The sequence below is a fragment of the Marinoscillum luteum genome (genome assembly GCF_044005705.1).
GTDB classification, from domain to species: domain Bacteria; phylum Bacteroidota; class Bacteroidia; order Cytophagales; family Cyclobacteriaceae; genus Marinoscillum; species Marinoscillum luteum.
Window position 1 is genome coordinate 456543 of the sequence record NZ_JBIPKE010000017.1, and the last position, 110660, is coordinate 567202.

At 47.0% G+C, this 110660-nt stretch carries 95 protein-coding genes and 1 tRNA gene (1 of these 96 only partly in view); 47 read left to right on the forward strand and 49 right to left on the reverse strand.

Features of this window, described 5'->3' with window-relative positions; all coding sequences use genetic code 11:
• Positions 1-42: the final stretch of a glycoside hydrolase family 130 protein gene (locus ACHKAR_RS13235; protein ID WP_395417747.1), read on the forward strand. Its footprint begins 1065 nt before the window's first position; the window shows 42 of its 1107 coding nt (coding positions 1066-1107); the start codon falls outside the window, past its left edge; its stop codon occupies positions 40-42.
• A 5-nt stretch (positions 43-47) separates the two neighbouring features.
• The gene (locus ACHKAR_RS13240; RefSeq protein ID WP_395417748.1) at positions 48-464 is read left to right on the forward strand and encodes an ACT domain-containing protein; all 417 of its coding nucleotides are present in this window, start codon (positions 48-50) and stop codon (positions 462-464) included.
• On the opposite strand, the gene ACHKAR_RS13245 is transcribed toward ACHKAR_RS13240, so the two are convergent.
• Positions 421-1296 carry a substrate-binding domain-containing protein gene (locus ACHKAR_RS13245; protein ID WP_395417749.1) on the reverse strand — a complete coding sequence of 292 codons (876 nt, stop codon included), beginning with the start codon at positions 1294-1296 and terminating at the stop codon, positions 421-423. The genes ACHKAR_RS13240 and ACHKAR_RS13245 overlap by 44 nt on opposite strands.
• A 98-nt stretch (positions 1297-1394) precedes the next feature.
• Positions 1395-2105, reverse strand: coding sequence for a sulfotransferase-like domain-containing protein (locus ACHKAR_RS13250; RefSeq protein WP_395417750.1), 711 nt, complete (start codon positions 2103-2105; stop codon positions 1395-1397).
• 61 nt (positions 2106-2166) lie between these two features.
• Here ACHKAR_RS13250 and ACHKAR_RS13255 point away from each other — a divergent pair, with 61 nt between their 5' ends.
• The gene (locus ACHKAR_RS13255; protein WP_395417751.1) at positions 2167-2991 is read left to right on the forward strand and encodes an alpha/beta fold hydrolase; all 825 of its coding nucleotides are present in this window, start codon (positions 2167-2169) and stop codon (positions 2989-2991) included.
• A gap of 2 nt (positions 2992-2993) precedes the next feature.
• Here the strand turns inward: ACHKAR_RS13255 and ACHKAR_RS13260 are convergent, their stop codons facing one another.
• The 7 genes from ACHKAR_RS13260 to ACHKAR_RS13290 all read right to left on the reverse strand — a co-directional run bounded on the left by ACHKAR_RS13260 (position 2994) and on the right by ACHKAR_RS13290 (position 11366).
• Positions 2994-4325, reverse strand: a complete 1332-nt coding sequence (locus ACHKAR_RS13260; RefSeq protein ID WP_395417752.1) for a toxin-antitoxin system YwqK family antitoxin — start codon at positions 4323-4325, stop codon at positions 2994-2996.
• Between the two features lies 1 nt (position 4326).
• Positions 4327-4914 carry a hypothetical protein gene (locus tag ACHKAR_RS13265; RefSeq protein ID WP_159584830.1) on the reverse strand — a complete coding sequence of 196 codons (588 nt, stop codon included), beginning with the start codon at positions 4912-4914 and terminating at the stop codon, positions 4327-4329.
• A complete protein-coding gene (locus ACHKAR_RS13270; protein ID WP_395417753.1) occupies positions 4914-5921 on the reverse strand; it encodes a 3-oxoacyl-ACP synthase III family protein in 1008 nt (335 codons plus the stop codon). Before ACHKAR_RS13270 ends, ACHKAR_RS13265 begins: the two co-directional genes overlap by 1 nt.
• Before the next feature lie 107 nt (positions 5922-6028).
• Positions 6029-7552 (reverse strand): hypothetical protein, encoded by a 1524-nt coding sequence (locus tag ACHKAR_RS13275; protein WP_395417754.1) that lies wholly within the window; start codon positions 7550-7552, stop codon positions 6029-6031.
• A gap of 81 nt (positions 7553-7633) precedes the next feature.
• A complete protein-coding gene (locus ACHKAR_RS13280; protein ID WP_395417755.1) occupies positions 7634-9616 on the reverse strand; it encodes an OmpA family protein in 1983 nt (660 codons plus the stop codon).
• A gap of 62 nt (positions 9617-9678) precedes the next feature.
• Entirely contained in the window at positions 9679-10407 is a 729-nt protein-coding gene (locus ACHKAR_RS13285; RefSeq protein ID WP_395417756.1) for an SOS response-associated peptidase, read from the reverse strand.
• Between the two features lie 2 nt (positions 10408-10409).
• On the reverse strand, positions 10410-11366 hold the full coding sequence (locus ACHKAR_RS13290; RefSeq protein WP_395417757.1) for a YheT family hydrolase: 957 nt from the start codon (positions 11364-11366) through the stop codon (positions 10410-10412).
• Between the two features lie 137 nt (positions 11367-11503).
• Here ACHKAR_RS13290 and ACHKAR_RS13295 point away from each other — a divergent pair, with 137 nt between their 5' ends.
• Together ACHKAR_RS13295 and hslV are read left to right on the forward strand one after the other, a co-directional pair.
• Positions 11504-13141, forward strand: coding sequence for a pyruvate dehydrogenase complex dihydrolipoamide acetyltransferase (locus ACHKAR_RS13295; protein ID WP_395417758.1), 1638 nt, complete (start codon positions 11504-11506; stop codon positions 13139-13141).
• 78 nt (positions 13142-13219) lie between these two features.
• Positions 13220-13765: an ATP-dependent protease subunit HslV gene (gene hslV, locus ACHKAR_RS13300; protein ID WP_159584823.1), complete on the forward strand. Its 546-nt coding sequence runs from the start codon at positions 13220-13222 to the stop codon at positions 13763-13765.
• A gap of 174 nt (positions 13766-13939) precedes the next feature.
• Here the strand turns inward: hslV and ACHKAR_RS13305 are convergent, their stop codons facing one another.
• Both ACHKAR_RS13305 and ACHKAR_RS13310 read right to left on the reverse strand, forming a co-directional pair.
• Positions 13940-14239 (reverse strand): nucleotidyltransferase domain-containing protein, encoded by a 300-nt coding sequence (locus ACHKAR_RS13305; RefSeq protein WP_395417759.1) that lies wholly within the window; start codon positions 14237-14239, stop codon positions 13940-13942.
• Positions 14240-14322: 83 nt separating this feature from the next.
• Positions 14323-14913 carry a LemA family protein gene (locus ACHKAR_RS13310; protein WP_395417760.1) on the reverse strand — a complete coding sequence of 197 codons (591 nt, stop codon included), beginning with the start codon at positions 14911-14913 and terminating at the stop codon, positions 14323-14325.
• Between the two features lie 65 nt (positions 14914-14978).
• On the opposite strand from ACHKAR_RS13310, the gene ACHKAR_RS13315 reads away from it, so the two are divergent.
• The 6 genes from ACHKAR_RS13315 (at position 14979) to ACHKAR_RS13340 (ending at position 19117) form a co-directional block, all read left to right on the forward strand.
• Positions 14979-15857, forward strand: coding sequence for a TPM domain-containing protein (locus ACHKAR_RS13315; RefSeq protein WP_395417761.1), 879 nt, complete (start codon positions 14979-14981; stop codon positions 15855-15857).
• A 15-nt stretch (positions 15858-15872) separates the two neighbouring features.
• Positions 15873-16526, forward strand: coding sequence for a TPM domain-containing protein (locus ACHKAR_RS13320; RefSeq protein WP_395417762.1), 654 nt, complete (start codon positions 15873-15875; stop codon positions 16524-16526).
• A gap of 313 nt (positions 16527-16839) precedes the next feature.
• The gene (locus ACHKAR_RS13325) at positions 16840-17061 is read left to right on the forward strand and encodes a DUF433 domain-containing protein (RefSeq protein WP_159584819.1); all 222 of its coding nucleotides are present in this window, start codon (positions 16840-16842) and stop codon (positions 17059-17061) included.
• Positions 17058-17399: a DUF5615 family PIN-like protein gene (locus ACHKAR_RS13330; protein ID WP_395417763.1), complete on the forward strand. Its 342-nt coding sequence runs from the start codon at positions 17058-17060 to the stop codon at positions 17397-17399. Before ACHKAR_RS13325 ends, ACHKAR_RS13330 begins: the two co-directional genes overlap by 4 nt.
• A gap of 653 nt (positions 17400-18052) precedes the next feature.
• On the forward strand, positions 18053-18688 hold the full coding sequence (locus ACHKAR_RS13335) for an AbiU2 domain-containing protein (protein WP_395417764.1): 636 nt from the start codon (positions 18053-18055) through the stop codon (positions 18686-18688).
• 3 nt (positions 18689-18691) lie between these two features.
• Complete coding sequence (locus tag ACHKAR_RS13340) at positions 18692-19117, forward strand: hypothetical protein (RefSeq protein WP_395417766.1); 426 nt, start codon at positions 18692-18694, stop codon at positions 19115-19117.
• 106 nt (positions 19118-19223) lie between these two features.
• On the opposite strand, the gene ACHKAR_RS13345 is transcribed toward ACHKAR_RS13340, so the two are convergent.
• On the reverse strand, positions 19224-21593 hold the full coding sequence (locus ACHKAR_RS13345) for an endonuclease (RefSeq protein ID WP_395417768.1): 2370 nt from the start codon (positions 21591-21593) through the stop codon (positions 19224-19226).
• Between the two features lie 264 nt (positions 21594-21857).
• On the opposite strand from ACHKAR_RS13345, the gene ACHKAR_RS13350 reads away from it, so the two are divergent.
• Positions 21858-23345 (forward strand): hypothetical protein, encoded by a 1488-nt coding sequence (locus ACHKAR_RS13350; protein WP_395417770.1) that lies wholly within the window; start codon positions 21858-21860, stop codon positions 23343-23345.
• Positions 23346-23349: 4 nt separating this feature from the next.
• On the opposite strand, the gene ACHKAR_RS13355 is transcribed toward ACHKAR_RS13350, so the two are convergent.
• The 3 genes from ACHKAR_RS13355 to ACHKAR_RS13365 form a co-directional block, all read right to left on the reverse strand.
• The gene (locus ACHKAR_RS13355) at positions 23350-24405 is read right to left on the reverse strand and encodes an NAD(P)H-dependent glycerol-3-phosphate dehydrogenase (RefSeq protein ID WP_159584811.1); all 1056 of its coding nucleotides are present in this window, start codon (positions 24403-24405) and stop codon (positions 23350-23352) included.
• A complete protein-coding gene (locus ACHKAR_RS13360; protein ID WP_159584810.1) occupies positions 24383-26059 on the reverse strand; it encodes a 1-acyl-sn-glycerol-3-phosphate acyltransferase in 1677 nt (558 codons plus the stop codon). The genes ACHKAR_RS13355 and ACHKAR_RS13360 overlap by 23 nt, the downstream gene beginning before the upstream one ends.
• 68 nt (positions 26060-26127) lie before the next feature.
• Complete coding sequence (locus tag ACHKAR_RS13365; RefSeq protein ID WP_395417772.1) at positions 26128-27033, reverse strand: PhzF family phenazine biosynthesis protein; 906 nt, start codon at positions 27031-27033, stop codon at positions 26128-26130.
• Between the two features lie 124 nt (positions 27034-27157).
• Here ACHKAR_RS13365 and ACHKAR_RS13370 point away from each other — a divergent pair, with 124 nt between their 5' ends.
• The 3 genes from ACHKAR_RS13370 (at position 27158) to ACHKAR_RS13380 (ending at position 29287) form a co-directional block, all read left to right on the forward strand.
• Positions 27158-28132: a polyprenyl synthetase family protein gene (locus ACHKAR_RS13370; protein ID WP_159584808.1), complete on the forward strand. Its 975-nt coding sequence runs from the start codon at positions 27158-27160 to the stop codon at positions 28130-28132.
• Positions 28133-28340: 208 nt separating this feature from the next.
• Positions 28341-28769, forward strand: a complete 429-nt coding sequence (locus tag ACHKAR_RS13375) for an FKBP-type peptidyl-prolyl cis-trans isomerase (RefSeq protein ID WP_395417775.1) — start codon at positions 28341-28343, stop codon at positions 28767-28769.
• Between the two features lie 107 nt (positions 28770-28876).
• Positions 28877-29287 carry a hypothetical protein gene (locus tag ACHKAR_RS13380; protein ID WP_395417777.1) on the forward strand — a complete coding sequence of 137 codons (411 nt, stop codon included), beginning with the start codon at positions 28877-28879 and terminating at the stop codon, positions 29285-29287.
• A 21-nt stretch (positions 29288-29308) separates the two neighbouring features.
• On the opposite strand, the gene ACHKAR_RS13385 is transcribed toward ACHKAR_RS13380, so the two are convergent.
• The 5 genes from ACHKAR_RS13385 to ACHKAR_RS13405 form a co-directional block, all read right to left on the reverse strand.
• The gene (locus tag ACHKAR_RS13385) at positions 29309-30280 is read right to left on the reverse strand and encodes a GlxA family transcriptional regulator (protein WP_395417778.1); all 972 of its coding nucleotides are present in this window, start codon (positions 30278-30280) and stop codon (positions 29309-29311) included.
• Positions 30277-31608, reverse strand: a complete 1332-nt coding sequence (locus ACHKAR_RS13390; RefSeq protein WP_395417779.1) for a DJ-1/PfpI family protein — start codon at positions 31606-31608, stop codon at positions 30277-30279. The genes ACHKAR_RS13385 and ACHKAR_RS13390 overlap by 4 nt, the downstream gene beginning before the upstream one ends.
• A gap of 115 nt (positions 31609-31723) precedes the next feature.
• Positions 31724-32944: a hypothetical protein gene (locus ACHKAR_RS13395; RefSeq protein ID WP_395417780.1), complete on the reverse strand. Its 1221-nt coding sequence runs from the start codon at positions 32942-32944 to the stop codon at positions 31724-31726.
• A complete protein-coding gene (locus ACHKAR_RS13400; protein ID WP_395417781.1) occupies positions 32941-33375 on the reverse strand; it encodes a Rieske (2Fe-2S) protein in 435 nt (144 codons plus the stop codon). The genes ACHKAR_RS13395 and ACHKAR_RS13400 overlap by 4 nt, the downstream gene beginning before the upstream one ends.
• Positions 33376-33377: 2 nt before the next feature.
• A complete protein-coding gene (locus tag ACHKAR_RS13405; RefSeq protein WP_395417783.1) occupies positions 33378-34568 on the reverse strand; it encodes a di-heme oxidoredictase family protein in 1191 nt (396 codons plus the stop codon).
• 202 nt (positions 34569-34770) lie between these two features.
• On the opposite strand from ACHKAR_RS13405, the gene dinB reads away from it, so the two are divergent.
• From dinB to ACHKAR_RS13420, 3 genes are all read left to right on the forward strand, one after another.
• Positions 34771-35979 carry a DNA polymerase IV gene (gene dinB / locus ACHKAR_RS13410; protein ID WP_395417785.1) on the forward strand — a complete coding sequence of 403 codons (1209 nt, stop codon included), beginning with the start codon at positions 34771-34773 and terminating at the stop codon, positions 35977-35979.
• Between the two features lie 66 nt (positions 35980-36045).
• A complete protein-coding gene (locus tag ACHKAR_RS13415; protein ID WP_395417786.1) occupies positions 36046-36669 on the forward strand; it encodes a Uma2 family endonuclease in 624 nt (207 codons plus the stop codon).
• A gap of 50 nt (positions 36670-36719) precedes the next feature.
• Positions 36720-39653, forward strand: coding sequence for a DNA polymerase III subunit alpha (locus ACHKAR_RS13420; protein WP_395417788.1), 2934 nt, complete (start codon positions 36720-36722; stop codon positions 39651-39653).
• A 4-nt stretch (positions 39654-39657) separates the two neighbouring features.
• On the opposite strand, the gene ACHKAR_RS13425 is transcribed toward ACHKAR_RS13420, so the two are convergent.
• The 3 genes from ACHKAR_RS13425 to ACHKAR_RS13435 form a co-directional block, all read right to left on the reverse strand.
• Positions 39658-40080 (reverse strand): PIN domain-containing protein, encoded by a 423-nt coding sequence (locus tag ACHKAR_RS13425; RefSeq protein ID WP_159584796.1) that lies wholly within the window; start codon positions 40078-40080, stop codon positions 39658-39660.
• On the reverse strand, positions 40070-40288 hold the full coding sequence (locus ACHKAR_RS13430) for a DUF6364 family protein (protein WP_159584795.1): 219 nt from the start codon (positions 40286-40288) through the stop codon (positions 40070-40072). The genes ACHKAR_RS13425 and ACHKAR_RS13430 overlap by 11 nt, the downstream gene beginning before the upstream one ends.
• A gap of 154 nt (positions 40289-40442) precedes the next feature.
• Entirely contained in the window at positions 40443-42269 is a 1827-nt protein-coding gene (locus ACHKAR_RS13435) for a DUF885 domain-containing protein (RefSeq protein ID WP_395417789.1), read from the reverse strand.
• A 162-nt stretch (positions 42270-42431) separates the two neighbouring features.
• Here ACHKAR_RS13435 and ACHKAR_RS13440 point away from each other — a divergent pair, with 162 nt between their 5' ends.
• Positions 42432-42812, forward strand: a complete 381-nt coding sequence (locus tag ACHKAR_RS13440) for a BlaI/MecI/CopY family transcriptional regulator (protein ID WP_395417790.1) — start codon at positions 42432-42434, stop codon at positions 42810-42812.
• Entirely contained in the window at positions 42805-44472 is a 1668-nt protein-coding gene (locus tag ACHKAR_RS13445) for a peptidoglycan DD-metalloendopeptidase family protein (protein WP_395417791.1), read from the forward strand. Before ACHKAR_RS13440 ends, ACHKAR_RS13445 begins: the two co-directional genes overlap by 8 nt.
• A gap of 38 nt (positions 44473-44510) precedes the next feature.
• On the opposite strand, the gene ACHKAR_RS13450 is transcribed toward ACHKAR_RS13445, so the two are convergent.
• From ACHKAR_RS13450 to gndA, 10 genes are all read right to left on the reverse strand, one after another.
• On the reverse strand, positions 44511-46193 hold the full coding sequence (locus tag ACHKAR_RS13450) for an ATP-binding protein (RefSeq protein ID WP_395417861.1): 1683 nt from the start codon (positions 46191-46193) through the stop codon (positions 44511-44513).
• 172 nt (positions 46194-46365) lie between these two features.
• Complete coding sequence (locus ACHKAR_RS13455) at positions 46366-48399, reverse strand: copper-translocating P-type ATPase (RefSeq protein WP_395417793.1); 2034 nt, start codon at positions 48397-48399, stop codon at positions 46366-46368.
• 22 nt (positions 48400-48421) lie between these two features.
• Entirely contained in the window at positions 48422-48904 is a 483-nt protein-coding gene (locus tag ACHKAR_RS13460; protein WP_395417794.1) for a DUF3347 domain-containing protein, read from the reverse strand.
• 50 nt (positions 48905-48954) lie between these two features.
• Entirely contained in the window at positions 48955-50709 is a 1755-nt protein-coding gene (locus tag ACHKAR_RS13465) for an efflux RND transporter periplasmic adaptor subunit (protein WP_395417796.1), read from the reverse strand.
• Between the two features lie 12 nt (positions 50710-50721).
• Positions 50722-51954 carry a TolC family protein gene (locus tag ACHKAR_RS13470; RefSeq protein ID WP_395417797.1) on the reverse strand — a complete coding sequence of 411 codons (1233 nt, stop codon included), beginning with the start codon at positions 51952-51954 and terminating at the stop codon, positions 50722-50724.
• Positions 51955-52081: 127 nt separating this feature from the next.
• Positions 52082-55960 carry an efflux RND transporter permease subunit gene (locus ACHKAR_RS13475; RefSeq protein ID WP_395417799.1) on the reverse strand — a complete coding sequence of 1293 codons (3879 nt, stop codon included), beginning with the start codon at positions 55958-55960 and terminating at the stop codon, positions 52082-52084.
• 113 nt (positions 55961-56073) lie between these two features.
• Positions 56074-56484 (reverse strand): HYC_CC_PP family protein, encoded by a 411-nt coding sequence (locus tag ACHKAR_RS13480; RefSeq protein WP_395417800.1) that lies wholly within the window; start codon positions 56482-56484, stop codon positions 56074-56076.
• A 169-nt stretch (positions 56485-56653) separates the two neighbouring features.
• Positions 56654-62890 (reverse strand): T9SS type A sorting domain-containing protein, encoded by a 6237-nt coding sequence (locus ACHKAR_RS13485; RefSeq protein WP_395417801.1) that lies wholly within the window; start codon positions 62888-62890, stop codon positions 56654-56656.
• Between the two features lie 323 nt (positions 62891-63213).
• Entirely contained in the window at positions 63214-63447 is a 234-nt protein-coding gene (locus ACHKAR_RS13490; protein ID WP_395417802.1) for a hypothetical protein, read from the reverse strand.
• 136 nt (positions 63448-63583) lie between these two features.
• Complete coding sequence (gndA, locus tag ACHKAR_RS13495) at positions 63584-64978, reverse strand: NADP-dependent phosphogluconate dehydrogenase (RefSeq protein WP_395417803.1); 1395 nt, start codon at positions 64976-64978, stop codon at positions 63584-63586.
• Between the two features lie 230 nt (positions 64979-65208).
• Between gndA and zwf the strand changes: the two genes are divergently transcribed.
• From zwf to ACHKAR_RS13525, 6 genes are all read left to right on the forward strand, one after another.
• The gene (zwf, locus tag ACHKAR_RS13500) at positions 65209-66726 is read left to right on the forward strand and encodes a glucose-6-phosphate dehydrogenase (protein ID WP_159584784.1); all 1518 of its coding nucleotides are present in this window, start codon (positions 65209-65211) and stop codon (positions 66724-66726) included.
• A complete protein-coding gene (gene pgl, locus ACHKAR_RS13505) occupies positions 66723-67439 on the forward strand; it encodes a 6-phosphogluconolactonase (protein ID WP_395417806.1) in 717 nt (238 codons plus the stop codon). The genes zwf and pgl overlap by 4 nt, the downstream gene beginning before the upstream one ends.
• A 77-nt stretch (positions 67440-67516) precedes the next feature.
• Entirely contained in the window at positions 67517-69280 is a 1764-nt protein-coding gene (locus ACHKAR_RS13510) for a hydroxysqualene dehydroxylase (RefSeq protein ID WP_395417808.1), read from the forward strand.
• Between the two features lie 3 nt (positions 69281-69283).
• Positions 69284-70489, forward strand: coding sequence for a sensor histidine kinase (locus ACHKAR_RS13515; RefSeq protein WP_395417810.1), 1206 nt, complete (start codon positions 69284-69286; stop codon positions 70487-70489).
• Between the two features lie 113 nt (positions 70490-70602).
• Positions 70603-71211: an intradiol ring-cleavage dioxygenase gene (locus ACHKAR_RS13520; protein WP_395417812.1), complete on the forward strand. Its 609-nt coding sequence runs from the start codon at positions 70603-70605 to the stop codon at positions 71209-71211.
• Between the two features lie 83 nt (positions 71212-71294).
• Positions 71295-71606 carry a rhodanese-like domain-containing protein gene (locus ACHKAR_RS13525; RefSeq protein ID WP_159584780.1) on the forward strand — a complete coding sequence of 104 codons (312 nt, stop codon included), beginning with the start codon at positions 71295-71297 and terminating at the stop codon, positions 71604-71606.
• On the opposite strand, the gene ACHKAR_RS13530 is transcribed toward ACHKAR_RS13525, so the two are convergent.
• Positions 71603-72262 carry an NAD-dependent epimerase/dehydratase family protein gene (locus tag ACHKAR_RS13530; RefSeq protein ID WP_395417814.1) on the reverse strand — a complete coding sequence of 220 codons (660 nt, stop codon included), beginning with the start codon at positions 72260-72262 and terminating at the stop codon, positions 71603-71605. The genes ACHKAR_RS13525 and ACHKAR_RS13530 overlap by 4 nt on opposite strands.
• A gap of 115 nt (positions 72263-72377) precedes the next feature.
• Between ACHKAR_RS13530 and ACHKAR_RS13535 the strand changes: the two genes are divergently transcribed.
• The 6 genes from ACHKAR_RS13535 (at position 72378) to ACHKAR_RS13560 (ending at position 78766) form a co-directional block, all read left to right on the forward strand.
• A complete protein-coding gene (locus tag ACHKAR_RS13535) occupies positions 72378-72599 on the forward strand; it encodes a hypothetical protein (RefSeq protein WP_395417816.1) in 222 nt (73 codons plus the stop codon).
• Between the two features lie 194 nt (positions 72600-72793).
• On the forward strand, positions 72794-74788 hold the full coding sequence (locus tag ACHKAR_RS13540; protein WP_395417817.1) for an OmpA family protein: 1995 nt from the start codon (positions 72794-72796) through the stop codon (positions 74786-74788).
• Positions 74789-75001: 213 nt separating this feature from the next.
• Positions 75002-76399 (forward strand): serine hydrolase, encoded by a 1398-nt coding sequence (locus tag ACHKAR_RS13545; protein WP_395417818.1) that lies wholly within the window; start codon positions 75002-75004, stop codon positions 76397-76399.
• Positions 76400-76536: 137 nt separating this feature from the next.
• On the forward strand, positions 76537-76947 hold the full coding sequence (locus tag ACHKAR_RS13550) for a hypothetical protein (protein ID WP_395417820.1): 411 nt from the start codon (positions 76537-76539) through the stop codon (positions 76945-76947).
• 20 nt (positions 76948-76967) lie between these two features.
• Positions 76968-78008: a sensor histidine kinase gene (locus ACHKAR_RS13555; protein ID WP_395417822.1), complete on the forward strand. Its 1041-nt coding sequence runs from the start codon at positions 76968-76970 to the stop codon at positions 78006-78008.
• A complete protein-coding gene (locus ACHKAR_RS13560) occupies positions 78005-78766 on the forward strand; it encodes a LytR/AlgR family response regulator transcription factor (RefSeq protein WP_395417823.1) in 762 nt (253 codons plus the stop codon). Before ACHKAR_RS13555 ends, ACHKAR_RS13560 begins: the two co-directional genes overlap by 4 nt.
• Before the next feature lies 1 nt (position 78767).
• On the opposite strand, the gene ACHKAR_RS13565 is transcribed toward ACHKAR_RS13560, so the two are convergent.
• Positions 78768-79109: an HIRAN domain-containing protein gene (locus ACHKAR_RS13565; RefSeq protein ID WP_395417824.1), complete on the reverse strand. Its 342-nt coding sequence runs from the start codon at positions 79107-79109 to the stop codon at positions 78768-78770.
• A gap of 130 nt (positions 79110-79239) precedes the next feature.
• Between ACHKAR_RS13565 and ACHKAR_RS13570 the strand changes: the two genes are divergently transcribed.
• Positions 79240-79312 (forward strand) — tRNA-Gly (locus tag ACHKAR_RS13570).
• Between the two features lie 10 nt (positions 79313-79322).
• Here ACHKAR_RS13570 and ACHKAR_RS13575 read toward each other — a convergent pair.
• The 5 genes from ACHKAR_RS13575 to ACHKAR_RS13595 form a co-directional block, all read right to left on the reverse strand.
• A complete protein-coding gene (locus ACHKAR_RS13575; protein WP_395417826.1) occupies positions 79323-79805 on the reverse strand; it encodes a hypothetical protein in 483 nt (160 codons plus the stop codon).
• Positions 79806-79927: 122 nt separating this feature from the next.
• The gene (locus tag ACHKAR_RS13580) at positions 79928-80683 is read right to left on the reverse strand and encodes a hypothetical protein (protein ID WP_395417828.1); all 756 of its coding nucleotides are present in this window, start codon (positions 80681-80683) and stop codon (positions 79928-79930) included.
• A 1-nt stretch (position 80684) separates the two neighbouring features.
• Positions 80685-81377, reverse strand: a complete 693-nt coding sequence (locus ACHKAR_RS13585) for a L,D-transpeptidase (RefSeq protein WP_395417830.1) — start codon at positions 81375-81377, stop codon at positions 80685-80687.
• Positions 81374-82486: a L,D-transpeptidase family protein gene (locus tag ACHKAR_RS13590; protein ID WP_395417831.1), complete on the reverse strand. Its 1113-nt coding sequence runs from the start codon at positions 82484-82486 to the stop codon at positions 81374-81376. Before ACHKAR_RS13590 ends, ACHKAR_RS13585 begins: the two co-directional genes overlap by 4 nt.
• 70 nt (positions 82487-82556) lie before the next feature.
• Positions 82557-83174, reverse strand: coding sequence for a hypothetical protein (locus ACHKAR_RS13595; RefSeq protein WP_395417832.1), 618 nt, complete (start codon positions 83172-83174; stop codon positions 82557-82559).
• A 121-nt stretch (positions 83175-83295) separates the two neighbouring features.
• Between ACHKAR_RS13595 and ACHKAR_RS13600 the strand changes: the two genes are divergently transcribed.
• The 4 genes from ACHKAR_RS13600 (at position 83296) to ACHKAR_RS13615 (ending at position 88956) form a co-directional block, all read left to right on the forward strand.
• Entirely contained in the window at positions 83296-83865 is a 570-nt protein-coding gene (locus ACHKAR_RS13600; protein ID WP_159584766.1) for an RNA polymerase sigma factor, read from the forward strand.
• Positions 83866-83925: 60 nt separating this feature from the next.
• Positions 83926-84312, forward strand: a complete 387-nt coding sequence (locus tag ACHKAR_RS13605; RefSeq protein ID WP_395417833.1) for a hypothetical protein — start codon at positions 83926-83928, stop codon at positions 84310-84312.
• A 478-nt stretch (positions 84313-84790) separates the two neighbouring features.
• Positions 84791-87694, forward strand: coding sequence for a PEP/pyruvate-binding domain-containing protein (locus ACHKAR_RS13610; RefSeq protein WP_395417835.1), 2904 nt, complete (start codon positions 84791-84793; stop codon positions 87692-87694).
• Positions 87691-88956, forward strand: a complete 1266-nt coding sequence (locus ACHKAR_RS13615) for a serine hydrolase (RefSeq protein ID WP_159584763.1) — start codon at positions 87691-87693, stop codon at positions 88954-88956. The genes ACHKAR_RS13610 and ACHKAR_RS13615 overlap by 4 nt, the downstream gene beginning before the upstream one ends.
• 6 nt (positions 88957-88962) lie before the next feature.
• On the opposite strand, the gene ACHKAR_RS13620 is transcribed toward ACHKAR_RS13615, so the two are convergent.
• The 4 genes from ACHKAR_RS13620 to ACHKAR_RS13635 form a co-directional block, all read right to left on the reverse strand.
• Positions 88963-91782: an Npt1/Npt2 family nucleotide transporter gene (locus tag ACHKAR_RS13620; protein ID WP_159584762.1), complete on the reverse strand. Its 2820-nt coding sequence runs from the start codon at positions 91780-91782 to the stop codon at positions 88963-88965.
• A 3-nt stretch (positions 91783-91785) separates the two neighbouring features.
• Positions 91786-92793, reverse strand: coding sequence for a serine hydrolase (locus ACHKAR_RS13625; RefSeq protein ID WP_221413409.1), 1008 nt, complete (start codon positions 92791-92793; stop codon positions 91786-91788).
• Between the two features lie 403 nt (positions 92794-93196).
• Complete coding sequence (locus ACHKAR_RS13630; protein WP_395417837.1) at positions 93197-93955, reverse strand: LytR/AlgR family response regulator transcription factor; 759 nt, start codon at positions 93953-93955, stop codon at positions 93197-93199.
• Positions 93952-94998 (reverse strand): sensor histidine kinase, encoded by a 1047-nt coding sequence (locus ACHKAR_RS13635; protein ID WP_159584760.1) that lies wholly within the window; start codon positions 94996-94998, stop codon positions 93952-93954. Before ACHKAR_RS13635 ends, ACHKAR_RS13630 begins: the two co-directional genes overlap by 4 nt.
• 259 nt (positions 94999-95257) lie before the next feature.
• Here ACHKAR_RS13635 and ACHKAR_RS13640 point away from each other — a divergent pair, with 259 nt between their 5' ends.
• A complete protein-coding gene (locus ACHKAR_RS13640; RefSeq protein ID WP_395417839.1) occupies positions 95258-97687 on the forward strand; it encodes a TonB-dependent receptor in 2430 nt (809 codons plus the stop codon).
• Between the two features lie 122 nt (positions 97688-97809).
• Here ACHKAR_RS13640 and ACHKAR_RS13645 read toward each other — a convergent pair whose 3' ends face one another.
• Positions 97810-98529 carry a hypothetical protein gene (locus tag ACHKAR_RS13645; protein WP_395417840.1) on the reverse strand — a complete coding sequence of 240 codons (720 nt, stop codon included), beginning with the start codon at positions 98527-98529 and terminating at the stop codon, positions 97810-97812.
• A 555-nt stretch (positions 98530-99084) separates the two neighbouring features.
• Here ACHKAR_RS13645 and ACHKAR_RS13650 point away from each other — a divergent pair.
• From ACHKAR_RS13650 to ACHKAR_RS13675, 6 genes are all read left to right on the forward strand, one after another.
• Positions 99085-100143: a hypothetical protein gene (locus ACHKAR_RS13650; RefSeq protein WP_395417841.1), complete on the forward strand. Its 1059-nt coding sequence runs from the start codon at positions 99085-99087 to the stop codon at positions 100141-100143.
• Between the two features lie 2 nt (positions 100144-100145).
• Positions 100146-101084, forward strand: coding sequence for a CBASS system CD-NTase-associated NAD(+) hydrolase Cap12 (gene cap12 / locus ACHKAR_RS13655; RefSeq protein WP_395417842.1), 939 nt, complete (start codon positions 100146-100148; stop codon positions 101082-101084).
• A 145-nt stretch (positions 101085-101229) separates the two neighbouring features.
• The gene (locus tag ACHKAR_RS13660) at positions 101230-101775 is read left to right on the forward strand and encodes a HEAT repeat domain-containing protein (RefSeq protein ID WP_395417843.1); all 546 of its coding nucleotides are present in this window, start codon (positions 101230-101232) and stop codon (positions 101773-101775) included.
• Positions 101776-102177: 402 nt separating this feature from the next.
• On the forward strand, positions 102178-102705 hold the full coding sequence (locus ACHKAR_RS13665; protein ID WP_395417844.1) for a hypothetical protein: 528 nt from the start codon (positions 102178-102180) through the stop codon (positions 102703-102705).
• A gap of 469 nt (positions 102706-103174) precedes the next feature.
• Complete coding sequence (locus tag ACHKAR_RS13670; protein WP_395417845.1) at positions 103175-103684, forward strand: lactoylglutathione lyase family protein; 510 nt, start codon at positions 103175-103177, stop codon at positions 103682-103684.
• Positions 103685-103891: 207 nt separating this feature from the next.
• A complete protein-coding gene (locus ACHKAR_RS13675; protein WP_395417847.1) occupies positions 103892-104650 on the forward strand; it encodes an NADase-type glycan-binding domain-containing protein in 759 nt (252 codons plus the stop codon).
• A gap of 379 nt (positions 104651-105029) precedes the next feature.
• Here ACHKAR_RS13675 and ACHKAR_RS13680 read toward each other — a convergent pair whose 3' ends face one another.
• Positions 105030-105815, reverse strand: coding sequence for a hypothetical protein (locus ACHKAR_RS13680; protein WP_395417849.1), 786 nt, complete (start codon positions 105813-105815; stop codon positions 105030-105032).
• Positions 105816-105935: 120 nt separating this feature from the next.
• Between ACHKAR_RS13680 and ACHKAR_RS13685 the strand changes: the two genes are divergently transcribed.
• The 3 genes from ACHKAR_RS13685 (at position 105936) to ACHKAR_RS13695 (ending at position 107556) form a co-directional block, all read left to right on the forward strand.
• Positions 105936-106553: a DUF2867 domain-containing protein gene (locus ACHKAR_RS13685; RefSeq protein WP_395417850.1), complete on the forward strand. Its 618-nt coding sequence runs from the start codon at positions 105936-105938 to the stop codon at positions 106551-106553.
• Complete coding sequence (locus ACHKAR_RS13690) at positions 106554-106883, forward strand: antibiotic biosynthesis monooxygenase family protein (RefSeq protein ID WP_395417852.1); 330 nt, start codon at positions 106554-106556, stop codon at positions 106881-106883.
• A 382-nt stretch (positions 106884-107265) separates the two neighbouring features.
• Complete coding sequence (locus ACHKAR_RS13695) at positions 107266-107556, forward strand: GIY-YIG nuclease family protein (RefSeq protein WP_395417853.1); 291 nt, start codon at positions 107266-107268, stop codon at positions 107554-107556.
• Positions 107557-107710: 154 nt separating this feature from the next.
• Here the strand turns inward: ACHKAR_RS13695 and ACHKAR_RS13700 are convergent, their stop codons facing one another.
• From ACHKAR_RS13700 to ACHKAR_RS13710, 3 genes are all read right to left on the reverse strand, one after another.
• A complete protein-coding gene (locus tag ACHKAR_RS13700; RefSeq protein ID WP_395417854.1) occupies positions 107711-107920 on the reverse strand; it encodes a hypothetical protein in 210 nt (69 codons plus the stop codon).
• A 146-nt stretch (positions 107921-108066) separates the two neighbouring features.
• On the reverse strand, positions 108067-108207 hold the full coding sequence (locus ACHKAR_RS13705) for a hypothetical protein (protein ID WP_395417856.1): 141 nt from the start codon (positions 108205-108207) through the stop codon (positions 108067-108069).
• Positions 108208-108355: 148 nt separating this feature from the next.
• A complete protein-coding gene (locus ACHKAR_RS13710; RefSeq protein ID WP_395417857.1) occupies positions 108356-110134 on the reverse strand; it encodes a discoidin domain-containing protein in 1779 nt (592 codons plus the stop codon).
• Between the last annotated feature and the right edge of the window lie 526 nt (positions 110135-110660).

The following is a 110660-nucleotide window of genomic DNA, read 5'->3' on the forward strand; positions in this document are numbered from 1 at the left end:
GCCGTGGCGGTGGCACCGGAACGAGATGGATTATTTAACTGATTCGGATGACTGGAGAAACCAACCTGACCACCCTGATCAGAAGCATGATGCCGGAGCTGCAGCCAGGGGAGTATGTGTTTGCTTCAGTGACCAGCCTCTCAGGCATCAGCCGGGAAGATACGATCTGTGAGTTCAGAGAGGCTGAAGGTACCACCGTGGTGCTGGAAAGAAAACGGGCAGACGCTCTGGGGATTTCTTACGACTTTGTGGCTTCCTGGATCACGCTCAAAGTGCATTCCTCATTGGCTGCCGTAGGCCTCACAGCGGTCTTTGCCACAGCCCTGGCCAAAAGCAACATCAGCTGTAATGTGATGGCCGGCTATTATCACGACCATATTTTTGTAGATGCAGGGGACGCACAGCGTGCTGTTGATGTGCTCAGGGGCCTGTCTGCGGAGGCTGACCCGCTGAGATTTCTGTAGATTTATCCTGCACCGGGATGAGCCCAAACGACTCAATCACTCCTTCTGCGTGTTTGCTTTTCAGGTATTGTAAAAAACCGCTGATCGCCGGGTTGTTGGTATCCCGGTAGTAGATTCTCAGTCCGCGTTTTAGTGGGTATTTCCCATTTTCCAGATTCCGATGGGTGGGTGCTTCAAATTGGGTCTGTGTGCTGTCAGAGGGTAGCTTCATGTTGTGAACACTTTCTGTAAAGTACGCAAAACCAATGAAGCCAATGCCGTTGGGATTACTACTTACTTTAGCCACAATTTCTGCATTATCATGTGCTACTTTAGCAGTAGGGGCCAGCTGCTTTACCCCGAAATGCTCTACAAAAAATTGCTGCGTACCGGAGTTTTCATCCCGGATAATGGGTAAGATGAGGCCCGGTTTTCCACCCAATTGATTCCAGTCATAGACGGTGCCTGAGTAGATTTTTTGTAAACTTTCATCACTCAGGGAGTCAATAGGGTTATTTTGGTTGGTGATGACCACAATGGCATCATAAGCAACCACCGCCTCACTCACATGGTGATCGGATCCCAGGGTTTTTTCCAGGTCAAAAGGAAACGAAGAGAGCCCAATCTCGGCTTCATGATTTTTGATGGCCATCAGCCCTGTGCGGCTACCACCTCCCTCTATGCTGATGGTGATGCTGTCCTGACGTTTTTCAAAATCATTTTTGAGCTCCAGAAAAGTTTCATACATGGATTCACTACCCTTGATGCGGAGTTGATAGTGGTTGATCTCTGGCTGGCTGCAAGCCGCTATGCTGAGCAGCGCAATAATAGATGCGTAATGGATTTTCTTCATGGTTGTAAATGAAAACACGAAGCTAGAGTACGAACCTGCTACCGCACTCAACAGGCCTGTTAAGGAATAACTAACAATATGTTAGCTTTTGATAAAGCCTACGCTTTTAGGGCATCTTGGGCCATTTTCTCATAAAGGGGTAAAGCAGCGCTATACAATGCTTCACATTCAGGGGGCAACTGCACAGGGTTTAGATTCTTCTTTTGGAAACCCGTGGAGGCATGCACATTCTTGTACCAGTATTTAGCCCACACACCATCCTCTGGCAGGGCACCAGCCTTCCATCGGAGCATGGAGGCCTCAAAGGTGAGGTCGAGAGATTCGCACAGTTGTCGGAGTACTTTGTCAGGATTTTTCAATACTTCGTTGGAGTCGATTACAGGGCAGCTTTGAGTTTCTCTCAGTTTTTCAAAAAGTTCATATTGCCTGGCTACCCCAATATCAGTCATCTGTGGGTTGGGGATGACTTTTGAGAAAGAGGTGATCAACTGGCGAGGATCACGGATCAGAAAGACATTTCGATAATCCTCCAGAAAATCGATGTTCATGTTGATGAGGTGATGGGCCATGTTTTTCACAAAGACCACCTCATGCTGGCTGGCGGTATGCTGGATCCAGTTGCGTACTTCGCTCACTGTTTTGGGTTGGCTGGCTATGATTTCTTCCTTGCCCGGATGATCCGCCCCGGTCAGGTTGAGATAGTAGCCATAAAAGGGCTCATCCATCACTTTGGTGTCGGATCTGTGCGCAAAAGAATACATGAGCGCAGTGGAGATGTTTCGGGGCGAAGAAATGAGGTTGATGATCATCAGATATTGGTTTAATACTGAAATATATAACCAAAATCGCGAATCTGGCGTTTTGCCTACCATGAGACAAGCTCCAATATGGTTGATTGCGGTTTTCCTGTGTGGTTGTATGCAGTTCAGGTTGGAGCAAGAGGCGTTTCAGGAGATATTCAAAGACCGCCCCATTCAGCCGGTTTCGGAAACCATTGAAGTGGACAGTAATCACGTGCATTATGTCTACATAGATCAGGGTAAACCCAATCTGGCAGTGTTTATTCATGGATCTCCCGGTTCGTGGAGTGCGTTTATTGATTTTTTCAAAAATGATTCCCTCCTTCAAATCTACGATGTGCTCTCCATCGATCGTCCCGGCTTTGGCGATTCGGACTATGGCCGGCCAGAGCCTTCATTGCAAAAACAAGCCTACTACCTGCAGCAGGTGATCAGTCGATTTGATCAGCCCAACAAAGTGATGGTTGGGCACTCCCTGGGTGGCCCGGTGGCCGCCCGGATCGCTATGGACTACCCGAGTCTCACGCAGGCCATGGTGCTGGTCGCTCCTTCTGTGGACCCTGCCATGGAGCGCTATGAGTGGTACAGGACCTGGATAGAGACTAGAGTGGGTGGTTGGGTAACTCCCACTGACTTTTGGGTGAGCAATGAGGAGATTTTGCCCCTTAAAGCGGAGTTGGACGGTATGCTGCCCCTTTGGAAGGCGGTGCAAATTCCGGCTGTAGTCATTCAGGGGACTAAGGATATGCTGGTTCCCAAAGAGAACGCAGCATTTGTGCAGAGAATGATGGGAGACTCACTGACTGATATCCGATACCTGGAGGGAGTGAACCATTTCATCCCTTGGAGTCATCCTCATAAAATCGTAGAGGCGCTCGAAGCGCTGGCCTGGTAGGGTTATTCCGATTGCACCTCGGAGTAGTCCACCGTATCGATCAGACGTCCACGTGTATTGAAAAAGGACCATATCCCCGTCACCAGGCCTTTAGTGTATTGGCCCTCCGCAGCGATTTTTCCATTGGGGTGATATTGTCTCCATTCACCAGTCTGTAGTCCAGTGAGGTATCGTCCGGTTTCTTTCAAGGTGCCGTCTTCGTAGTAGTACCTGGCTACACCGGCTTTTTTTCCGTTGATCAATTCTTCCTCCGAGGCGATGGTGCCATCCTGATGGTAAGAAAGAAGGGTGCCGGTGCCATTTTTGAGTGTACCTGGAGTTAGTTCTTCACCCTGGATGGTAAAAAACGGACTTACTTCCATCAGACGTCCAAGTTTCCAGACCTGCTCTTGTTTGAGTTGTTCATTTTCGTAGAAAAGTCCCCACAGTCCATCCTCATCCCCGTGGACAAAACTCCCGATCATTCGGGGAATGCCTGAGTCGTAGTAGTAAATCCACTGATTTTCCATGAGGTCATTCTGATACTGGCCTTCATAGTCCAGGGCTCCATTGGCTTTGAAGTACTTCCAAAGTCCGGTTTTCTGGTCGCGCTCATAGTCACCTATAGAGAACAGCGTGCCATCCTCATAAAAGCTCAGCCATTTGCCGGTTTTCAGGCCCAGGGCGTATTGCCCTTCCACGCTCTTGGCTCCACTTTCGTGAAATTCTTTATAGGCTCCACTGAGGAGACCGTTTTTGAAGCGAAATTCTTTGCGGAGTTGCTTATTGGGGTAATAAATTTTCCAGGTACCAGACTCAATGCCGTTGGTATAGTATTCTTCCGCTTTCAGGCGACCAAATGAGTAGTAGAATAAGCTCTTTCCGTTGAGCTGGCCATTTTTGTATTTCTTCACAAAGTTCACATTTCCCTCAGGGAAGTATTCGATCCAGGTACTATCCTGCTGACCATTGCGGTAGTATCCGGTCAGGGCCAGTTTTCCATTGTCATAGTATTCTTTGTAAGGGCCGTTGAGGACATTTTTCTCATACGTACTTTCATTGATCAGCACTCCGTAGGCGTCCAGCTTCCTGTTGAGGCCATGTTTTACTCCGTTTTCGTATTCTATGATTTCCTTGAGGGTGCCGTTTTGATTATAGTATTTCCATACTCCGGTTTTCTGGCCGTTTTGCACAGCACCCACAAAGGCCCGGGTACCATCTTCATACTTGGAGCGATACACGCCATCGGGTAGGGTATCGGTCTGGAAAACCCTCTGGTTAGGGTCCAGTTCTGGATCCTGGGCCAGCAGAGGTCGCAGTGTGAGTATAGAAAAGGCCAGAAGGAGTATTCGCATATTACTGGAGGTAGTTCAAAAATCGGGCAAAACTATTCAATGCGAATGATTCATATTCAGACCAGGCCGTCACAGGCAGACAATCACTGATTTTTATAAAACCTTTTTCCTCGATATGCTGACTCACGGTTGCTCTGGTAAGTGTTGAGATTTGTTGATAATTGTTTTCCTGGTAATGATAATCCCAAGGCTGATCATTCACACAAAAGTATAAAGCATTTTGCGCCAAAATGTTGTCAATAATTCTGGATTTGTTTTGTTGGAGGAAGTCACCCTGCAGGTGAAGGGTACAACTGAAGTGGTGACCCCACCAGAGCATAGCGCGAAAAGCGAACACCTCTTTTTGGGTGAAAAGCCTCGGGTAATCCAATATGAAATAAGGAAGGCCCTGGTATTGTTCTCCTTTTGAGATCTTTCCAGCTTTCAGAAAAGTGCCCACCGGAAACTGGAAGGGCATTTCTTTGATCTCGTCAGCCAGCGCCCGTTCTATTTTGGCCAGGTATTGGATGATTTTTTCAGACAAGCTGTTTTTCAGCTTCAAAAAATTCTGATCATTCAATATGTCCAACTCCTCGGGTGTAGGTTTCATCACCAGCGAATCAAAGCAGAAGCCCAGGTAAATCCACTTCCAAATGCTGCCAGACACACCAGGTCTCCGGGCTTGATCTTTCCTTCCAAATGCGCTTCACTTAAGGCTATGGGAATGGAGGCCGCTGTGGTGTTGCCATAGCGCATGATGTTGTTATAGACATTGTCATCTCCCAGGCCCATCTTTTTCTGGATGAACTGGCTGATGCGCAGGTTGGCCTGATGAGGAATGAGCATGTCTATATCGGAAGCCTGAAAACCATTGGTCATCAGCGCCTCTTGGATTACTTCGCTGAAACGGGTCACCGCATGTTTAAAGACAAAGTTGCCATTCATGTAAGGGTAGTAGCTGGTGTCTTCAGGGTCATTTTCAGTCATGATTTTATCTACCCACCGGTTAGTGGCGGGCCCGATCAGTGCCAGTTCTTTGGCGTGTTTCCCTTCTGAGTGGAGGTGGGTGGAGAGGATACCTTTGGTGGTATCTTCTGACCTGGACAGTACCACAGCACCTGCTCCATCGCCAAAGATCACGGTTACTCCCCGTCCCCGGGTTGATTTCTCAAGTCCACCTGAATGATATTCACTTCCGATCACGAGCACATTTTTGTACATACCCGTTTTCACAAACTGATCTGCCACTGAAAGTCCATAGATGAATCCGCTACACTGGTTTCGCACATCCAGTGCCCCGATTTCTCTGATGCCCAGGAGCTCCTGTACCTGTACACCCGGCCCCGGGAAATAGTAGTCTGGGCTCAGGGTAGCAAATACAATGAAGTCTATGTCATCTGGGGTAAGCCCCGCATTTTCAATGGCTATTTTGGCGGCTTTGGTCCCCATGGTAGAGGGCATGTCGTCCGTTGTGGGGTCTATCCATCGCCGTTCTTTGATCCCGGTTCTTTCCTCTATCCACTCGTCAGAGGTTTCCATATATTGTTCCAGGTCTTTGTTAGTAACTACATTGTCTGGTACGTAGTGGCCTATGCCGGAGATTTTTGAGGTGTACATGCCGTAGGGTTTTTATGGGGTTAATGATTTCAACTGTTTTCAAAAATAGAGCTAAAAGGACATATTTCCCCTAGATATCCCAACCTAAATGCGGTATTGTTTGCTCCTTATTTCACTGAAAAATCCTTGACATGTGTGGTAGGCTCGCCGGAGGTGTCGTGAATTTCAAACTTTTCTTCCATGAGAATTTTTCCATTCTGGATAATTTCCACTTTGAATGTTTCGTCTCCGATAATTCTCGTACTGTACCTTCCTGTTTGGTCTATGGGAGAACTGAAATATTCGTCGAGGTATTGATAGGGGCGAAAGCGAATTTCGGCGTTGGTCAGGGCCGTACCCCTGGTCTCGTCATAAATCCGACCCTCTATTTTTACTTTTTGCACCTCCCAGAAGAAATATATGTCAAACCCACCTTTTGAATGCAGTCGGTCGGAGACAAAGTATCCGGAGGTCTGATTGTCATTCATTTTGAAGTGAAGCTCATCATTTGGAGAATTGATGGGCCAGCCCATGTTCTCGGGCTCTGACCATGAGAAGGAGGACGGGTCGTAGTAGCTCACGTAGATGTCATATCCTCCTATTCCACCGGGTCTGTTGGAGCTAAAGTATAAGGTTTTTTCGTCGGGAGACAGGTAAGGACTGTCTTCATTGTAATCTGAGTTGATACTGGTAGAGAAGGGGGCAGGTTTGCTCCACTTGCCATTGGCCGGATCCCTGAAGGACTCATAAATATCCAGGCCATCGGTGTCTTCATCTGAGGCGAAAATGATACGATCTTCGTGTTCGTTGATGAAAAAGTGCGATGCCAGGTGATTATTGGAGATGCGGGCGTCAAACTCCACCGGAGTGGTCCAGCTGCTGCCGGAGGGTTGGCTGTAAAATAGATCACCACCGTTTTCTTCGCGGAAGAGGAAGAGTTTCCCATCGTCATTTATCACCTCTATGTTCGCATTTTTACGGGTGAAAGTGCCCAGATTTTTAACCTCCTGTATTGGCTCCCAGCCGTTGGGTCCACTTTTGGTGTAGTAGATGGCGAATGGCTTTTCGCCACTGCCCTTCCTGTCAGAAGCAAAAAGTAATTCATTTTCACCCTCAAAGTACACGGGGGTCAGTTCTGAAGAAGACGAGTTCACTGGGCTTTCCAGCTGATGAATTTCGTAGTTGTCAGGATTGTTGAAGAATTCTTTTAGTTGGGTGCTGTGCTCCACCATTTCCAGTGATTCTTCCTCGGCATTTCCAGCGTAGGCTATTTTCTGGTGAAATTTTTCAAAAGCTGAAACGGCTTCACTGATTTGGTATCGTCTGGTATAGATCTGACCCAGCCAGTAGTAGTAGTGATCGTCGGAGCTACCATAGGAGCTTTCAAAACTCAATATTTTGGTTAGCGACTTGTCATCACCCTCAGGGCTGAGGAGTGTGGCAATCTCCATTTTATACTCCAGGTCCTGATATTTCGGATCGATTGCTGCAGTTTCTTTAAAGTACCCGAGAGCTAGCGGATACCGGTGTTCTCCCAGGCTTTCCAGCCCTTTTTCGTAGCTTTTTGCTTCCTTTTGAGCAAATGAGAAAAGGGACAAGAAGACTCCGACTCCAAATAGGAGTGTTCTTGTCAAAGTTGTTTTTGGCGCCATTTTGAATGAAAATTAACTTTGCACCTCAAGTTATTTAAAAAATTGACGTATCGGGATGCAGCTGTGGCGAAATTTTTACGCTTACTGTAGCACTCGGAATTCTATGCGTCGGTTCAATGCCCTGCCATCCACCTCATCATCATTGGACGCCATGGGCCGGCTTTCACCATACCCTGTCGTGGCAATTCGCGATGGATCTATGCCCTTTTCTACCAACCAGGTTTTTACAGATTCGGCCCTTCTTTGGGAAACGATAAGATTTGCCTGTTTGGAGCCTATGTTATCGGTATGCCCAGAGACCTCAATCCGGATCTTCGGATTAGTTGTTAAGAATGTCAGCAACTGGTTCAATATGGGATCAGATTCCTTACGGAGCTGACTGGTGCCAAACTCAAAATAAACATTTCTCAGGGTCGTGTTTTGATGGTCACTGGTGTTTTCACTGGTGATCTCCTGAGTTTGTTCAGTATCCTGATTTTCTTCGGGTGACTGGTTAAACCGAGCCTCCAGTGCTGCTCTTTGTTCAGCTTCGAGCTCGGGTGGAAGCAGATAAAAATCTTTGAAGTGTATCACATTGTCACCTTCGGCGCCATCGACGGTAAAAATTTGATTCATGAGGGTATCAAAACCCTGAAGTACTTCTACCCTAAAGCTCTCATTGGCAATGATGTTGGTTTTGTACCTCCCGGAGGAGTCAAGCTTTGACCGGAAGTATTCGTCCAGATACTGAGCAGGGTGAAAGCGGATTTCGCCATGAGTGACAGGCTCCTGGGAGATGCCATCTATCACACGCCCTTCTATAGTGGTCTTCTGTATTTTCCAGAAAAAGTAGATATCATAATCCCCAATAGAGTGTATTCTATTGGAAGAAAAATAACCGGAATTGAGGTCGGGGTTAATTTTAAAATTGACCTCATCATCAGGGGAGTTGATGGGCCAGCCCATGTTCACCGGATCCGACCATTGGCGGGTTTCCGGATCCAACTCAGAGACATACAGATCATACCCTCCCACGCCATTGGGTCGGTCTGATGAGAAATAGAATTTGGTTTCATCTTCTGATAGAAAGGGACTGTCTTCGTTGGCTGTGGAGTTGAGGTTGGTAGCAAAAGGGTGCGGTTTTTCCCACTTGCCCGTTTCGGCATCCTTGAAGGACTCCATCAGGTCCAGGCCATTCTTCTTGTTTTTGGAGGCGAAAATGATTCTGTCCTCGTGTTCATTGATGTAAAAATGTGAACCAAGTTTGGTGGAAGTGATTTTACTATCGAATTCCACGGGCTTGGTCCATCCACTGGCCGTCAGCTCACTGTAAAAAAGATCACCTTTTTTGGCGTTGAAATGAAAGAGTTTACCATCGTTGTTCACGACTTCCACATTCGTCATTTCCCTTTTGAAAGAGCCTAACACAGAGATTTCTGTGGGAGCATTCCACCCCATGTCACCACTCGTTGCCTGGTAAATGATAAAGTCATCCTGATCAGGATTGACTCTGTTGGAAGCGAAAAGTAGCTCGTCTTTTTCTTCAAAATATACCGGGCTTAGTTCGGCATATTCAGTATTGATTGGTTTGCCGAGCTGGTGTACCTCATAGTTATCAGGGTTATCAAAAAATGCAATCAACCTTTCGGTTTGAGCGATGAAATCCTTCGTTTCCATCACGATTTCCTCGCTTTTATAGGCTTTCTGCTTCAGAAATTTTTGCCATGATTCTACGGCCTCCGGGAACATGTATCGGTTAGCAAAGACACGTCCCATCCAGTAATGGTAGAACTTGTCAGTTTTTTGCTTGATCTCACTGTATTTGATAATGGCATCCAGAGGTCGTTCGCGGTATGCTTTTTGCGTGAGCAGGCTCAGTTCTAGTCGGTAGTCTGAGTCTTTGTAGGACTTTCCGGAGGCGGAAATTTCCTGAAAAAAGTAGGCTGCTGCCGGAAAATCTTCATCATAGAAGGCATAGAGCCCTTTGTTGTAGAGTTTTTTTTCCTTCTGTGCGTGGACACAAGAAAGGGTCAAGAAAGTGGCAAACAGGCATAATGTGACTCCCTTTTTAAGTGATATTCTCATATTTTACTAAGCAAATAAAAAATACTCCGGCGCTGGCTTTGGGAGGTAATTAATGCAGAAACTTAACTGAACAAGGTATAATTTCCAAACTGATCTGCTGGAGGTGCAGGCTTTACCAGTCCCTCGTCGTTGTTCTTTAAGTCAGTCAGACGTGGGCTCACAGCGTGCATTTTCAGGCCGCCTGGAGCGATGTTATCGAGTATCTCCCCGAGCTGGCTAAGGTTGGTGTCATCATTCATCCAACTCGCAGCTTGTTCGCTATTGAGGATGGCGGGCATGTCTTCCTGATAGTCTTGCAATGGTTCTGAGGAAGGAACCACCAGCATATTAAAGGTGCTGTTCACATTGCCCTGAAGGTCATCAAATTCCTCCCAAACTCCCGCTATGGCAAAAGGAAGCTGATACTTATAGTAGCAGAAATAAGGAACCCGTTGCTTTTTGCTGAGCTGCTTCCAAACGTAAAATCCGTTGACTAAAATAAGGCATCGATCGGCTTGCAGTATCTTTTTGTACGCAGGCCTTTGCAGAGCATTGTCACTGGTGAGATTGAACAGTCGCGGGCTGATGGATTTATTGTTGGCCATCGTATCAGTGATGCCCCAATGAAAATATTGAATCTGTCCCGGTTTTTTGTTGGTGATTACCGGGAGTCTTTGTGCCGGAGCGGCATTGTAGCTTTCCTGGTAAGGATTCTGGTTCTTCACGGAAAACTTTTGCTCAAGCTCCTCTATGGGGCAGAAAATGGTATAGCGATCGTACACAGACGGAAAGATAGCATGCTTTGGACGCAAATCTAATGATGCTGGCAAAATTCAAGGGCACGCCACTCAGACCAGAAGTAGGGTTGACTGCTTTTTTGATAGAAGCCGACATGACCGCCATGTTTGGTGGTTTCCAGATGTACCAGTGGGAGGTCGGCGGTCAGCTCGTGATCCACGCTTTCCTGGCTGAGCAGGGGGTCATTGATGGAGTTGAGAATGAGCGTTGGTACTTTGATGCCCTTGAGGAAATATTTGGCGCTGCACTGGCGGTAATAGTCCGTGGCATCCTGGAAGCCGTGGAGCGGAGCAGTGTAGTGATCGTCAAAGTCTCTGAGGGTTTTTACCCGCCTCAGCTTTTCCACATCGATTTGATCGGGCATCAAAAAGGCCTTTTCGCGTATTTTCTTTTTGAGGTTTCGGAGAAAGCGCTTTTCATAAATGAGCCCATTGGCAGTATGCAGTTTGTCAACCCCCGCATCCAGGTCCAGGGGAGCAGAGATGGCTACACCACGCCTGACCTGTGGATAGCGAGCGGCCTCACCGAGGTATTTGAGGGTCAGGTTGCCACCCAGGCTAAAGCCCACCAGACTAATATCCTCATAATCGGGTAGGGCGGCTTGTACCACGCTATCCAGGTCTTCTGTGGCTCCGCTATGGTAAAAGCGGGCGGTTCGGTTCATTTCGCCACTACATCCCCGGAAGTTCCAGGTGAGCACATCATAGCCGTTTTCATAGAAGCACTTGGCCATTCCCAGCATATAGGGCCTGTCGGAGCTGCCTTCTAGCCCATGCTGGATAATAACCAGTCGGGAGCAACCCTGCTTTCGCCAGTCCAGGTCCAGAAAGTCACCATCGGGAGTATCCACTCTTTGATGGGTCGCCGGAGCCACTTTTTTTACTTTTCTGAAAAGCGCCGGATAGATGGTTTCCAGGTGCGAAGAGAAGAATCGTTTGGGCCGGGTATAGTCAAAGTTGTCTTTCGCTGGCATTTGAAATTTTTAAAAAAAGAAGTCCCTATTTTTCCAATTTGTTATAATATCCAAATTAAAGGATTAAAGATGTTGGAGAAAAACCGACATGGATTAACTTTGGAATTGTTTGATAAGATATAAATAATGCGGATAAAATGGCTGAAGTAATCAGAATGCCAAAGATGAGTGACACCATGGAAGAGGGCGTCATCGCATCATGGATAAAAAAAGAGGGTGATGAAGTGTCTTCTGGGGATGTGCTGGCAGAAGTGGAGACCGATAAGGCCACTATGGAGTTGGAGTCCTATCAGGATGGAGTGCTTTTATACATAGGCATAAAGGAGCAGGAATCAGTGGCTGTGGATGGTGTGATTGCCATCATCGGCGAGAAAGGTGAAGATATCTCCGGTTTGCTCAAGGACATTGAAAGTGGTGGATCCAATGGAGCTTCTGAAAAGAAGGAGGAAGCTGCAGACGCACCAGCCCCGGCAAAGGCGGAGGCAGTGGATACTTCTGGGATTAAGGCTACAGTGATCCGCATGCCGAAGATGAGTGATACCATGGAAGAGGGTGTAATCTCTGCCTGGATCAAGAAAGAAGGTGATCAAGTAGAGGCAGGTGATGTGCTGGCTGAGGTGGAAACCGACAAAGCCACCATGGAACTGGAGGCTTATGAGGACGGAACTCTCCTTCATATAGCAATAGAAGATGGCGGATCTGTGCCGATCGATGGTGTGATTGCCATCATAGGAGAGGCAGGTGCCGACTGGAAAACACTATTGAAAGCTGAAGCAGCTGGTGGAGCCGCTCCAGCCAAAACAGAAGATAAACCAAAGGAAGAAAGTGTATCAGCCGCCAGCGCTGCGCCTGAGGCCAAAGCTGTGGCAGATACGCCATCCAGCTCCAGCAATGGAAGACTGAAAGCATCTCCTTTGGCAAAGAAAATAGCCCAGGAAAAAGGATATGATCTTGGCCAGATTGCCGGATCAGGTGACGGTGGCAGGATTGTGAAGAAGGATGTGGAGGACTTTAAGCCTTCGCAGGCAGCTCCCAAGGCGGAAGCAAAGGCAGCAGAAGCCCCGGCATTCAGTATTCCATCTGTAGTGGGTGAAGAACACTCGGTAGATGTGAAAGTGACTCAGATGCGCAAGACCATCGCGAAGCGATTGTCTGAAAGCAAATTCACGGCGCCACACTTCTACATCACCATGGAGATCAACATGGACAAGGCGATTGCGGCACGAGCCAGCATGAACGAGATGTCCCCGGTGAAGCTCTCCTTCAACGATATGGTGGTGAAGGCCACTGCTGCGGCATTGCGTCAGCATCCTGATGTGAATGTGAGCTGGAACGGAGATGTGATGAAGAAGCATTCTCACATCCATATAGGTGTGGCCATGGCCCTGCCAGAGGGATTGATCGTGCCGGTGATTCGCTTTGCGGATAACAAGTCTCTTTCGCACATTTCTGCAGAAGTGAAAGACTTTAGCCAGAAGGCAAAAAACAAACAACTGACTCCAGACGACTACACGGGCAATACATTTACTATTTCCAATCTTGGAATGTTCGGTGTAGAGGACTTTACTGCGATTGTCAACCCACCAGATGCTTGTATCCTGGCTGTGGGAGGTATCAAGGAGACCGTGATAGTGAAGAATGGCGAGATGAAGCCTGGCAACGTGATGAAAGTGACCCTTTCGTGCGACCACAGAGCTGTGGATGGAGCCGTAGGTGCGGCCTTCCTCAAAACACTCAAAGGACTGCTGGAAGACCCTGTGAGAATTTTGATTTAAGGAATCAGACAAACCATATAAAGAGATGTCCCGTTATGCAATGACGGGACATTTTTATTATAGAATAAGCGATATAACATGGGAAAAGTAAAAATAAGATCTACCACGGTGGTGGCCATCAAGCACAATGGTCAGGTGGCCATAGGGGCAGATGGCCAGGCCACAATGGGCAACACAGTGGCTAAGAGCAACGTGAAGAAGATTCGCAAACTGCAGGATGGTAAGATCATTACTGGTTTTGCAGGGTCTACGGCCGATGCCTTCACCCTACTGGAGCGCCTGGAAGAGAAACTGGCTACCTATACCGGCAATATGAAACGTGCCGCGGTGGAGTTGGCCAAAGACTGGCGCACCGACCGCTACCTCAGGAGGTTGGAGGCCATGATGATCGTGGTGGACAAAGGGGAGATACTGGTGATCTCCGGCACTGGCGATGTGCTGGAGCCCGATGACGACATAGCTTCTATTGGCTCAGGCAGTATGTATGCCCGTGCTGCGGCTATCGCACTAAAGCGCCATGCTCCTGATATGACGGCCGAGGAAATGGTGCGTGAGAGCCTGGGCATTGCCGCAGATATCTGCATTTACACCAACCACAACCTGGTGGTGGAGACGGTGAAGTAAATATGAGGAAGGGGAGGAGCAGTCTGACGACAGGTTAGGTTGCTTCTTTTTTTAACGCTCACCTTTTCTCACTCAGAGGATAAATGCTGGAGGTTCGTTGAAGCGCATGTTCAAGATGATGAAAGTGCAACTCAGACTCTTTTCTTGCAGCGTTGAATCTCATTTGCCAGTCTTTCATAGCAGTTGTCCTTTTAACGCTTCCTGATAAATATGGTCTTGCTCATCGGGTGCACTCGCCGATCTCACGATTACGTCAATTTTCTGATCTCCTATTAATTGTTTGACTCTGGCTTTAAAGGTGAGTTTTTTCGTGAGGAGCTGTGTGGGATCATTCGTTCGGATTAGTAAATCCAGATCACCACCTTTCGTATCATTGGAGACCCGTGATCCAAAGAGGTATACCTCGCAGGAATTGCCAAAAATGGATTTGGCGGTTTTTTTGATGTGAGCAATATCCGAATTTGAGACTCTCATGGATTCAAAGATAGATATTTGATTTGGTCAAAAAAGAAGAGCCCGGTTGATCATGAAACCACCCGAGCTCAATGCACTAGACCTTAAAACTGTACCTCAGGCGCTTTTTCGGCACCTTCATCGGCGGCAAACAATGCCTTGCGCTCAAAGCCTGCCCAGCCCGAAATGAAATTATTGGGAAACACCCGGATAAATGTGTTGTAGTCCTGAGCGGTTTCATTAAACCTTTTTCTGGCTACGGCTATACGGTTTTCTGTACCTTCCAGCTGTGCTTGCAGCTCCAGAAAGTTCTGATTAGACTTCAGGTCGGGGTATTTCTCCACGGTGACCAGCAGTCTGGAGAGTGCAGAATTTAGCTGACCCTGGGCTGCCTGAAACTGTTGCATGTTTTCCGCAGTAAGATTGTTGGCATCCAGGTTAATGCTGGAGGCTTTGGATCGGGCTTCCGTCACACCTATGAGTACATCCTGCTCCTGTTGAGCAAATCCCTTTACAGTATTGACCAGGTTGGGGATGAGATCACTTCGACGCTGATATTGGGTTTCCACATTGGACCACTCAGTATTGACAGCCTCTTCTTTGGTGACCATGGAGTTGTACTTACCGGAAAAGAAGTTGTAGATGAGAAAAACCGCCACAATGATGACGATAATGGTTATCCATTTTTTATTCATGGTGTTTCAATTTAATTTTTGAATTGTGTTGACTAAGTTACAAGGATAAGAGAACAAACGACATTGTGAAAATTCGGATACTGATACCTCTATTTATTTTTCTTTCATTGTGTGCATGGTCACAGGATGTAGCCCTGCCGGACCTGACCCGGCGAGTAACGGACCTTACGGGCACGCTCACCCCGGCTGAGCAGAGTAGCCTGGAGCAGAAGCTCTTGAACTATGAAAATACGAAAGGCAGCCAGGTAGTGGTGGTGCTGATCCCCACCACAGGTGAGGAGACCATCGAGCAATACAGCATTCGCCTGGGAGAGGCGTGGAAAATAGGCAGACAGGGCGCAGATGATGGCGTGATCATGCTCTTTGCCATGACTGATAGAAAAATGCGGATAGAGGTGGGCTATGGTCTGGAGGGAGCGCTTACGGATGCACTTTCCAAGCGCATCATTATCAACGTCATTACACCGGAGTTTCGGTCCGGACATTTTTATAAAGGGATCGACAGTGGTGTGGATGTAGTGATCAGCGCCATTATGGGTGAAGAACTGCCTCCGGCAGTGAAGCGGCGATCCACCAACAGCACTTCGTCCAAAAGCTGGGTGCTTCCCGTGCTGGTTTTAGGCTTTATTTTCACCGGAATACTCAAAACTGTACTGACCAAAAAACTGGGCAAGGGCAAAGCCACTGGCCTGAGCGCGGTGATTGTGTTTATTCTTGGCTGGCTTCTCATCGGGCTGGCGGCAGGGATATTCATCGCCATCATCGTGGCCATCTTCATGAGTGTACCGTCCAATGGTGGTAGAGGGGGTCGTGGTGGCGGCGGCATGTACTGGGGCGGAGGTTTCGGTGGCGGTGGCGGCTACTCTGGTGGAGGCGGCGGCTTTGGCGGGTTCTCCGGTGGAGGCGGCGGTTTCGGTGGCGGTGGTGCTTCTGGTGGGTGGTAATATTAAAACAGAACAATGGCTAAGAAATATACTTTTACAGAATCAGAAAAGCAGCAGGTAGAGCAGGCCGTGAAAGACCTGGAAACGGTCTCCTGTGGGGAAATAGTGCCCTATTTTGTGGGATCAAGTGATGACTATGCCGAAGCTTCTTGGTACGTGAGTACTTTGCTGTCGGGGTTCACCCTGGTGCTGGTAGGCGTACTTTCCTACACATGGATGCTGCCGTTTCGCATCACCCCCATGGAGGTGGCCATCGTGGCTTTTGTGGCTTTGGTGATTGGCTTTTTGTTTCCCCTCCTCTTTCCCCAGGCCAAGCGCTGGATCATACCTAAGGAGCGACAGGCTCAGCGGGTACGCCAAAGGGCGCTGGAGGCATTTTTGAATGAGAAAGTGTTTGAGACAGAGGAGCGGGTGGGGATACTGATATTCGTGAGCCGCCAAGAGCACATGGTGCTGGTGCTGGGTGATGAGGGCATTAGCCGAAAAGTACAGACCGCCGACTGGCAGACGGTGGTGGACGAGGTGGTCATGGGCGTGAAGGCCAACCAAATTGGGGAAGGATTGGTAAAAGCCATCGGTATTTGTAAGGAGCTGCTCCTCAAAAATGGTTTTGTCCGAAAGTCTACCGACACCAACGAGTTGGATGATGGGCTGAGGATAGAGGACTGACCAAACTAAATCTACTTATTTCAGGGGTGAAAATGTCTGATGCTTCGACGGAGCTCAGCATGACATTTTCACAGCAAAGTGTCTTTGGGCATTGTCACACTTAGCTCCATCGAAGAGTAAGACAATGCCTATACAATCGCCCCGTCTTACCGAAAGCCATTCACCAGATGAGATTTCCGCCTGCGCGGGAATGACGCAACTCAACGGAAGTGCCTTCATCAACGCCCTCTAGGTCTCGATTGATGAAACTTTGCACTAAACATTCGGTTTACATGCTTACAATTGACTTGAGCAAATGATGTATATTTAACCTATGGATTATAGACAGTTTTTGGAAATCCGAGCGGACAAACGATTTGGGAAGCCCTGCATTATAGGAACCAGAATTTCGGTTTATGATGTGTTGAACTGGCTGTCGAACGGAATGAGCCGTGAAGACATCAAATCTGATTTCGAAGAATTGACTGACGAAATGATTGACGCTTGCCTGGCTTATGCCGCCGATAAGGAAAGGAGACTAATTTCAGTTCAGTGACCTTATTATTTGATCAGAACATCTCACCCAGAATTCTTAGAGCGCTCCCTCCAGAGTTTTCAAATTGCCAGCAGGTGAGATTTGTTGGATTAGAAAATTCATCTGATTTTGAGATCTTCCAATATGCCCGGGAGAATCATTTTGCCATAGTGACTTTTGACTCAGATTTTGTGGACCTCAATGCCATGCACGGAGCACCTCCAAAGGTCATTTACCTGAATACTGGTAATCTTACCACCAAGAATATTTCTGAACTTATCATTAGCAACATACTGAGAATCACCCATTATTTGGGTTCAGAATCTGATGACATTCTGGAGCTCATAAAGGCTTCTTAACCTCTTCTCCTGGGTGGATAAAAGAGAGCTTCCCAGAAAATGTCTGATGCTTCGACGGAGCTCAGCATGACCTTTTCAATCGACGTGGCGCTGGGCATTATCACGCTGAGCCCGGTATTGTTATCTGATCTCGGCATTGTTATTTCGAGCTCGGCATTGTCACTCTGAGCTCCGTCGAAGAGTAAGACAATGCCATCAACCTACCTGATGGTTCGATAGACTCACCTTCGTAGATGGGAAGACAGTGCATAAACTCCCTCGTGGAAAAGTGCTGCAGGAGAGGTCATAAGTCGCGCAGGAAGGATCATAAGTCATGCAGGAAGGGTAAAAGATACTGAGGGACGAAATAAAATTCCGCAGGGAGAGGCCCGTCTCCCGCAGGGCGAAATATTATTTCGCAGGCCTCATTATCAACAGCGCAGGACGGGCTCCAAACCCTGCAGGGAAACCCGGGAAGGCGCAGCGCGCCAGCGCACCAAAGTTTACATCTGGCAAATCCTCCAGGGTTTTCAAAATGCTTGACTCGTAGTGGTTATATGGCTAGCTTGGGGTGATACTATTAGTAAGTATGTGGAACTTTGTTTCATATATTCAGATGTTGTAAGCCATATGAAATGACGGAGACTGAGATTAAGAAAAACTTCTTGAACTGCATGGGTAACGAACTTGGAACATCGTTTTTTGCGATGTACAAGGAACTCATTTGGACATCAAAAAAATGGGAAGAATATCAAGACTTGTTTACAACCAACTCTGAACGAATTAAGATTGTCAATCAATCTGCACCACTCTTTTTCTCAATAATTATGGACTCGCTAGAAAATGATATTCTTTTGTCTATTTCTAGATTAACCGATCCTCTAACGACTGGAAAATTTAAAAACGCCTCACTAAGGCGCGCATTGCCTGAAGTATCTGATGAAGCAACTAGGGAGAAGTTAACCTCCCAAATAGATTCCTTGGAAACAATAGTTAAAACTATACGAGAAAAACGGAACAAGAATATCTCGCATATTGACTTTGACCATCTTTTTCAAATCCCATCAGATTCAATAGTTGTGGTTAAATACACTGAAATTGAAGATGCATTGAATCAAATTCAAAAAATTTTCAATCAAATCGAACAGCATTTTTGTAAGTCCTCAATAGTATTCGAATGCTTCCCAAGTATGGGAGGAGCTTATGAACTCCTCAGACTTTTGGATCAGGGATTGCAATTTGATGAGGCAGTTCAACTGCAAAGGGGGAAATCACCTATCACGATAACTCCATCTAAAAAGGAAATCTAGGTCATGAGCAGATCAAAATCTTTTTTACAACGAAATACCTTGAACGGGAGATCCACTATACGGACGAACCTGATCGCAACCTTAACCTTAGCCACTATTCTCATCGGTTTACTACTTTTTTACTGGAGTGAAAAACGCCGTGAGCAAGTGCTTGAATGGTATTGTGGAGATTTTGGGACCTATGGTAAGACCCTTGTTCTTTTCAAGAATAACACTTTTAGCTTTACTTATTTTGGATGTAACTACAACGGAGGCTCGTTGAAGGGTAATTGGTCTATCGACGGTAATTTCCTGTTATTAGACCCAGAGATTGATGATGAACTGCTGGATACAAAGTATCTCAAAACGGAGGTTGACTTGGAGCCTGTGAGTTTGGACAGTGAAAAATTTACGATTTGCAAACAGTATCATGAAGGCATACGAATATGAGCAGAGAGAATGCAGTGACTTTCTTCTTACCTCCACCAACTCCCCTAAAAAAAACAAGGCGCTCAACCGAAATTGAGCGCCTTGTTGGTAATGGGGTCTGATCTCCTTACTCCACGATCAGCTTGCCTTTGAAGGTCTCCCCACCGCCTGTGACGGTGATAAAGTAAAACCTGCTACCGAACGTGCCGGTCTTGATCTGTGTGGTCAGGAAGCCATTGGCGGGCTTGCGAGTGTCGGTAAAGACAATCCTGCCATTCAGGTCGCTGATTTGTATCTGCAGGTAGTCTTCGGTCTTCACTTTCAGGTGTAGGTTCACAAAGTCCGCCGCAGGGTTGGGGTAGAGCTCCGTGGTGAAGGTGGTCGTTTCCTGTACCTCAGCGATCCTGCTGCCACTGGCAGCGATGGTCACGGCATAGTCTTCCACTTCGCCATAGCTGAAGGCCTCGCACGAGGTAGGTGCGCCATTGTACTTCATGCTCACCCGCATGGTGGTAATCCCCTCGGAGGCCGAGGTGGGGATGGTGATGCTGCCTGTGGTGGTAGATTGTATCGGTCCGGTGCTGAAGAGCTCTTCTCCGGCATCTGCAAAGTCCCCATCACGGTTCAGGTCCACCCATATTTTGACGTACTCATCATATACCCCGGATGGGAAAGCAGGTGTCAGGCTGAAGGAATAGGATTGTCCTTTGGCCACCGTGGTAGAGAGGCTGGTGTAGTTGCCATAACCACCGTCGTTGCCGCTGGAGTTGCTGATAGCCCCCAGGCTAAAGCTGGAAATGTACTCATAGGATGAGTTGTTGCCCTGAGAGGAGCAGTACCCTGTGGGCATGGTGCCACCTGTGCCGCCACCTCCTCCGCCGGAGCTACCGCCGGTGAGCAACCCCACATTGTCAAAATCGTCTTGTGCCAAAGTGGTCCATTCTGCGGTGCTGTAGGTGGACGAAGGGCCAGCCACGGTAGCTTTTCTTTGTAGAGTGACATTCTGTGCAAAGTTGCCCGAGCCGCCACTGAATGTACCGACAATATCCGTGAGCACATCATTCTCAAACAGCCCCACAGGATCATTGCCGTTGAAAGTCATCACAGAGCTCGAGGTGGTGAGGTCTGCCTTGGCCAGCAGGGTGCTGCCCGCACTGCTGTACACGATCACATACACACTCTGAGCGGGGAGCGTACCACTCAGACTGAGGGGAGAAGACCAGGAGCCTGCTCCGTTGGTTTGCTTCTTCAGGGTGTAGGCAGACAGGTCTACAGAGGTAGAGCCTATGTTGGCAATCTCAATGGCTTTGTTGTTGGAAGAGCCTTCCACATACTCGGAGATGATTACCGTGCCGGTGGAGCCACCACCGCCTCCTCCGCCACCACCCCCAATGGTGAAGGACTTGGTCTCTGAGGAAGTAAACTGTCCGCCACTGGCGAGTGTGCCCGCCGATGAGGTCCATTCATAAGATCCTGATCCGTAGCTGCAGCAGATACCATCGCCATACTGATCGTTGATGGTGAAGTCATAAGTACCATCAGCGAGGCAGAGGCTCTCCACATGAGCCGTGTTAGCAGCTGTGTAGCCACTTCCTGAGGCCACGGTGCTGCCATCCTTGGTCAGTGTCCAGGAGGTTTCTGCGGGGTAGTTGTCGGTCACGAGGGTGAAGGTCACTTCAGTGTCGGCACAGCTCCCGCCGCCACCACCGCCACCACCTCCGGAACCCCAGATAGAGGCCACGTATTCCGGGTGGTCAATGAATGGGTTTCTGTTTCCCTGATAGCTGAAAATGGCGTCATTTCTGTCCATTTCCAGAGTGGTCACAGGATCTTGCTCGTGCCACAGCAGCAGCACCGAAAGTTTTCCGTGAAAGGGCGTCTTGTCGGTGTTGGAGAGAATCTCTTCGGTGAGCTCCAGGTCGGGCTCGCCGTTTTCTCCTTCGTAGCGGGTGGCCATGTAAAAGATCATTCTGGCCACATCACCTTTCACCTCATCACCGGGATACCAGGTGTAGTCGGTTCCCGATTTGGCAGGTGTAGGGCCGGAGTAGTTGCCTGATCCGTCTATGTACTGTGTGCCGCCCTCATCAAAGGCCCTGTTGTTTCTGGCGGAGTTGGTGGAGACATCTTCCGCACGGATGTGGTGGATGTCGGTACCCGGCCCCATGGTGGTGCCAAAGTCTCCCCGTGATTTGGCCCAGACGTGCTCGCGGTTCCATCCGGCTCCACCGGCATATTCAGCGGCAGCGTCCATGGAGAAGCGCGAGTAGATGCCCATTACATTATTAGGATTGTTGGGATCCACATCAGTGACCTTCAGCAGGTCCCATACATTGGCATAGCTATATTCCGTATGACCATCGATGATGTCGTTCAGGGCAGATTTCAAAGCTTCCCCGGACAGTCCGTTTGCTGAGTTGTAATATCCGGCCGGAGCTTGCGCCCCCGCGGTGAATACAATGAGCAGTAGCAATAAGAGTGAGTAGGTTTTTTTCATGATACGTTTTGAATTAGGTTCCTCTAATATACCCTGAACCCGTACCTTTTGCGATTACAATATCCGGGCAGTAGTAAGCTGTAAAAGTGCCCTTTGGAAAGAGATAGATAAGAAAGTAGATGTTGTGTGAATGTTAAGATTTCGGAATAGATGGGCCATATGTGCTAAAAAAGCTCTTATTTAGGGTTGTCAACTGTGGGGCTGCGTACGGCATTGCAGATACAGCATCCATGGATTAGTAAAGTCGGATTCAACCAGCGGATAATGGATTTGATTCGAGAAATGGTCAATGTCATAGAACAGGACCGTCCGAAAACTTTTAACCTGCTCATACCGAGGGACTCCAAGCTCAAGAAACTCTATAAGCTTGTGGCTGCTGGTGGATTTTTGGATGATGTCTCGGCTGCACGCCAATTGTACCAGAGTGATCCCGGAGATAAGCGCTTCATCATGCTCAAAGGCAGCCTGATCAATAAGCTTTCGGAGCTTATTCTGGCTACCAACCATTCCGAACTCAACCGCCGAAACTACACCCGCATCAAATTCCAATGTGAGCGCCAGATGACCATTGCCAGGAAGCTGCTGTATGTGAATGTCTATCACAATGCAGAGCGGATCGCCAGGCGGGTGCTGAAGAAGGCTCGTAAATACCACCTGGTAGAAGTAGAACTGGAGTGTTTTCTGACTTTGCGAAAGGTCAACTACCTGAAAGGCTTCACCGGTGAGGTGGAAAAGCACCAGCAGGCCGTCTCAGAGCTGATAGGGCAGGTCAGGGTGTTGGATGTCTCCAAAGGGCTGGTGCAGGTGGTGCTCTCCGAGACCAAATTTATCCGGTCGCAGCGGCATGAGTTGGTGACCAAATGCGAAAAGCACATGGAAGCCCTCAGGGCTTACCATGAGCAATATGAGTCTCCTTTTTTGCGGTTGTATTTTCTGCGGATCGCCCTGGTGGCAGCGCATCAGCGAAATGATTTTGAGGAGTGGGGGAGAGTGCTTGAATTGCTCAAAGTACACCTCAGGGAGTATGCACACCTGGAAACGGAGCATGTGATGCTGGAGGTTAATGTATCCACCCTCAAATACTTCATTGCCACTGCCCGACTAAACCAGGCCAGGCCGGTACTGAAAAAACTCCTTAAGAGTACTTCCTTTGAAGCCTTCAATCGGTTTGAGGTACTGGTGGAGGAGTTTCAGCTGCTGATGCACCAGGGTGCTTATCGCGAAGCTTTAAAGCTACTGGAGACGGTGCACGAGGAGCCCAGGTTTCAGGAGTTGGACAAAATGGATCGTGCAGCCTGGGCCATCAGGTCAGCTTATCTCTTTGTGATCAGCCACATGACCGGCGAGCCCATGAAAGTACCGGGTTTCGATTTCAAAAAACTACATAAATTTTACCACGACTGTGCGCCGGTTTCTAAGGACAAGACGGGTTACAATCTGCAGTTTGTGGTGGTGCGGGTCATCCTCCTGCGGCTGAAAAATACGCTGGAATATGACAATGAAGCCAATAACCTCAAGGTGTACTATCAGCGGTATATCAAGGGGGATGCGCTGCCACGCACCAGGGCCTTCTATCAGTGCTTTGTGCGCCTGGTGAAGGAGCGATTTGAAGAAAAGGCATTTTACAGAGAGCGTGATCAACTGATTAAGGGCCTGACGGACCATAATGACCACCTGGAGTATAATGAATTGATCCGGTTCGAACTGCTGACCCTGCTGATGGAGAAGCTCACCCGAACCCGAAAGGAGTAGGAGTTTACATAAAATCTATCTCTGCCCGGAAGGGAAACTTCATCAGGTATTTGTGGGCATCACCCACGGTCATTTCCTGATTGATGATGCGGTAGAGTGTTTCGGTAATGGGGCACCTCACCTTATAGGTCTGTGAGAGCTCGTTGATGATCCGGATGGTCTTCACCCCTTCGGCCACCTCTTCCATAGATTCTATGATCTGATCGATGGTTTCTCCTTTGGCCAGGCGATTGCCTACCGTAAAATTCCTACTCAGGTGGCTGGAGCTGGTAGCCACCAGGTCACCCACACCCGCCAGTCCCAGAAAGGCCTCGGCATTGCCACCCAGGGCCTTGCCGATGTGTACCATTTCCACGAGTCCGCGGCTGATAAAAAGGGCCTTGGCATTTTCACCCAATTCCAGTCCTGCAATGGTGCCAGCGCCCACTGCGATGATGTTTTTTAAGATGCCGCAGAGCTCTATCCCAATGAGGTCATTGCTGCCATAGATCAGAAATCGATCATTTTTGAGCAGGTTTTGACCTACCCGGATCACTTCATCGAAGTGACTGGCCACCACAGTAGCTGCGGGTTTCTTCTCACTGATCTCACGGGCCAGGTTGGGGCCCGCCAGACACCCGATGCGAACCACGGAGCTTTCTTCCTTGATGACCTCACTCATCGTACGCACATGCTCACGGGAGAGTGGATTTTGTGCGTCAATTTTTTTAAGGTCCACATTCAGATCGAAGCCTTTGGTGCCATGAATGAGGATGTGATAGGGCCTAAGAAAAGGCGCCAGTTCTTTCATCATGGCCCGGAAATTGGCAGAAGGGACCACCGGGAAAATCACGTCGCAGGAGGTGCCTATGTACTCCAGATCATTGGTGACTTCTATGTGGTCATGGAGCTTGTGACCGGAGCTCTCTCGTGTGGAGTTGAGCAGCGCTGCCTTTTCAGCAGTGCGTGCGTAGAGAATCACGCGCTGGTTTTTTTCGGCCAGGATGTTAGATACGGCGGTGCCAAAGCTACCCGCCCCTATGACGCCTATTGGCTTTTCAGATGTGTTTTTCGAGCCCATAGCCTTCCATTCTGTTGTGGTAGTAATACAAAGTATTCATATCCTGAATGATGATCTTATCGCCCTTTTTGATCAATGGACGCTGAGCATGGTACATCCCCACATTGGCCAGACCGTGTACGATGGCCTCATCGGCTTTTTCCTTCAGGTGCTGTGCCGCACCCACTTTTCCTTTTCTTTCCAGCTTCAGTATGCGCTTGCGCAGTTTTTTCCAGGCTTTCTTAAATTCCTCATAGTCCAGTATGAGGTCTTCATCCGGTAGCCTCAGCAGGTTATACAGATCAAGTTTAGGATTTTTCCGCTCCAGCATTTTGAAGGCAGTATATGCCACCAGGTGACTGGCAAAAACCCGGTTGTATTTATGGTATTCTTCTACCACCCGCTTGGCCAGGATACGCACATATTCCTGCTCGCGCTGTAGATCTACAGTGATCTTGCCTTGCGAAATAAAATAGTCCTTTGGATCAATCGGCTGATTGGCGGCATCCACACTGTTACCTTCATTGTCTACATAGTTGCCCAGGATGTCCATCCCACGGCCTATGCTCACTGAGATATTGGAGCCCTTGGTGAAAAACTTGAGCAGAAACGTAGCAATCTTATAGGATGTTGTAAACTCATCAGCCTCCTTGTAATATCGCTCTTGCCCTGTGCGCTTCAGGTGCTCATTGATGAGTGCAGGAGCCTCCAGTGTGAAGTGATAGTTGATCACTACTGGCACCAAAAAGATCTTTCGGGCAGGCTTTTCCGGCGTTTCCTCCTGATACATGATCCGCTGCGCCTCTATGGCGGTGCTCATCAGACCAAGTTTTAGTGCTTTTTCTATCTGACCGGAGCGTGAGCGGGTGCCCCCAGGGAAAAACAGACTGTGACAGCCCCTTCTGAGCGCCTGACTGGAGTACGTTTTGAGGGTTTCCAGATACACAGGGTTTTTCTTTCTGCGGTCTACCTTATAGGCCCCCAGGCTATTCATGAAGTAGGCAAATATTTTCAGGTTGAAGAGGTTGAGCCCTGCGCCGTAGATGAATGCCGGTAACCCCAGAAACTGAATCACCCAGCCAATGAGGATAGAATCGAGGTTACTGAAATGTGTAGGTACCATCACCACGGTGCCCCTTTTGGCCAGCTCGCGAATGTGCTCGGGCTCACCTACTATGTTGATTTTGTCATCCAGGTCCAGCTGTCTGCTGAAGAGTGACGCAAAGCCTTTGACCCGGGTGGCATTGAGCAGCCGTGCAAAGCCAAAGGTGATAAACCCGCGTGCGAAGCGGTATGAATTCTTTTTGAAATTGCCGGAGATTTCTTCAGCATACCGGCGAATGATCTCGGTGAGCAAGCCCTCCTCTACGGCTTTGGCTTCTTCCGGTGGCAGTGCGCTGCTGTCACTGAGCCTGTCCTGCACACTTTTCCAGAATGATTTCTCATCCTTAGGGTCTACCCTCCACGGGTTGGCTTTGATGCGGAGTTTTTCCCTGTATACGGTCATTTCCAGCTCTTCCCGCAGGGATCTGCCACGGGTGATGTGCTTCAGGTTGTTGAAAGACTCGGTGGTTACTTCCTCTATAAATTGTTTTCGGTCCTTGGCCAGCTGCACGATTGGCCACTGCTTTGTCCGGGGTATAATTTCAGAATATCTGGCTTTCTGTCTTCTCATTCACAGGAGATTGTAATCAACTTAATCTACGGGTGCTGTTTTTTATGGATGCAAGTTAGGGATAAATGCTACATCAGTTCTAAAAAGTGGAAGCCTTTACCCACAAAGACGCATTTTCCGCCCACTTTCACTGCTGTGATGTTCCCCTGGCTGTCCACATCCGCATCCAGATGAAGCTTGCTGCGTCGTCCCATCTCACATCCCTGTAGGCTCAGTATAGGTCCGGACACCAGCTGGTGTTTGGTCAGGTAGCTGATGAGCGGGCCGTTGGCAGAGCCGGTAGCCGGGTCTTCCAGTATGCCTACCTCAGGGCCAAACATCCGGCCTTGCACATCGCCATCTTTCACTCCGGTTTTGGTGAAGGTGTAAACAATTGATTTATTGAATTCTGAGCGAAGGTTGTCCCACAGATGCGGTCTGAATCTGATTTTTCCCAGCGCTTCCACCGACTTTAGGGGTACAATGAGCGTGTTGTTTCCACAGGAAACCTCCTCGATGGGCAGATCATCCAGGTCTTCAATATCCAGAGAAAGCAGCTCAGCCACTTGCCAGGCTTTTTCGTTGTGCGTCGGCCCGAAAACGGGTAGCGGATGATGCATCGTGACCATGGCCGGGTGATGGTCTTCAAACTCCACAAACACATCCACAGCACCTATGGGTTGGTTCAGCGTGATTTTTAATGATCCTTCTTTCGCAAGATTATGCATCCTGGCCATGTAATATGCCGTACCTACTGTGGGATGTCCGGCAGTAGGCAATTCTTTTTCGGGAGTGAAAATTCGCATGGAGTAGTTGCTGTTCTCCTTAGGGGGAAAAAGAAAAACCGTTTCGGACAGGTTCATTTCTCTGGCTATCTTCTGAAACAGGTGCTCATTGATTGCACTGGCATCCGGAAAAATCGCCAGCGGGTTTCCACCATATTTTTCGTCTGTAAAGACGTCCAAAAGATAATACTCAGCTTGTTTGATGCTCATAGAGGGATTTGATAAAAAACGAAGTAAACTAAAAAACCCTTTGAGTATAACAAAAGGTTAGATCACAAATAAACAGATTTGTAATGCAGTTGTGAGATGTTAATATTGCAGCTGGATAATTCACATGCCCATACAACTCAAAGATATACAAGAGCCGGTAGCTGCGGAAATGTCAGAATTCGAACAGAAGTTTCGAAAGAGCATGCGCAGCAATGTGATGCTGCTTGATAAAATCACCAGTTACATCGTGCGTCGCAAGGGTAAGCAGATGCGCCCTTTGTTTGTGTTTCTGAGTGCCGGAGCGGCTGGCGGTATCAATGAGTCCACTTATAGGGGAGCTTCGCTGATCGAACTGCTGCACACCGCCACTCTGGTGCACGACGATGTGGTGGATGATTCCCACTATCGCCGTGGCTTCTTTTCAGTCAATGCCCTTTGGAAAAATAAGATTGCCGTATTGGTAGGTGACTTTTTGCTCTCCAGAGGATTGTTACTTTCACTCAATAATGACGATTTTGATTTGCTCAAGATCGTTTCCAATGCGGTGAAAGAGATGAGTGAAGGTGAGCTGCTACAAATGGAGAAGGCCCGAAAGCTGGACATCACCGAAGAAGTGTATTATGACATCATTCGTCAGAAAACAGCCAGTCTGATCACAGCCTGCTGCAGGGTGGGGGCCTCTTCTGCCGGAGCAGACCCGGAGGTGATCGAGCGCATGACCCAGTTTGGGGAAAATGTGGGGATGGCCTTTCAGATCAAAGATGACCTGTTTGATTACGGCACCTTCGAAATAGGGAAGCCCACGGGTATAGACATTAAAGAAAAGAAAATGACTCTTCCGCTGATTTACGCCCTCAATCAGGTGGGCAGGTCCGAGAAGAAGCGAATCCGTAGGATGATCAAAAGAAGTGCAGATGAGCCTAAGCTTGTCAACGAAGTAATTGACTTTGTGAAAGCCTCCGGAGGAATCAAGTATGCCACGGATGTGATGACTGATTATCATCAGAAAGCCAATAAATTATTGGCTGAATTGCCCGAATCGACCTACCGGACCTCTCTGGAGCAGCTGGTGCAGTTTACCATAGACCGCACCAAGTAGTCTGATCGGAGAGGTTAAAGTATTGAAATTCAATGCATAAAAATGCGATTTTGGTTTTAAACCCTCCCTCATTTGTTAACTTTGCGTACTCAAACCGGTTGATAAAGTCGGTATAATGTCAGGTTGCAGCTGCTATTGATCCATTCCGGAGTGCCTAGTGTCTTTGTCTGGCCAGATAAAAATTTCAAAAAAACCAATAACAACAATTATGAGTATTGCAAAAGCGAATGATACCGTGAAGGTACATTACACCGGAAAGCTTACTAGCGGACAAGTATTTGATTCTTCGTTGGAGCGTGATCCACTTCAGTTTACCGTAGGTGGAGGCCAGATGATCAAAGGCTTTGACGAGGCTGTAAATGGAATGGCCATCAGCGAGAAAAAAACCGTAACGATCCCTTCAGCGGAGGCTTATGGTGATAGAAATGATGAGTTGATCCAGACAGTGCCCCGCACTGAGCTACCTGCTGATATGAAGCCCGAGGCTGGTCAGACGTTGGTCGCTACCAATGACAATGGTCAGCAGACTCACGTGATCGTGCAGGAAGTGACTGAGGAGGCCATCACCATTGACGCCAATCACCCGTTGGCTGGTCAGGATTTGATCTTCGAGATCGAACTTGTGGAGATCGTATAGTCATCAGAAATATTAAGCGTAATCAAACCTCATCTGGTCTCAGGTGAGGTTTTTTTGTGCGAGATTATCAATTGAGTTATGTTTGAATTGCACTAAATGACTAACTAATGAAGAATAACACTGCCTTATTTGTAATGATCTCTTTGCTCACCATTACCAGCCTTTACGGTCAATACCAGGAACCAACCAAAAGCGCTCAATATGAAGCGGGATTGCTGCTCCAAAAGTTTTCAAAGCAATATTTTGCAGGTACGGCTTTGGTGGGGGGAGGCTATTTATTCACCACCCTTGCTCTATCTGGCAATCAGCCCAATGAACCTATGGTCATCGCTGGCTCTTTGATGGCTTTATGCGGAGCAGTGGTAATGATCGCCAGCCATGGTCAAATAGGCAAAGCCGGAGAGAAGTTGATGATTTCCAGCCAATCACTCAGCTATACAGATCAAAAAGTGAATAGTTTAGGGATAAGGTGGAAGATAGGTTCACGTAAGCAGCATCGGTTTCTGGCGGGCAATTAGGGCCGGATTTTGATGATTTCCTTAGTGAGCAACTTTTTCCGGATGCCTTGAAGGTGGGTAATGGTATTTTCGTTTCCATAGCCTCCTAAACTGTCGCTCGTCGTGAAATCCACACTCTCCAGCGATATACTTCTGAGTATAGTTGGGATTGTGCAGGAGGTGGGCTGCCAGCTCTAGTCTCATCACATCCTTATAATCCTGAATGGTCAGTCCTGCGTGTTTCTTGAAGAGCCTGGTAAGGTTTCGTTCACTCACACAGAACTCCTCCGCGAGTTCCGAGAGTGTTGGGTTTTCGTTGATGTGGTTGATTAGATAGTTCTGCACCTGGTGTATGGTGGGATTGAAATGTGTGCGGTAGTCCAGATAATAACTCTTTTGACTTTCTGTGCCACTTCTGCGAACGTACACCACCATTTCTCGAGCCACATGAGCGGCTGTGAGTGGGCCACAAATTGCTTCAATGATGGACAGGGCCATGTCTATCCCGGAGGTCATACCCGCGCTGGTATAGATCCGTCTGTCTTCTTCGAAAATCTTGTTGGCCTGCACCCTGGTTTTGGGATAGGCCTGCTGTATATAATCGATACATTTCCAGTGGGTGGTACAGCGAATATGGTCCAGCAGACCTGCCTTTGCCAGGACCAGCGCACCCGAGCATACAGAGGCGATGGAAACCCCCTCGTGGTGACGATCTTTTAACCAGGTAAAGAGCCTGGTTTCGGCTTCAGACACGGGCTGCTCCTTATAGCTCGCGAAATCAATGCCCGGGAGAAAAATATAATCCTCACGGGTGAGTTCCAGATGGGTAAAATCTTCCAAGCCACCCAATTGAAGCCCTTGCTCACTTATCGTGTCAGTTTTTAAACCGGCATACCTGAGTTCAAAGGTGTTTTTATGTAACTGATCAGCCTCATAAAAGACCTGAGCCGGACCTGCCAGATCCTGAAGGTGCACTTTTGGTAATATGAGGAAGACAATTTTCTTTTTACTCATTGACCAGCATATTGAGTTTTCATTTGCTCCAACATCTTGGTGGCATTGGTGTTTTCGGGGTTGAGCTTCAGTGATTTGTTGTAGTACTTTCGGGCCATTGGGTAATCTTCAGATTTCAGATACCCTTCTGCCAGGCTGTCCCACGCATTCCATGACTCTGGGTAGGCCTTTACAATGAGCTGAAAAATACCAAGGGCTGTATCTATCTCTGAGCCGTACAGGTACTTATATCCCAGTATATTGAGTGAGCCTTCACCGAAAATTTTCCATCCGGGGTACTTTTTCTGCCAGGTTTCGAAAGATTCGCTGGCTGCGGCAATACCATTTTCTTTGATGAGATTGATAAACTCTTCCTCGGTAGGAGGGGTGTCATTTTTACCGGTCTTTCGAGCAACTTCCGTCATGCGATCAAAAGGGATAATTGACCATGGATACAGCTCGCTAAGCCGCCTGAATACCATCAGACTGAGCTCTGACTGGTTGTTTTCCAGCAGCTCGTCACCATAGGCTTCCAGCTCACCAAAATTGACCATCTCTGCGGTCACGTTGCTAAGTTCTCTTTCAAAGCCTGAAAAATCCGACTTCATTCCGTCGCGACTTTTGGTGGTGACTGACATGCTTTTGAGTTTTTTGATGGCTTCATTTTCGTAGGCCATGAGTCCCTTGTCGGGCGACCAGTGGTCGTACTCCATATACCTCGCTACCCCTTTGGCGGCTTTGAGTCCGGCTATGCGTTGGATCATGTGTAATGCCCCTTCGGTGCCAGAAGACACCCCACCTGACGTAATAATGTGTCCATTATCCACAAATTTCTCTTCTTCTATGACCGTAATGTTGGGGTATCCGCTTTTCAGCGATGCGATGGATCCGTGGTGGGTGGTGGCTTTGAGTCCATCCAGTAGCCCCAATCTGGCCGGCACAAAAGCACCGGTACATACTGTCAGCAGGTTGTCGGTTTTTGGTTCCAGTTCTTTCACCCAGGCCATGAATTTTGCATCGTTGAGGAGCACACTGGTTCTTCCTCCAGGGATCACCAGGATGTCGATCGGTGGTGCGTCATCAATGGAGTAATTGGGATTGATGCTCAGAAAGGTTTGGCTGACCACCGGTTCTTTGGAGGGTGCCACGGTGAATACATTAATATTGGCCACATCGTTGGATCGGGCCGCAGCTGCAAACACTTCGCCAGGGCCGGCAAAGTCAAAAAGCTCTACACCTTCGTGAACCACGATGGCCACATTGTAGGTTCTTTTCTGCTGCGCATCAGTCGCGCTAAATTGGCTCAATAGTGCCAGTGAGATCAGGTAGTGAAGGGAGTTGGGACGCATATTTCAATAATTTAAGCATTTAAATGAATTTGAAATATGTTTACGGGCATTTTGATTGTTCATTCAATAATGACCCGTATCACCCTATAGTTGGCCGGATACGTCCGATAAGGTCTTAAAAGTAAGAAGAAACTCCAAACTGTATCCCCGCAATGGCTGCTGGTGGATTGCCTAGTATATCCTGCTGCTTCATCATGCGATAATTGAGTCGGATGACCGTCTGGGCTGTAGGCCTGAAGCTCACTGCGGGTACAATGGCCCAAATGTCATCGGAGATGTTTTCACCTGTTTCCCGAAAACTGCCAACATTCCAGTCGACATACTCCAGACGGCAGGCGATATTGAGTGTTGCATTGTTGAACCCCAAAATGGTTCTGGTAAAAAGAGGCTGCACAATGTCAATGAATCCTCCGTGTTGCCTGTTGCCGAATTGCTGACTGTATGATGACGGTACGTCCACCCATATCCATGCATATTCGCCTACCAGGTAGGTTTTCGTAAGTGGTAATGTGACATTGAAGTCCACCGCCCATACATCAAGCCGCCGTTTATTTTCCAGGATAAGGCCATCCTCCGTATGCGTATTGTAGATGCCCCCCATGTAGGAGAAACCAATCTCATTATTCTTGTATCTCAATGCTGTTTTTAAGGTAATCAGAGGCTCGCCATTGTTGGTTTCCTCAAACCGGTCCGCATTCGTTTTGGAGGCAGGCAGAAAGGTTCGGTTTTGATCATTTTCAATGATCGAGTTGTTAAAACCATTGGTAAGGTATCCTTCATAGCCGAATGCCCAATCGTTTTGGTAGTGCTTGCCATAAACACCAAATCCCACGTTGCTCCAGGTGGCAGGTAGCATTTGTTCCGCACTGAGTGGCCTGTCTACAAACTCCCACTTGGGGCCATCGTGGTTTTGATTGAAAGCGCCAATGGGGTTCATAATCACACCACCACGGAGGTTAAACAGCGGGTGAAAATTGAAATCGAGCGCCGCAAACTCTATGGCGATCTCTTTGCCACCCTCTTCCAGTTCCAGTTCGGTTAGAAACTTGATTTTCTGATGTACGGCGGAAGACATGAAGATCGTCAGTCGCGGTATTCTGAATGAATGTCCTTCTGTGAGGCCATCCTCACCCATATACTGATAGTCTGCTTCTATATATCCGCCTACCGCCACAGGGGTTTTTCCCACCTGCAAAAAGGGCCTGTTGTAGACAGCATCCATATTCATACCGGTGATGCTGGAGTCTTTTGGTGCTTTTTTTAGCAATGAGCCATCCATCTGGGCCCAGGTGGATAATGTACAAAAGAGTAAAGTGATGCTGTATAAATGTCTCATCGTAGGTCTATTTTGATTTGGTTGAAGTCTGCAGTGACGGGAAAGGTTCTCAGTGGCTGATCCGCAGGTCCGTTTTGTAATGCACCGGTATTGGAAAATTCACTGCCGTGGGCGGGGCACTGTAGTCGGTCGCCATAGGCCTGGAGCTCCGTGCCCTGATGGGTACATCTCATCCAGATGGCGGTATATTCGTTTTCTGAAAACCTGTAAACACAGATGGGGTAGCTCAGCTCTTCATTCTGAACGATGATGTATTTCCTGTAATTCTCCTTTTTTTCATTGAAAAACTCACTTAAAGGAATATGGAGAAAGGAGTCGGAAATGGGAACATTGATGTGCCGCGTGCCTACACAGCCAGCCAGAAGACTAGCGCCGCTCATGAGGCTCAGGCACCCAATCCCGCAGGTTTTGATAAATTCTTTTCGTTTCATACCTATAGAGATTCCAGAAATTTTAAAAGCGCCTCTTGATCACTTTCCGCAAGGGCCTGAAACGCCAGCTTACTTTGCTCTGCTTCACCACCGTGCATATTGATGGCTTCAGCAATGCTTTTTGCCCTGCCATCATGCATCAGGAAGTATTGACCTCCCTGCGAGTTGGGTGATAGACCCAGGCCCCAAAGCGGAGGAGTTCGCCACTCATAAGTCTCGGCGCTGCCCTCAGTGACGCCATCATCCAGCTCAGGGCCCATGTCGTGTAGGAGCAGGTCTGTATAGGGATAAAAAAGCTTGTTGGATAGGGCTTCGATATCTGAGGAGGGTGTTTTCCATTCGGGGATATGGCAGCCTGAACAATTGATGTTTTCGAAGATTTTTCGTCCGGATGTGATGATCGACTCCTGAGCGTTTCTGGGGATAGGTGCCTTGAGTGTTCGCAGGTAAAAAACCACATCTCGCACCGTCTTGTCGCTTACCTCCGGGTCCAGCGTGAGGCCGGTGTAGGTATCTGTGGGCTCGAAGGTAGAGGTGATCCCCATGTCCTGGTTGTAGGCGCTCACGGTCTGGTGAAGGAGGTCCACTGCCGCTGCTTTCTTTCCAAATCGGCCTATGATTTTTCCATTGAGTGGAGAGTGAAACCACTGCTGTTCAAAATAGGGGGGTGGACTAACGTAATTGGGCACTCCGGAGATGCCGTCATTGTCCAGGTCATCGGGATCAGCATTGTCCAGGATTTGCGCATCCGTGATAGCTGAGAGCAGTCCCAGTCCGGTGACGGCCGGTGGTGTGAAATTCATATAAGGTGTGCCTTCTGGAATTCGTTCAGGCTCGAAACCAGGGAGTGCCCGGTGTTGCAGTTGCGGAGCACCGGGTGACTGATGAGGGGTATCGGGTGCAGTTTGCCCAAACCTGGTGAGGGTGGTGAAGGGATGACCTTTGCCATCACCTGCATGGCAGCTACCACAGGAAGTGGCGACAAAGAGTGGGCCCAGGCCATTTAGGGCAGTGAAGACTTCATCATTAAAAGCGATATCACCCGCAAGGAATTGCCGGTTTTGGGCGGGGGTGAGCTCAGTCATCGGACCATCCAGTAGTTCACTTTCTTCAGGGGCTGGTGGGATGAGGCTTTCACAGCTTCCCATTAGGATCATGCAGCAGATGGTGATAAGGAGTTGAGGGTACTTCATTTTTAAAGTATTTAGAATTACAATATTATAAATTTAGACTTGTCTAAAAAAATAATAAAGCAGGTTATTTTAATTTTTTATTGGATATCTAATCGAATATGATTGAAGGTGAGAAGGAAGGAATCTAGGGGTGAGGGAATTATTTTTGTTTTAAAGACTAATATTATTAGTTTTAATGCTAAAAATATTAGATTTGTGAACTATGAATTCTATTCTGCATCTGGATCTTGATACGTTCTTTGTCTCTGTGGAGCGACTAAAGAATAGTGCGCTTGTGGGGAAGCCTGTGTTGATCGGGGGCACGAGCGATCGGGGCGTGGTAGCGGCCTGTAGTTATGAAGCTAGGCGGTTTGGAGTGCACTCGGCGATGCCCATGAAGCTGGCACGAGCACTGTGTCCGGAGGCCATTATTGTGCGGGGAAATTCGGCTGATTACACTAAGCACTCCAAAATGGTAACTGATATTATTCAGGAGGCTGTGCCAGTGCTGGAGAAGAGTTCGATCGATGAGTTTTATGTGGATCTTACTGGTATGGATAAGTTCTTTGGGGCCTGGAAAATGGCCACTGAGCTACGTACCCGCATCGTGAAGGAGTCGGGGTTGCCCATCTCCTTTGGCCTTTCGGAAAACAAGACTGTCTCCAAGGTAGCGACCAATGAGGCCAAGCCCAATAACCATCTGAGGATAGATTACGGTCAGGAAAAGCCTTTTTTGGCCCCTCTGTCTGTGAAAAAAATTCCAATGGTGGGAGATAAGACTTACAGCAAACTGATGAGTCTGGGGGTGCGGAAGATCTACACGCTGCAGCAGATGTCGGTAGATCTGATGGAGCGGGCTTTTGGGGCCAATGGGGTGACCATTTGGCGCAAAGCCAACGGGATTGATTACTCCAAGGTAGTGCCTTACTCTGAGCGAAAATCGATCTCCACGGAGCGCACCTTTGATCGGGATACCATCGATGTGGTAAAACTCAAAGGAATACTGGTGGCGATGACGGAGAACCTCGGATTTCAACTGAGGCGGGGAGAGAAGCTTACTTCCTGCATCACCGTGAAGGTGCGCTATTCGGATTTTAACACCTACACACTGCAGGCGAAAATTCCTTATACAGCAGCGGATCATGCGCTAATCCCCAAAGCATTGGATTTGTTTGATCGGTTGTATAATAAGCGGCTGCTGGTGCGACTCATTGGGATTCGCATGAGCGACCTGGTCAATGGTTTTTATCAGATCGATTTATTTGATGACAGTGAGGAGCAGCTCAACCTCTACCATGCCATGGATGTCATCCGTGACAGGTATGGGGATCGGTCTGTGATGCGGGCCTCGGGTATGCTGGCGAAAACCATTGGTAGGTGGAATCCTTTCACCGGGGAACCACCGCCGCTGCTCGCCAATAGGAGGAGGTAGAATGTTCTCTCATAGGGATGAGAGATGTGTAAAAATAATTTTAAAACGTTTTATCTTTAAACTAGCATGGCCACTCCATACAAAGTAAAGGAACCCCGAATTGATGATATTTCGCTTCTCGAGCCGGAGGCTACTTACTCCTATGCTGATTATCTGAAGTGGACTTTTGAGGAGCGCGTGGAGCTAATCAAGGGGAAGCTTTTTAGGATGTCTCCTGCACCACGGAGGACCCATCAGGAGATAGGGGTAGTCATGGGAAGTGAAATCTACAATTACCTGAAGGGGAAATTGTGTAAGGTTTATCATGCTCCGTTTGATGTTCGCTTTCCCAGTAATCAGGGAGATAGCGATGATCAGACCTTCACGGTTGTGCAACCCGATCTATGTGTAGTTTGTGATCCTGCCAAGCTGGATGATGCCGGGTGCAAAGGCGCACCAGACTTGGTGGTAGAGATTCTTTCACCTGCCACTGCCTCCAAAGATCTCAATGAAAAGTATTACCTCTATGAAGAGCATGGTGTGAAGGAGTACTGGGTAGTATATCCTGGTGAAAACGTACTGGAGATCTATGAGCTTATAGATGGAAAATACATCTCTCGTGGCAAGTTTGTACGGGAGGATCAGGTGCGATCAAATGTGCTGAAGGGGCTTGTGCTCAACCTGGAGGATGTGTTTGAAGAGGTGAGTTAGTATGTAAATACTAATAATAATAGTTATTACTAAAATTATTAGATTTACATGTGCTTAATGTCCATTCATATTTCAGTTTCAAATACGGTCTACTGTCTATTGACAGGCTGATGGAGTGGGCTGTGCGTAATCATGTACGCACGCTGGCGCTTACTGATATCAATAGCACTGCTGGTAGTCTGGAGTTTGTCCGTCAGGCGCAGAAGCAGGGTATCCGGCCTCTCCTGGGGGTAGATTTCAGAAATGGTGCTGAGCAGCAGTTTGTGGCCATAGCTAGAAATAATGCCGGGTTTCAGTCGATCAATGCCTTTTTGTCTAAGCACCTGCATACAGGTGCACCCATTCCTGCTTTCACCGACGAGTTACAGGATTGTTTTGTGATCTATCCTCAGACCAATATCCCCACTCGTGAACTGAAGCCGTACGAATACCTGGCGATAAAACCTCGTGAGGTGACCCGGATCAGGTTTCTGAGTAAGTTGCCCCGCGAAAAACTGATTGCCTGCCCAGTGTATACTTTGCCAGAGGAGGGGGACTTTGAGCTGCACTGCGTGTTGCGTGCCATAGACCTCAATACACTGGTGAGTAAGTTGGCTGACACTGATACGGCGCATAAAGAGGACGTTTTTTTAACTAAAAAACAGCTTACGGACTATTATCAGGAGCTGCCAGAGGCATTTGAAAACCTGAAAACGGTCATCCAATCGAGCTGTATAGACTTCACTTTGGGGGCTGAAGCCACTTCTCAGAATTTGAAAACATGGACAGGTAGTCAGGATTCTGATTATCAGAAAGTGCGGGAACTCAGCCTTGCCGGGTTAGCCTACCGTTATGGAGATTCACCCTCTTTTGCCATCAGGAGACGTGTCATCACAGAGCTGAGGGTGATCCGACAGATGGGTTATTTGTCTTATTTTCTCATCAGTTGGGATATTGTAAAATATGCTCGGGATCAAGGGTATTTTTATGTAGGTCGTGGGAGTGGAGCCAATAGTGTGGTGGCTTACCTGCTGCGCATTACAGATGTGGATCCCATTGAACTTGACCTGTATTTTGAGCGATTTATCAACCTTTTCCGAAAGAGTCCACCAGACTTTGATATGGATTTTTCCTCGTGGGACAGGGAGGATGTGACCCGTTATATTTTTGAAAGGTACGAAAATGTGGTGCTGTTGGCTACACACAGCACTTTTCAGTGGCGGGCGGTGATCAGGGAGGTGGGGAAGGTCTTTGGGGTGCCTCCTTATGAGATAGAGCGACTCCAAAAGACACCCGAGCAAAATCTGGATCATCATGCGCGGCTCATTCTCACCTACGGTGACCGGCTATCGGGTTTCCCCAGTCACCTGAGTGTGCACGCTGGTGGCATTATCATCTCTGAACGGCCTATTCACTACTATACGGCTACTTCATTGCCGCCCAAGGGCTTTCCACTTACCCATTTTGATATGCACATAGCTGAAGATGTGGGGCTGTACAAATTTGATGTGCTGGGGCAGCGGGGCCTGGGGAAAATCAAGGATGCCCTGGAGATCATTCGTGAAAATCAGCCTGACAGGCTGCCCATAGATATCCATGACATCAAATTATTCAAGGAAGATGAATTGGTAAAGATCAATCTGCGGGAGGCCAAGGCGATTGGGTGTTTTTATGTAGAGTCTCCGGCTATGCGTATGCTGCTGACCAAGTTGCGGGCAGAAGATTACCTCACCCTGGTGGCGGCCAGTTCTATTATCCGGCCGGGAGTGGCCAAGTCAGGGATGATGCGGGAGTATATCTTGCGATTTCGGATTCCCGAAAGGAGGAAAGAGGCTCACCCGGTGCTTTGGAAGATCATGCCCGATACCTATGGGATCATGGTGTATCAGGAGGATGTGATCAAAGTGGCACACTATTTTGCGGGACTCACACTGGCAGAGGCTGATGTGTTGCGCAGAGGGATGTCGGGCAAGTACCGGTCTCGTGAAGAATTTCAGCAGGTACGGGATAAGTTTTTTGCCAACTGTGAAGCCAGGGGGTATGAGCCCGCTGTGAGTGCGGATGTGTGGCGGCAGATCGAAAGTTTTGCGGGCTATGCTTTTGCGAAGGGGCACTCAGCGTCCTATGCTATTGAGAGCTACCAGAGTATGTTTCTGAAGTCGCACTATCCGCTGGAGTTTATGGTGGCTGTGATCAACAATGGAGGTGGTTTTTATAGCCGGGAACTGTATATCCATGAGGCCCGTATGCACGGGGCGGATATCCAGTTGCCGTGTGTCAATACGAGTGAAAACGAGACGATTATCAGGGGGAAGACTATTTATTTAGGTCTGAACTTCATCAAAGAGCTGGAACATCATACGGTACATGAGGTGCTCATGGACCGGCAGAAGAAGGGGGCATTTTTGTCGGTGGATGATTTTGTGAAACGAGTAAGTATCTCGCTGGATCAGCTGAGTTTGCTGATCCGTATTGGTGCGTTTCGGTTTACGGGCAAGGATAAGAAGGCGCTGCTGTGGCATGCGTATTTTCTGCTGGGTAATACAGGTAAGAGTCAGAATAAACCTTCACTTTTCGATCCGCCAGTGAAGAAATATAAGCTTCCTGAAATCGAGCATGAAGCAATAGAGGACGTCTACGACGAGGTGGAGTTGTTGGGCTTTCCGCTGGAGAGTCCCTTTAACCTGCTGAGTGAAAAACGAAATGATTGTGTGCCTGCCAGCAAACTCCCGCTGCATATCAATAAGGTGGTGCTGGTGATGGGCTACCTGGTGGCCACCAAGCATACCAGTACATCTAAAGGCGATCGAATGTATTTTGGGACGTTTCTGGATGAGGACGGGGAGTTTATTGATACAGTGCATTTTCCGCCTGTGACTAAAAAGTTTCCCTTTACGGGCAAGGGCATCTACCTCATGCGGGGGAAGGTGATGGAGGAGTTTGATGCGATAAGTCTGGAGGTGAATGCTATGAAGCGACTGAAGTATATGACGATGGAGGTGTAGGCTATCAGTAACCCAGCTCAAAAGGATTTTGAATCGTGAGGGTGTCGATTTTTTGGCTGTGGGTAAGATCCTCAGATAACAGAGTAGAACAGTTGGCTTGATGAGCTGCACTTACGATCAGGGAGTCCCAAAAGGTGAGTTGATTATTGATCTGTATGTCAATGGCGGTATTTATTGTGGTCATATTATTCACCACAAGTTCGAAGCTGCCGAAATAACTGAAGTAACTTTTTAGTTTTAGCGGGGATACACCAAGTTTTCGGGTGAGCGTATTGTAGAATTCCTGAACTACCTGAGTGCTCCAAACCATTACGTGATCTTTTTCCAGTGAACTGAGTAGTTTGTTACAGTGAATTCTTTTTTCTGGTTCATCAGTGCTGAATAGGTAGATGAGCACATTGGTGTCTATGAACACTTTACCTTTCATAGAGGTCATCTCGGTTGAACGAATAAGACTTTGTCTTTACACCAAGTGTGGTAATAGAATTTTCTATTGCCGGGAAGTCACTGTTTCCTTCTATGGTGTTTTTAAGCAATGTCCTTACCATGTTGTTGATGGTAGTTCCATTTTTTTTGGCGTACTCACGGCTTTTTTGGAGTAGCTCATCGGGTATGGAGAGCGTTATGTTTTTCATGGCACACGTATTATGTGTAATTTATAACATTCAATCAAAATCAAAGGTTTCCAATCAACAATTTGAGGTGCGTCGGAGTGGTCTCTCAAAAAAAACACCCCCGCGCTGATCACGGATCAGCGCGGGGGTGTTTTTCATTTTCTTTGGATTTAATTTATATCGCTTTGCTGGCGATGTATCGGTCTACCAGGTCTTCCAGCACATTAAGGGGTACTGCACCGCTGGTCAGTACTACATCGTGAAATTCGCGCAGATCAAAAGCATCGCCCATCTCTGTTTGTGCTTTTTCCCTAAGCTCAAGAATTTTCAGCATTCCTATTTTGTAAGCCGTAGCCTGTGAAGGCATCACGATGTGTCGCTCTACCATACGCACACACTCCCGCTCACTGCCGGAGGTATTGGTCTGATAGTAGGCTATTCCTTCATCACGGGTCCATTTTTTGGAGTGGATACCAGTGTCCACCACCAGTCGGCAGGCTCTCCAAAGTTCCATGGCCAGTCTGCCATAGTCAGAGTAAGGATTGGCATACATGCCCATTTCTTTGGGTATATACTCACAGTACAGACCCCAGCCTTCTACATAGGCGGTGTAGCCACCATATTTTCTAAACTTGGGAATGCCGGTGAGCTCCTGAGAAATACTCCTGTCCATATGATGACCGGGGATTCCCTCATGGTAAGCCAGGGCTTCCATCTCATACTTAGGCATATTCTTCGTACTGGAGAGGTTGGCATAATAAGTACCCGGACGAGAGCCATCAGGTGCCGGAGCCTGGTAGAAGGCTTTGCCCGCTGATTCTTCGCGGAAAGCTTCGACACGTTTCACTGTAATGTCGGCTTTGGGTTTGGTCAGGAAAAGATTATCCAGTTGCTGACGCATGTTGTCAATGATGGTGGTGGCACTATCTATGTAGGCCACTTTACCTTCGTCGGTATCCGGGTAGTAAAACTGAGCGTCAGTTTTTAGAAATTCGAAGAAGTCCTGTAGCTCTCCTTCAAAATTCACCTGCTTCATGATCTCACGCATCTCGCCATGGATCCGCGCCACTTCCTTCAGGCCTATTTCATGAATCTCGGCAGAGGTCAATTTGGTTGTGGTGGTTCTTTGGAGGGCGTTGTTATAAAAAGCTTCACCATTCGGAAATTTCCAGGCACCGTCATCACTGGTAGCACGGGTCTCCTGCTCCTGAAGGAAAGCAATAAGTTTTTCGTAGGCAGGTTTTACTGTATTGATCAGTGCATCCTCAGCGCCAGCCAGAAGTACTTTCTTAGCCTCTGCATCCAGCTCGATGGACTCCACTTTACCAGAGAAATCGGCATAGATGGCATTCTGTTCTGCACTTTTGTCTATCGGTGCGCCACTGATGATGTTGGCGCATGCTTCCAGCACTCGTGGGTAGACAAACTTGGGTGGTATGATGCCCAAATCTTCCCTGGTTTTAAGGTTGACGATGAGCTGATCAAAAAGCTGATCCACGCCATTGAGACGAGCCACATAGGCTGCGGCATCACTGGAGTCTGCTATGCTGTGGATGTTGATGAGCATGGAGGCCACCATCGTGTGAGTGCCGCGCATCTGATGTACGGGATAGTTATACTGACGGTATTTGAAATCAGCAATGGAGTTTTCGGCGTCCATTTTGAAAAGATCATAACTAAGTTTGGACTGATAGTCCAGGGCATCATAGTTGATGCTATCAAGGAGGTATTGGAGGTTAGCTTTGGTGAATTCCATTTCTTTTTGCTCCATCTCGTCGGAGATGTCATCCCACTTACCATAATCTTTTTTGATACCCAGGTAGGATTGATACACGGGATAGCGATCTACCATTTCATCGAAGGCTTGATCGAAAAAAGTGAGGGCTTTTTCTGATTCAGCGGCAATCTCTTCCGATGTGTAGATTTTTTCAGCCTGAGGAGAACAAGCCCACATGGTCACAAGGAGTAGGAGCAATGGGGTGTTGCGCAATATTATTTTCATAAGGTTTTTTGATTTAATGAGCTGTAAAGTAATGATTATTGGCTGTTTTAAGGGGCTTTATTGGATGAGTTGATGTGACTTTTTGATGAGTGGTGTAGTTAAAATCCGAACATTACTATATAAATAGTTGTATTACTATAAATATAGTTATAAGTTTGTTTTATGAAAGCGTTGACCAAGGCAGAAGAACAAGTAATGAAATACCTGTGGAAGCTGGGTAGGGGCTACCTGAAGGACATAGTGGCTCAGTATAGTGACCCTGCTCCGGCTTACACCACAGTGTCCACTGTGGTGAATGTGCTGGTGAAAAAGGAGTTTATCGGGTTTGAAACCCATGGGAAGTCTAAGGAGTATTATCCCTTGATCTCCAAGGCGGATTATGCCAAGGAATCGATGCAGGGGATGATGCACACCTTCTTCAATGATAGCCCGAAACAGTTTGCTTCTTTCTTCACACAGGAGAGCGAGCTGAGCATCGAGGAGTTGAAGGAGCTACAGGATATGATTGCAGCAGAGATCAAAAAACAGGAAAACAATGGCTGATTGGCTGTTTTATATATTGAAAGTGAGTGCTTTTCAGGCGGTGCTGGTGTTGTTCTACCTGCTGTTTCTGAGGGGGTTAACCTTTTATCAGTTCAATAGAATATTCTTATTGGGAATCCTGGTGATAGGGTTTGCGCTGCCATTTGTGCAGGTAGGGAGTGCCCCTGTCGTGCAGGCCAATCAGGAGTTGGTCACTATGATCGGTACGCGCATCAGTCAATCATCTGCAGCCATGACAGAAGGGGTGATTGTGCCCGGGTTTCAGGTGAGCTGGATCTGGCTGCTTTCTTCACTCTATGCCATAGGTGTGTTGCTTCTTTTTCAACGCTATTTCTCAAACTTTTATAAGATCAGAAAATTTAAATATGGATATCAATTAATCGCTAAGATTGGAGCAATTGAGGTGTTCAGAACACCCTTTGCCCAGCCATTTTCCTTTTTCAGGTCCGTGTTTATTCCCGAAAAGGTAGAACACACTCGGGAGCTGAATCTGGTGATGGCCCATGAACTACAGCATGTCAATTTTGGCCATTCTTATGACCGTATGCTGGCGGATTTCATTGTTGTTCTTTTTTGGTTCAACCCTTTCATTTATTTATTGAGAAAGTCGCTGATAGAGGTGCACGAGTATCAGGTGGATGCCGCTGTGACGGCAGATAGTGGAGTGAAGATTCCCTATCAAATGTCGCTGGTGAGTCTGGCTGGTGGTGGCTTCTCTGGTCCGGTGAGCTTCTTCAATTTTTCAACCATTAAAAAAAGAATACAGATGATGAATCGAAATAAATCGAATAAGATCTCCCTGATGAGCCTGGTATTACTTGCTCCGGTGATTGGGGGAATGGTGATGCTGTTTTCATTTGAAATGAAAACGCCGGAGATGGTTTTTATACAGGATAATCCCAGCCCGGCATTAGAAGGGTTGGTTCTTCCCGTAGAGGGTGCATGGGTGGAGACACCTTCCATTTTCCCATTGGGAGTGAAGGATGAGAAGGTGAGGGTCACCTCTAACTTTGGTTACCGAACGGATCCATTTGATGAAGCACAAAAATTTCATCAGGGAATAGATATCTCAGCGGCAGAAGGAACCCCCGTCATTGCTACGGCTGATGGAAAGGTTATTCTGGTAAGCGACCAACCCGGGGGCTATGGTAAACATATTGTTTTAGCTCATGATGAGGTCTATCAAACGAAATATGCCCAGCTCTCTTCTATGGAAGTGAAGGAGGGAGAGACCGTAAAGAGGGGTCAGCTGATCGGGAGAGTAGGGAGCTCGGGAAGGTCAACTGCTCCACATCTGCATTATGAAGTGTATAAAGATGGGAAAGCCGTGAATCCTGTAAACTATATTGCTGACTATCAGTTTGCCATACAAAAGCAGCAACAGGCTGAAGAGAAGCAGAGAATGGCAGAGCTCAAGAGACAAGAAGCTGAGGAGAAGCAGAAAGTCGCGGAAGTGAAACAGAGAGCGGCTGCAGAAGCTCAGAAGGCAGCCATGCAAGAACAAGAGCTGGCGGAAGTACGGCGGGCCCAGGCAGAGGCCAGGCAACAGGCGATTGAAAAACCTGAGACAGTTGTAAAACTGAAGTCAAAGGAAAAGCCGAAAGTGAAAGAGAAAAGTAAAGCTAAAAGCAAACCCAAGGAAAAGGAGAAAGACAAGTAATGAAAGGGGAGCCGGGCACAGCCCGGCTCCCCTTTGTTTTAGGAAAGATTGGAAGATATGGTGAAATAGAAGGTACTGCCGATTCCGGGCTCAGACTCAACCCAAAGCCTGCCTCCGTGCATCTCCGTGATCTTTTTGCAATTGGCCAGACCGATACCCTGCCCTTCGAATTTTGATTCGGTGGTAGCACGCTGGAATATGATAAATATCTTTTCGAATTGCTTTTCTTCAATACCAATCCCATTATCCTTTACAGAGAACTTCCAAAAACCCTCCACCAGATGGCCTTCAATGCTGATGACCGGCGCCACATCATCTTTTCTAAATTTTATGGCATTGGTTATGAGGTTTTGGAAGAGTTGGCGCATTTCCACAGGATAGACATTGAGATTGGGTAGCTCACCTACAGATATCCGGGCATCATGCGCCTGAATCAGGGAATTGAGATCTTCCAGAACGTCTTTGAGAGTTTGATTAAGATTGAGGGGCTCAAGAGTGGGGCTTTTACCCAGGAGGGAATAGTCCAATAGCCCATGAATTAGTGCCTGCATTCTTGCTGATGCTTTGTCAATAGAGTTGATGTACCTGAGCAACTCTTTGCTTAGCTCAGACTCGTGATCTTCCCTGATGATCTTGATGTAATTGGATATAGTGCGTACAGGCACTTTGAGGTCGTGTGATACGATGTAGGTGAATTCTTCAAGTTCTTTGTTTTTAGCATGCAGAACCTTCGCCTGTTCGGTTTTTTTGGCCTCTGTAAGATCCTGGGTGACCCTGCCAAACCCAATGTGATTGCCTTCTATATTGTAAATGGCCGTAATGGTCGTTTTCGCCCAAAAGCCCGATTTGTCCTTTCGCACAATCCATTCCTCATTAGTAGCTATGCCGTTTTCTTTGGCCACCTGAAGCTGTTTGTCAGCTTTTTTGGAAGCTTGATCTTCAGCACTGCTAAAGACCGCAACGTGATGCCCGATCATTTCCGTTCCTATGTACCCATGTATCCGCTCAGCACCACTGTTCCAGTTTTGGATTTTACCCTCTTTGTCAAGAAAAATAATGGCATAATCACTAATCTGATTGATCATTTTGAGCATGTTATCATGCATGGATTTGCTGGTATCAGCCTCCGCTAGTTTGGGGCGCAAAACGAGAAAGATCTCCAGGGCAATGAATACCAGGGTAATAATCAGTAGGGTCAGTTGGATTCTGGATAGTTTGTCAATTTTGTCATTGACCAGCTCATCCAGTTTGAAAGTGATCTGGTCCATATAACTCAGAAAGAGAGGTTCATTTTCACTTATGGTCTCCAGGTTCAAAGCGATGGCTGTGGAATCCTTCGATAGGTTTTGCGTCAGTAGCTGGCCAACTGCCAGGTCAATTTCATTGAACGATACTTCCAGCTCATCAAAAAGGAGTTTGAGTGCAGGGTAATCATTATTTCGATAGACTGCTTCCAACTCGTCATGCGACTGTTTCCAGGTTTCCCAGGCATCTTCTAGCTCCACCGCATAGGTATCAGATTGGAGACTATCATTGGTGATGCTTATGGCCAGACTCAGCTTGGTGATTTTTTGGCTCAGCATTCTCTGCCTACCTGACAGGTTGATCATTCTGGCAGACTTACTTTCCTGAATGATTTGCTGAAGGTAGACCTGACTCCCCAGAAGAATAATGATGAGGAGGGCCAGGAGGAAATAATACTTGGAATGATGAGATTTGATAGTCGTATAAGTTAGTGATGAGACTCTCGGTAAAAGTCAGCCTCCGTTGAACTTTTAATAACTCTTTGCTCTCAAAATAGAAATTATAACACTCAAAAGGTGCCTTGTTAGATTTTTTTTCGATGGAATTGTTTCTGGACCGGTTAAAAAACCTAAGACGGCAAGTCAATCCCTACTTCAGGCTAAACCTAAGGAGCTGAGCATTGGCGGCACAGATGATGGTACTAAGGCTCATGAGCGCAGCACCCACTGCAGGGTTGATCATAATGCCCTGATTGAATAAAATTCCTGCTGCTAATGGAATGGCTACCACATTGTATCCGGTGGCCCAGATAAGGTTCTGTACCATTTTCCGATGGGTGGCACGCCCAAACAGGATGAGATTGACAATATCCGCCGGACTACTATTGGTGAGTATGATGTCGGCGGTTTCAGCAGCCACATCTGTACCCGAGCCTACAGCTATCCCAATATTGGCTTTTGCCAGTGCGGGAGCGTCGTTTACCCCGTCGCCCGTCATGGCCACAAATGCGCCTTCACTTTGGAGTTTTTCTACCAATTCTGATTTTTGGTGGGGGAGTACCTGACTATAATATCCATCCAAACCGAGTTGGTCGGATACGGATTTGGCCGTTTGCTCATTGTCACCTGTGGCCATCAATACCTTGATTCCCTTATCCTTTAGTGTTTTGATAGCGGAAGCGCTTTCTTTTCTAATTTGATCAGCCAAAGCGATAAAACCTATCAGTTCTTCTCCTTTGAGTACAAATACGACGGTTTCCACAGCTTCTGTAAATGCATTTTCGGGGAGGTCTTTGCCTTGTTCTTTCAGATATCCTGGGCTCACAATGCTATAAAGATCCCCATTGATCTCCCCAGAGACACCTTTGCCTTTCTCAGCTTGAAAATTCTTTATTTCCGAAAGCTCCAGCTTTTCTTTTTTGGCCGCAGCTACTATGCCCCGAGCGATCGGGTGTTCAGAGTTTTGTTCAATGGCGGCAGCCATTTTCAGTAGGTCATTTTTTGAAATTCCACCTTTGAGGGTCGTTACCCGATTGACTCCAAAATTGCCCTCTGTCAGCGTGCCGGTCTTGTCGAAAACCACCGTAGAAATTTTCCGACTGTTCTCAAAAGCTGTTCGGTTGCGTATGAGCAGCCCATTTTTGGCTGATAAGGCAGTGGAAATCGATACTACTAATGGTATAGCCAGTCCCAGTGCATGCGGACAGGTGATGATCATCACAGTGACCATCCGCTCCAGTGCAAAATCCATGTTTTGACTGCTGAAGAATGCCCAGGCCACAAAGGTGATAACGCCAACACCCAGAGCGATGTACGCCAGCCAACCTGCTGCTTTGTCGGCCAGATTTTGAGTCTTCGATTTGGTTTGCTGGGCCTCTTCTACCAGCTTGATCACCTTATTGAGGTAGCTGTCAGCCCCGGAAGAGGTCACCTCTATTTTGAGGCTACCATCCCCATTGATGGCTCCACCTATCACCTCATCACCCTTGGACTTAGCCACTGGCTTGCTCTCCCCCGTCAGAGCGCTTTCGTTGAGTTCACTCTCACCTTCTATAATTTTTCCATCAGCTGGGGCTTTTTCTCCTGGCTTCACCAGTATGATGTCTCCCTTTTTTAGCGTGTCTATTTTTACGTCTGAGAGATTTTCTCCTTCTATCTTATGGGCCACTGAGGGCATCAGTGCTGCTAGCTTTTCTAAGGCCCGGGATGCGCCCATGATGGAGCGCATTTCCAGCCAGTGCCCAAGGAGCATGATGTCTATCAGGGTGACTAGCTCCCAATAGAATACTTTGCCATCCAAGCCAACAACTACAGCCGTACTGTAGATCCAGGCCACGGAAATGGCGATTCCGATCAATGTCATCATGCCTGGGCCTCCACTTGAGAGCTCATCTTTGAGCCCCTTGAGAAAAGGCCAGCCACCGTAAATGAAAATCACAGTGGCTAATCCTCCGGCAGCGTAGGACATTCCAGGAAAGGAGAGCTCCAACCCAAAAAAACCTTGAATCATCTGGGAAAACAGCAGTACCGGGACAGACAGAGCGGTATTAACGTAAAAACGCTTTTTGAAGTCGGTGATCATGTGGGCATGATGATCATGGTGATCCTCATGCCCATTACTTGATCTGTGATCAGGTTCTGAATGGTCGTGATGAGACGCTTGATGATGTTCGTGATTATTCATGGGCTTATGGGTTTAGTGGTTCTTAAAGTTTTTCAGTCACTCGCCCGCACTTCAGCATCATGTCGCCATAGTATGGGTTTCTGATTTCCTCTGAGAGGCTGAGCCAGCTACCGCCCTCACCGCCAAAGGCCATCGGACAGAACTGGACAAAAATCCCCTGACTGGTTCCCTTGGCTTTTAGCTCGGCTATGAGCTTGCTGGTGACTTCCTTGAACGCCTTTCGCTGGGCACTTAGGTCACCAGAAGCTGCAATTTGATTAGTCATGTCTATGATCTCTGAGTTCATTTTCTGATCCTTTAGAGAAACTGACAGGGTTTTGGCGGCGGCTTTGGCCAAATCCGCATTGGATTGCACCAGGGCATCTTTTAGCGCTACATAATCCGAAATCAGATCAGGTTGCGTTTGTTCAGAAGCCGTAACAGCACGGTCAGCTTCATTGTTTTTGGGTGAGGCGCAGGCCAGTAAAAAAGCTGATAGCAAAAGGGTGGTCATCATCGTTTTCATGTTCAATTTGATTTTTGGTTATACAATTGTTTGTTCCTAGTTAAGTATGATCAAAGTACTTCTTCTACATTCCCACAGGTGAGCATGGCTTCTCCGAAATAGGGGTTTCTAATATCCTGTTCCAAACTAAGCCAGATGGCGCCTTGGTTATTATCTGCCATCGGGCAAAACTGAACGTAGACTGATTCATTTGTCGGTTTAAATTCCCTGGTCAGCTCCAGTAGCGAACCAGAGAGGTGTATAAAGTGATTTCTGGCTTCTGCAATGCTTTGGGACTGTGCCATCAGATCAGCGGAAGTTGTAAGTGCCTTACTTTGACTCATCCAGAGCTGATAGTCTGACCCTTTGAATACGGACATATCTACATTGGAAATTTCCTTGATAAAGGCCTGTGCCATGGCCCTGGCTTCTGACAGGTTGTCTTCTACCAATGTGTTTTTGATCATGATATATTGAGCTAAAAGTGGCTTTAGATCGGTCATGACTTTTGCGGAATTGGGCTGCGAAACCGGGGAGTTGGTGGCAGGGATAGAGCCATGATGATGGCCCGACATACCAGCTCCACCTTCAGGACTCATCATGCTCGGTTTGCCGGCCAGCTGAGCCGCTGCATCTATGGAAAAAGCGCCATTAACCGCGATCTCTTCTCCCTCGCTCAGACCCTGCTCGATTACATAACTTTCTCCCAAAGAGGGCCCCAGAGTGACTTCACGCATCCTGAAACTAACGGCATCTTCGGTAGCATCTTTCACATAAACCACTGAACGCTTTCCGGTCCACATGACAGCTGATTTTGGAACAATCACGTTTGTTTCGTCACCGGGGAGTGAAGCTTCGATAACTCCTGAAGCGAACATTTCAGGCTTTAGCCTGAGGTCTGAGTTGTTTACCTCTACCCGGGCTTTGACTACTCGGCTTTTTGGGTCGATTACAGGATCCAGAAAGGAGATCTTGCCTGTAAATGTTTCTCCCGGGAATGATGCTACGGTAAAATTGATGTGATTCCCCTTTTTTACCCATTGCATGTCGGATTCATAGACATCAAAGAGCAACCAAACTTTGTCGAGCTTCGCGATTTCAAAAAGGATGTCTCCCATTTGAACATGATCACCTTGTGAGACATTTCTTTTCAATACATACCCTCCATGATGAGCGTTGATCTTCACCAGGGTGAGTGTCTGTTTTTTGGTTTCAATTTTTTCAATCTCAGTGGCGGAAATTTTCCAGTTTTCCAGTTTTTTTCTGGCACTCTGGTATAGTTGAGGGTCCGTTTCCTTATTCTGATAGGCCATTTGTAACTCCTGCTGCGCGGTAACGAGTTCTGGAGAGTATACCTCAGCGAGGAGTTGTCCCTTTTGGATGAGTTCACCTGTGAAGTTGACATAGAGTTTTTCGATTCGCCCGTGAAAGTGAGCAGGTATTTTACTCAGCAGCGACTCATTTACCTGAACTTTTCCATTGAGGCGTATGGATTTGGTAGGAGCGGTATTTCCCACCATGGCCGTTTGTACATTAGCCAGGGCCATTGCGGTGGGGGACATGCGTACGGCCATTGGGTCAGCCTGGTTTTCATCATCATTTGCCAAGGGGATTAAATCCATACCGCAGATCGGGCAGGCACCAGGCTCATTTTGTCTGATCTGGGGGTGCATAGAGCAGGTCCAGATTCCTTGATCATCTATGCTATGTTCATGGGCATCGGATATCGGAGCAGAGGATGAGGGTTTAATCATCCAACCAATGATCCCACCCACGATCAGGGTGAGAATAATTAGGAAATATTTATTTTGAAATATGTTTTTCATCGTTTTGGTGTTTTAGAGGCTACCTGCCAGGAGGTAGTTGATGTTTTCATTGATCACATGGAGTCTTGTCTCAGCTTTTACCTGTTTCATTTGATAGGTTAGGAGCTGCATTTGGATCCTCAAAAGCTCGTCCAGGTCCTGACCGGAGTTGCTAAAGGCGGTAAGCATGAGTTGCTGTATTTTCTCTGTTTCGATAGTTTGAATCCCGTAGAGGTGTATCAGTTCGTTTTCTCTTTGGGCTTCATAGATGAGCTGCTCATATTGTGAGGTCAGGTCATTTTGCGTAGCCATGATGGCCTGCTGGTACCCCTCTACCTGGAGTTGTGTTTCTTTGATGGCGGAGGTGTATTTTTTTCGGAAAATCGGAATACTCATGGATACCATAGGCATCAGTGCGTCTTTACCACTATCTGGCACACTCATGTCTGTACGCTCTGAGATCATCACATAGTCAATGCCAGCTCCGATTTTCGGTAGGGACTGTTTCTGAATAGCCAGGGCTTGTTTTTCCCGCGAGTCTATTCTCTTGCCATATTCCCTCACCATAGGGTGATTGCACCAGTTCACCTCTTGCGGAAGGGTGGTCAGAGTAGGCGCCAATACCTGGTCTACCTCAATGGTCGCAGTGTCCTCACGATTCAGGAGACGATTGAATCCCACGGTCAGTGGCTTTTCTCGCCCTTGCATTAGGTCAAGCTCTGTCTCCATCTCTTGGATGAAAACCCCCAGGCGAAGTACATCTGCCAGACTTATTTTTCCATTTTCGTATTGGGTGATGACCAGCTGTTTCCAGTCGTAGAGTACCCTTAGGTTTTTCTTTTGGATTACAATAAGCCTATCCAGTTCCACCAACGGAAAATAAGCTTTGGCCACCTCAAACTTGATCCGGTATTGTGCATTCAAAAATTGCTCATAGGTGGCTTCTGCCTGCAGGGCTGTTGCATCTCCCTGAGCTTTTAAGGTGCCAAACCATGGAAACATCTGCGTTAATGAAAGCCTGGCACGCTGTGGCCCCAATCTGGTTTCTACTGGCGATATAAAATAGCCAATGGAAATCGTAGGGTCTGGTAAGCTATTGACCTGATTCACTTTCGTCATGGCTGCTTCAAATTCCTTGTATTTTGCCTGAAGCGATGGATTCTGTGCTAACGCCTGTTGTTGATAGCTCTGGAGCGCCTGTGCTTGTATGTTCACAGGAAGCAGCGCGAAGAGATAGCATATTGAAATCACCAGGGCGATCCGCAAATGGTTCCTTTTGATTTGTATCGGTGGTTTAACTATTTGGCCAAGCCTTTTGCTCAAATAGCCCGATTGGTAAGGAATTGTTGAATATTTATGTAACTGTGACATTTCTTTAGTTTCTAAATGATCTCTATTTTGAGCCTCGTTTGATAACAGATTCTCTCCAAAAAGCCTGCAGCACTGGTACCACAAACATGGTCATGATCTGGATGGTCATCCCTCCGAAGGTGGGGATGGCCATAGGCACCATAATATCTGAGCCCTTTCCTGTAGAGGAAAGCACCGGGAGCAACGCGATAATGGCAACAGCGGCCGTCATCATCGCTGGCCGAACTCGCTTTTTTCCGGCGATCAATACCGCTTCTCTGACTTCATTTATTGTTTTGGGCTTGCGTTCTTCAAAAACCTGATGGATGTACGTGCCCATGATCACCCCATCGTCTGTGGCAATCCCAAACAGCGCGATAAAGCCCACCCAAACGGCTACACTCAGATTGATGGTATGCATCTGGAAGAGGTCACGCAGATTGGTGTCCGCAATGGAAAAGTTGAGGAACCAACCTTGTCCATATAGCCAGAGCATGATAAAGCCACCCGCAAAGGCCACAAATACTCCAGAGAAGTGGATGGAGGAGGCAATGACGGTTTTGAATTGAAAGTAGAGCAACAGAAAAATAACCAGAAGACTGATGGGGATCACAATGGAAAGCCTTTTGATCGCCCGCACCTGGTTTTCATAACTACCGGAGAATTTGTAACTGATGCCTGCCGGTACTTTCAACTCTCCCGTATCTATTTTTTCCTGAATGGCCGCCTGAGCCTGATTCACCACCTCCAGTTCTGCAAAGTCATTTCTTTTGTCAAATAATACATAACCTACCAAAAAGGTGTCTTCGCTTTTGATCATCTGCGGCCCACGGACATATTCAAAGTCTACGACTTGACTAAGCGGAATCTGTGTTCCCGCAGAGGTGGGGAGGAGAATTCGCCCCAGAGATTCGGGATCGTCCCGGAGTTCTCTGGGATACCTGACCCGCACCGGAAAGCGCTCGCGGCCCTCCACCGTGGAAGTGATTTTCATGCCTCCAATGGCCGTTTCTATCGTTTGCTGCACGTCTTCTATACTCAATCCATGCCGTGCGATTTGATCTCGGTTGATATTGAGATGGAGATATGGTTTCCCTACTATCCGATCCGCAAATACAGCTTCAGCTTTTACCGATGGCACTTCTTTGAGGATGGTCTCCAGTTGAAAGCCAAAATCTTGTATGGTGGATAGATCGGGTCCATATACCTTGATGCCCATAGGTGCTCGCATTCCTGTCTGCAGCATGATTAATCGAGTCTCTATTGGCTGCAGCTTGGGCGCAGATGTCACCCCAGGGATTTTGGTAACACTTACGATTTCATCCCAGATGTCGTCAGGAGATTTGATGTGTGTTCTCCAGTTTCTATAAAACTGACCATTGGAGTCTGGTATCAGTCGATCTTGAATGTTCGTCAGACCATGTCTGCCCGATGGCAAGTTTGCCGTCAGTTGAATGGTGTCTTGCCCATCAAATATCCAGGCTTTGTTTTTATCAAGTCTCCATGCTGAAGGTTGATCGGGTTTTGTCTGGTCATTGTTTAGGATAAAATTTCCTTTAGAGTCTACTTTAAACCTCATCCTGCGTCCATTTTCGTCTACCAGATATTCGGGTTTGTAGTTGATGATGTTTTCATACATAGACACCGGGGCAGGGTCAAGTGCTGATTCTGCCCGGCCGAGTTTACCCACAACCATATCCACTTCTGGTATTTGGCTTACCAGCATATCCAGTTGACCCACTACCCGACGGTTTTGCTCCAGACCGGCGTGCGGCATGGAGGTGGGCATGAGCAGATAGCTTCCTTCATTCAGAGCAGGCATAAATTCAGACCCGATTCCAGGGAAAGTATGTGCTACCGATTGATAGGGTTTTGAGTTTCTGACAGAATCTCCCACAAAACCGAAAACACGATCAAACCCGAGCCAGATGACTACTCCCAGGAGGATGGTGAAAACGGGAAGCAGCAAAAATTTTCCCTTGTTGACCAGACACCATTGCAGGATGGGCTCATAGAAATATACCACACCCATAAGGGCAGAGATAATCACCCCTATCAGTGCGACCACAAAGATGTAATTGATAATTATAGAAGTGCTGACTCCCAGGGGCATCCATTCTTCTGCCAGGAAAAAACTGGCAATAAACAGAGCCAATGCGAGGTTGATGTAGTCCGGGAACTTCTTGTAAGTTTCTGACCATTTCGGTTCCAAAATGTTATTGATACCGACGAGACATAGCACGAGTGGTAGCCACAGCTGAAAATAGGCGGCCAAAATCATTCCGGCGGCTATGAATGAGTAGTTCCAGATATTGCGTACCTTCTTTTGGTCATACCGGATGCCAAAGATGAAATAGGCCAATGTAGGCAGTACCACCAACCCCAGAGCAAAGGAGCCCATGAGGGCATATGTTTTGGTGAAGGCCAGTGGCTTGAAAAGCTTGCCTTCGGCTGATTCCATGGCAAATACCGGCACAAAACTCACAATGGTGGTGGCCAAAGCCGTGGTAATGGCCGAGGCAACTTCCACAGTGGCATCATAGATAACCTTGAGCAATTTCTTCCCAGTGGCACCATGATTTTCAGGTAGTTCCAGATGGCGGATGATGTTTTCTACGAAAACTATCCCTACGTCCACCATTACGCCTATGGCAATGGCAATGCCAGAGAGGGCTACCACATTGGCGTCCACTCCGGTATAGCGCATGAGTATGAAAGTCATCAATACTCCGACTGGAAGCAAACTGGAGATAATAATAGACGCTCGCAGATTCAGTAAAAGAATCAACACTACAATGATGCTGATCAATACCTCATGCGAAAGTGCTGTTTCCAGTGTGCCGATGGTTTCATGAATCAATTGGGTGCGGTCATAAAAAGGGACGATGGTGAGTTGACTTTCTGTGCCATCAGCCAGTGTTTTTTGAGGCAGCCCGGGAGCTATCTCCTTGATTTTTTCTTTGACCTTATTGATCACCTCCAGGGGGTTGGAGCCATATCTGGCCACTACTACTCCACCCACCACTTCAGCTCCACCTTTGTCCAAAAGTCCTCTGCGTGCAGCAGGCCCCAGTGAGACTACAGCTATGTCCTTGATTTGTATGGGTACATTATCCTGAACAGAGACCACTGCCTTTTCTATATCAGATACGCTTTTGATGTACCCAAGTCCACGCACCAGGTATTCAGCCTGGTTGATTTCTATGGTTTTGGCACCCACATCCCGATTGGATTTTTGCACGGCCTGCATGACCATGTGCAATGGGATGTTATAAGCTTTGAGAGCATCAGGGTTCACATCTATTTGATATTCTTGCACAAACCCTCCGATGGAGGCCACCTCCGAGACACCGGATACAGCGTTCAGCCCATATTTAACATAAAAGTCCTGAGCGGTACGGATTTCATGTAGATCCCATCCACCTGTAGGGTTTCCGTCCTTATCCCTACCTTCCAGGGTATACCAATAGACCTGACCAAGGGCTGTAGCATCTGGGCCCAGGGTAGGCTGCACCTGATCTGGAAGAAGTCCTGATGGTAGTGAGCTGAGTTTTTCAAGAATCCGGGACCGGGACCAATAGAACTCTATTTCTTCATCAAAGATGATGTTGATCATGGAAAAACCGAAAATGGAGGAACTACGAATGGATTTCACCCCAGGAATACCTAGTAAATAGGTGGTGAGCGGGTACGAAATCTGATCTTCAATGTCCTGAGGGGAACGTCCTGGCCATTGGGAAAAGACGATCTGCTGATTTTCCCCAATATCAGGTATGGCATCCACAGGCACCGGATCCTTTGGCAGTATGCCGGAGTCCCAGCTAAAGGGGGAAGTCACGATGCCCCATGCCACCAGTGTGATTAAAATGAGAACGGTGACCAAACGGTTCTCCAGAAAGTATTTGATAATTTTACTAAGCACGTCGATGATTTTTTGATGAATAATGTGGGCAGGGAGTCTTAACAGGAGTTAGACCCTATCCCATAGAAAATTCAAAGCCTAAGAGATTTCAGGCCAGTTCAGAATCAAAAAAATCAAATGCGAAATACCTGATTCAGGAGGAAGATTTCCTGATCTGGTAATGAGGGAGAAGTATCTAAAATGAAGGTTTGTCCAGCTGCAGGTACGACAACCACGTGATACAAGATGAAGGCAAAAGCAGCTGTCGTCATCAGATCACCTGCAGTCACAGATACGTCAGGTTTGAATTGATTGTCTGTTTCTGCGGTCACGTACTGATTGTCACAGCATTCTGATTCTGAAAAATGCATGCCCTCGGAGTGGGTATCCATGTCCATCATGCCCATACCACAGTCCAGATGCTCGTGGCCTAGCATCACTTCACTTTTCACAGCCATACCCATACAGAAGTGGGTGCCGTAAGTGAATCCTACATTGCTCAGGAGCAAAATAAGGGTAAGTGATATGGAAATAAGCTTTTTCAACACTTCAAATATACGGAATTAGGCCAAAAGGGATTTATAGAATTACATCTGAGTGTTATACAATTCCTTTATTGAAAGCAGCTCACAAAGCAGTCAGCCATAAATTGGTTGCGCCTTTCCGCTGAGGTTATTTCAAAATTTACGAACGGATCACGTGAGCCATAAGTGCCTACCGAATATATACTTTCAGGGTTTTATCAAAGTCCGGGGATAGCATTTTCATGATGTAAAGTCCGGAAGGAAAGCCCTGAATGTCTAGTTTTAAAATGTGATTTGCACTTACTTCTGAGACCACTTTCTCCATCATTACTTGTCCCTGCTGATTGTAGATCACCAGCATGATGTCATGAGCATAACTGGTATTGGAAACCAAATGAATGAAATCTGTTGCCGGGTTTGGGAAGATATTGAAATCCCATTGGTCGTTGGTTATACGCACCGAAATGATCGGACTCAGCGCAAAAGCTCCATCATAGTCCACCTGCCGCAGCTGGTAGTAGCTCACCCCGGGAGTGGGTGACTGATCCACAAGGGAATATTCCTGAAGGGTGGATGAATTTCCTGTGCCCTGTACTTTTGCAATAGGTGTAAAGCTTTGACCATCACTGGATTTAAGTACTTCGAAATAGTCGTTATCCCGCTCAGTGGCTGTTGCCCATTCCAAAATGGCATTTGATCCTTGTTGTTGTCCTTTAAAACTGATGAGTTCAACGGGTAGGGGGACACTATTGCCCGAGATAGCCCACGGAGAAAATTCTGTCACACCAGGCACGGTCACGGAAGTGGCACCTGAGGTTTGACCAGCTTTTGGAGCTTCCCAGTCGCCATTCCATCGCTGGGCCAACAGGTCAGAGATGGTTCCCACTTCCGCAGCTGAGGCATTGAAGGTGATGTCTGCGTTTGGGCTGGTTGCTCCTGTTAGATTGATCAGGTAGAAGCGATCTACTGTGTTTTCGCTGTTGTCAGTACCTCCGTCGGTATTCACATGATCTACTCCTGGAGGCAGGGGCAGGTTGCCGCTGCTGGTGGGATAGGTGGCCAGCGAAACTACTCCGGCATCTCCACTATTAAGGTCAAAGACAAATGGAATGTAATCACCAGATGCATTTCCGAAAGGAAAATTGTACGTTGCCACGTTGTTGCTGATTGTCCAGGCCATTACACTGCTGAATGAAGTGTTTTCGCTCAGAACATAGCCATTGGTGCGAGATACTGCGGTGGATAGTGTATTGGAGACAGATAGTGTATTTCCGTTAAGGTTCAATGGGCCATTGGTCAGAATGAGGTCTCCTGCTATTTCTGCATCCACCGTCATTTGTACATCATTTGCTGATTTGTCTATTTCCAACCCATCAAAAATGGTAGTGGCTGTACCTCCTAGTATGGATGCTCCCGAGCCTTCAAATTTCACAAGCTGGTCAATAAGGCTTACTAAAGTGCCGTTGTTGGTAAAATCGGCTGTAATGTTAACATCAGCTAGCACATCCATGGTGGTTCCCGTGGCGAAGATTAGGTTGTTGAAGTTATTGGCCCCTGATCCATTGATGGCATCCGTGCCGCCAGAGCTATCAAATGTGACTGTAGAGGTTTCTCCATTGAAAGTACCATTATTTGTCCATGAGCCGGATACTGCATGGCTGAGTGTTCCACCATTGAGTTGCGCACCCGACTTAATGAGCAAATCCTGGGCGATGGTCCAGTTGGTTAGTGGAGAAAGGCCCGCTGCATGACTATTGGAGACCGTTACCGACTCAAACATCGGATTACTGTCTGTAAGGGTGATGAGACCTGTACCACCAAACTCCACCTCCTTGGTGGTAGTGAAATTTGTCCCAAGGTTTATGTTCACCGGGCTGGACGGGTTAAAGGTGAGTTTTCCATCGCTTGACACGGTACCATTGTTAGTGAAATTTCCATAAAAAGTATGGTCTAATGGCCCCCCATCCCAGCTAGCTGCTGCTGCCACGTTCATCTCCACCACAACAGTCCAGGGTTGTGAGGCCACAATTGGAGCGGTATTATTAATATTGACTGTAGCAAATTGCGGAGAGGAGGTAGAATTAAAAACCTGAGGGAATGAACCATTAAAATTGATAATCCCTGTAGATGAAGAGGTTATAGCACTTAATAAGCGAAGGGTTTGTGTTTGTGTACCCGCAAAAGTGACAGTTCCGTCAGATATCACAATACCCGAATTGGTAAAATCACCATACGAAACAATTGGAATAACCCCAGCGTCAAAATCTCCGGTGGAGGAAACCTCCAGGTTACCATTAATAGTGGCGCTGCCACTTGCCAGATCATAGCTGCCGTTTACCACTATGTCATCATAGGTAATGTCCCCATCAATGGTATTCCCGGTTCCATTGAGAATCAAGGTGCCTCCGGAAGCATTGAAGGTTCCATCCATTACAAAATCGCCACCCAGCGTGAGGGTAGTTGAGGGGGCGGTTAGCGTACTTCCACTGCTCACAGTCAGAGTGCCTGACACACTCGTGGGGCCTACCATTATTTTGGCGTTGCTGCCTCCGCCGGTGATGGTGAGGTTACCGTAGGATACTGGTGGAATAATGCGACTGGAAGTTGTATAAAACTCTATAGTGCTCGTGGGGTCCGTGATCAGATTGGAAAAATTATTGATCTGGAGGCTGGTTCCTCCAAATCTGGCTGATGCTCCAGCTCCCAGAGATACGGTGCCGCCTTCTGTGCTTCGGCTTACATCGTAGGTAGATACCTCCACCGTACCATTTTGAATGCTTACGTCTCCATTGATGATGAGGTCGTCAAGCAAGGTGAGTGTTCCACTCGCTTTATTTACACTCAAGTCATTGAAAGTAGTGGCGACCACAGACTGAGCTCCGGAGCCATTGAAATTTACCGTGCCGGATCCAGGCACAAAAGAGCCGGAAAGCACCCAGTTTCCGCCCAGGTTGATGGTACTGGATGCCGGCACGTTGAGGATGGTGCCTACCCCGATATCAATATTCCCTAAAACACTTAGAGTGCCTTCCAGGTCTAAATGGCTTGCGTCCGTTAGTGTGAGGTTATTGTTGACAGTTACAGCCGTACTTATGGTGGCAGTTCCGGACGGTTTATCAATGACAAGGTCATTGTAGGTCACTCCACCCATTTCCTGAAAGCCTGATCCACTGAAAGTGACTGTAGAAGTGCCTGGGGTGAATGTGCCACTTACGTAATTGAAATCTCCGTCTATGTTGATGTTCCCTGCATCCGTGAAGGTGATATTGGCCTCAGATTGAGTGAGGGAACCGCTAATGTTAACTGTTCCGGTGCTGATGTTCAGATCTATTTCTCTATTGGCGATCCCATTGCTGAGGACGATATCACTCAGCGTGGTGAGTGTTTGCGCACCTACATTGATGGTGTGATTGGCATCTATGCTCCAGATGCCGTCTATATTCCCCTGCACAATGAGTGTACCTCCAGCGGCCATGGTGAGCGTACCAGGAGTGGTAGAATTGAAGTAAATTTTTTTGATGTTTTCTGACGTGCTGATGGTGGGTTGGTTGGTAAATATCAGGTCTCCAATATGAACGACATCCTGAATGCCTGGGATGCCTGATGGTGTCCAGTTGTCTGCGGTAGACCAAGAGGTGTCTACTGATCCATCCCAGCTGTAAATGACCAATCCCTCAGAAATAGTCCATTTGTTGAGCAGGTCTGTGAGCCCCGACTTGGCTACCCAGTTGTCGGTATTGTCAAAAGTGGTATTCAGATTGGTAGCATCCACCCAAGTGGCTGTACCTCCATCATTCCAAAAAGTCATCGCTCCTTCCACATTGCCGTTCAGCTCGGCCTGTTCATAGTGCAGGCTCAAAGTAGCGTTGTATGTGGTACTGCCGGTTACGCTGATATCATAGGTTCTATTGATGCTGGCTGCTGAAGCAAAGGTGCTGTTGGGGCCAATGGTGGAGGTCATGGTGATGGAGGTGATAGAACCCGTGATGGAGCTGAAGTTGATAAAACTATGAGGCCCTTCAAACGCATAATCAGTGGACGTGGCATAGGTAAGGTTACGCGTGATTGTTCCGGTGACCAGGCCAGCTCCTGTACGGTTGCCAGTCAGGGTGACCGAATTGGCTCCTGTGAGGATATCACCAGAGGTCATGGTAAGGTTCACGGCGTTGATACTATTATTTAAAGTAATTACGCTGTTGTTCGTTTTGTTGACAGTGAGATCGTTAAAGGTGGTTGCTCCGGTAAGCTGTGAGTCATTGCTTCCATTGAGCGTAATGGTGGAGGTGTTCGCCGTAAAAGTACCGTTGTTGGTCCAGTTTCCACCTATGGAATGTGTAAATGCCCCAGCTTCAAATGTGGTACTGCCACCAAGTGTAAAATCACCATTAATAGTAAGAGCGCTTGAAGGGGTTTTAGTGTTTCCACCTGAAAGGATCAGGTTGTGAAAGGTGGGGAAAACAGTGGATTGGGCTATAGAACCATTATACTCGATGGTGTTGGGTACGTTGGTGGCAGCGTCAAAGGTGCCGCCAGCATCCAGAGTGGTGGTACCTGCAATCCCCAGGACGGAGTTACTTCCCATCTCCAGACTCCCGGTAGTGGTGATGAGCAGGTCATAAATATTGGCAGTACCTGAGAAGGTGGATGTGCCATTGAAGGTGACCTGGCCAGCTGTGGCTGTAAATGAACCAGGAACAGTCAAATTAGATGAAATGAGCAGATCTCTTGCGGTGGATAGAGAGCCTGTTACTTCTACTCCGGCAAGCTGAATAGTAGAACTACCTGAAATGGTTTTTCCTGTGCCGGAAAATGTAATATTCCCAGCAGATGCGGAAAGAGGACCATTGACGGTGAGGTCTCCGGCCAGAGTAAGAGTACTCGTGGTAGATATGCTACCGGTGCTAATGATGAGGTTGTTGAGGGTGATATTGGATCCGGATATGGTTTTGGAAGTGCCGGTGGTGGTGATATTGCCTGTGCCACCAGCAGTATGTACAAAGCTCCCTCCATTGACAGTTGAAAAATTACCGCAAAGGGATAAAGAGGAGTTTTGATGAAGGACTGTTCCACTACCATTAATGACCAGGTTGCCAAAATTATTGGTACCACTGCCGCTCATTGTTGCCGATGCTCCATTGAAATTTAATGTCCCGCCACATCCATTAAAGGTGCCATTATTGGTCCAGTTGCCGCTGAGGCTATGAGTAAATGTAGAGCCTTCAAAGGTGCTGGAGGCACTCAGGCTTACATTCCCCGCTATGGTCATAGTGTTTAATGCCGTGAAACCCAAAGTGCCTGCTGATGCAGAAGCGGTGAAGTTTCCGGCTATGTTAAGGGTAGTGCCCGGAAGAGTTTTGACTACTGAGCCACTAGAACTACTTAAGGTCAGGTTTCCGTAGGCTTCGCTTGTGACAGTCTGATTGGCTCCATAGTATTCTACGGTGCTGGTGGTTGCCAGCGTATGTGAGCCATAATTTGCAGGAAAAGTATTAGTACCACCTATTTTCAGGGAGGCACCCCCGGCGATGACCAGACTACCCCCTGCGGAGTTTCTGTCAGCACTGAATGTGGAAACATCCAATGTACCTCCGTTGATAAGGAGATCGTTCTGAATAGTGGTATTTCCGGAAAGTGTTTTGGTCATGCCCCCGCTAATCTGCAAAATCCGGTAGCTGATGCTGTTGTCGATGGTCTGATTGACTGATGAAGAAGCATAATCAATCAATGATGTGCTTTTGGAGGGGTCAGTACCTCCGCTGTGGGTATAGTTGGTTCCAAATGTACTGGCCATTACTTTTAGAGTACCACCTGCTCTTATGTTAATCGACCCGGTGCCACTTACTGTATAGTTTTCGGTTGGATTAAAGGTTCCACTCAAGTCAATGAATGAGGAATTGATCATGTTTTGAGCCAGTGTGACCGAACTGCCGGCGTTGATGTACAGTTTTTCAAAATTGGTTACTGTAGTACCACCGATGGTCTGTGTGGTGCCGGCAAAATAGATTCTTCTGTTGGATCCGGTGGCGGTGTAGCTCCCGGAGTTGGTCCAATCGCCAACAATACTTAATCGGCCTCCATCGTCTTCGATGGTGCCATTGGCACCGATGATCAGATTCCCACTAATATCAAAACCGTCTTTAATGGTCAGTGTGCAGGTCTTCATCCCATTTCCAACAGTGAGGGACTTACAAGCTCCTGTACCTTTACCCTTGGCCACGGTTGGCTGATTGAGCCCAATGAAGTTCGCGTCTCCGATGATAACGTCGGTGGTTTCGTCAGGCACACCATTTGTCCAATTGGTTGATGTCCTCCACTTGGTATCTGTGAGTCCCGTCCAGGAAGTTGACTGACTAAGCCCCAAAAATGGGATTAGGCACAGGGTCACCAGAGTGAAATATTGAACCGGGTAATGAAATGAGAATCTCATAATAGAGTCTGTTTAGCTTCTTTTTATCCCCAATGAGGCAGGTTTCAAATGCCTCAAGGTGGAGTTTAGGCATGACGACTCTATATGTTGACCAGAATAGAGAGGATCACTGCACAAGTTGTACGTTCATGATTTTAGCAGTTAGTTATTATAATAGCGTTAACTAATATAAAAATAAAAAACTTCAAAGCCATTTTTCTGATGACCTTTCTTGAGCAGATGATCTAATGATTGAGACCTCAAAGCTAGCTAAAGGATAGATTGAATATTACGGTATAAAACGCAGGAATGTGGTTTAGGTGATTTACCTATAATGGAGTGGGTTACTCGAGTACCAGGTGATTAACACTGACCTTGCAGTACTCGGTATGATTCTGATCATTCAATCGCTCTACAATGACTACTTCATCGTCGGGGAGTAGGTACATGCTCTCATGATAAAATTTGATAAGATCCATGATCTGATAGTAGGTGGCCTGGGAGAGCCTGTACCTTGAATGGTCGAAGCGATCTGTAGCTTCGTAAGGATATGCTGGGGTGGTTTTTTCAGGGCTCATACCTAGGGTGTTTGGTGGGTATAAGATCCGAAAGGCAGAACTGATTTCCTATGAGGAGAATCAGATAGGCCTATGATAAAACTATAGAAGTCTGAAAATCCTTGCGCGACCGGTACCCGGTCGCGCAAGGATTACATTACCATTCAGTATGGAAAATTCCTTCACGGTCTGTGCGTTCATAGGTATGCGAACCAAAATGGTCTCGCTGTGCCTGAATGAGGTTTAATGGCAGATTTCCTGAGCGGAAAGCATCAAAATAACTCACTGCGGATGCCAGCCCGGCCACCGGTATGCCACTGCCCACTGCAAATTGCACCACGATTCTGGCATCACCTTCAATCGTTTTGAGGGTTTTCACAAAATTGTCGTCCAGCATCAGATTTGCCAGGTTAGGGTTTTTATCAAATGCCTTTCTGATATCCTCCAGCAGGGTAGCTCTAATGATACAGCCACCTCTCCATATCTTGGCGATGGTCTCCAGATTGAGTCCGTAGTTGTACTCTTTAGAGGCCGCGGCCAGCTGAGACATCCCCTGAGCATAGGTCACGATGTAAGCAAATTGCAGCGCATGCTCCAGCGTTTGAGCATCTGGTTTGTCATTGCCAAGCGAGGGGGTATGATATACCGCATCCGCATCCACGCGCTGATCTTTCAGGGCTGAGATGGCTCGCATGGTTACAGCTGCATCCACCGTGGGGATAGGAATCCCCAGGTCCATGGCATTTTGAGAGGTCCATTTGCCAGTGCCTTTCTGTTTGGCTTTGTCCAGGATCATGTCCACCAGGTCTTTGCCGGTAAGGTCATCTTTCTTTTTGAAAATTTCAGCGGTGATCTCCACCAGAAATGACTGCAGCTCCCCACGATTCCATTCATCAAAAAGATGAGCAAGCTTTTCATTAGAGTAACCAATTCCTTTTTTGGCCACATCGTATATTTCCGAGATCAGCTGCATCAGGCCGTATTCTATGCCATTGTGAACCATTTTCACATAGTTGCCCGCTGATCCACGGCCCATATACTCTACACAAGGTTCGTCGTTTACCTTGGCAGATGCCGCTTCAAAAATGGTGCGTACATGCTCGTAGGCTTCTTTATTGCCACCTGGCATGATACTAGGGCCGCGGCGGGCTCCTTTGGCTCCACCGGATACTCCGGCGCCAAAAAAATGGATGCCTTTCTCTTCCAGATAGGTAATCCTTCGTTCTGTGTCTTCAAAGTATGAGTTTCCCCCGTCGATAATGATGTCTCCTTTTTCAAGATTGGGGAGCAACGTTTCGATGACAGAATCTACTGGCTTTCCGGCAGGTACCAGGAGCATGATTTTCCTTGGAGTCTTGAGTGCACCCAAAAACGTAACAGAATCAGTAGAACCATTGACATTCACGTGAGCTCCTTCTGCCTTTAGCGCATTCACTTTTTCATCATCTGTGTCCAGACCCATGGAAGAAAATCCATGATCCGCCACATTCAGAATAAAATTTCTCCCCATTACGCCTAAACCTACTAGCCCAAAGTCATATTGATCTGCCATTGTGTTATTATTTTTTATTTTCGTAAAATTTCAAAATCAAACCTATCTGCATGCGAAAATACGATTGATTTGGTGGTGTTTTTAAATTTTTTGGGTCAAAAACGTAAAAACTTTGATCATTTTTAATTTTTCATGTCAAAAATGATAGAAGTTTGTGTTGAAGGTGCGTCTGATGAGCTTGTCATTTGACCACTTGAAATTAAATACTTCCCTATAGATATTCGAAAGAAATGGTAAATAATGATAATCAGATTCTGGTAATTTTCGGCGCATCCGGCGACCTCACTGCCAGAAAGTTGATCCCGGCAATTTATAACCTCTATAAGAAGAAATATTTACCGGAAAAGTATGCTATTGTGGGGGTAGGCCGCTCGGCTTATGACAATGATACTTTTCGAAAAAAGGCGGTTTTCGAAAACGAACATCTGAAGAAGAACGGAGATGACTCCCTGGATGAGTTTGCTCAGTTGGTACACTATCACTCCATGGATACTTCTGACGCTGAGGATTATAAAAAACTGGCCGAGCGCCTCTATTCTATCGATGGATATCATGGGACCAATTGCAATGCCATTTTTTATCTTTCGGTGCCACCGAGCCTGTATTCCGTCATCCCAAAACACTTAGCCAGCGTAGGTCTCAACAAAGAAACCAATGGGTGGACGCGTGTGATCATCGAGAAGCCATTTGGTTATGATCTGGAGTCTGCCAGGGCCTTGAACAAAAGTTTGCTGGAGGACTATCATGAAAACCAGATCTACAGAATTGACCATTACCTGGGGAAGGAAACGGTACAAAACCTGCTGGTCACGCGTTTTTCGAACAGTATTTTTGAACCTCTGTGGAACAGAAACTACATCCACCGGGTGGAAATCACCTCAGCCGAGTCTGTAGGAGTGGAGAAGCGGGGTGGCTATTATGATGGATCCGGGGCTATGCGGGACATGGTGCAGAATCACCTTCTCCAGCTTATTGGTCTGGTAGCCATGGAGCCACCAGTAAAATCCGATGCACATAATATCCGAAACGAGAAACTCAAGGTCTTTCAGTCATTGCGCCCAATGACCAAAGACGATATTCGCAACGACGTGGTGCGTGGCCAGTACCTGGCCAGTACCATCAAGGGTGAAAGCGTGAAAGGCTACAGGGAAGAGGAGGGAGTGAACCCGGAATCGAGAACTGAGACCTTCGTCGCGCTCAAGTTTTTTATTGACAACTGGCGTTGGGCTGGTGTACCTTTTTACATTCGTTCGGGTAAAAAATTGCCCACCCGGGTTTCCGAAGTGGTGATCCACTTCAAACCCAACCATCATCACCTTTTCATGAACCAGACCGAGGTGAATGCCCAAAACATGCTGGTGATCAGGATACAGCCGGACGAGGGAATTCTGATCAAATTTGGGATGAAGGTCCCTGGGGCCGGTTTTAAGGTGAAAAACGTCAATATGGACTTTCAATACTCTGAGCTGACGGATGCCTATGTGCCGGATGCCTACGAACGTCTGCTGCTGGACTGTATGCAGGGAGATGCCACACTGTACGCAAGAGGCGACAGTGTCGAAGCTGCATGGGAGTTTATTGACCCTATACTGAAAGCATGGAAAGAGGATCCTACCATACCTATTTACGGATATCCGGCAGGTACCTGGGGGCCTGAGAATGTAGATGACCTGATAGAAGGGAAAAATATGGCCTGGAGATACCCTTGTAAAAACCTGGCCGATGATGGAATATTTTGTGAGCTATGATGAAAGAACGTAAGGAAATTTTTGCCACGGCTAAAGAAACAGCAGAGGCGTTTGGTGATTATTTGATGAAAGAGGCTGGTGAGAAGTCAGTATTTCATTGTGCACTTTCGGGTGGCTCCACCCCAAAAATGCTGTTTGATTACCTGGCGGTGAAGTACCGGAACTCACCGTTGTGGAACGGAATTCATTTCTACTGGGGTGATGAGCGCTGTGTGTCGCCTGAAGATGCAGAAAGTAACTTCAAAATGACCAAAGAGCGCCTGCTCGATTACATCCCCATCCCGCAGGAAAATGTCCACCGGGTGTTGGGTGAAAACGATCCGGAGAGAGAAGCTGAACGCTATGGTCAGGAGCTACTGGAGTATCTGCCTACACATAAAGGACTTCCCGTTTTTGATCTCATCATTTTGGGTATGGGAGAGGATGGTCACACGGCTTCCATATTCCCACATCAGATGGAGCTTTTGAGCTCTGAGGAAGTGTGTCGGGTGGCGGTTCATCCTGATTCTGGTCAGAAGAGAGTGACCCTCACCGGGCCAGTGATCAACACGGCGCATGAGGTAGTCTTTCTGGTAACAGGAGCAGGAAAGAAAGAGAAAGTATCCGAAATCTTCAATAAAACAGGTGAATGGGAATCCTATCCAGCAGCCCATATTAGCCCTGAACAGGGCAGTCTTGTATGGTTTTTAGATGAAGCCGCTGTAGGGAAATAAAATTGACCCGCTAATTTTATTTAAATTGACTGGATGAATAGATAGTGCCCCTGAGGCACTGTCTGATCAAACCAGCGATGAAGAAAAGTGTAATTATTTTGGGCGGCGGTGTGGCCGGAATGAGTGCCGCACATGAGCTCATAGAAAAAGGTTTTGAAGTTACTGTCTACGAAAGACAAGATCACCTGCCAGGGGGGAAGGCTCGATCCATCCCTCTTCCTGAGTTCACACAGGGAAACAATAAAGACCTCTCGGGAGAGCATGGCTTTCGATTCTTTCCCGGATTTTATAGGCACCTTATTGATACCATGAAGCGCACCCCCTCGGGTGATGGCACTCAAAAAAGCACCGCCGACAACCTCATAGAGGCCCCCATCATGATGCTGGCGCGCGCTGGCAAAAAGCCCATTCAGATGCCCAGCGGTTTCCCCAATTCACTGGCAGATCTCCGGCTCATCGTGGAGGCACTGCATGCCGATACCGGTCTGGAAGAAGGCGAAAGCAAGGTTATTCTGGGTAAAATATGGCAGCTGATGACCAGCTCCAAACGGAGGCGGTCTGAGGAGTATGAGCAGATCGGCTGGTGGGACTATTGCGAAGCGGATAAGTATAGCCCCGCATATCGTGAGTTGTTTGTAGACGGACTTACCAGAACGCTTGTGGCCGCCAAGGCCAAAAAGGCCAATACTTTCACCAATGGAAATATTCTGATGCAAATGATTTTTGGGTTTGGAAAACCGCATGAAATCAGCGACAGAATACTGGATGGCCCTACTAATGAGAAGTGGCTCTACCCATGGTTGGATTACCTCAAAAAGCAGGGTGTTAACTATCATTTTAAAACAACAGTGGTCTCAGTCAAAACCCAAGGGAAAGAAATCGCTGGTGTGGAAATCCTTGAAAATGGTGAATTGCAGACCAAAACTGCTGATTATTACCTCTGTGCCCTGCCAGTGGAGCGTGCCGCCAAGGTACTGGCCACTCCTGAACTGATCCACCTGGATGGCAGACTTGCCAACCTCAAAAAACTGAGTAGTCAGGTGGCCTGGATGAATGGGATACAGTATTTTCTGAAGGAGGATGTCAAAATCAATGCGGGACACATTATTCTCGCAGATTCACCCTGGGCCCTCACGGTGATTTCACAAGCTCAATTTTGGGCCGATTATCGCTGGGAGGAGTATGGAGACTCTGAGGTGAACGGAGTGCTGTCTATCGATGTGTCCGACTGGGATGCCCCGGGAGTTGTTTTTGGAAAACCGGCAAAGGACTGCACGGTGAAAGAAGTGATTCTGGAGGTGTGGACTCAAATGAAACAAAACTTCAATGTGGAGGAGGAACTGCTGCAGGATGATAATGTGGCCTATGTGTACATAGATGAGGCCATCATTTTTGATAAAAGCTTTTTTAAGGAGGGCCCCTCCAGTAATCCAAAATTGAACAAGCCGGCTAAATATGGCTCCAGTTTGGTGACAGAAAATGACGAACCACTCTTGGTGAATGAAGTGGGCTCCTGGTCACTCCGGCCCGAATCTTATACGGCCATTCCCAATCTTTTTTTAGCCTCTGACTATGTGCGGAGTGTTACCAATCTGGCCACCATGGAGGCCGCTAACGAGACTGCCCGCCGTGCAGTCAATGGGATCATTGCACAGTCCGGTGAGCGGGTGCCCCTTTGCTCACTTTGGGAATTCAAAGAACCCACCTGGCTACTGTATTATAAGTGGCTGGATGAAAAACGATACAAACAAGGTTTGAAATGGGGGAAACCCCGGATAAAATGGTATGCCCTTCCCGCCAGTTGGTTGCTGCGATTGCTCGGAAAACACAAATACCTATAACCCATGATTTCAAAATTCATCAATTTTTTCATTCCCCGCCAGCGACAGGAGAATGCAGAGGAACACCGACAATATAAACTGGTGACCTATTTTGTGATAGTCACCTTTCTGTTCGACCTGAATTACATCAGTCTATCATCTACCATAGGTTTTGAGATGGGGATGCGCATCATGGCGATTACAGCCGGGGCCCATCTGTTACAGGCATTTGCCATCCGGCTGGATTGGCCTTTGTGGCTGGTATCCAATCTGTATGTACTGTTTGGCGTGTTTGGCGTAGTGGGGTGTACCTACTACTCGGGTGGTTTTTATTCACCGGTCATTGTCTGGCTGGCATCTTCGCCTATTGTAGCGTTGTTGATGGCTGGTAAGCGATCTGGATTTGTCTGGATGTTTATTAATGCTGCTATGGTGGTGGTTTTTGCCCTGATGGCCAAAAATGGATATGAATTTCCCGTGGACTATGCTGCCGAGTGGTCAAATTTCTTCATAGCCAATACATTTTTCGGCCTGGTGATTATCATTTTCGTGGTGGCTCTGGTGTTTGAAAACGGGAAAAATACGGCACTCCGGAAACTGGCTCAAAAGAACATCCTGTTGGCAGAGGAGAAAAAGAAAACCGCCCTCTATGCGCTCTCTCAGGAGATCCACGATAATGTGGGGCAGACGCTTTTTCTGGCTAAGTTGAATCTTTCCACTTTTGATCTGGTGCCTGATGATGAGCGAGAGCGGGTGAAAAACTCTATGGAACTTCTCAGTCAGGCCATTGACAAACTCCGAGATATCTCCAGCACCTTGAATGAGGAAAATATCACCAACTTCTCACTCCTCAACTCTCTGAAAGTAGACATGGAAACCATCTCAGGGATAGGTGCCCTTAAAACCAAGTTGGAGGTACAGGGCGAAGTACAGAAACTCAATTCCAAAACAGAATTTGTGTTATACCGGATTGCCCAGGAGGTGATCAATAATGTGATCAAGCATTCGCAGGCGGCTCATTTGCATGTGAAGCTCATTTTCTCTTCCAATCTCCTAACGATGTACTTTAAAGATGATGGGGTGGGGATGAACTCGGAGCAACTCTTGAAGGATGGTCAGGGGATGAGAAATATGCGGGAGCGCACCGCCGGCATTCAGGGGGAGATCAATTTTAGCTCTTCGGAAAATAGCGGTGTGGAGGTGACAGTCAAAGCTCCTTTTTACAGCTAGCACCATCAGCGAGGGTTTCTTACCATTCACCTACGATTCAGGATGGTCGATCAAATGAAATGACCCCAACCGAGGGAAACTTCGTTCATTGAGTAGGATCAAATAAATATTATGTGAAAAATATCATCATTTTATTGATCGTCCTATTTCAAATCTCCTGCACATCAGCACAAGACAAGCAGGTGGGCGGTAGGTGTGAGGGCTGTGAAGCCCTTTATGAATATGGTAGTCGATCACTCAATAGTGTAGACACCATACCCGGGTTTGAACAGTCAGCGGCAAAGATGAAAGTCACAGGGGTTATTTATCTCAATGATGGGGTGACACCAGCCAAAGACGTGATCCTTTACATCTATCAGACAGATGAGCGCGGGATCTATCGGGCTAGTACGGATGCCCAAGGTTGGGAGAGAAGACACGGCCAGCACAGGGGTTGGATCAAGACTGGAAGTGACGGAAAGTATACCTTTTATACCTTTAGACCAGCTTCCTATCCCAATACCACTATTCCACAGCATATACATGCCACGGTGAAGCCACCAGGCTATACTGATTATTTTATTGATGATTTCTATTTTGATGATGATCCCAATCTGACACCCACACTCAGGGCACAGGATAAGAGAAGGGCCGGATCGGGGATCGTAGCACTGAAAAGGGAAAACGGAATGCTCCTCGCGCAGAGGGATATCATTTTGGGGTTAAATATTCCGGGGTATTAGATGCTCAGCCTGTGTAACAAAAGTCACTTTTGGCCAGGCTATATCTCTATACTTTTGTTGCTCATTCAAAATACAATACAACAATGGGAATACTAAGCAGCTTGTTTGGCGGAGGGTCAAAAGAACTTCAGGCTTTAAAAGATAATGGCGCAGTGGTGATCGATGTACGTACACCCGGAGAGTTCAAAAACGGACATGTAAAAGGTGCAAAAAACTATCCGCTACAAAATATAGGATCCAAAACCCAGGAAATCAAAAGACTGAACAAGCCGGTGATTCTCTGCTGTGCTTCAGGCATGCGCAGTGGTCAGGCCAAAGGGATATTAAAATCCGCAGGGATTGAATGTGCCAATGGCGGGAGTTGGACGAAGGTAGACAGGCTCTACTCGAACTAAGTCAGCTGTTTGATCTCCTTGTTTTCCAATATGGTTACCCCACTTCCATTTTCGGAAAATCCAAGATTAAAAATAGCCCCAGCAAGCTCTTCAGAAGTGATGGCTCCGCTTGGGTATACCAGCTTGAGCAGTGGGTAAAGCTTGCGCATCAGTCGATAACTAAAGTTAGGTTCATCGCGTGGCTCCACAGGATAGATGTAGGCGGGTCTCAATAGATACAATGGCCCGGAGGCTTTACTGATCAGGTAGTTTTCGGCCATGCCCTTATACCTTGCGAAAGACATTTTGCTTTCTTCTTTGGGATCTGCACCGGCTCCACTGAGGAAGCAAAATGTTATTTTTGGGTTGTTCTGGTAGACAAGGTCCGCAAAAATCCTGGTATAGTCCACGGTGATTTTTTTGAACTCATCATCGGGCACCTGACCGGTATATACGCCCAGACAGTAGTAGGCCACATCCTGATTTCGAAAATATTGGGATATTGAAGAAAGATCCATAAAATCCTGATGGACAATTTCCGTAAGCTTCGGATGACTGAAGCCGGAGGACTTTCTGACCAGGGAAGTGACGGATTTCACCTCATTAGAGTTGAGGCATTCTCTCAGTACGATCCCCCCGATCATACCCGTGGCCCCAGTGATAATGATTCTTTTCATAGAGCCAATAATAGAGCATTTCTTAGTTGGATTTAGATTTTCGGATAAGATTGATGCATTTGGTAGGGTTATTGGTACTCACCCCGTTTGAGTAGTAAAATAAAAATCTTCAGTCATGAGAACAAACAGTAAGAATACCCGAAATGCCCTAATACAGTGTGATCACCCTATTCAGGGACTCCAGCTAATTCGCAAAATGAAAAGAGCGGGCCAGCCTATCCCCAAAACACTCATTCTGAACGGTCCTCAATGCCAGCATACTCTGGATAGAATGCTTTTTAGATTGCAAACTCTTTTGGGAGAGGGCAGCCCAGAGCTGGTAGTGGTTCAGGATTAACAGATTACCTTCTTGGATTTTTTGTAGAGGCAGATCCTAAATAGAAAGGGCACCAGCAGTAGAGCAAAAGGGCTTTTTTGGAGCTCGAAGGAATTTCCCGGTCTATCCAACTGGTTTTTAGGTTCATTCACCTAAAATTCACGCTATTAGTGAGTTAATGAGGGAATATTTGATTTCAAAAAAAATCAGGTCCTATGAAAAGCCGATACGCCCTACTTCTTGCTTTCGTCCTTACTCTTGTTATACAGGATGCCGGAGCCCAAAAGCTGAAACGAATCAAAAAGACCATAAATGCGGGCTTATATGCTAAGGCGCTGCGCATGATTGACACCATAGATCAGCCTAAAGAAGAAGAGCAGGAAGCACTTCAGTATTACAGAGGCGTTAGCTTGCTTCAGAGCTATCGTCAGGAGGAGGCCCTGGCAGCCCTCAAGAAATCTTCTCCATCAGTGGATGAAAAGTATCCTTACTATCTCACCCTGGCTTATTTGCAGAATGACTCTTTGAAAGCCGCTCAAAGTGCCTGGGGACAAGTGGATACTACTCTATTATCTCAGGAAGAGCTGGAGCTACTCACTATCCATATGAACGCTTATGAATCCATCTATCTGAATAGAAAAGATGTGGTGGTTCAAAATCTGGGCCCAACGATCAACTCAGAAGGTCATGAATACAATGCTGTGATCACCAAAGATCAGAAATCGGTAGTCTATACCGTAAGGAGAGCTGAAATGGACGATATGGCTACCGATGGGCTGGCCTATGAGCAAATCCTGAAGGCTACCCTGGATGAAAGGGGCTTGTGGGAAAACCCTCAACAATTTGACAGACAGTCTTCGAAGAAACATCATGATGCCACTGTGCAGCTTTTTGATCACGATACCAAATTGGTGACCTACCATGATGAAGACCTCCTGTTGTCTGAGCTTCGGGACGGTCAGTGGTCTATGCCCAAGTCACTCAATATGTTGAATCGGCTGGGTAGTGCTGAGACTCATTGCTCCATTAACGAAACTTTTGATACCATTTACTATGCTACCAACTTCTACTCGGCAAACGGAAATCTGGACCTGTATCAACTAACCAAAGGTGCAGATGGCTCATGGAACGAACCCACCCCGCTAAAGGAGCTTAATACAATTTACAATGATGACTCTCCGTACATGGCTGCTAATGGAGAACTCTATTTCAGTTCCAGAGGGCATAATTCTACCGGAGGTTATGATATTTTCAGGAGCAGGTATGATCGAGTGACTGGAAAATGGAGCAAACCCGAAAATCTTGGGCACCCCATCAATTCACCTTCAGATGATACCTATTTCAATGTATTCGGTAAAATAGCCTATCTGTCATCTGGTCGTACCGGAGGCTATGGCAATATGGACATCTACCGGGTATTCCTTTTTAATAAAGTAAGAATTACTGGACAGGTAGTGGATGATGAGTCTGACGAAGCCCTACCCGGAGCAGAGGTGATGGTGGAAGGGCCGGACAGTACCTACACCGCCACTACCGATGAGATGGGAAGGTATGCTATGTTGGTTCCTATTGAGACTGTTTTCAAGCTAAGTGTCACTTACCAAAGCCAGCTGGTGTACGCGCAGCAGCAGGTCATAAAAGTGTTGCTGCAGGATCATAACGATAATGTGGTACAGCTGCGGGTGAATAAAGAGGGAGTGAATGGAGATGAGGTGCAGGAGCAACAAATAGCGATAGAAATGCTCAATGATTTCAATGTTGATCCTGAACGTCTGGTGCCGGGGGATATGGCTAAGCCCTTGCTGGCCACCATGAGGGTACATAAGCCTGAGAATCAGGAAGAACCCATCGCTGAAATTCCCATTCCGATCGTTCATTTTGAATTTGACCGGTCAGTGGTTACAGAACAGTACAAAAGCACTTTGCGACTGTTTGCGAATGAAATAAAGGATCGCCCGGGTCTGAAGCTTGCACTGGAAGGCTACACAGATAAAGTAGGAGCGAACGATTATAATAAATTGCTGGCCCTCAAACGTGCCAGTGCTGTGATGGATTTTCTCGTTGCGGAGGGTGTGTCCTCGGATCAGTTGAAGGTCAATGCCCTGGGTGAAGAGAACCCTCTGGAGGATACAGAAGGAGAGAGTCTGCTGAATCGCAGGGTGGAAATCAAGCTGATCAGCTCCTCCAGTGCAGGATTGGTTGCTAATTGAAAGAAAAACAGAAAAGTGCTTTTAAGGAATTTGAGAATGTTTTTTGGACGCTATGATGAATCAATGATGTAGTGCGAGGGTTGGTGTGATGTATTAATGTTGAGGTACCGAATGGACGACTTCAGCGAATATTTTTTCATCATTGCTTAGGCCTGTTGTGTTTTAATTTTTTCACAAATGGGTTTGTACTGACGAAACCTTAAATCCAACCTGATGAAATCACCCTTACTGATCGTTTTGACCCTCATTGTAGTGGTCAGCTGTCATCAAAACGACAATGACACGCTTCTTTCTGGTCAGTTGATTGACGCTTATACAAATGAGCCGATAGCCAATGCCAGAGTATTTGTACTCGAAAATGGCCCTGAGACCACCACGGGAGCAAATGGATCTTTTCAATTTTCCAATGATGAAGTGAAGCTACTGGAAGATGTGAGTGACGGCTCAGGCGACTATGCCATTGCAGTGAGTCATTCTGATTACAGACCGAGGGAACTGAATGTGCGCCGTGGAAAAAAGACCCAGGTGGAGATGGCTCCCCTCGCTATTCCTACCTACTTCTATTACCCACCTGTACAGTTGAATGATGGCATTGCCACTGGTACCCTGAAGGATGCTAATATGGATCGGCAGCTGGTTCAGAACCTTATGGAGAAGGTGCAGGGCGATGGTTACAAAGAGATTCATAGTGTCCTGGTTTACCACAAGGACATGCTGGTGCTGGAGGAGTATCTTTTTGGAAATAATGACACCATTCAGTTTGAAAACGACATAGCTGTTGATCGCAGTCCGGCACCCATCCAATGGTCAAGAAAAGACAAACATTACGTGGCTTCTGTCAATAAAACATTTACCTCCACTCTAGTGGGCATGGCACTGAATCAATATGGACATTCCGTAGAGGATAAGATTTCAGATTTTCTACCCCAGTATGCAGCGTATTTTGAAGACCCTAATAAAGCGGCTTTAAATTTCGAAGACTGCCTCACGATGACTGCAGGTTTTCAATGGGATGAATGGGGAGATACTGACCTGGCCAGGCTGTGGAAGTCTGATGATTTTGGTGATTTTGTGCTGAGCCGCTCAAATGCTGGTGCGGGCTCGGAGTGGAGGTACAACAGCGCCCTGCCCAATCTGATGCTGAAAGCCGTGGATGAAATGGTGGATGGTGGTGTACGGGAGTGGGCAGACGCCAACTTTTATCAAAAACTAGGCATTCGAGATTATAAGTGGCAGTCGCAGCCGGATGGGTATCCGGAAGGATCCGCTCGTATGTTCATTCGTCCCCGGGACATGCTAAAGATCGGGATTACCTATCTCAACAATGGCCGGTGGAACGACGAACAAGTGATCCCGGCCAGTTGGGTAAGCGAATGCTTTCAGGTGAAAGAGCAAACCACATCCGGAGATTATAGCTACCACTTCTGGGTCAGAAATCTGGCAGACACCGAGTACCTCTCGGCAGATGGCGATGGGGGCAATTACATCAATGTATTTCCAAGCCTCGATATGGTCCTTGTGATCACTCAGGGGCTGTACCTGAAGTGGCCTTTGTATGTCACCCAGTCGGATGATATGATGAAAAACTTCATCATTCCGGCGGTGAATTGATGGGCCCTCCTTTGTAATGGTAAGTTGAGAGAGATAATCGGACGACTCACCTAAGAATATCGACAGTTCACCGGTCAACAACCAACACTGATTGGTCAAGTGCGTGTTTTTAATCATAACCAAATCCCAACAACGTTATGAAAAACTATTCACGCATTTTACTAGCCCTTATTGCGGTATTCGCTTTCACTTTTTCGGATGCTCAGGACCTGCCAAAGATCGGTGCTGTGATCAGAGTGGATGCTGATAAGGTGCAGCTAGTGGCAGGTGAGACCTTTGAAACCACACTTACTATTGTACGTTCCAAAGCAGACAGAAAAACAAAATTTGAAACACCGGTGGTTCAGGAAATGGAAGGCTTGCATGCAAGTGTCTCGGCGACTGACCAGGCAGATACTTATTTGCTCAGGCTGACACCCACTACACTCCTGGAGGGTACGCACCTTTTGATTATCAAAGGTTCAGGTCCCAACAGAAGATACCTCACTTCAAAGGCACTGTCTGTGAAGATGACAGATGGGGAATCGCTGGCTTCTGTGGATCAGTAATTTTGTTGTAAATTCAATCCATGAACTGGGCTAAACGGTATGGCTTTAGAATTTCGGCCGGAGTACTCATCTTCTTTTTCTTGCGGCTGGGTCATTCTGAGATTCTCAGCGAGTTTTTTGTTTTTGAGCTGATCGATAAGATACTGCTGGTCTATACCGTAGGGGTAGTGCTGTTCCTTTGGGAGGTTTTGGATCGGGTATTTCTCTATTTTGAAAGGAAGAAGTACGACTACTCCCGCTCCGGAGACTTATTGAAAGTCGTCTTCATACTTACCCTTCTTACTTTTCCATTGGTAGTCACGGCGAGCGGTATTTCTGAGTTTTATATCAAACCAAGTCTCAACTGTCCGGTGTATGAAGAGGCCATTTATAAGGAAATCGGGCAGGGCCAGATATTTGCCTGGCTCATCATTGCTGCTAGGATCATCCAGCTCAATGCCGTGCAAAGTCGTCAGCTGGAACAAGACAAGGCGCTCGTACAGAAAGAGCTACTTCAGAGTCAATATCAAAATCTGAAAAATCAGATCAAACCACATTTTCTGTTCAATTCCTTTAGCGTACTTCAGTCACTTATCCATGTCAATCCTGCTCAGGCTGAAGAGTTTTTGTCCAGGCTTTCAAAGATGTATCGATACATTCTGGAAAGTAGGGAAGAGTCTATGAGTACGCTGGAAAAGGAGCTTGAAATACTTGATCATTATCTGTTTTTACTGAGGGTGCGCCATGAGGAGCGCATTGAGGTCAGTATTGATGTAGACCCGTCCAAAAACAACTTTTTTGTGCCCACTCTCTCCCTGCAGATGCTCGTAGAAAATGCCGAGAAGCACAACCGGTTTTCTAAAAGCGAACCATTGCGCATTCATATCTTCACCGAAGGTGACTATTTGGTGGTTCAAAATCAGGTGAGTAAAAAGGGTGCAGAGGTAGTATCGACCAAGGTTGGTTTGGAAAACATCAGAAGTCAGTATGATCTGCAATCCGAACAATCGGTCATCGTGATCGAAAATGACCAGACCTTCACTGTTAAAATGCCCATACTATCCAGATTTAGACTTACATGATTCATATAGCCATAGTGGAAGATGAGCGCCTTTCGGCAGAACGGCTCAAGGTATTGGTGCAGGAGCTTTCTCCCGAATATTCCGTGGTGGCTCTTCTGGATTCGGTGGAGTCCACCATTCAGTGGCTCAAGGATAATTCTTCTCCGGATCTGATCCTCCTGGACATTCAGTTAAATGATGGCGTGGGCTTTGATCTACTGGCGGATGACCTGATCAGTTGCCCGGTGATTTTCACCACGGCCTATGATGAATATGCGGTGAAGGCTTTTAAATACAACAGCATCGATTACCTCCTGAAACCCATCGACAGGGCCGAGCTGGAGAATGCACTGGAGAAGTTCAAAAAGTATGGTGAGCGAACAGTCAGCCCTGAGGTCAAAGATCAGTTTGGTCAGGTGAGTCGTATGCTTTCAGGAAGCTATAAGAAGCGTTTTTTGGTCAAGTTAGGGGATCGGTTTCAACCCTTTACCGTGGAAGATATTGCCTACTTTGTTTCGCAGAATGATCTCACCTGCCTGGTGACCCGGAGCGGTGATAAATGGCCTATGGATCAGAGCCTGGATCAGCTGCAGGAGTTGATCAACCCACTTGATTTTTTCAGGATCAACAGGAAATTGATCATTTCATTACCGGCGATCAAAGAAATCCACAGCTACTTCAATAGCAGATTGCTATTGAAACTAGATCCTCATGCAGACGATGAGGTGATTGTGAGCAGAGAGCGGGTGGCCAATTTCAAGCGCTGGATGGACTTGTAGACTAGCTTACCAGCTCTATGCGGATGCCCACTCCGAGCATTTTTTCTCCATTTACCCAAAGTGCCCGTGCGTAGATAGTGGTTTGATTGATCAAAGCGGAGCGTACCTGCTCTGCCAGTTCGGTTTTCAGGTACCCGATCTGATTTCTTTTTCTGGATAAAACTTTTACTGCATTAGGGTCAAATTCATTTTCGGGTTCCAGCTCCAGAAAAAGAGGATCATCCTCAGCTACTTCGCGCCTGATGATCTCCTGTCTGGAGGTGCCATCAGCATTTGCATGAGACACCCCCACGACCTTGGATTCGTAAACAAACGCGGAGGGAATTTTAATGATTTTGGCCATGATGAGATTCAGGATTTCAAAGATAGAAAATCATTTCTGGCCTGCACAACTACCCCGCGCACGGAGAAAATAAATCCGGCTCCACCACTTGCTCAGAATCCATCACTCACCTTATATTTATTGTGAAAATGCGGGTGTAGCTCAGTTGGTAGAGCGTCAGCTTCCCAAGCTGAAGGTCGCCGGTTCGAGACCGGTTACCCGCTCTCTTGGACCTCAGGCCGCTTTTGAAGGGCGAGTGGTCTCGCTCATGATCACCGACCTGATTGATTCTTTCCATTTTTCTCCCAGTAGGGCATGGAAACCCGCTTCTGAAGGATCATCATACTGAGTGTCGAAGATCGAGATGGTTTCTGTGTACAGCCCCAAAGTATCATGTATGCCGATCAAAATCTGAACCTTGTCTTTTTTCTTATCCAGTTTACAGTAGGTAGCATTTCCCAGAGCGATTACTTTATTCACCTCTGCGCCAGTCTGTCTGCTCTGGAAGGCGAAAACCTTATGAATACTGTCCAGCGCCAATGCTTTGTCCCCCCAGACCTCCTGCATGGCAAATTGGAATGCGTGGTCTTGCGAAAGGTTCTTTAAGATGTTTTTCATTCTTTTGGTTCGGCTTTGACCGGCCCATACCAGATAAGCGATTGGGCCAAACATGGCCAATGCGAAGATGATGCCCATAATCAGGCTAAATGAGTCCATAATGTTGAGAATTGTTGGTTGAGGAGTCCTGTCAGCAACAGGAGGTTGTTCTTTTTTTATTTAGACGATCGGATGCGCCCAAGGTCACTGATTTTAGTAGTGAATATTTATAACCCACCTGATCAAAAATAGAGTACTACCTTAGGCTGCGCTGGTAGCGCCCTGTAGAGCGCCCGGATGTCATTGGCAGATAGTTTCAGTCGGATGTCGGGTGTGTATTCCTGTCCTTTCAGGCTGACCATCCTTTGTAGTCTGCTGGTCACTGTAGGGCGGTTTTCCTGCCTGAACCTGTACCTTGTCCATTGCTCAGCAAAAGTGGGATTAGGATGCTGTTCCAATATCAAATCAATCCCATGTGCCAGCCTGAGTCTGATGTAGGCGGGGTTTTGGATGAGTGTGTCTGGTTCGTAAGCATTGAGGGCCGCCTCCACCGGGTCTTTTGGAGCCTGTCGTTCTACGATCGGCTCCTTCAGGATGGTGGAGTGGATGCTGATAATGGGTACCGGATCAGAAAAGAGGCCCAGATATAGCCTATTGGGTATACTTTTCAGTAGGGCATCATTTTCGATGGAGGGCAATTTGGATGTATGAATGATCACCCCATGGATGGCCAGGTGAATGGAGCTATCCCGTAGGTTGACGATCAGGTGAATGGAATCCTCCTCGGCCAATTGGAGCTGGGCTTCCAGAAAGGCCTTTTTTCTGGCCAGACTGCTTACTTCTGATAGCTCATAGGCCGGATCATACTTCTGCATGTACAGACTGTCTTTGGACTCCAGCTTTTCCTGCCATTGGCTCGCCACACCCGCAGGGGCTACACCCAACTGGATCAGGAAGACGAGCAAAAGGAAACCGATGATCACTAGTGTAATTTTCATCTTAGTAGATATATACTTTGGAGCCGGTTTTCAGTGATTCGTAGGCCAGCTTCAGGTTGGCGTCATTGAGGCGAATACATCCATGGGTGACGGGTAGCCCCAAAAATCGCTGATAAAGTGTGCCGTGAATGAGATAGCCATCGCCGAGGCCCAGAGCATAATCACCCAGTACACCATATTCAAACCTGGAGGAGTGATTCATAGAGGGGATAGGCAGACCATCCTCCACAAAGGCCCAGTCTGGTTTTTTCCAGACAGGTGCTACCGTTCTCGATCTGATCTTGAACTCCCCTTTTGGAGTTTTAAACATCCACTGTTGATTGTCACCGTTTTTCAGCAAAATATAACTACCGGTACTGCATTTATCGGCATGAATGAGCTCAGACCCTTTATAAAGGGCGAAGGTATTGGCAGCGGTGTTTACGATCATGTAGGCACCTTTTGGGGTTTTTCCGGCCAGTTTCTTTTCCAACTTCTCCAAATCACTTTGCAGCTGGAGGGTCAGGTCTGAAACGGCTGCTTCCTCCATTTCGTTAGCCGGGGGTGAACTCAGGATGGCCAGCGTACTTTTCTCTATCAACCAGGGGAGTGTGAGTAGGAGGATAAAGGTGAGCAGACCATAGCCAGCCCAGGTAAGCACCCTTTTGCGGCGATCTACTGTTACCGGTATTTCTGGCACTATTTCTTCTGTCATTTGGAGGAAATTAAAGTTTGAAAAGGGACAAGTGACCCAACGATGACGATGCTGGTACCCACAGGACACTGATCAAATACAACATCCATGTCGTCGTTATGGAGCGCGATACATCCATCTGTCCAGTCGGTGCCCTTACCACCATGTCCATGCACCTCTATCAGTCCTCCTATAGCCGCACTGGGCTGTAGGACTCCATTTTTTTTATTTTGAGCAAAGCGGATTTTATCCGCTTCATTGGGGTAGTCCAGCAGGAGAGCCTTGTAGTATCGGGTGTCAGTGCCGGCTTTCTTTTTGACTACCCGGTAGATTCCTTCCGGGGTGGATTTGTCACCCTGGTGGTGTTTGTCCCCGATCCAGTTGGAGCTGAGCTCTGAGGTGTAGGTTTTGTGCAACCTCCCATTTTTATAGACCTGACAGGTGCGGGCATATTTATCTACAATCAGGCAGGTTTTTTTCTGTTTTCTGGATTCTTCAATTGTGGTGTTGACCCAATGGTTCCATTCAGGAAAAGCTTTCATGTAGTTTTCCATGGTTTGTTCGGCATAGGTAGTCACCGTATAGATCAGCAGACTGGCACTGTCCAGTTTGCGTTTGGATTCGGGGTAATTTTCTTTTTGAAAAGCGCTCTTGGCCTGATCAAACAATATTTTTCCCAGGGCCAGGTCTGAAACTTGCTGCGCCTTCAGGGGGATGTGGGGGTAGAGCACCTGGAAGCTAGCCAGGTGATCCTGTATTTGACTGATTTGTAATGAAACCTCAGATTTGAGTTTAGCCTGAGTTGCGTTGATTTCTTTCACAGAGGTGATGGCCAATAGAGCGGCACGCTCTGCATATGTCCGGGTGAGGTCGTAGTTTCTAAAGAGAAAAATTCTTTCATTTTCCTGCTGCCATAGGGTCATGGCTGAGTCGTAGAGCCTGGTGGCTTCATCGAGGGATGATTGAGTATATAGACCGGAGTTGGTCTTCAATGCTGTGGTAATATGCTGCCTGGCCAGCCCCAGTTGGTCTTCTGGCGAGGGAGATTTGATGAGGTACAAAATGATGGTGGTGGCTGTAAGAAGCATCACAAGTACAGTGATCGACCACTTGAGTGGAGGTTTTGACATCAGGTGCTGAAAAAATGAGGTTTCTCAACAGCATCCAGCGCTGTTGAGAAAACCTCAAATTTTTACTTTATTAACCTCTTTTAGCTTTGGTGTTCGCTTTGTATTTGGCGATCACGTCCTGCAACTCGGTGTTGATAGCCGCTGCCTTTTCCTTGGCCGCTTTGGTCAGGTCCAGACTTGCTAAATACTCACCTTTCTCAAACAGGCTTCCGGATTCTGAAACAGTGCCTTCGATGGTAGAGAGTTCACCCTGTATGGCCAGTAGGGCCGTGGTGCCTTCTTTACCTTTTGGAGCCTCTGTGATCAGCTGCTTATTAGCCTCTATCAGAGATTTCACTTCAGCGATTTCCGCTTGAATCTGATTCTTAAGTTCCTCTTTGGTGGTTTCTGTTTCCTGTTTCACCATTGTTGCCAATTGTGCCACAGAAGCCAGACTTGCCTTAGAAGCCGTGAAGTTTTTGAAGAGTTTAGTCTTTTGAGCTTCTATGGTTTCTATCACCGCTTTCATAGAGTCCTCAAGAGCCAGATAGCTCTCAGTTGCATACACTTCTGCACCAGCTGCCTTGGCCTCATTGATAGCCAGAGTAGCCTGGTCAATTTCCGCCTGTGGTACATCCCCACAACTAGTGAATAACACAGCGGCCAGACCGAATGCAGCAAACGCTTTTAAATATTGATTCTTTTTCATTTTTTTCTAATTGTTCTTGTGAAAGATTAAATGTTATATTTCATTTTAGATTGAGACGCACCACCTGCATAAGGTAACTGAGAAATGAAATTTATTTTTTTGAAAATTTTTTAAAGTGGCAATGAGTACCGATTTGGCAACGTGGTCTGATGCAGAGCTGATAGAAAAGCTCAAGGAAGGGAATGCCTCCAGATTTTTTCAGGAGCTGTACGAGCGGTATTATAAGAAGGTGCTGGACAAGTGTTACAGCTTTGTGAAAAACCGGGAAACGGCCCGTGAGCTGGCAGAGGATGTGTTTTCCAAGACTTTTGAGAAAATCGGGTCTTTTAAGCAGAAGTCTTCATTTTCTTCCTGGCTATACTCCATTACTTACAACCACTGCATAGACTACCTGCGGGAAAAGAAGAAGCTGCACTATCCTGAGTGGAACAAGGAAAATGAAATTCCTGAAATCATCGATGAGTCCGACGAGGCACTCTCAGAAATTACCTATGAGAACCTGCTACTGATCATGGAGGAGATTCACCCAGAGGAGAAGGCACTGCTGCTGATGAAATACCAACACGACTTATCCATCAGGGAGATCAGTACTTCGCTGAGAATCAGTGAGAATGCGGCTAAAATGCGGTTAAAAAGGGCGCGTACCAGGGTGGTGTTTTTGTACACTCAAAAATATTTAAAGCACGGATGATGGGTTACTTTCCTGGTTATTTCCGTCATTATAAGAAATGTAAGGGCAATGGATGATTTTTTGAAAAAGGTAATTGACGGGAGTGAAGCGACCCCACCAGAGTCATGCTTACTCACTTTTGACAGAAATTTCCCCAAAGCGATCAACATCGACTGGTCGGAGAAGGAGGCGAAATTTGAGGCCATATTTTACCAGGATGATATCGAATACATCGCGATGTTTGACCAGCAGGGTCTCCTGGAAAAGTACACCATGTACCTGACTCCCGATTTGCTGCCGGTTGCCATCAAAACCCACATGGATCAACTGGGCGAAATTATGAACGCAGTGTTGATCAATGAAGGCAATCAGCTTTTATACGAAGTGATCATCAGGGATGCAAATCTCAAGCGCTATGTGCTCATGGTGGATCAGTTGGGTAAGGTTTTGGAGGAGCGAAAGCTCTGATGAAGGAGTGTTCAGAGTAGCAGGTCAGCGCTGTATTTTATTTGGAAAAATAAAGATGAAAAAAAATCCACGAAAGGTGTGACTTAATCGTTATTTCTCGTCCTAACTTTTACAAAGAGAAAACTGACATAATGAAAAGAATTTTTACATACCTCATCCTGCTTCTTTCTGGAATAGGCATATTGTTGTTTGTACTCAATCACAACAAAACAAAGACTCAGGATCCCGAAGACGAGGAGGTATAAGCTGCCTTTGGACCTGTGTGGTCCCTTCCGTAATATCTTTTGAATACTCAGCGAAAACAGTTGGGCCGGGGTGTTTGTTGGTAAAGCAGACTGGCTTGATGCTTTGGTGTGTTTTACCGTGAGTTGGCTTTTGCAAAGTTTAATCCATCAAAAGTGAAAGGCACCCCCCGCTCTTTAGGGAGTGCCTAGCTGACTTTGGTTACCTTTATCCTACAGACAAGACCCTATTTTCAATGAATTACACAAAAGGCTTTATTCTCTTAATGCTATTTGGTAGCCTCATAGGTGCCACGACTGCCCAGAGCAACCAGACCGTTACAGATGCTGCGATCAGCAAAATGATTAACGCTTATAAGTCGGATTCCAAAGGCCCTTATAAGGACATCCGCTGGTTTTGCAAAGACGGCTCCACAGTGGCTCCGCAGGAGCGATGCCCCGAACCTGGAGTGCAGCGAGCGCGGTATAAAGACGAAGTGGTGGCTTTGGGCGCGAGTCATCATATTTTTTTAGGGCAGATCCTTTCTAACACGGCGCACGAGGATTTTTGGGACTCAGAATACCAGGGATCTCGGATGAAACAATACAGTCTGGAACAATACCTCCGGGCCAATGATGGCGGTTGGATCAACAGAAGAGCGCAGTTTTATCGTGGTGCTTTTCAGGCTGAGGATGAGGAAGCCTGGGGCCTGGCTTACCTGCAGTGGTTGCTCGAGGATAAAAGCCGGCTCGTAGGTCAATTCTTTTTGATTCGCCAAAGTGCAAAGGACATCCCGCACTCAGGCGACAACAATACTGCTCAGAGTGTCAGAGCCATTTCCAAGGAAATTTCTGATGTGTATAATCCATTCATGGACCTGCGCGTGAAACTGCACGGTCAGCCGGAAGAATCCGACATACAAAAAGTACGAGACTTTCAGGCAGCACATTCAGCTAAGCTGAACGCTGAGCTCAAGGAGAAGCTCACGAGCCTGCTGGCCCAGATGGAGATTTTTTATCAGCCTGTGGCCATCAGTGATTTCAAGAGCCTGGCTAAAAAGGTGCCTAATAGCTTGCCGGCAAATGGCACCCTGGTTGACTTTATGGAGCAGTACAGTCAGGCCAGGACCAGCCGGGATCGCTGTGAGCTGATCGCCACGACAGGCCTTACCTTACGTCGGCAGATCGTCAATCCAATGAAATCAAGTGCTCGTCTGGCGCTGATGGATGCTTCCATCAAAATGGAGACCATGCTCATCAGAGAGTCAGTGCTGTGGAGGCCTGAGACACTTGCAGAGCTACTCATCAAATCTAAAACCCTGGCTCAGGCAGCGACTGGCTTTGGTTACCTCGAAATTTGGGAGTGGGAGACGCTGGATGCCAATCTAATCATTGTCGCCGATGGTGAGATAACCCTGAAGGAACTTGGAGATGACCTGGATCACCTTCGGAGGTCGGTAGAGTGGAGCGCCGGGACGTTTAGAGCTACTTATCAGGAGGTGGTGAAGCGTTATGGTTCATTTGAGCCTCTGGCCAATGGCTTCATCGACGACCGGGTGCGGGCTTCGTGTCTGTTGCAGCTGGGGAGCAGCGTATCCCTTTTGGGTGATTTCTTTGCCGATCAGGCGGGATTTTCAAACCAACTGTTGGGAATCAAAAATCAAAGTGCTGCCCGTGGACTCAACCCCGGATATGCCATGGGCGAGTTGGTGGTGACCAATCAGTCTCCAGAGGAGATAGAGGTGTCTGGTGATAAAATCTATGTATTCAACAGGCCTCCTGCCGACCTGAAACCGGTGGCGGGTATTGCCACGGTCACGGAAGGCAACATGGTCTCGCATGTCCAGCTGCTGGCCCGAAACCTGGGGATTCCGAATGCCGTGCTGTCCATGGAAAACCTGACGGCTTTGCTTCCATACAATGGAAAGAAGGTGTTCTACGCGGTTTCGAATAAAGGCACGGTACTGATGAAGCTGGCCACAGAGATGACTCCTGAAGAAAAGGCCCTCTTTGCCAAAAAGGTGAGAAACGAAGAGAAAATAAGTGTACCCGTGGAAATGATGGAGCTGGATGACGCCAGAATCCTGAACCTGCGGGACGTCAATGCCTCCAAGTCGGGCATCATCTGCGGCCCCAAAGCGGCCAATTTGGGCCAGCTGAAGCAGCTTTTTCCCGATCATGTGGTGAATGGTATTGTCATACCTTTTGCCATTTTCAAACAGCATTTTGACCAGGCGATGCCAGGCCAGGGGATGAGCTACTGGCAATACCTGAAAGCCACATTTAAGGTGGCGGGTGAAATGAGTACTGCCGGATCCACAGATGGTGAAATGGAAAAGTACGTGATGGGCAGGTTGGAGGTATTGCAGGTGGCTATCAGGCAGATCAAGTTGATGCCCGAATTTGAGGCTGCTCTCAATGCGAAGTTTAAAGAAGCATTTGGGGTATCGCTGGGCAAGGTGCCGGTTTTCATCCGTAGCGATACCAATATGGAAGACCTCAAAGACTTCACCGGGGCGGGCCTCAACCTCACACTCTTCAATGTGTTGGATGCGCAAAAAATACTACAGGGGATCAAAGATGTATGGGCATCACCCTATACCGAGCGCAGTTATAAGTGGCGCCAAAAATATCTCCTTAATCCTGAAAACGTGTTTCCTTCCATCCTCATCATCCCCAGTGTGGATGCAGACTGCTCAGGTGTGCTCATCACCAAGGGAGTGACCACCGGAAAGCCAGATGATAACACCGTGGCTTTCAATAGAGGTGTGGGTGGTGCTGTGGAAGGGCAGGCAAGTGAAACCTGGCTGCTGGAAGCAGACAGAACCATCCTCTTGTCGCCCTCACGCGAGCCGGACTATACCTCCATCCCTGCCACGGGTGGCACCCTCAAAAAGCATACTACTTTTGAGGAGCCCGTGCTGTCAGAAGCCAATTTGGTGAGCCTCGGGGAAATGGCCGAAGCCCTGAAGGAAAAGCTGGGCGAGATAGGGATGAAGAGTCCTTATGATGTAGAGTTGGGATTCAGGAAGGACAAAATATGGCTTTTTCAGGTCAGACCATTTGTGGAAAACAAACGGGCAGCAGCGTCTGAGTTTCTCAGATCGATCACGCCTGTTTTAGCAGGGGATCAATTGATACCATTAAATACCGCCTTATGAAACTGACTATAAAGATTGTGCTTTCCGGGTTTTTAGGATGTGTGGTGCTTACTTCCGCCGACAACCTCTACCCAATAGATGGATATGAGCTTACCGGGATTCGCAGACTGAAGCGCCTGGAACTGATCATGGCTGGTGAGCTCAAGGAAGGTAAACCCATTTCTGGGGCTCAGAAGTCTATCAGCGACATCAAACTCAATCTTTTGGGTGCCAAAGGCGATAGTCTGGAAGCGTTGCCTGCTACGGATGCAAAATTTCAAAAATCCGTCAATGCACTTTTTCCGAATCTGGACGAAAGCTACTCGTTGGCCCTGCTGGACATTACTCCCGGTAGGCCGATGCGCTACGCTTCCCGAAAGGAAAATCTACAGTACCAGCCTGGTAGCGTAGGAAAAATTGCTGTGGCCACAGGCTTCTTCGCTGAACTGTCCAAGATTTACCCTGACTCTTTTGATCAACGAAGAGCACTGCTGCGGGATCGTTCGGTACGGGCCGGAAAGTGGGCCATGTATGATGAGCATACAGTTCCGATTTTTGATTTGGAAACCAGAAAGCAGGTGAAGCGAACCGTGGTAGAGACGGACGTGTTCTCACTGTACGAATGGTTAGATCACATGCTTTCTGTGAGTAACAATGGCGCTGCCAGTGTATGCTGGCGTGAGGCCGTGCTGATGCGGGTATTTGGTAAAGACTACCCCACACTCACAGAGGAACAAGCCGATGAATATTTCAGAACTACCCCCAAATCACAGCTCAGTGAGATTGCCAATTCGGTAGTCAATGATCCACTGAGGGCCCTGGGTATTACCACTGACGAATGGCGTTTGGGGGCATTTTTTACGAAGGGTGCGGGTTCTTTTATTCCCGGAAAGGGAGGGAGTATAGGTACCCCTTCAGGACTAATGAAATACCTGGTAGCGATGGAACGTGGCCAGGTGGTGGATTCTGCCTCCAGCCTCGAAATCAAGCGCATGCTCTACATGACCGATCGCAGGATCAGGTATGCAGCAGCTCCCCAACTGGCTACTGCAGCGGTGTACTTTAAATCAGGTAGCCTGTATAGCTGTAAGCAAGAAGAAGGATATCAGTGTGGTAAGTACATTGGCAACGTGAATAATTATATGAACTCCGTAGCCATTGTGGAGCATACCGATGGTACTACCTATCTGGTGGTGCTGATGAGCAACGTACTCAAGAAAAACTCTGCAAGCGACCATGCAGCTTTGGCTTCCAGCATTGACCGGATCTGCAAGTTGAAATAGACCTCTTTAGGAGGTTTTCGCTTGCTGCCCGAGGATTTTCGCTGCCTGTTCTCTGATCTTTTCGTGGTGGCTGTTGAGAAATGGCCGTACCATCTCTTTGTATTCCACTGAGCCAACGGCCTCTATGAGTTTGAAAACTGCCAGTTTCAATTTGGCATCACGCCCATCCAGTAGCATCACCAGGCATTTCTTTTCATCGGGTACAGTGACCTTCAGGTGGTCAATGATGTCTTTGCTGAGAACATCCAGCATGGCACTCTCTGCGATGGGGAGCAGCGCTTTTTTAAGTGTGGGCTCCAGTAGGTTATCCAGGTATTCTACAGAGTTGAGTCGTACGTGCTCATTGACACTCCTGATACCTTCATAGGCCGAGATGATATCATCCGGAGGGTACCTGAGGCCTATGAGCCGGAAAATCCGCTCCAGTGTGCCGTCCAGCCGCCTTTCCAGCAGGCTGGTGAGCTGGGTGCGTGCTTCTTTTATCTGTGCCGACTCATGTACGGGTAGCAGCTGACGCTGTTTGTAAAACACTCCAAGGATATTTTTGTAGACATTGCATTCGTCTATGACGTGACCAAGAATGTCCTTTTTGTTAATCCGAAGATGAGGAAAATCACGCTGGAGTGCATTGAGCGACCTTAGTGCCTCCAGACGTAGCATTACGTCATTGGTATTGAGGAAGGAGAGGAGTACTTTCACCGAAGCATAGGCATCTATGCGCTCCAGTACTCCGGGAATCATGTGGGTGACTTCCGCACGTGTCGTAGCATTGCGGACCACCCGGTCCAGCTCCGGGAGGATGCCCACACCATAATTGAGCAACGCCAATTGGGCATTTTTTCGGGTTTCCCGGGGTACCAGAAACTCTGCAAGCCGCTCTATAAAGGTCACATTCATGGTGAACCCTGCCGCAAGGATGGCCTCATTGATCACGCGAACTTCCTTGTCGTCCATGAAGCTGCGGATGATGGGATAAAAGGCGGGAATATTGGCATGACCAGCCGCTCTGAGGATCATTACTTTATAGAGGTATTTCTCCTCCGGATTTTCAGAGAGACCGATGTAATCGATCTTTTCGTGAATACGCTGCTCCACCTTCAGCAGGCGTTTCATCTCTTCATTGTTTCGTGCTTCCTCAGCCAGCCCTACCAGCGCCGCACCGCTGATGGTAGGATCGCTATGGGTCAGGTAGTTATGAATGAGGTTGATTCGCTGTTCTTTGGTTTGACGCAGGAGCTGGGCAAACGCTTTGTACCGCACTTCCTGATCAGGATCAGAGAGGAGGCCCTCCAGAACCTGCGGATCCACCGTTTTTTCCAGATAATAAATGGACTGCAATGCACGGGCTCGTACAATAGGGGATTGATGAACTAAAAACTGACTGACATTATCGAAAAGCCGTTTGTCAGGAATCTCCCGCACCTTATCCAGCACGTAGAGAATTTGCTGCTCAGTGCCGGTTTCCAGTGCACGTTTGAGTCCGTTTAAAACAGAAATATTGCTGTAATCCGGCTGCACATTCTTCTTGTCAATCTGCGCAAGTTTAGATTTGAAAGAGTTGAGGTATTCCTGCCTCACTTTGAGTGCCACCCAGATCCAGATGATGAGAATGAAAATGGTGAGGATACTCACCGCTCTGACGGACAGGTCAAGGCCATTGATCAGGAAAATGAGCATCAAACCGGCCAGTCCTGTGGCAGCCAGGTCCACGAATACGTCTATGAAACTTTTCGTCTGACTTTTAATACCTGACGGAATGGGTAGTGCCAGAAGCTCTGTAGCGGATTTATTGACCGACTGCTTCACGGATACTTCCCACAGCCTGGTGAAAATCCCCGCCCAAAGCACGGGCGCGAAGAGCAAAAGAGAAGACCCTAATAGAATACCACCGGGCAAAGCAAACAGGGAAGTGCCTACGCCATAGGTACCCACTATTCGCCGGGTGAGAAAGAGCTGTATGAGCAGGGAGACCACATTGAAGGTGGAAAGCCAAAATCCGAAAAAGGATGTGAGCTCATCCGGATCATCAAAGGACTGGACCGCCACACTGCTAAACTGAAACTCGATGAGTTTGGAAACAATCACGCCAATGCCGATGATCAGCGCGAGGTAGGTGAGGTGCTTCGACTGGCGGATGAGCCAGATCGGGTGATCACCAAAATCCTTCATCCGTTTTTTCCGTTGAAAGCGGGTCAGCTTGGGTATGTGTCGTGTCCAGATCACATTGTTGAGGTAGATACAGACACACAGAAGGCCGGCACCAAAAAAGATCAGGTTGGTGCCTTCTATGTAATTGGCCATGATGGAGGTCATGTATCCACCAGCCACACCTCCGGCAATGGGGCCTGCGCCAATAAAGCTAAAGAGACGCTTGGCCTCTCGCGCATCAAAAGCCAGGTTGGCCATGATCCAGAACTGAGAGGTGCTTAGTACGGCGAAGATGGCCACGATGACATAGAGCACATAGAGCACCAGTGCCGGTGAAATGCTGAGTTTAAGCAGTATGCCAAAGAATGTCAGCAGGATCACGGAGATCAGCAGGGTGGAGTTGGAAATACGCCGAAGCGAGCGGCTACCCAGCGCTCTGGAGTAAATCATGGACACCCCCATGGCGCTGATGGCCACCATGAGAAACATGAGGGGCAATTGGTCAACGCCCATCATGGAGAGGAACTGGGCGTTGACTACAGGTTTTATGACCAGGAGTGTGAATATCAGCAGGAAAATATTGAGCTGCATGAGCAGCACCCGCTGGTATTCTCCTTCACGTACATCAAAAGTCCTGAGTAAAAATGCTTTTATAAGATCTTTTGACTGCTCTAACAATTTTTAAATTTTCGGTTTTAATTTTTTATCCACTTCCATGATGAGTTCACGCATGATCTTTTCACCATCTTCATCCTCTACCAGGGCCACCAATATATACCTTCTCCACGTAGGACCCCAAACGAGTGCTGAGTCAGAATGATAATTTCTCCACGATCCTGATTTTCGGAAAACCTGTGCCCGTGGCGCCACCTGATCCAGGGTGTTGACAAATTTATGGTGCAGCATGGGATCTCCTAAGTAGGCGAGCATTTGTTTTGAGCGCTCATAGTTCACGAGCTGCCCAAAGGCCAGCAGGTAATAGTACCTGCACACCTGTGTGGCTGTGGCACCATGGCTGATGTTTTTCAGTGGATCGCCATTTCTGGGTCCCGTGCTGGCGTAGCGCTTGCCTACCCAAAGGCCACCCCCTTTTTCTTCGTCGTAGAAGTCGTATTTGGGGTCCTGCATTACTTCAGCAATCTTATCCAGACCTACCCGGTCTATCATCCTGGTGGTGGCTGCATTGTCACTCTTGGCGATCATCATGCGCATGTCGGATTTTATCTCATCGGTTTCCTCCAGCAGCCCCTGATCGATCGACTCTGTGGCTGTCAGCAGTACGGCTATTTTGGGGAGGCTGGCAGCATACATCATATCGTTGCCATTGACCCGGGCAAACTTCACGTTGTAGGAGTCCCTTAAGTCCACGAGTCCGATGCACATCTTCTTTTGACTGGCCAGCGTCGCCCACTTTTTATTGGAAGCAATGATGCCATCCAGGTCTTTTTGCAGGGAGCTGTTCAGGAGTGTGGTGAGTGGACGGATCAGTGAGTCATTCATCACGATCGGCAGTCCGGCGGGCTGCATCTCAGCCCTGTTTTCGGCGGATGAGGACCGGGAACTGTTGGGGAAGTTGATGAACCGCATGAAAATACCAATGGTGACAATTACACCCAGTGCGACCAGAAGCCTCTTTTGGACGGAGAGCTTCTTTCCTTCAAATGAAATTGAGTTTTTTGTGGTTTCCATCACCTCGGCTGTTGCTTTTCTAAAGGTAATAAAGAGATAGGTAAATGATTTCCAAAATCACTCGACCTGATGTTCGATGTTTTCAAATGGGTGCTGTTTCTAAAATAGACGTTCATAGAGAATCTTCCCTGGGGTGGATTGACTTCCTTTCAGAATCAGGGCTTATGCCGTGTATATAGCATTTTCCCTATGTCATTGCCCAAATTGATGATCCTCAACGTATGGACGATCGGGAATGTTGTGCTTTTGACCGGTCGGTAAAAAATAAAATTTCAGCGCCCTGAAATGGTGTGATTTAGGGCCTTTTTGGCCTCATGCTAGGGAATAAAAGTCCGATCTTAAGATGCTTTGAATGGCATTTTGTATGATGTTTCCAAGGGTCAGAAATACCGATTCTCATCCCTCAATCGCCCAGCCATTTTCTGAAATCGCTTGCCTTTTCGGCACTCACTACCACGTCTTCTTCCAGTTTGGGATTCAGCTCTATCAGGAGCTTGCCTTTGTGGTATCGGTGTACCGCCGATATGGACCTGAACTGTACAATAAACTGCCGGTTGGCACGGAAAAATTTATTGGGATCCAGCTGCGTCATGAGTTCATCCAGGGCCTGATCCAGCAGGTAGGTTCGGCCCTGGGTAGTCGCCATGTGTACCACGCCATGTCGGGTTTGAAAATAGGCCACATCCTCTGTCTCCACTGAGACCAGTTTGTCTCCAACTTTCGCCAGAAAACGGATTTTGTAGTCTTGCCCGCCCAGCTTTACATTTTTCAGGAGCTCGCTCATATCCACCCCTCCGCCGAAGACCCTCTTCATTTGCTGGTATTTGAGGAGGCTCTTTTCCAGGTCTTCTTTTTTGATGGGTTTCAGCAGGTAATCAATGCTATTGACCCGAAAAGCCTTCAGCATGTATTCGTCAAACGCGGTGGTGAAAATAACGGGCCTGGTAATAGGCACTCGATCAAAAATATCGAATGAAATGCCGTCACTCAGCTGGATGTCACTGAAAATAAGATCTGGAATGTGGTGGTTGTTAAACCATTTTACACTTTCCTCCACACTGTCCAGCACCTCCACGATTTCAATATCCGGATTGATTTCTTCGAGCAGCTTTTGTAACCGACGAAAGGCCGGTGCCTCGTCTTCAATGATCAGGACCTTCATACGGCGATGTTTCGGTTTTCTATCAGGTCGATCAACGGAATAGCAACCATGTAGTTTTTGGGGGTGGTGATGATCTCAATTTGCCTGTTGCCCAGGTATTCATAGCGTTTTCTGATATTGGCCAATCCGGTTTTTGTGGACTTCTCGATCACCGGACGCTTTTGCAGATTGTTCTTCACTACGATGGAGGATCCGTTCTCTACATACACATCGATGTGGAGCGGATCGGCTTTGGACACCACATTGTGTTTGATGGCATTTTCTACCAGCATCTGTATAGTCAACGGCGCAATGCTGAGGTGCTCATATTTCTTGTCTACATTGAAGGTGGCTGTCAGGTTATCCGGAAAACGCATTTTTAAGAGGTACAAATACGATTTGGCAAAGTCCAGCTCCTCATGGAGATGTACCAGGTCCCGTTCTTTGTTTTGCAAGATGTAGCGATATACTTCAGAGAGTTTCTGTGTGAAATCAATAGCCACCTGCTGGTTTTCCGCGATCAGCGTGGTGAGGGTATTCAGGCTGTTGAATAGAAAATGGGGGCTCATCTGGTTTTGCAGCACCTCGAATTGGGTACGAATCTGCTGATTTTTGAGCTCCTCATTTTGTTGGATAGATTCCTTCCATTTTTCAAAGAAAAAGACCGTTTCGTAGATCGTGCCAATGATAATTGCCAGAATGATGTTGAGCATGAAGTATTCTGAGCAGGCCAGGAAAACCCCACTCAGGGTATATTCCACCAGACCAAGTGCCATTTTGAAGGGAATCCCACCGATGCTCATCCAGACGAAGAGCGCCATGTAAGTGAGAAAAAGTCTTTTGTACGTTTGGCTGATCTCCGGAAACACTTTGCGAAACCACATAAAGAGGAGATAGGCGCCGTTCCAGTAGATGGCCGTGAAAGCCACCGAAACGAAGTAATGTGACCAAAAGGGTAGGGCGGCAGCTGGTGTTCCTTCCTGCTCTGTGAACATCACCAGAAACCCGACGAGGAAGATTCCTACCCAGCGCACGTGTATTTCCCTGATTTTGAAGTTTTTCATAAGGATCCCTAAAAACTGATATAAAGCTAACCAGAATTTGAAAGGCTGGTTAACGAATTGCCCCTGAGGCCGTATTTGTGTGCTTCGAAACCGGAAAATCACGGGCCGAACCCCGATGATCTGTCGTTGTGATATGCAAACCCATTTCATAGGGCCATATACACGGTTCACCTGATTGCTTTATGGACTCACACGGAATTGCCTACCAGGCATTTCTCTACCCCCGTAGATTCGAACAACTGAACCAAAACACACGCTTATGAATACGCTTACTATTCGCAATCAGACTGTAAAGATTTTAATTGGGATCGCCCTGGCCCTTTTTCTGGTCTTCAATTCCTTTGGGCAAACGCAGGTGATCAAGGGAAAAATCATCGACGCACAGGCAGAATACGAACTCATTGGGGCCACGATCCTCGTGCTGGGGAGCGAGCCGATGCTGGGCACCATCACGGATGTAGATGGAACCTTCCGACTGGAAAATGTACCTGTAGGAAGGCAAACCCTGGCCGTGCAATATGTGGGCTATAAAAACCAGACCATCCCCAATGTACTGGTGACGGCAGGTAAGGAGGTGATCCTGCAGATCAAGTTGGAGGAATCGGTGGAAAACCTTGAAGCCGTGGTGGTGACCGCCAGTGCCAGCAAAGACCTGCCCATCAATGAAATGGCAAAGGTGAGTGCCCGCACGTTTAGCCTGGAGGAAACCACCCGCTTCTCTGGCGGGCGAAACGACGTGGCTCGATTGGCCACTTCCTTTGCAGGGGTGAGTGCACCCAATGATTCGCGAAACGACATTGTGGTGCGGGGAAATTCACCCACCGGTCTGCAGTGGCGGATCGAGGGGATTCCTGTGCCTACCACCAATCACTTTGCTACGCTGGGGGTAACCGGCGGGCCGGTGAATGCACTTAACACCAACATTCTGAGAACATCAGATTTCCTGACGGGGGCTTTTCCTGCGGAGTATGGCAATGCCAATGCGGCCGTTTTTGATGTGAATTTCAGAAATGGAAATGCCGACAAGTTCGAATTCACCGGACAAATGAGTGCCTACTCGGGAATGGAGCTGATGGCAGAGGGTCCAATCAACCGGGAAAAGAACTCTTCCTTTGTAGCTACCTACCGCTATGGCATAGCCAGCCTGGCTGCTACCGGTACGAGTGCTGTGCCTTATTATCAGGATTTTTCCTTTAAGGTGAACCTGGGGGAAACCAAAATCGGGAAATTCGAAGTGTTCGGACTTGGTGGCTTGAGCAGCATTGATTTCAAAGGCGACGAGGTGAAAGAAGGAGACCTGTTTGCTGACCCGGCCGTGGATGCCTACATCGACAATACCCTGGGGGTAATAGGAATGTCTCACCTGGTGCGACCCAACAAAACGACGTACATCAAAACCACCGTGGGTGCATCCACCACTCAAAACAACTACTACCAGGACAACTTGCTGAAAGACAATGGCGGGGAGACCGTTGGGAAATTCAGGGCAACGAACGTGGAAACGGCAGACAGTCGCTACACCCTCTCCTCGGTGGTTAACAAGAAGTTTAATGCCCGGTGGAACCTTCGGGCTGGCTATCTGGGCGAGCTGTATCATGCAGATTTTCTCTACAACGACCGGGACAACCGGGCCGAAATACCGGATGAAAACAACGATGAGATCCCGGATTATTTCATTCCGGTGCGCAATGTGAGCGAATACTACCTGCTGTCGCGGGTTTTTGGTCAGGCGGAGTATAAGCTCACTGACAACCTGAGCACCACCTTTGGGGTGACCACTCAGTACCTCGGTCTGTCCGAGAGGTTTTCCGTAGAACCACGGGCGGCCCTCAGCTATCAGTTCACCCCCATTCAGCGGATCAGCCTGGCCTATGGTCTGCATTCGCAAATGGCCCCTTCGCCCATCCTTTTCCTGCAGGAAGAAACCAGCCCCGGTGTATTTGAGCGAACCAACAAAAACCTGGATTTTATCAAAAGTCATCATTTTGTGGCGGGGTACGACCGTAACCTGGGCAAAGACTGGCGATTCAAATCGGAGATCTATTACCAGCACCTGTACAATATCCCGGTGCAAAGCACCCCGAGCAGCTATGCCATCATCAACGAAGGGGCGGACTTTGTCTTTGACGAAAGGGGCTCGCTGGTCAACGAAGGAACGGGAAGAAACTATGGCCTGGAGCTCACACTGGAAAAGTTCTTTTCGAACGACTACTACCTGCTGATGACCACCTCGCTGTTTGACTCAAAATATAGCGGGAGCGACGGGATTGAGCGCAGCACCAGCTTCAACAACCAGTTTGTGTACAATGTACTTTTCGGAAAGGAATGGAAATTTGGGCCAGCCCAGCGAAATGCCTGGACGTTTGACACCAAGTTTACGACCTCTGGCGGCAAGCCCTATACGCCTGTGAACCTGGAAGCTACCCGGGCCAATGCCGGACGCGAGGTGCGCATGGACGAGATAGCCTACAGCGAGCGATATGCCAACTACTTCCGCTGGGATGTGAAATTTGGGGTGCGGATGAACAGCCCCAGGCGAAACATTTCCCACCAGTTTTTTGTGGACTTGCAGAACGTGACCAATCGCAAAAATGAATTTGTGCGCCGCTACAACGAGGTGACCGATGAGGTGAATTCCATTAAACAAATCGGCTTTTTTCCGGATCTCATGTACCGAATTCAGTTCTAGGTCGAAAATGGTTTTATTTTTTGGACTAACTGTTCTATCTTAATACCAAGGTCCCAACCAGCGGGAGAACAGATGAGGCTTGTTTCAAGGGGGAAACTACCCGAGAGACAACCTCATTTGTATTATTGAGCCTTGGATTTTTCAAATCTGTATACCAGACCTGCTTTGAATTCAAATTGAAGTGGTAAAAATTCATTCGAATCATTACGTTGATATTGCTCACGCTGGGGCATTTGTGGATTGTCCGTCCTTTGACCAACAAATTTGTAATTCCAGATTTTGACAGGAACAGCCAAGTTTATTGCAATGTTTGGATTCACCTTTATGAAGAGATTGGCCAAAATTTCCAAATCAGTGTCTAGGATAGTCTCTGCCGTCTTAAAGGCAGAAATTCTTGGCTCCACTACTTCTCTGTCGAATTGAGGATTGATTCCTACACCCAAATAGGTTGAGATCTTTTCATTGTCAGATAATCTGAAGCTGTACCCAGTTCGAAAGGAGCTTGTAAAATTGAAAGTATTTTCTCCACCAATTACCTGAGAATCCCCAACGTCATTCGTATGAGTTGTCTCCGTATCTTTACTTCCAATGTTAAACTTCCCCGTTTCGAAAAGGAAAAAATGACCCGACTCTTTAAAACTAAAAAAGGAGACTGTGGGAATCTTATACGCGTCAAATTGCTTTTTCGAGGTACTGTTTACCTGGCCGCCTCGGGTATCAGAATCATATTCCTTCGAATATTCAACTAGCAGTACACCTCCTACGCCGACACCAATTTGTTGACTATAGGCCGATGGAAGAAATTGTAGAAGCAGGCTAATCGCAATAATTAGATTTTTCATGGATAACTATTTAGTGAATTCAATCTAATTCAGATTCATTTTAGCTGAGCTAAAATCCATGAATAATTAGCCTGTAACCAACCTATCAAAGTAGAGGAAGCTTGTTTCAAGGGGCAAACTACCCGGGAGGGAACTTCATTTTTTTGATTAGCTGATTGAGAATTGCAAAGGTTCAAGACAGCCGTGCAGTGTTTGAAGAAGGCCGTGCAGCGTTCCAAGACGGCCGTGCAGAGATCCAAGAAGGTCGTGCAGTGTTCCGAGATAACCGTGCAGAGGTTTAAGACGACCGTGCAGAGCTTGAAGGTAAGCGTGCAGCGTTCCAAGATGGCTGTGCAGAGGTACAAGACAGCCGTGCAGTGATCCAAGGCGACCATGCAGCGCTTCAATAGGACTATGCAGAGATCCAAGAAGGCCGTGCAGTGCACCTATGGCCAGTAATGGTTTGATCAGGATAGAAAATCTGCTAGATTTGGTAGAGAACGGTTGACAGCCAGGGGGTTGTTGGTCGGTTGTTATGGGCAATTATTCGGAACGGATTCCACTTATTAGAAATTTATGGCAAAGAATTACAGACAACTTGTTGAAAGCGTAAGAGGCAGAATTAACCCTGAAAATTTTGCTTTCGAAAAATCCTTTTCTGATGAATTAGGAACAATTTCCTATAGCGAGGTTTTAACATACATAAGAATTGCTATGAAAGGTGTAGAACCTGAATATACTCGAAAAAGCAAGGAAGCTGGTGAAAGAGTAAAAGGTCACCTGGAACGAACTCTTGATAATGTATCTTTTAAATATCAAGGCTCTGTTATGACTGATACACATATAAAAGGATACAGTGATATTGACCTCCTTACGATCTCTGACAAATTTTATACTTACGATGCTAATAACGCCAAAGACATATTGGCTAAACCAGAAAGGCGCTCCAAATATTATCAAAGCTCTATTCAGAAGCTTGAATATGAAGTAAATACTTCGTCATACTCTGGAAGTGCTTTGGATGATTTAAGGAACCTGCGTAGAGATAGTGAAATTGTTTTGCTTGACAACTATGATATCTGCGATACCACCAAGCCAAAATCGATAAAAATAACAAACAAGAGTCTTAGGCGAGATGTGGATATTGTAATAGCCAACTGGTATGACGATGTTAGGTCAATAATCAACGACAAGGGTGATTATCGAGGTATTCAAGTCTACAATAAAGAGACTCATTCAAAAGGAAATGCGGACTATCCATTTTTAAGCATCAAGAGAATCAATGAACGAAGTTCTGAAACGAATGGGCGACTCAAAAAAATGATAAGATTTTTGAAGAACTCAAAGGAGAATTCCAACCATGAGATTGATCTCAGCAGTTTCGATATCAATGCAATTTGCTATGATATTAAAGTATTAGAATACCAAAATTTGAGTTTCTATGAATTGGTTTCAGTAATATATTATCAGTTGAAGGCAATATGTACAGATAATAACAAAGCCAACAACTTGTTATCTGTTGATGAACGAGAATATATTTTTAGACATGATTCTTTGAAATTAGATAACCTTAAAAAGTTGTTATCTGAAGTCGAGAGCATATTTATTGATCTTAAATCAACAATACGGATTTAAAAATGATAAAGAAACGCTTGTTTATAGGATCATCGTCTGAAGAACTAAACCTTGCTGAAACAGCCAAAGCTATTCTCGATAAAGATTTTGATGTCTCTATATGGAATGAAAATGTTTGGGATAAATCAATATTTAAGATCAATCAGAACTTTTTGTCGGATCTCCTTAAAGCTACATTGCAGTATGATTTTGGAATATTGATTGGAACAGGAGATGATAAAGTGACGTTTCGAGGGACGGAAGTTTTACAGCCAAGAGATAATGTTTTATTCGAACTGGGATTGTTTACAGGTCGTTTAGGCACTTCGAAATGTGCGTTTTTGATTGACAAAGAAATCAAATTACTTTCTGATTTTGGCGGCCTATCTGTTGCTCAATTTGATACTGAAGATAGTTCAAGTTTTGAAAGAGCCGTTACTCAGATCAAAGATCTATTTCTGTCGAGTTCAGATGATGACTTGAATTTCTTTCCTTCATCTACGCTGGCATCTGTATATCTGGAAAATTTGATTGTTCCAATTTGCCGATTCTTAATTGAGAATGGCGGATTTAAAGTCGGAGACAATCACTACAGGAAATGTCAGATCAATGTTATTGTCCCTGATCGAATAAATGAAGATGTGAACCTTCAGTTCGAGAAATTGAAATCGACCATTCAAACTGAGAATGTAACCTTTAAGTACGCAGGGAGACCTAGAAATATTAGCATCGATACTCAAATGAAAGATGGAACTTTGGAGTTTATCGACTTCCCGACAATTATTTCTGGGATTAACCATGCTATTTCAAATCTTCTTCCGAATGACTTCAATAAGTTAAGTCCTGATTACAATTCAATTCTGGAAAGGGAATTAAGAAGGTTCATTACAACTTTGAAGAAACTTCTAATAAAACATGGTTTCGATGAAATGGTAAGTGTTAAAAGAGAATCTGAATTATAAAAGCTGATAACAAACACTAAAATGAATATGCGAACTGAGCTATATGAAATATCAATGCCAAACAGACACTTCAGTGCTTCTAGCTACTGGATCACATACTCATTTTATTAGACGTTACCATCAATGCACTTCAGAACGTAGATTATTGGAACTCGAAAAACTCAAACAACGAATCTTAACTGGAACACCTTTCGAACAAATGGAGGTGGTGGATGAACTGGTTGAAACGAACACCAAGGATGCTGTTGAACTCTTTATCGAATTGCTTGAATCGACTGATCCGCGAGTTAGGAACTCGGTTGCTTTGGGGATTTATGAACTCAAGCCACAAACGGCACTTGAACCACTGCTGACAGCCATTTTCAAACCAGAAAATCACAACTATAACGGAACTCTTGTTTTCGCACTTGAACAACTGGATTGTACACACAAATTGAAAGATGTGTTCAAGATTTTGTTTTATGAATCCTATGAAGCAAAGATCAGTGCCTATGCAATTCTGGATAAGCAAACATTCGAATTCACTCGAACTGAACTATTAGAAATACAAGCAATGTGGAACGACCTACTTGCCTACCCAGAAAAATGTCCTGGCTTCAGCTCGGGTGACACGAGAGAAATGATTGAAGTTTCGGTCGAAGGCTTTATGGGCTATTTAAACGACAAAAACACAGATGGTAACGGAAGTTGATCGGCCATATGTCTCCCGATAACTATCGAGAGTGCTGTCTGCATTCTCCTTCTCTCACTCTTCAACCCAACCCTCAACTTCCAGGCGGGACGGCCCGACAGAATTCCGGGCGTGCGAGGGCCCCGATCATGATCGGGTAGGGTGGGAAGTGATCATTCTGTCATGATTTTGGTTACTTTTCATCAAGGAAAGTAACAGCCAGCCCGGCTTGAGGGCACCCCTATAGCCGGCAATGGTTTGTTCAGGATAGAAAATCTGCTAGATTTGGTAGAGAACGGTTGACAGTCAGGGGAGTGTTGGTCGGTTGTTAGATGGCATCACTGCAACATGAAAAGTTTTAGGTTATTCTTAGTTAGTTTCTTTCTCATCTTTGTGGCGTTTATTATTCCAACAGTTTGGAACATGCCAGACGGAACACAGGTCATTCTGGCAGTGATCGTCATGATTGCCTTTGGAGTGAGTTTGGCAGGACTATTTGCCTTTCGAGGAGACATTAAAGGATCGAAGCGCACAATTGCCTTAATTGGCAATATTCTGACAGTTGCTTTCTTTGTTTTTATGGTGGTTTGGAGCTTGAGTCCAACTTTTGAATCGAATATTAAAGAAGCTGAAATCCAAAGCATTGAAGAAAAAACTGCTCTTGGATACATCCATGATTTTCAATCTAAAAATGTTCGAATCTTCGAGAATTCGGTGGGTGAAACAAAGCAAATCAACTTAGAAATTACCGATAGCGAAATAATGAGCAACTATCTATCTAGAATGGACACAACTCCGGTTGACTCAGTCTATTTGTTCTCTATGAATATGGCATCCAAACTACACCAACAACTGAGGAAGGATTATTCATACGACAACATCCACTTATCTTTTCTAAGCAACGACGAACAGGTTTACTACTTCGACTTTTGCCTGAACAACTGCGATTAAACACCATCTAACAAACGCTGATCGGGCATATGTCTCCCGATAGCTATCCGGAGTGCTGACTGCTTGCTCCTCCTCTCACTTTTCAACCCAAACCTCAACTCCCAGGCGGAACGGCCCGACAGAATTCCGGGCGTGTGAGGGCCCGATCATGATCGGATAGGGTCGGAAGTGATCATTCTGTCATGATTTTTGGTTACTTTTCATCAAGGAAAAGTAACAGCCAGCCCGGCTTGAGGGCACCTAATCAACAGCAACGACGAACAAAATTACCACCCCGTGTTGCAGCCACCCCGAACAAACGAAAGATGGAGAGGTTACGGAACTTCCAAGGAATTTAAAATCTAACCGTAAATAAATAAACCATTCTTTATCGCTCCCGTTACCCCATGGGGTTCTGAGGGTTCAAAATCTTCTGGCTTTGCTACCAGATGGCCATCAGGCATTAATACGATCAACAAAAGCTAATATCATGAAAGACATAAAGTATCCGAAATCCTTTTCGCACATTGGGATTACTGTGCCTGACATCAGGAAAGCGGTAGGTTTTTATCATAACGTGATGGGATGGTATGTGATAATGCCACCATCCACCGTAAAGAAGGAAAGAGAAACAGCCATTGGACAGATGTGCATTGACGTTTTTGGAGAAAATTGGGAGGAGTTTGAAATCGCGCATTTGTCTACCTCTGACGGAATCGGGATTGAGCTGTTTTCTTTTCCCCACGGGATAAAGGAAGCCCCTGAGTTTAACCCTTTCAATACAGGGCTTTTTCACTTTTGTGTACAAGATCCTGATATCGAAAATCTGACCAAAAAGATAGTTGAGTCTGGCGGAAAGCAAAGAATGCCGATCAGGGAATACTACCCCAATGAAAAGCCTTATAAAATGGTCTATGTAGAGGACCCATTTGGAATCGTGTTTGAGATATATACCCACAGTTATGAGTTAACGTATTCTTCCGGAGCTTATCAGGAATAGAACACATACATCAACGGGAGCCCGACCTTTTTGGTGTGATTCTCCAACAAGCGAGACAACGATTGCTGATTTGGCAATTTGCCGATGGGGTGTACAGCCATATAGACAATCATGGTTTACTCAGGAGTTAAAATTTACTAGATTTGGTAGAGGACGGCTGGCAGTCAGGGGGTGTTGGCCATTTGTTACCACACATATTCAGTACACATGAAGACTCTACTAGCTATATTGTTCATTTCATTCTTCAACTTTCTGAACGCCCAAGACATACCAACTCTCAAGCCAACAATCGGAAAGATGCTTGATTTCGGTCCAACTATTCAAAAAGAATGGGCCCTAAGAGACAAAGCCTTGGAAGATTTGAATGAGGGCAACAGATCGTGGGAAGAACTAACATCCGAAGAACAAGCGACCTTTGAAAAGTATGGTGAAGTCTATGAAAACATGTGGGATATTGTTGGAGGTGGATGTAGTTGGTATTGCGGAGGTGGACTAGATACCCAAACTGCTTCATCCGAACTTTCTGCACAGGGCACCAACACATACATCGCCAATAATGCTCATGATTTGAGCTATGAAACAGCTTGGGTAGAAGGAGTTCCTGGTTATGGAATAGGTGAATATCTCGAATATCACGTTAAACCTGAGAATCCTAGAATAACCGACATAATAATTGTGAACGGTTATGTCAAGAGTGATAATGCATGGAAGAATAATTCCAGAGTCAAAACCTTGAAAATGTATGTTGATAACAAGCCATATGCAGTACTAGAACTTGCGGACACCAAAGCAGAGCAGCATTTTAAAGTTGATCCTATTGGTTACAACGATCGACATAACTTCGAGCAACTTAAGAAAAAACCGAACTTTACAATGAAATTTGAAATCTCAGAAGTTTACCCCGGTGCAAAGTGGGATGACACGGCAATAACCGAAATTTACTTTAACGGACTTGACGTCCATTAACGTGTGGTAACAAACGTAGCAATTGTACCACCCTTCCAAAACCTAAACATCATCGGTCAATTTTCAACCAAACCTCAACTTCCAGGCGGGACGGCCCGACAGAATTCCGGGCGTGCGATGGCCCCGATCATGATCGGATAGGGTCGGAAGTGATCATTCTGTCATGATTTTTGGTTACTTTTCATCAAGGAAAAGTAACAGCCTGCCCGGCTTGAGGGCACTTAATCAACAGCAACGACGAACAAAATTATACTCCGCCCTTATTGTAGTTGCCCCGCCTAACCGAAAAAATGGAGCGTAGGTTACGCAACTTCCCGTTAGGAAAAACCTTCTGCTCACTTTGATTTCCAATACTCCAAATTGACGCCCCCAGCTCCGCTTAAGGAATAACCCCAAGCGGATAGCGGTAGTTGGTATGCGAACCATTCGAGTTCTTATGGTCGATCACATAGATGTGCACATAAAGGTTATTCCCACTTTTAATGTCCTTCCCGATAAGATGGGTACTGAAGTGCGAAGTAAGTGAGGGCTGGCTGGTATGGCAGTTATTACAGTTGATCTCATTCATAGCACTGTAGTACTCGTGTTGTCCGAAGTTATAAATTGCCCCGGCATTCACATCCACCGTGGTAAAATTGAACGATACGATTGAACCCAGGTCTTTTGAGAAAGTATGCACGTCGAATTCCACGCTGAGGTCTTCTGTGCGTGTTAATTTTGGGTTGGTGATAAAAGCATTATCCGGAACCATGGTAAAACTGAAAGTGTGATCGCTCAGAGTGTTGCGGTCTCCCTTGTCTTCTACTTCCACATATAATTGGATCAGGTTGTCGCCGTTGGCGTAAATAATGGGAGAAAGCCCAAAAAGGGTGTCTGGCACATCATCATAATAGATCGGGTTGTCGTTGAGTTCCAGGGTCACAGTGCCGATCCCGGTTACGGTCAACTTTTTCCCATTTTTCTCCGGGTCTGACAGCAGGAAAACCATGTAATCGGCATACCCAATGGAAGTGATGTAATTCACTGTATTGGCTTGAGGGTATAGGATCTTGATATTGGCCGGGGTGTTGTCAATTTCCTTGTTGAACAAACCATCTTCCTTGCATCCAAAGGTCAGGAGTAAGGAGACCATCATGATCATGTTGAAGTGAGCGTATCTTTTCATTATGCGATTTTTTATCCCGCTAGAGACGCTGTTCGGTCAAAAATGGTTGCAAGCAGGTGATGAAAGGCTAATAGCGGTGATAAGTTTTTCTGAACTAATTTGCTTTTGAAACCTAGCCTTATGTCTCAAAAGATAAAAATCAGCCCTGAGGAGCACCTCAAACATTCCTTGTATGTTCATGACCTGCTGTCAGATTATGAACTGGAGGATGTGTGGCGTTTCCCCATCATTCTCCAGTCTGAGCACTCCCTCGATCAGTTTCTAACGTTATTCAGATCTGCCGGAGACCAGCTCTCTGGCAAGGGCCTCGCTGGCCTGCTGTTTCGGTTCAGGCTGTTTTTAGGAAAGCTGTTTCACTGGGATGAGCAGCAGCCGGTAGATCACCTGATTCCGGGCACACTTCGTCATCGGTATGCCGGACGTGAGCAACTGACCTTTGAGGAGCTACCCGATCCGGGCACGGGTGATTTTATCCCGGTCTATCAGTTGGAGAACGAATTTCTCTCCGAAATAGCCAATAAAACTGTAGAGGCTGCGCTTCACATAAGTAGGGTACCGCAGGATGGGGTTTGGGTGGTTCACATGGCCGTGTATGTAAAGCCAAAGGGTGGTTTTGGGCGATTTTATATGGCCCTGATCAAACCCTTCCGGCTGTGGGTAGTGTACCCGGCCATGATGCGGTCGGCAAAGAAAAAATGGGAGCACTTTACCAAAGAATCAAAACGTGATCAATCATAAATGAAGCAAATAAGTGTCATCAATTCGATAGAGGTACCTGAGGGGTACGAGAATGAAGCCTTAAAAATCAGGGATGCCTACATCGCGTATTTTAAATCAAAACCCGGATTTGTAAGCTCCACCTTTTACCGGGCTATCAATGCCAATAACAAGTTCAACTACGTCAACATAGTGGTGTGGGACTCCTATGAATCATTTGAATCCGTAGTGAACAGCGGATTTGAAAACACGGAAGGACTGAACGAGGATAACCGCAAGGTGCTTGGAAAAGGATTCCCACCTCCCATAAAGGTTTCGCCAGGGCAATTTGAAATCATCAGGAACGATTGAGTATGCTTAACCATGATCAGCCCGGGCATTGTCACGCTGATTTCTGCATTGTTATCCCTAGCTCCGATATTGTCGCACTGAGCTGGGCATTGTCACTCTGCGCTCCGTCGAAGAGTAAGACAATGCCTGATAGCGAACCTGAAAACTCTTGACTGTATGAGATTCCCGCCTGCGCGGGAATGACGGTTTTCAACAACTATAACAGGTTCTTCTCGATGTTGACCTGGGTATCTGATAAATAAAGGCGTAACTGAAGATGACATTTTCACAGCAAAATGTCTTTGGGCATTGTCACTCTGAGCTCCGTCGAAGAGTAAGACAATGCCGCCACCCAATCTCCTTTTATACAGATAAACCCACCTTTTATGTAGATTTATATGGGATGACCTACACGGTTTACATTCTACGATGTTCTGATGGTACCTACTATACCGGGGTAACCAATGATCTTGATCGTCGTGTTTGGGAGCATCAATCGGGTCATGATTCTAGGGCTTATACATTCAGGAGGCGCCCGTTGAAGTTGGTTTTTCAGGAGCATTTCCCAGATGTCAATCAGGCCATTGCTTTTGAGAAGCAAGTAAAGGGATGGAGGAGAGCGAAGAAAGAAGCATTGATAGCTCGCCGGTGGGACCTGCTTCCCGAACTTTCGATGGCTTATTTCAGAAAGTGAAAATGTCTGATGCTTCGACGGAGCTCAGCATGACATTTTCACATGGAGCACGTTGAAAGAATTACAATTCAGTCAGGTTAGTGCCGAGTTTGGGATGTCGTTCTGAGCCCGGGCATTGTCACTCTGAGCTCCGTCGAAGAGTAAGACAATGCCGCTAACTCATCATCCCTCTATCTGATGATTCGACAGGCTCCATGACAGAAGGGATGACAATGCTGCCAGCGAATCGAGAGCCCTGACTAAATGAGATTTCTGCCTTCGCAGGAATGACGGTTCTCAAGGGAGGTACGAAAGTCTTTTCAAGATTGATTGAGTATTTGATAATAGCACTGAAAATGTCTGATGCTTCGACGGAGCTCAGCATGACATTTTCAATCGACGTGGCTCTGACATTATCACACAGAGTCTGGCATGGGTATTCTAATCTCGGCATGATATTTACACAGCAAAGTGTCTTTAGGCATTGTCACTCTGAGCTCCGTCGAAGAGTAAGGCAATGCCGCTAACTTATCATCCATATGTCTGTGGTCCGACAGGCTCCATGACAGAAGGGATGACTATGCTGCCAGCGAATCGAGAGCCCTGACCAAATGAGATTTCTGCCTTCGCAGGAATGACGGTTCTCAAAGGGAGGTACGAAAGTCTTTTCAAGATTGATTGAGTATTTGATAATAGCACTGAAAATGTCTGATGCTTCGACGGAGCTCAGCATGACATTTTCACAGCAAAATGTCTTTGGGCATTGTCACTCTGAGCTCCGTCGAAGAGTAAGACAATGCCACGATCGACTCTTGGCTCCCTAGAGCTTTTTGATCAGCTTTCGTGTTTCTATTACCTTCTGATCAGGAGAGATGATTTTCACGAAATAAAGTCCTGCGGGCAGGCCGGATACATCGAAGTGTTTAGTAACTCCTGCTGACTTTTTCATCAGTTCTGCACCTGAGAGACTGTAAAGTACCACCACTTGCTCATGGGCTTCTTCTACCGTGAAAGTATCCGAAACGGGGTTTGGGAAAACATTGAATCGGCCCTTATCCCCAATACCTAAAATGACTTCATCTCCTTCGAATATTCGAAATTCAGTGAGGCTGACCCAGGCTCCAGTGTATCCCGAAGCCCCTGTGACGGTGATGCGCACATAACGTGCCTGGGTTGGAGAAAACTCGTCGGTTATCGGAGCTTCTACACTGCCTGGTGTGGTATTGGCCGTGCGATCTACCACCTGGGTATAGGCATCGGCCTCAGATTTTTTCACCTCTATGAAGTACTTGTAGGCCCGGTCTTCGTAGAAAATCACTTCGGTTTTCCCTACTGCTTTTACCTCTCCCAGATCCACTTCCAGCCACTGAGGATAGACCTGTGCAGACCAGCGGGTGAGCGTGTTGTTATCAATGGCTGCAGCGGGCGGATTTTCTGGCTGTGGCACTTCAGAGGCGCTGGCTGTCTGATTGAATGCCAGATTGCCGGGTACTTCTTCCTGGCCTTCACTTACCGGCGCTTCACCGGCCTCAGCTTCTATGGCGTGCGTAGCACTTAGCCATCCCACAAAGTGGTCTTCACTGCCATCTTCGGGGCGATTTTGGGCGATCACATAATACTGGACTACAGGCACTGGTAGCTCCAGCTCGGTGTAGCGCTTGAGTAAAATCTCATAAGGAGCACTGTGGCGGGCCCATTCCGAACTGCTGTGATAGCTAGGAGAGGTCTGACCCAGTACCGAAAGGGTGTAAGTCTCCGCACCAGTGCGTAACCGGGCATCCGAATGTGTAAATAAGCCCTCATCACCCTGCTGATAGGCTACCTCGGCACATTGCGCCAGCCCGATCAGTACATACTGTGAGTGCACAAAGTCGCGGGTCAGCTCTGGGATTTGGCCCGTGGTACTAATGTCGTCAATCTGGCTGGTTACATGATTGTAGCCTTCATTATATAGCGCAGCGTCATTCAGGAAGACTCCTGCCGTCATCAGTGAAAGATCTTTAGAGATCAGCCAGTTGGCCGTCTGGTAGATAGGGCCATTGACGTAGACCAGTACCTTTTGCACGAAAGTTTCAAAACTCGCAGAGGACCAACCGGAAACTCCATTGTCATAGTATTTCAGTATTTCTGCTCCAGCTATCCATATCGGGAGGGCCCAGGAGGCTTCCAGTGTAGGTTGGTTGGGTTTATTCTCTTCCGGGATCAGCGACTCAAAGGTATTCCCCCAGGCATCTGCAATTTCTATGGCCTTGTCGCGGTGAGCGTCATCTCCGGTCACCACCCACTTGATGGCGTGGATATACAGGGCATGAGCATCCTGGCGAAAGGCGCGCTCCTCATCTCCCACACCGGAGGCGATTACATGCACATTGGCGTAGGGAGTAGGGGTATAGTCAAGGTTTCCCAATGTTTCGTTCGCCATTCGGGCATAGCCTGCCACCTGCGGGTGTCCATTGCTTGTTTGTACTGCCTCTTTCAAGGCGTCCAGCTCGACCTGACTGCTGAGTACTCCCGGATGGGCAAAGGAGTCCGGGGCTTGTGCATTGGTGTATTGCGCTACTGTGAAAATTAGGGCGATGATAAGTATTGATCGCTTCATTATTTGATGCTTTTAAAATGTACAGTTGAGTGATGATTCTGCCGGCGACAATTGAACACCGGCATGGATGACTAAATGTACAAGAGATCAGCTCTTACAAAGGAGTCACTCGCTTCCCACATGGGAGTTTTGGATGATTGTAGACCTATAAGTGTACTTCTCTTGCTATGGAGAGTTCCTGACCTGATATTAGGGTAGTGGGAAATGAAAATGTCTGATGCTTCGACGGAGCTCAGCATGACATTTTCAATTGACGTGGCTCTGGCATTATCACACTGAGTCTGGCTTGTTGTCCTGATCTCGGCATGACATTTTCACAGCAAAGTGTCTTTGGGCATTGTCACTCTGAGCTCCGTCGAAGAGTAAGGCAATGCCTGATATCGGACCTGAGAAATTCTGACTGAATGAGATTACCACCTGCGCGGAATGACGGTTCTCAAGGGAGAAACCATGTCTTTTCAAGATTGATCGAGTATTTGATAATAGAAAATGCATTGAAAATGTCTGATGCTTCGACGTAGCTCAG

Bases quoted from the DNA above. Each gene is read 5' to 3' on its own strand.
- ACHKAR_RS13240 (WP_395417748.1), top strand. From the start codon at position 48: ATGACTGGAGAAACCAACCTGACCACCCTGATCAGAAGCATGATGCCG.
- ACHKAR_RS13245 (WP_395417749.1), bottom strand. From the start codon at position 1,296: ATGAAGAAAATCCATTACGCATCTATTATTGCGCTGCTCAGCATAGCG.
- ACHKAR_RS13250 (WP_395417750.1), bottom strand. From the start codon at position 2,105: ATGATCATCAACCTCATTTCTTCGCCCCGAAACATCTCCACTGCGCTC.
- ACHKAR_RS13255 (WP_395417751.1), top strand. From the start codon at position 2,167: ATGAGACAAGCTCCAATATGGTTGATTGCGGTTTTCCTGTGTGGTTGT.
- ACHKAR_RS13260 (WP_395417752.1), bottom strand. From the start codon at position 4,325: ATGCGAATACTCCTTCTGGCCTTTTCTATACTCACACTGCGACCTCTG.
- ACHKAR_RS13265 (WP_159584830.1), bottom strand. From the start codon at position 4,914: ATGAAACCTACACCCGAGGAGTTGGACATATTGAATGATCAGAATTTT.
- ACHKAR_RS13270 (WP_395417753.1), bottom strand. From the start codon at position 5,921: ATGTACACCTCAAAAATCTCCGGCATAGGCCACTACGTACCAGACAAT.
- ACHKAR_RS13275 (WP_395417754.1), bottom strand. From the start codon at position 7,552: ATGGCGCCAAAAACAACTTTGACAAGAACACTCCTATTTGGAGTCGGA.
- ACHKAR_RS13280 (WP_395417755.1), bottom strand. From the start codon at position 9,616: ATGAGAATATCACTTAAAAAGGGAGTCACATTATGCCTGTTTGCCACT.
- ACHKAR_RS13290 (WP_395417757.1), bottom strand. From the start codon at position 11,366: ATGCCAGCGAAAGACAACTTTGACTATACCCGGCCCAAACGATTCTTC.
- ACHKAR_RS13295 (WP_395417758.1), top strand. From the start codon at position 11,504: ATGGCTGAAGTAATCAGAATGCCAAAGATGAGTGACACCATGGAAGAG.
- hslV (WP_159584823.1), top strand. From the start codon at position 13,220: ATGGGAAAAGTAAAAATAAGATCTACCACGGTGGTGGCCATCAAGCAC.
- ACHKAR_RS13305 (WP_395417759.1), bottom strand. From the start codon at position 14,239: ATGAGAGTCTCAAATTCGGATATTGCTCACATCAAAAAAACCGCCAAA.
- ACHKAR_RS13310 (WP_395417760.1), bottom strand. From the start codon at position 14,913: ATGAATAAAAAATGGATAACCATTATCGTCATCATTGTGGCGGTTTTT.
- ACHKAR_RS13320 (WP_395417762.1), top strand. From the start codon at position 15,873: ATGGCTAAGAAATATACTTTTACAGAATCAGAAAAGCAGCAGGTAGAG.
- ACHKAR_RS13325 (WP_159584819.1), top strand. From the start codon at position 16,840: ATGGATTATAGACAGTTTTTGGAAATCCGAGCGGACAAACGATTTGGG.
- ACHKAR_RS13335 (WP_395417764.1), top strand. From the start codon at position 18,053: ATGGGTAACGAACTTGGAACATCGTTTTTTGCGATGTACAAGGAACTC.
- ACHKAR_RS13340 (WP_395417766.1), top strand. From the start codon at position 18,692: ATGAGCAGATCAAAATCTTTTTTACAACGAAATACCTTGAACGGGAGA.
- ACHKAR_RS13345 (WP_395417768.1), bottom strand. From the start codon at position 21,593: ATGAAAAAAACCTACTCACTCTTATTGCTACTGCTCATTGTATTCACC.
- ACHKAR_RS13350 (WP_395417770.1), top strand. From the start codon at position 21,858: ATGGATTTGATTCGAGAAATGGTCAATGTCATAGAACAGGACCGTCCG.
- ACHKAR_RS13355 (WP_159584811.1), bottom strand. From the start codon at position 24,405: ATGGGCTCGAAAAACACATCTGAAAAGCCAATAGGCGTCATAGGGGCG.
- ACHKAR_RS13360 (WP_159584810.1), bottom strand. From the start codon at position 26,059: ATGAGAAGACAGAAAGCCAGATATTCTGAAATTATACCCCGGACAAAG.
- ACHKAR_RS13365 (WP_395417772.1), bottom strand. From the start codon at position 27,033: ATGAGCATCAAACAAGCTGAGTATTATCTTTTGGACGTCTTTACAGAC.
- ACHKAR_RS13370 (WP_159584808.1), top strand. From the start codon at position 27,158: ATGCCCATACAACTCAAAGATATACAAGAGCCGGTAGCTGCGGAAATG.
- ACHKAR_RS13375 (WP_395417775.1), top strand. From the start codon at position 28,341: ATGAGTATTGCAAAAGCGAATGATACCGTGAAGGTACATTACACCGGA.
- ACHKAR_RS13380 (WP_395417777.1), top strand. From the start codon at position 28,877: ATGAAGAATAACACTGCCTTATTTGTAATGATCTCTTTGCTCACCATT.
- ACHKAR_RS13385 (WP_395417778.1), bottom strand. From the start codon at position 30,280: ATGAGTAAAAAGAAAATTGTCTTCCTCATATTACCAAAAGTGCACCTT.
- ACHKAR_RS13390 (WP_395417779.1), bottom strand. From the start codon at position 31,608: ATGCGTCCCAACTCCCTTCACTACCTGATCTCACTGGCACTATTGAGC.
- ACHKAR_RS13395 (WP_395417780.1), bottom strand. From the start codon at position 32,944: ATGAGACATTTATACAGCATCACTTTACTCTTTTGTACATTATCCACC.
- ACHKAR_RS13400 (WP_395417781.1), bottom strand. From the start codon at position 33,375: ATGAAACGAAAAGAATTTATCAAAACCTGCGGGATTGGGTGCCTGAGC.
- ACHKAR_RS13405 (WP_395417783.1), bottom strand. From the start codon at position 34,568: ATGAAGTACCCTCAACTCCTTATCACCATCTGCTGCATGATCCTAATG.
- dinB (WP_395417785.1), top strand. From the start codon at position 34,771: ATGAATTCTATTCTGCATCTGGATCTTGATACGTTCTTTGTCTCTGTG.
- ACHKAR_RS13415 (WP_395417786.1), top strand. From the start codon at position 36,046: ATGGCCACTCCATACAAAGTAAAGGAACCCCGAATTGATGATATTTCG.
- ACHKAR_RS13425 (WP_159584796.1), bottom strand. From the start codon at position 40,080: ATGAAAGGTAAAGTGTTCATAGACACCAATGTGCTCATCTACCTATTC.
- ACHKAR_RS13430 (WP_159584795.1), bottom strand. From the start codon at position 40,288: ATGAAAAACATAACGCTCTCCATACCCGATGAGCTACTCCAAAAAAGC.
- ACHKAR_RS13435 (WP_395417789.1), bottom strand. From the start codon at position 42,269: ATGAAAATAATATTGCGCAACACCCCATTGCTCCTACTCCTTGTGACC.
- ACHKAR_RS13440 (WP_395417790.1), top strand. From the start codon at position 42,432: ATGAAAGCGTTGACCAAGGCAGAAGAACAAGTAATGAAATACCTGTGG.
- ACHKAR_RS13445 (WP_395417791.1), top strand. From the start codon at position 42,805: ATGGCTGATTGGCTGTTTTATATATTGAAAGTGAGTGCTTTTCAGGCG.
- ACHKAR_RS13455 (WP_395417793.1), bottom strand. From the start codon at position 48,399: ATGAATAATCACGAACATCATCAAGCGTCTCATCACGACCATTCAGAA.
- ACHKAR_RS13460 (WP_395417794.1), bottom strand. From the start codon at position 48,904: ATGAAAACGATGATGACCACCCTTTTGCTATCAGCTTTTTTACTGGCC.
- ACHKAR_RS13465 (WP_395417796.1), bottom strand. From the start codon at position 50,709: ATGAAAAACATATTTCAAAATAAATATTTCCTAATTATTCTCACCCTG.
- ACHKAR_RS13485 (WP_395417801.1), bottom strand. From the start codon at position 62,890: ATGAGATTCTCATTTCATTACCCGGTTCAATATTTCACTCTGGTGACC.
- ACHKAR_RS13490 (WP_395417802.1), bottom strand. From the start codon at position 63,447: ATGAGCCCTGAAAAAACCACCCCAGCATATCCTTACGAAGCTACAGAT.
- gndA (WP_395417803.1), bottom strand. From the start codon at position 64,978: ATGGCAGATCAATATGACTTTGGGCTAGTAGGTTTAGGCGTAATGGGG.
- zwf (WP_159584784.1), top strand. From the start codon at position 65,209: ATGGTAAATAATGATAATCAGATTCTGGTAATTTTCGGCGCATCCGGC.
- pgl (WP_395417806.1), top strand. From the start codon at position 66,723: ATGATGAAAGAACGTAAGGAAATTTTTGCCACGGCTAAAGAAACAGCA.
- ACHKAR_RS13510 (WP_395417808.1), top strand. From the start codon at position 67,517: ATGAAGAAAAGTGTAATTATTTTGGGCGGCGGTGTGGCCGGAATGAGT.
- ACHKAR_RS13515 (WP_395417810.1), top strand. From the start codon at position 69,284: ATGATTTCAAAATTCATCAATTTTTTCATTCCCCGCCAGCGACAGGAG.
- ACHKAR_RS13525 (WP_159584780.1), top strand. From the start codon at position 71,295: ATGGGAATACTAAGCAGCTTGTTTGGCGGAGGGTCAAAAGAACTTCAG.
- ACHKAR_RS13530 (WP_395417814.1), bottom strand. From the start codon at position 72,262: ATGAAAAGAATCATTATCACTGGGGCCACGGGTATGATCGGGGGGATC.
- ACHKAR_RS13535 (WP_395417816.1), top strand. From the start codon at position 72,378: ATGAGAACAAACAGTAAGAATACCCGAAATGCCCTAATACAGTGTGAT.
- ACHKAR_RS13540 (WP_395417817.1), top strand. From the start codon at position 72,794: ATGAAAAGCCGATACGCCCTACTTCTTGCTTTCGTCCTTACTCTTGTT.
- ACHKAR_RS13545 (WP_395417818.1), top strand. From the start codon at position 75,002: ATGAAATCACCCTTACTGATCGTTTTGACCCTCATTGTAGTGGTCAGC.
- ACHKAR_RS13550 (WP_395417820.1), top strand. From the start codon at position 76,537: ATGAAAAACTATTCACGCATTTTACTAGCCCTTATTGCGGTATTCGCT.
- ACHKAR_RS13555 (WP_395417822.1), top strand. From the start codon at position 76,968: ATGAACTGGGCTAAACGGTATGGCTTTAGAATTTCGGCCGGAGTACTC.
- ACHKAR_RS13560 (WP_395417823.1), top strand. From the start codon at position 78,005: ATGATTCATATAGCCATAGTGGAAGATGAGCGCCTTTCGGCAGAACGG.
- ACHKAR_RS13565 (WP_395417824.1), bottom strand. From the start codon at position 79,109: ATGGCCAAAATCATTAAAATTCCCTCCGCGTTTGTTTACGAATCCAAG.
- ACHKAR_RS13575 (WP_395417826.1), bottom strand. From the start codon at position 79,805: ATGGACTCATTTAGCCTGATTATGGGCATCATCTTCGCATTGGCCATG.
- ACHKAR_RS13580 (WP_395417828.1), bottom strand. From the start codon at position 80,683: ATGAAAATTACACTAGTGATCATCGGTTTCCTTTTGCTCGTCTTCCTG.
- ACHKAR_RS13585 (WP_395417830.1), bottom strand. From the start codon at position 81,377: ATGACAGAAGAAATAGTGCCAGAAATACCGGTAACAGTAGATCGCCGC.
- ACHKAR_RS13590 (WP_395417831.1), bottom strand. From the start codon at position 82,486: ATGTCAAAACCTCCACTCAAGTGGTCGATCACTGTACTTGTGATGCTT.
- ACHKAR_RS13595 (WP_395417832.1), bottom strand. From the start codon at position 83,174: ATGAAAAAGAATCAATATTTAAAAGCGTTTGCTGCATTCGGTCTGGCC.
- ACHKAR_RS13600 (WP_159584766.1), top strand. From the start codon at position 83,296: ATGAGTACCGATTTGGCAACGTGGTCTGATGCAGAGCTGATAGAAAAG.
- ACHKAR_RS13610 (WP_395417835.1), top strand. From the start codon at position 84,791: ATGAATTACACAAAAGGCTTTATTCTCTTAATGCTATTTGGTAGCCTC.
- ACHKAR_RS13615 (WP_159584763.1), top strand. From the start codon at position 87,691: ATGAAACTGACTATAAAGATTGTGCTTTCCGGGTTTTTAGGATGTGTG.
- ACHKAR_RS13625 (WP_221413409.1), bottom strand. From the start codon at position 92,793: ATGGAAACCACAAAAAACTCAATTTCATTTGAAGGAAAGAAGCTCTCC.
- ACHKAR_RS13630 (WP_395417837.1), bottom strand. From the start codon at position 93,955: ATGAAGGTCCTGATCATTGAAGACGAGGCACCGGCCTTTCGTCGGTTA.
- ACHKAR_RS13635 (WP_159584760.1), bottom strand. From the start codon at position 94,998: ATGAAAAACTTCAAAATCAGGGAAATACACGTGCGCTGGGTAGGAATC.
- ACHKAR_RS13640 (WP_395417839.1), top strand. From the start codon at position 95,258: ATGAATACGCTTACTATTCGCAATCAGACTGTAAAGATTTTAATTGGG.
- ACHKAR_RS13645 (WP_395417840.1), bottom strand. From the start codon at position 98,529: ATGAAAAATCTAATTATTGCGATTAGCCTGCTTCTACAATTTCTTCCA.
- ACHKAR_RS13650 (WP_395417841.1), top strand. From the start codon at position 99,085: ATGGCAAAGAATTACAGACAACTTGTTGAAAGCGTAAGAGGCAGAATT.
- cap12 (WP_395417842.1), top strand. From the start codon at position 100,146: ATGATAAAGAAACGCTTGTTTATAGGATCATCGTCTGAAGAACTAAAC.
- ACHKAR_RS13665 (WP_395417844.1), top strand. From the start codon at position 102,178: ATGCCAGACGGAACACAGGTCATTCTGGCAGTGATCGTCATGATTGCC.
- ACHKAR_RS13670 (WP_395417845.1), top strand. From the start codon at position 103,175: ATGAAAGACATAAAGTATCCGAAATCCTTTTCGCACATTGGGATTACT.
- ACHKAR_RS13675 (WP_395417847.1), top strand. From the start codon at position 103,892: ATGAAGACTCTACTAGCTATATTGTTCATTTCATTCTTCAACTTTCTG.
- ACHKAR_RS13680 (WP_395417849.1), bottom strand. From the start codon at position 105,815: ATGAAAAGATACGCTCACTTCAACATGATCATGATGGTCTCCTTACTC.
- ACHKAR_RS13685 (WP_395417850.1), top strand. From the start codon at position 105,936: ATGTCTCAAAAGATAAAAATCAGCCCTGAGGAGCACCTCAAACATTCC.
- ACHKAR_RS13690 (WP_395417852.1), top strand. From the start codon at position 106,554: ATGAAGCAAATAAGTGTCATCAATTCGATAGAGGTACCTGAGGGGTAC.
- ACHKAR_RS13695 (WP_395417853.1), top strand. From the start codon at position 107,266: ATGACCTACACGGTTTACATTCTACGATGTTCTGATGGTACCTACTAT.
- ACHKAR_RS13700 (WP_395417854.1), bottom strand. From the start codon at position 107,920: ATGCTGAGCTCCGTCGAAGCATCAGACATTTTCAGTGCTATTATCAAA.
- ACHKAR_RS13710 (WP_395417857.1), bottom strand. From the start codon at position 110,134: ATGAAGCGATCAATACTTATCATCGCCCTAATTTTCACAGTAGCGCAA.